General features: G+C 65.4%; 115 protein-coding genes and 1 other RNA gene (2 of these 116 running past the window's edge). 49 read left to right on the top strand and 67 right to left on the bottom strand.

From position 1 onward, the window contains the following. Window positions 1-1,336, bottom strand: partial view of an acyl-CoA carboxylase subunit beta gene (locus tag ACP150_RS02660; protein ID WP_424964992.1) — the 5' portion only. The gene continues 197 nt to the left of window position 1, outside the view; 1,336 of the gene's 1,533 nt are visible here — the first part of the coding sequence; it begins with the start codon at window positions 1,334-1,336; the stop codon falls past the left edge of the window. A 351-nt stretch (window positions 1,337-1,687) separates the two neighbouring features. On the opposite strand from ACP150_RS02660, the gene ACP150_RS02665 reads away from it, so the two are divergent. Both ACP150_RS02665 and ACP150_RS02670 read left to right on the top strand, forming a co-directional pair. Beyond that, the gene (locus ACP150_RS02665; RefSeq protein ID WP_424964993.1) at window positions 1,688-2,914 is read left to right on the top strand and encodes a multidrug effflux MFS transporter; all 1,227 of its coding nucleotides are present in this window, start codon (window positions 1,688-1,690) and stop codon (window positions 2,912-2,914) included. 61 nt (window positions 2,915-2,975) lie between these two features. Beyond that, window positions 2,976-4,370, top strand: a complete 1,395-nt coding sequence (locus tag ACP150_RS02670) for a helix-turn-helix domain-containing protein (RefSeq protein ID WP_424964994.1) — start codon at window positions 2,976-2,978, stop codon at window positions 4,368-4,370. A gap of 6 nt (window positions 4,371-4,376) precedes the next feature. On the opposite strand, the gene ACP150_RS02675 is transcribed toward ACP150_RS02670, so the two are convergent. The 7 genes from ACP150_RS02675 to ACP150_RS02705 form a co-directional block, all read right to left on the bottom strand. Continuing rightward, complete coding sequence (locus ACP150_RS02675) at window positions 4,377-4,619, bottom strand: YdcH family protein (RefSeq protein ID WP_424964995.1); 243 nt, start codon at window positions 4,617-4,619, stop codon at window positions 4,377-4,379. An 87-nt stretch (window positions 4,620-4,706) separates the two neighbouring features. After that, window positions 4,707-5,582, bottom strand: a complete 876-nt coding sequence (locus ACP150_RS02680; RefSeq protein WP_424964996.1) for a DMT family transporter — start codon at window positions 5,580-5,582, stop codon at window positions 4,707-4,709. An 85-nt stretch (window positions 5,583-5,667) separates the two neighbouring features. After that, window positions 5,668-6,534 (bottom strand): alpha/beta hydrolase family esterase, encoded by an 867-nt coding sequence (locus tag ACP150_RS02685; protein ID WP_424964997.1) that lies wholly within the window; start codon window positions 6,532-6,534, stop codon window positions 5,668-5,670. A 28-nt stretch (window positions 6,535-6,562) separates the two neighbouring features. After that, the gene (locus tag ACP150_RS02690; RefSeq protein WP_424964998.1) at window positions 6,563-7,198 is read right to left on the bottom strand and encodes a LysE/ArgO family amino acid transporter; all 636 of its coding nucleotides are present in this window, start codon (window positions 7,196-7,198) and stop codon (window positions 6,563-6,565) included. A gap of 41 nt (window positions 7,199-7,239) precedes the next feature. Continuing rightward, the gene (locus tag ACP150_RS02695; RefSeq protein WP_424964999.1) at window positions 7,240-7,917 is read right to left on the bottom strand and encodes a DUF2306 domain-containing protein; all 678 of its coding nucleotides are present in this window, start codon (window positions 7,915-7,917) and stop codon (window positions 7,240-7,242) included. After that, window positions 7,914-9,692 (bottom strand): SLC13 family permease, encoded by a 1,779-nt coding sequence (locus tag ACP150_RS02700; RefSeq protein WP_424965000.1) that lies wholly within the window; start codon window positions 9,690-9,692, stop codon window positions 7,914-7,916. Before ACP150_RS02700 ends, ACP150_RS02695 begins: the two co-directional genes overlap by 4 nt. A 33-nt stretch (window positions 9,693-9,725) precedes the next feature. Beyond that, window positions 9,726-10,214 carry a hypothetical protein gene (locus tag ACP150_RS02705; protein WP_424965001.1) on the bottom strand — a complete coding sequence of 163 codons (489 nt, stop codon included), beginning with the start codon at window positions 10,212-10,214 and terminating at the stop codon, window positions 9,726-9,728. A gap of 262 nt (window positions 10,215-10,476) precedes the next feature. Between ACP150_RS02705 and ACP150_RS02710 the strand changes: the two genes are divergently transcribed. The 3 genes from ACP150_RS02710 (at window position 10,477) to ACP150_RS02720 (ending at window position 13,926) form a co-directional block, all read left to right on the top strand. Continuing rightward, window positions 10,477-10,650 carry a hypothetical protein gene (locus tag ACP150_RS02710; RefSeq protein ID WP_424965002.1) on the top strand — a complete coding sequence of 58 codons (174 nt, stop codon included), beginning with the start codon at window positions 10,477-10,479 and terminating at the stop codon, window positions 10,648-10,650. Window positions 10,651-10,792: 142 nt separating this feature from the next. Further along, complete coding sequence (locus tag ACP150_RS02715) at window positions 10,793-11,533, top strand: YebC/PmpR family DNA-binding transcriptional regulator (protein WP_424965003.1); 741 nt, start codon at window positions 10,793-10,795, stop codon at window positions 11,531-11,533. Between the two features lie 122 nt (window positions 11,534-11,655). Then, on the top strand, window positions 11,656-13,926 hold the full coding sequence (locus ACP150_RS02720) for a hypothetical protein (RefSeq protein WP_424965004.1): 2,271 nt from the start codon (window positions 11,656-11,658) through the stop codon (window positions 13,924-13,926). A gap of 207 nt (window positions 13,927-14,133) precedes the next feature. On the opposite strand, the gene ACP150_RS02725 is transcribed toward ACP150_RS02720, so the two are convergent. The 8 genes from ACP150_RS02725 to mgtE all read right to left on the bottom strand — a co-directional run bounded on the left by ACP150_RS02725 (window position 14,134) and on the right by mgtE (window position 25,426). Further along, window positions 14,134-15,771, bottom strand: a complete 1,638-nt coding sequence (locus tag ACP150_RS02725) for a calcium-binding protein (protein ID WP_424965005.1) — start codon at window positions 15,769-15,771, stop codon at window positions 14,134-14,136. 250 nt (window positions 15,772-16,021) lie between these two features. Beyond that, window positions 16,022-17,686 carry a calcium-binding protein gene (locus tag ACP150_RS02730; protein ID WP_424965006.1) on the bottom strand — a complete coding sequence of 555 codons (1,665 nt, stop codon included), beginning with the start codon at window positions 17,684-17,686 and terminating at the stop codon, window positions 16,022-16,024. 127 nt (window positions 17,687-17,813) lie between these two features. Next, the gene (locus ACP150_RS02735; protein ID WP_424965007.1) at window positions 17,814-19,544 is read right to left on the bottom strand and encodes a calcium-binding protein; all 1,731 of its coding nucleotides are present in this window, start codon (window positions 19,542-19,544) and stop codon (window positions 17,814-17,816) included. Window positions 19,545-19,767: 223 nt separating this feature from the next. Next, window positions 19,768-21,567 carry an SLC13 family permease gene (locus tag ACP150_RS02740; RefSeq protein WP_424965008.1) on the bottom strand — a complete coding sequence of 600 codons (1,800 nt, stop codon included), beginning with the start codon at window positions 21,565-21,567 and terminating at the stop codon, window positions 19,768-19,770. Between the two features lie 19 nt (window positions 21,568-21,586). Then, window positions 21,587-22,555: a DMT family transporter gene (locus ACP150_RS02745; RefSeq protein WP_424965009.1), complete on the bottom strand. Its 969-nt coding sequence runs from the start codon at window positions 22,553-22,555 to the stop codon at window positions 21,587-21,589. Next, entirely contained in the window at window positions 22,555-23,394 is an 840-nt protein-coding gene (locus ACP150_RS02750) for a TIGR00282 family metallophosphoesterase (protein WP_424965010.1), read from the bottom strand. Before ACP150_RS02750 ends, ACP150_RS02745 begins: the two co-directional genes overlap by 1 nt. A gap of 59 nt (window positions 23,395-23,453) precedes the next feature. Then, window positions 23,454-24,047 carry a 5-formyltetrahydrofolate cyclo-ligase gene (locus ACP150_RS02755; protein WP_424965011.1) on the bottom strand — a complete coding sequence of 198 codons (594 nt, stop codon included), beginning with the start codon at window positions 24,045-24,047 and terminating at the stop codon, window positions 23,454-23,456. Continuing rightward, window positions 24,044-25,426 carry a magnesium transporter gene (gene mgtE / locus ACP150_RS02760; RefSeq protein ID WP_424965012.1) on the bottom strand — a complete coding sequence of 461 codons (1,383 nt, stop codon included), beginning with the start codon at window positions 25,424-25,426 and terminating at the stop codon, window positions 24,044-24,046. Before mgtE ends, ACP150_RS02755 begins: the two co-directional genes overlap by 4 nt. Before the next feature lie 136 nt (window positions 25,427-25,562). On the opposite strand from mgtE, the gene guaD reads away from it, so the two are divergent. Further along, on the top strand, window positions 25,563-26,849 hold the full coding sequence (guaD, locus tag ACP150_RS02765; RefSeq protein WP_424965013.1) for a guanine deaminase: 1,287 nt from the start codon (window positions 25,563-25,565) through the stop codon (window positions 26,847-26,849). A 9-nt stretch (window positions 26,850-26,858) separates the two neighbouring features. On the opposite strand, the gene ACP150_RS02770 is transcribed toward guaD, so the two are convergent. From ACP150_RS02770 to ACP150_RS02785, 4 genes are read right to left on the bottom strand one after another with little or no spacing between them, the layout of a single operon-like run. Then, a complete protein-coding gene (locus ACP150_RS02770) occupies window positions 26,859-27,302 on the bottom strand; it encodes a CAP domain-containing protein (protein WP_424965014.1) in 444 nt (147 codons plus the stop codon). Window positions 27,303-27,316: 14 nt separating this feature from the next. Next, entirely contained in the window at window positions 27,317-28,657 is a 1,341-nt protein-coding gene (locus ACP150_RS02775) for an 8-oxoguanine deaminase (RefSeq protein ID WP_424965015.1), read from the bottom strand. Continuing rightward, entirely contained in the window at window positions 28,654-29,475 is an 822-nt protein-coding gene (gene hisN / locus ACP150_RS02780; RefSeq protein ID WP_424965016.1) for a histidinol-phosphatase, read from the bottom strand. The genes ACP150_RS02775 and hisN overlap by 4 nt, the downstream gene beginning before the upstream one ends. A gap of 57 nt (window positions 29,476-29,532) precedes the next feature. Next, window positions 29,533-29,904, bottom strand: a complete 372-nt coding sequence (locus ACP150_RS02785; RefSeq protein WP_424965017.1) for a helix-turn-helix domain-containing protein — start codon at window positions 29,902-29,904, stop codon at window positions 29,533-29,535. Between the two features lie 385 nt (window positions 29,905-30,289). Between ACP150_RS02785 and ACP150_RS02790 the strand changes: the two genes are divergently transcribed. Next, window positions 30,290-31,249, top strand: coding sequence for an NADPH:quinone oxidoreductase family protein (locus ACP150_RS02790; protein ID WP_424965018.1), 960 nt, complete (start codon window positions 30,290-30,292; stop codon window positions 31,247-31,249). Window positions 31,250-31,252: 3 nt separating this feature from the next. Here ACP150_RS02790 and ACP150_RS02795 read toward each other — a convergent pair whose 3' ends face one another. After that, window positions 31,253-32,107 carry a LysR family transcriptional regulator gene (locus tag ACP150_RS02795; protein ID WP_424965019.1) on the bottom strand — a complete coding sequence of 285 codons (855 nt, stop codon included), beginning with the start codon at window positions 32,105-32,107 and terminating at the stop codon, window positions 31,253-31,255. A gap of 188 nt (window positions 32,108-32,295) precedes the next feature. On the opposite strand from ACP150_RS02795, the gene ACP150_RS02800 reads away from it, so the two are divergent. Together ACP150_RS02800 and ACP150_RS02805 are read left to right on the top strand one after the other, a co-directional pair. Beyond that, window positions 32,296-32,451: a DUF1127 domain-containing protein gene (locus tag ACP150_RS02800; protein WP_424965020.1), complete on the top strand. Its 156-nt coding sequence runs from the start codon at window positions 32,296-32,298 to the stop codon at window positions 32,449-32,451. A gap of 168 nt (window positions 32,452-32,619) precedes the next feature. Then, the gene (locus ACP150_RS02805; protein WP_424965021.1) at window positions 32,620-33,342 is read left to right on the top strand and encodes a Bax inhibitor-1/YccA family protein; all 723 of its coding nucleotides are present in this window, start codon (window positions 32,620-32,622) and stop codon (window positions 33,340-33,342) included. A gap of 58 nt (window positions 33,343-33,400) precedes the next feature. On the opposite strand, the gene ACP150_RS02810 is transcribed toward ACP150_RS02805, so the two are convergent. From ACP150_RS02810 to ACP150_RS02850, 9 genes are all read right to left on the bottom strand, one after another. Further along, window positions 33,401-33,901, bottom strand: a complete 501-nt coding sequence (locus ACP150_RS02810) for a GNAT family N-acetyltransferase (RefSeq protein ID WP_424965022.1) — start codon at window positions 33,899-33,901, stop codon at window positions 33,401-33,403. Window positions 33,902-33,987: 86 nt separating this feature from the next. Further along, on the bottom strand, window positions 33,988-34,155 hold the full coding sequence (rpmG, locus tag ACP150_RS02815; RefSeq protein ID WP_012179442.1) for a 50S ribosomal protein L33: 168 nt from the start codon (window positions 34,153-34,155) through the stop codon (window positions 33,988-33,990). Between the two features lie 181 nt (window positions 34,156-34,336). Further along, window positions 34,337-34,828 (bottom strand): hypothetical protein, encoded by a 492-nt coding sequence (locus ACP150_RS02820; protein WP_424965023.1) that lies wholly within the window; start codon window positions 34,826-34,828, stop codon window positions 34,337-34,339. A gap of 80 nt (window positions 34,829-34,908) precedes the next feature. Then, an RNA gene (gene rnpB, locus ACP150_RS02825) (RNase P RNA component class A) lies at window positions 34,909-35,293 on the bottom strand. Between the two features lie 12 nt (window positions 35,294-35,305). After that, on the bottom strand, window positions 35,306-36,004 hold the full coding sequence (locus ACP150_RS02830) for an N-acetylmuramoyl-L-alanine amidase (RefSeq protein WP_424965420.1): 699 nt from the start codon (window positions 36,002-36,004) through the stop codon (window positions 35,306-35,308). Window positions 36,005-36,009: 5 nt separating this feature from the next. Next, complete coding sequence (locus ACP150_RS02835) at window positions 36,010-36,660, bottom strand: hypothetical protein (protein WP_424965024.1); 651 nt, start codon at window positions 36,658-36,660, stop codon at window positions 36,010-36,012. Window positions 36,661-36,691: 31 nt separating this feature from the next. After that, window positions 36,692-38,179, bottom strand: coding sequence for an Asp-tRNA(Asn)/Glu-tRNA(Gln) amidotransferase subunit GatA (gene gatA, locus ACP150_RS02840; RefSeq protein WP_424965025.1), 1,488 nt, complete (start codon window positions 38,177-38,179; stop codon window positions 36,692-36,694). 3 nt (window positions 38,180-38,182) lie between these two features. Further along, window positions 38,183-38,470 (bottom strand): Asp-tRNA(Asn)/Glu-tRNA(Gln) amidotransferase subunit GatC, encoded by a 288-nt coding sequence (gene gatC, locus ACP150_RS02845; protein ID WP_424965026.1) that lies wholly within the window; start codon window positions 38,468-38,470, stop codon window positions 38,183-38,185. 35 nt (window positions 38,471-38,505) lie between these two features. Continuing rightward, on the bottom strand, window positions 38,506-39,171 hold the full coding sequence (locus tag ACP150_RS02850; RefSeq protein WP_424965027.1) for a ceramidase domain-containing protein: 666 nt from the start codon (window positions 39,169-39,171) through the stop codon (window positions 38,506-38,508). A 54-nt stretch (window positions 39,172-39,225) separates the two neighbouring features. Between ACP150_RS02850 and ACP150_RS02855 the strand changes: the two genes are divergently transcribed. Further along, window positions 39,226-39,918 (top strand): metal-dependent hydrolase, encoded by a 693-nt coding sequence (locus ACP150_RS02855; RefSeq protein ID WP_424965028.1) that lies wholly within the window; start codon window positions 39,226-39,228, stop codon window positions 39,916-39,918. 110 nt (window positions 39,919-40,028) lie between these two features. Here the strand turns inward: ACP150_RS02855 and ACP150_RS02860 are convergent, their stop codons facing one another. Beyond that, window positions 40,029-40,484 (bottom strand): nucleoside deaminase, encoded by a 456-nt coding sequence (locus ACP150_RS02860; RefSeq protein ID WP_424965029.1) that lies wholly within the window; start codon window positions 40,482-40,484, stop codon window positions 40,029-40,031. An 83-nt stretch (window positions 40,485-40,567) separates the two neighbouring features. On the opposite strand from ACP150_RS02860, the gene ACP150_RS02865 reads away from it, so the two are divergent. The 8 genes from ACP150_RS02865 (at window position 40,568) to dtd (ending at window position 48,365) form a co-directional block, all read left to right on the top strand. Next, complete coding sequence (locus ACP150_RS02865) at window positions 40,568-41,362, top strand: pseudouridine synthase (protein WP_424965030.1); 795 nt, start codon at window positions 40,568-40,570, stop codon at window positions 41,360-41,362. A 194-nt stretch (window positions 41,363-41,556) separates the two neighbouring features. After that, complete coding sequence (locus tag ACP150_RS02870; RefSeq protein WP_424965031.1) at window positions 41,557-42,450, top strand: 5-bromo-4-chloroindolyl phosphate hydrolysis family protein; 894 nt, start codon at window positions 41,557-41,559, stop codon at window positions 42,448-42,450. Window positions 42,451-42,484: 34 nt separating this feature from the next. After that, the gene (locus tag ACP150_RS02875) at window positions 42,485-43,678 is read left to right on the top strand and encodes a toxic anion resistance protein (RefSeq protein WP_424965032.1); all 1,194 of its coding nucleotides are present in this window, start codon (window positions 42,485-42,487) and stop codon (window positions 43,676-43,678) included. Next, complete coding sequence (locus ACP150_RS02880; RefSeq protein WP_424965033.1) at window positions 43,675-44,631, top strand: DUF2927 domain-containing protein; 957 nt, start codon at window positions 43,675-43,677, stop codon at window positions 44,629-44,631. Before ACP150_RS02875 ends, ACP150_RS02880 begins: the two co-directional genes overlap by 4 nt. Window positions 44,632-44,654: 23 nt before the next feature. Continuing rightward, window positions 44,655-45,785 (top strand): SPFH domain-containing protein, encoded by a 1,131-nt coding sequence (locus ACP150_RS02885; RefSeq protein WP_424965034.1) that lies wholly within the window; start codon window positions 44,655-44,657, stop codon window positions 45,783-45,785. A gap of 9 nt (window positions 45,786-45,794) precedes the next feature. After that, window positions 45,795-46,904, top strand: coding sequence for a primosomal protein N' (replication factor Y) - superfamily II helicase (locus ACP150_RS02890; protein WP_424965035.1), 1,110 nt, complete (start codon window positions 45,795-45,797; stop codon window positions 46,902-46,904). 103 nt (window positions 46,905-47,007) lie between these two features. Next, complete coding sequence (locus tag ACP150_RS02895; RefSeq protein WP_424965036.1) at window positions 47,008-47,931, top strand: carbohydrate kinase family protein; 924 nt, start codon at window positions 47,008-47,010, stop codon at window positions 47,929-47,931. Next, window positions 47,928-48,365, top strand: a complete 438-nt coding sequence (dtd, locus tag ACP150_RS02900) for a D-aminoacyl-tRNA deacylase (protein ID WP_424965037.1) — start codon at window positions 47,928-47,930, stop codon at window positions 48,363-48,365. The genes ACP150_RS02895 and dtd overlap by 4 nt, the downstream gene beginning before the upstream one ends. 3 nt (window positions 48,366-48,368) lie before the next feature. Here dtd and ACP150_RS02905 read toward each other — a convergent pair whose 3' ends face one another. The 12 genes from ACP150_RS02905 to ACP150_RS02960 all read right to left on the bottom strand — a co-directional run bounded on the left by ACP150_RS02905 (window position 48,369) and on the right by ACP150_RS02960 (window position 58,753). After that, window positions 48,369-48,809 (bottom strand): DUF302 domain-containing protein, encoded by a 441-nt coding sequence (locus tag ACP150_RS02905; RefSeq protein ID WP_424965038.1) that lies wholly within the window; start codon window positions 48,807-48,809, stop codon window positions 48,369-48,371. A 61-nt stretch (window positions 48,810-48,870) separates the two neighbouring features. Next, window positions 48,871-50,139: an FCSD flavin-binding domain-containing protein gene (locus tag ACP150_RS02910; RefSeq protein WP_424965039.1), complete on the bottom strand. Its 1,269-nt coding sequence runs from the start codon at window positions 50,137-50,139 to the stop codon at window positions 48,871-48,873. 37 nt (window positions 50,140-50,176) lie between these two features. Beyond that, complete coding sequence (locus ACP150_RS02915) at window positions 50,177-50,884, bottom strand: c-type cytochrome (protein ID WP_424965040.1); 708 nt, start codon at window positions 50,882-50,884, stop codon at window positions 50,177-50,179. A gap of 4 nt (window positions 50,885-50,888) precedes the next feature. Beyond that, complete coding sequence (locus tag ACP150_RS02920) at window positions 50,889-51,932, bottom strand: c-type cytochrome (RefSeq protein WP_424965041.1); 1,044 nt, start codon at window positions 51,930-51,932, stop codon at window positions 50,889-50,891. Then, the gene (gene soxC / locus ACP150_RS02925; RefSeq protein ID WP_424965042.1) at window positions 51,916-53,193 is read right to left on the bottom strand and encodes a sulfite dehydrogenase; all 1,278 of its coding nucleotides are present in this window, start codon (window positions 53,191-53,193) and stop codon (window positions 51,916-51,918) included. Before soxC ends, ACP150_RS02920 begins: the two co-directional genes overlap by 17 nt. A 72-nt stretch (window positions 53,194-53,265) precedes the next feature. Next, entirely contained in the window at window positions 53,266-54,960 is a 1,695-nt protein-coding gene (soxB, locus tag ACP150_RS02930; RefSeq protein WP_424965043.1) for a thiosulfohydrolase SoxB, read from the bottom strand. 157 nt (window positions 54,961-55,117) lie between these two features. Next, a complete protein-coding gene (gene soxA / locus ACP150_RS02935; protein WP_424965044.1) occupies window positions 55,118-55,972 on the bottom strand; it encodes a sulfur oxidation c-type cytochrome SoxA in 855 nt (284 codons plus the stop codon). A 53-nt stretch (window positions 55,973-56,025) separates the two neighbouring features. After that, window positions 56,026-56,355, bottom strand: a complete 330-nt coding sequence (soxZ, locus tag ACP150_RS02940; protein WP_424965045.1) for a thiosulfate oxidation carrier complex protein SoxZ — start codon at window positions 56,353-56,355, stop codon at window positions 56,026-56,028. Between the two features lie 18 nt (window positions 56,356-56,373). Then, window positions 56,374-56,790, bottom strand: a complete 417-nt coding sequence (gene soxY, locus ACP150_RS02945) for a thiosulfate oxidation carrier protein SoxY (RefSeq protein WP_424965046.1) — start codon at window positions 56,788-56,790, stop codon at window positions 56,374-56,376. Window positions 56,791-56,825: 35 nt separating this feature from the next. Further along, window positions 56,826-57,308 carry a sulfur oxidation c-type cytochrome SoxX gene (gene soxX, locus ACP150_RS02950; protein WP_424965047.1) on the bottom strand — a complete coding sequence of 161 codons (483 nt, stop codon included), beginning with the start codon at window positions 57,306-57,308 and terminating at the stop codon, window positions 56,826-56,828. 117 nt (window positions 57,309-57,425) lie between these two features. Further along, complete coding sequence (locus tag ACP150_RS02955) at window positions 57,426-57,992, bottom strand: SoxW family protein (protein WP_424965048.1); 567 nt, start codon at window positions 57,990-57,992, stop codon at window positions 57,426-57,428. A gap of 26 nt (window positions 57,993-58,018) precedes the next feature. Then, window positions 58,019-58,753, bottom strand: a complete 735-nt coding sequence (locus ACP150_RS02960) for a cytochrome c biogenesis CcdA family protein (protein WP_424965049.1) — start codon at window positions 58,751-58,753, stop codon at window positions 58,019-58,021. Between the two features lie 73 nt (window positions 58,754-58,826). Between ACP150_RS02960 and ACP150_RS02965 the strand changes: the two genes are divergently transcribed. From ACP150_RS02965 to ACP150_RS02980, 4 genes are read left to right on the top strand one after another with little or no spacing between them, the layout of a single operon-like run. After that, a complete protein-coding gene (locus ACP150_RS02965; RefSeq protein WP_424965050.1) occupies window positions 58,827-59,207 on the top strand; it encodes a thioredoxin family protein in 381 nt (126 codons plus the stop codon). A 26-nt stretch (window positions 59,208-59,233) separates the two neighbouring features. Then, window positions 59,234-59,722, top strand: a complete 489-nt coding sequence (locus ACP150_RS02970; RefSeq protein WP_424965051.1) for a GlcG/HbpS family heme-binding protein — start codon at window positions 59,234-59,236, stop codon at window positions 59,720-59,722. 20 nt (window positions 59,723-59,742) lie between these two features. After that, entirely contained in the window at window positions 59,743-60,090 is a 348-nt protein-coding gene (locus tag ACP150_RS02975; protein ID WP_424965052.1) for an ArsR/SmtB family transcription factor, read from the top strand. A gap of 56 nt (window positions 60,091-60,146) precedes the next feature. Beyond that, entirely contained in the window at window positions 60,147-61,208 is a 1,062-nt protein-coding gene (locus tag ACP150_RS02980; RefSeq protein ID WP_424965053.1) for a YeeE/YedE family protein, read from the top strand. A gap of 87 nt (window positions 61,209-61,295) precedes the next feature. On the opposite strand, the gene ACP150_RS02985 is transcribed toward ACP150_RS02980, so the two are convergent. The 6 genes from ACP150_RS02985 to ACP150_RS03010 all read right to left on the bottom strand — a co-directional run bounded on the left by ACP150_RS02985 (window position 61,296) and on the right by ACP150_RS03010 (window position 67,774). Then, window positions 61,296-62,327 carry a diguanylate cyclase domain-containing protein gene (locus ACP150_RS02985; RefSeq protein WP_424965054.1) on the bottom strand — a complete coding sequence of 344 codons (1,032 nt, stop codon included), beginning with the start codon at window positions 62,325-62,327 and terminating at the stop codon, window positions 61,296-61,298. Next, entirely contained in the window at window positions 62,324-62,908 is a 585-nt protein-coding gene (locus tag ACP150_RS02990) for a heme NO-binding domain-containing protein (protein ID WP_424965055.1), read from the bottom strand. The genes ACP150_RS02985 and ACP150_RS02990 overlap by 4 nt, the downstream gene beginning before the upstream one ends. A gap of 58 nt (window positions 62,909-62,966) precedes the next feature. Beyond that, the gene (locus ACP150_RS02995) at window positions 62,967-64,685 is read right to left on the bottom strand and encodes a hypothetical protein (RefSeq protein ID WP_424965056.1); all 1,719 of its coding nucleotides are present in this window, start codon (window positions 64,683-64,685) and stop codon (window positions 62,967-62,969) included. Between the two features lie 37 nt (window positions 64,686-64,722). Beyond that, on the bottom strand, window positions 64,723-66,282 hold the full coding sequence (locus tag ACP150_RS03000) for a trimethylamine methyltransferase family protein (protein WP_424965057.1): 1,560 nt from the start codon (window positions 66,280-66,282) through the stop codon (window positions 64,723-64,725). A 119-nt stretch (window positions 66,283-66,401) separates the two neighbouring features. Then, window positions 66,402-67,124, bottom strand: a complete 723-nt coding sequence (locus tag ACP150_RS03005; RefSeq protein ID WP_424965058.1) for an HAD family hydrolase — start codon at window positions 67,122-67,124, stop codon at window positions 66,402-66,404. 371 nt (window positions 67,125-67,495) lie between these two features. Further along, on the bottom strand, window positions 67,496-67,774 hold the full coding sequence (locus ACP150_RS03010; RefSeq protein WP_424965059.1) for a DUF3572 domain-containing protein: 279 nt from the start codon (window positions 67,772-67,774) through the stop codon (window positions 67,496-67,498). An 84-nt stretch (window positions 67,775-67,858) separates the two neighbouring features. On the opposite strand from ACP150_RS03010, the gene ACP150_RS03015 reads away from it, so the two are divergent. Continuing rightward, window positions 67,859-69,247 (top strand): diguanylate cyclase, encoded by a 1,389-nt coding sequence (locus tag ACP150_RS03015; RefSeq protein ID WP_424965060.1) that lies wholly within the window; start codon window positions 67,859-67,861, stop codon window positions 69,245-69,247. A 127-nt stretch (window positions 69,248-69,374) separates the two neighbouring features. Here the strand turns inward: ACP150_RS03015 and ACP150_RS03020 are convergent, their stop codons facing one another. The 4 genes from ACP150_RS03020 to ACP150_RS03035 form a co-directional block, all read right to left on the bottom strand. Further along, a complete protein-coding gene (locus ACP150_RS03020) occupies window positions 69,375-69,887 on the bottom strand; it encodes a periplasmic heavy metal sensor (RefSeq protein WP_424965061.1) in 513 nt (170 codons plus the stop codon). Beyond that, entirely contained in the window at window positions 69,887-70,273 is a 387-nt protein-coding gene (locus tag ACP150_RS03025) for a hypothetical protein (RefSeq protein ID WP_424965062.1), read from the bottom strand. Before ACP150_RS03025 ends, ACP150_RS03020 begins: the two co-directional genes overlap by 1 nt. Next, a complete protein-coding gene (locus tag ACP150_RS03030) occupies window positions 70,270-70,851 on the bottom strand; it encodes an RNA polymerase sigma factor (RefSeq protein WP_424965063.1) in 582 nt (193 codons plus the stop codon). The genes ACP150_RS03025 and ACP150_RS03030 overlap by 4 nt, the downstream gene beginning before the upstream one ends. 75 nt (window positions 70,852-70,926) lie before the next feature. Beyond that, a complete protein-coding gene (locus ACP150_RS03035; RefSeq protein WP_424965064.1) occupies window positions 70,927-71,403 on the bottom strand; it encodes an EF-hand domain-containing protein in 477 nt (158 codons plus the stop codon). 209 nt (window positions 71,404-71,612) lie between these two features. On the opposite strand from ACP150_RS03035, the gene ACP150_RS03040 reads away from it, so the two are divergent. Beyond that, window positions 71,613-72,011: a DUF983 domain-containing protein gene (locus tag ACP150_RS03040; protein WP_424965065.1), complete on the top strand. Its 399-nt coding sequence runs from the start codon at window positions 71,613-71,615 to the stop codon at window positions 72,009-72,011. Between the two features lie 30 nt (window positions 72,012-72,041). Further along, window positions 72,042-72,725, top strand: coding sequence for an NUDIX hydrolase (locus ACP150_RS03045; protein ID WP_424965066.1), 684 nt, complete (start codon window positions 72,042-72,044; stop codon window positions 72,723-72,725). 181 nt (window positions 72,726-72,906) lie between these two features. Here the strand turns inward: ACP150_RS03045 and ACP150_RS03050 are convergent, their stop codons facing one another. After that, the gene (locus tag ACP150_RS03050; protein WP_424965067.1) at window positions 72,907-73,953 is read right to left on the bottom strand and encodes an aldo/keto reductase; all 1,047 of its coding nucleotides are present in this window, start codon (window positions 73,951-73,953) and stop codon (window positions 72,907-72,909) included. Between the two features lie 115 nt (window positions 73,954-74,068). Between ACP150_RS03050 and ACP150_RS03055 the strand changes: the two genes are divergently transcribed. The 5 genes from ACP150_RS03055 to ACP150_RS03075 all read left to right on the top strand — a co-directional run bounded on the left by ACP150_RS03055 (window position 74,069) and on the right by ACP150_RS03075 (window position 79,366). Next, complete coding sequence (locus tag ACP150_RS03055) at window positions 74,069-74,968, top strand: DMT family transporter (RefSeq protein ID WP_424965068.1); 900 nt, start codon at window positions 74,069-74,071, stop codon at window positions 74,966-74,968. Window positions 74,969-75,028: 60 nt separating this feature from the next. Continuing rightward, on the top strand, window positions 75,029-76,414 hold the full coding sequence (locus ACP150_RS03060) for a thioesterase family protein (RefSeq protein WP_424965069.1): 1,386 nt from the start codon (window positions 75,029-75,031) through the stop codon (window positions 76,412-76,414). A 58-nt stretch (window positions 76,415-76,472) separates the two neighbouring features. Further along, complete coding sequence (locus ACP150_RS03065; protein WP_424965070.1) at window positions 76,473-77,111, top strand: ImuA family protein; 639 nt, start codon at window positions 76,473-76,475, stop codon at window positions 77,109-77,111. A gap of 77 nt (window positions 77,112-77,188) precedes the next feature. Then, window positions 77,189-77,752, top strand: coding sequence for a YceI family protein (locus ACP150_RS03070; RefSeq protein ID WP_424965071.1), 564 nt, complete (start codon window positions 77,189-77,191; stop codon window positions 77,750-77,752). A gap of 96 nt (window positions 77,753-77,848) precedes the next feature. Continuing rightward, the gene (locus ACP150_RS03075) at window positions 77,849-79,366 is read left to right on the top strand and encodes a YifB family Mg chelatase-like AAA ATPase (protein WP_424965072.1); all 1,518 of its coding nucleotides are present in this window, start codon (window positions 77,849-77,851) and stop codon (window positions 79,364-79,366) included. Between the two features lie 3 nt (window positions 79,367-79,369). Here the strand turns inward: ACP150_RS03075 and gshB are convergent, their stop codons facing one another. The 3 genes from gshB to rsmI form a co-directional block, all read right to left on the bottom strand. Next, window positions 79,370-80,305 carry a glutathione synthase gene (gene gshB / locus ACP150_RS03080; RefSeq protein WP_424965073.1) on the bottom strand — a complete coding sequence of 312 codons (936 nt, stop codon included), beginning with the start codon at window positions 80,303-80,305 and terminating at the stop codon, window positions 79,370-79,372. Window positions 80,306-80,386: 81 nt separating this feature from the next. Then, on the bottom strand, window positions 80,387-80,791 hold the full coding sequence (locus tag ACP150_RS03085; RefSeq protein ID WP_424965074.1) for a YraN family protein: 405 nt from the start codon (window positions 80,789-80,791) through the stop codon (window positions 80,387-80,389). Between the two features lie 22 nt (window positions 80,792-80,813). Next, on the bottom strand, window positions 80,814-81,665 hold the full coding sequence (rsmI, locus tag ACP150_RS03090) for a 16S rRNA (cytidine(1402)-2'-O)-methyltransferase (RefSeq protein WP_424965075.1): 852 nt from the start codon (window positions 81,663-81,665) through the stop codon (window positions 80,814-80,816). A 117-nt stretch (window positions 81,666-81,782) separates the two neighbouring features. On the opposite strand from rsmI, the gene ACP150_RS03095 reads away from it, so the two are divergent. From ACP150_RS03095 to murJ, 3 genes are read left to right on the top strand one after another with little or no spacing between them, the layout of a single operon-like run. After that, window positions 81,783-82,964, top strand: a complete 1,182-nt coding sequence (locus ACP150_RS03095) for a penicillin-binding protein activator (protein WP_424965076.1) — start codon at window positions 81,783-81,785, stop codon at window positions 82,962-82,964. Between the two features lie 4 nt (window positions 82,965-82,968). After that, on the top strand, window positions 82,969-85,806 hold the full coding sequence (locus ACP150_RS03100; RefSeq protein ID WP_424965077.1) for a [protein-PII] uridylyltransferase: 2,838 nt from the start codon (window positions 82,969-82,971) through the stop codon (window positions 85,804-85,806). A 37-nt stretch (window positions 85,807-85,843) separates the two neighbouring features. Then, window positions 85,844-87,442 (top strand): murein biosynthesis integral membrane protein MurJ, encoded by a 1,599-nt coding sequence (gene murJ, locus ACP150_RS03105; RefSeq protein ID WP_424965078.1) that lies wholly within the window; start codon window positions 85,844-85,846, stop codon window positions 87,440-87,442. 10 nt (window positions 87,443-87,452) lie between these two features. Here murJ and ACP150_RS03110 read toward each other — a convergent pair whose 3' ends face one another. Then, entirely contained in the window at window positions 87,453-88,136 is a 684-nt protein-coding gene (locus ACP150_RS03110) for a rhomboid family intramembrane serine protease (RefSeq protein ID WP_424965079.1), read from the bottom strand. A gap of 160 nt (window positions 88,137-88,296) precedes the next feature. On the opposite strand from ACP150_RS03110, the gene trpS reads away from it, so the two are divergent. The 14 genes from trpS to ACP150_RS03180 all read left to right on the top strand — a co-directional run bounded on the left by trpS (window position 88,297) and on the right by ACP150_RS03180 (window position 100,770). After that, window positions 88,297-89,322, top strand: coding sequence for a tryptophan--tRNA ligase (trpS, locus tag ACP150_RS03115; RefSeq protein WP_424965080.1), 1,026 nt, complete (start codon window positions 88,297-88,299; stop codon window positions 89,320-89,322). A gap of 90 nt (window positions 89,323-89,412) precedes the next feature. Beyond that, window positions 89,413-89,946, top strand: coding sequence for a VOC family protein (locus ACP150_RS03120; RefSeq protein ID WP_424965081.1), 534 nt, complete (start codon window positions 89,413-89,415; stop codon window positions 89,944-89,946). A 410-nt stretch (window positions 89,947-90,356) separates the two neighbouring features. Then, on the top strand, window positions 90,357-91,217 hold the full coding sequence (locus tag ACP150_RS03125; RefSeq protein WP_424965082.1) for a branched-chain amino acid aminotransferase: 861 nt from the start codon (window positions 90,357-90,359) through the stop codon (window positions 91,215-91,217). Between the two features lie 83 nt (window positions 91,218-91,300). After that, window positions 91,301-91,756, top strand: a complete 456-nt coding sequence (locus tag ACP150_RS03130) for a universal stress protein (RefSeq protein ID WP_424965083.1) — start codon at window positions 91,301-91,303, stop codon at window positions 91,754-91,756. A 118-nt stretch (window positions 91,757-91,874) separates the two neighbouring features. Continuing rightward, window positions 91,875-92,438, top strand: a complete 564-nt coding sequence (locus tag ACP150_RS03135; protein WP_424965084.1) for a NifU family protein — start codon at window positions 91,875-91,877, stop codon at window positions 92,436-92,438. Then, window positions 92,435-93,097: a tRNA (adenosine(37)-N6)-threonylcarbamoyltransferase complex dimerization subunit type 1 TsaB gene (gene tsaB, locus ACP150_RS03140; protein ID WP_424965421.1), complete on the top strand. Its 663-nt coding sequence runs from the start codon at window positions 92,435-92,437 to the stop codon at window positions 93,095-93,097. Before ACP150_RS03135 ends, tsaB begins: the two co-directional genes overlap by 4 nt. Window positions 93,098-93,111: 14 nt before the next feature. Further along, a complete protein-coding gene (locus ACP150_RS03145; protein WP_424965085.1) occupies window positions 93,112-93,516 on the top strand; it encodes a GNAT family N-acetyltransferase in 405 nt (134 codons plus the stop codon). Window positions 93,517-93,696: 180 nt separating this feature from the next. Continuing rightward, on the top strand, window positions 93,697-94,686 hold the full coding sequence (locus ACP150_RS03150; protein ID WP_424965086.1) for a BMP family lipoprotein: 990 nt from the start codon (window positions 93,697-93,699) through the stop codon (window positions 94,684-94,686). 76 nt (window positions 94,687-94,762) lie between these two features. After that, window positions 94,763-96,310, top strand: coding sequence for an ABC transporter ATP-binding protein (locus tag ACP150_RS03155; RefSeq protein WP_424965087.1), 1,548 nt, complete (start codon window positions 94,763-94,765; stop codon window positions 96,308-96,310). A 1-nt stretch (window position 96,311) separates the two neighbouring features. Further along, on the top strand, window positions 96,312-97,433 hold the full coding sequence (locus tag ACP150_RS03160) for an ABC transporter permease (RefSeq protein WP_424965088.1): 1,122 nt from the start codon (window positions 96,312-96,314) through the stop codon (window positions 97,431-97,433). Next, window positions 97,433-98,068, top strand: coding sequence for a LysE family translocator (locus ACP150_RS03165; RefSeq protein ID WP_424965089.1), 636 nt, complete (start codon window positions 97,433-97,435; stop codon window positions 98,066-98,068). The genes ACP150_RS03160 and ACP150_RS03165 overlap by 1 nt, the downstream gene beginning before the upstream one ends. Window positions 98,069-98,071: 3 nt before the next feature. After that, the gene (locus ACP150_RS03170) at window positions 98,072-99,037 is read left to right on the top strand and encodes an ABC transporter permease (RefSeq protein WP_424965090.1); all 966 of its coding nucleotides are present in this window, start codon (window positions 98,072-98,074) and stop codon (window positions 99,035-99,037) included. A gap of 58 nt (window positions 99,038-99,095) precedes the next feature. Beyond that, window positions 99,096-100,013 (top strand): sulfite exporter TauE/SafE family protein, encoded by a 918-nt coding sequence (locus ACP150_RS03175; protein WP_424965091.1) that lies wholly within the window; start codon window positions 99,096-99,098, stop codon window positions 100,011-100,013. A gap of 4 nt (window positions 100,014-100,017) precedes the next feature. Beyond that, window positions 100,018-100,770 (top strand): TIGR02186 family protein, encoded by a 753-nt coding sequence (locus ACP150_RS03180; RefSeq protein WP_424965422.1) that lies wholly within the window; start codon window positions 100,018-100,020, stop codon window positions 100,768-100,770. 13 nt (window positions 100,771-100,783) lie between these two features. Here ACP150_RS03180 and ACP150_RS03185 read toward each other — a convergent pair whose 3' ends face one another. The 7 genes from ACP150_RS03185 to ACP150_RS03215 form a co-directional block, all read right to left on the bottom strand. Then, on the bottom strand, window positions 100,784-101,515 hold the full coding sequence (locus ACP150_RS03185) for an SDR family oxidoreductase (protein WP_424965092.1): 732 nt from the start codon (window positions 101,513-101,515) through the stop codon (window positions 100,784-100,786). Beyond that, the gene (locus ACP150_RS03190; RefSeq protein WP_424965093.1) at window positions 101,512-103,050 is read right to left on the bottom strand and encodes an AAA family ATPase; all 1,539 of its coding nucleotides are present in this window, start codon (window positions 103,048-103,050) and stop codon (window positions 101,512-101,514) included. The genes ACP150_RS03185 and ACP150_RS03190 overlap by 4 nt, the downstream gene beginning before the upstream one ends. A 49-nt stretch (window positions 103,051-103,099) precedes the next feature. Then, a complete protein-coding gene (locus ACP150_RS03195; protein WP_424965094.1) occupies window positions 103,100-103,720 on the bottom strand; it encodes an acyl-homoserine-lactone synthase in 621 nt (206 codons plus the stop codon). A 102-nt stretch (window positions 103,721-103,822) separates the two neighbouring features. Further along, entirely contained in the window at window positions 103,823-104,521 is a 699-nt protein-coding gene (locus ACP150_RS03200; protein ID WP_424965095.1) for a helix-turn-helix transcriptional regulator, read from the bottom strand. Further along, complete coding sequence (locus ACP150_RS03205; protein WP_424965096.1) at window positions 104,478-104,693, bottom strand: hypothetical protein; 216 nt, start codon at window positions 104,691-104,693, stop codon at window positions 104,478-104,480. The genes ACP150_RS03200 and ACP150_RS03205 overlap by 44 nt, the downstream gene beginning before the upstream one ends. A 209-nt stretch (window positions 104,694-104,902) precedes the next feature. After that, window positions 104,903-106,195 (bottom strand): crotonyl-CoA carboxylase/reductase, encoded by a 1,293-nt coding sequence (ccrA, locus tag ACP150_RS03210; RefSeq protein ID WP_424965097.1) that lies wholly within the window; start codon window positions 106,193-106,195, stop codon window positions 104,903-104,905. 119 nt (window positions 106,196-106,314) lie between these two features. Continuing rightward, window positions 106,315-107,706 carry a 1-acyl-sn-glycerol-3-phosphate acyltransferase gene (locus ACP150_RS03215; protein WP_424965098.1) on the bottom strand — a complete coding sequence of 464 codons (1,392 nt, stop codon included), beginning with the start codon at window positions 107,704-107,706 and terminating at the stop codon, window positions 106,315-106,317. Between the two features lie 253 nt (window positions 107,707-107,959). On the opposite strand from ACP150_RS03215, the gene ACP150_RS03220 reads away from it, so the two are divergent. Beyond that, the gene (locus tag ACP150_RS03220; protein WP_424965099.1) at window positions 107,960-109,933 is read left to right on the top strand and encodes a protein meaA; all 1,974 of its coding nucleotides are present in this window, start codon (window positions 107,960-107,962) and stop codon (window positions 109,931-109,933) included. A 121-nt stretch (window positions 109,934-110,054) separates the two neighbouring features. On the opposite strand, the gene ACP150_RS03225 is transcribed toward ACP150_RS03220, so the two are convergent. Continuing rightward, a complete protein-coding gene (locus ACP150_RS03225) occupies window positions 110,055-110,588 on the bottom strand; it encodes a hypothetical protein (protein ID WP_424965100.1) in 534 nt (177 codons plus the stop codon). A gap of 204 nt (window positions 110,589-110,792) precedes the next feature. After that, window positions 110,793-111,320 carry a DUF4329 domain-containing protein gene (locus tag ACP150_RS03230; protein WP_424965101.1) on the bottom strand — a complete coding sequence of 176 codons (528 nt, stop codon included), beginning with the start codon at window positions 111,318-111,320 and terminating at the stop codon, window positions 110,793-110,795. A 66-nt stretch (window positions 111,321-111,386) separates the two neighbouring features. Here ACP150_RS03230 and ACP150_RS03235 point away from each other — a divergent pair, with 66 nt between their 5' ends. Further along, window positions 111,387-111,511: the start of a hypothetical protein gene (locus ACP150_RS03235; RefSeq protein ID WP_424965102.1), read on the top strand. 334 nt of this gene lie beyond the right edge of the window; the window shows 125 of its 459 coding nt (coding positions 1-125); it begins with the start codon at window positions 111,387-111,389; the stop codon falls past the right edge of the window.

The following is a 111,511-nucleotide window of genomic DNA, read 5'->3' on the forward strand; positions in this document are numbered from 1 at the left end:
CGCCAAGATCTGCGCGATGGATGATCTCGGTCGCGCCTTTCGCGCCCATCACCGCCACCTCGGAGGTCGGCCAGGCGTAGTTGATGTCGCCCTTCAGGTGCTTGGAGCTCATCACCACATATGCGCCGCCATAGGCCTTGCGGGTGATCACCGTCACCTTCGGCACGGTCGCCTCGCCATAGGCAAAGAGCAGCTTCGCGCCATGCTTGATGACGCCGTTGTATTCCTGCGTGGTCCCGGGCAGGAAGCCGGGCACGTCCACGAGGGTCAGGATCGGGATCTCGAAACAGTCGCAGAAGCGCACGAAGCGCGCGCCCTTGCGAGCGCTGTCGATGTCGAGCACACCCGCCAGCACCATGGGCTGGTTCGCCACCACGCCGACGGTCTGACCTTCGAGCCGGATGAAGCCGGTGATGATGTTGCCCGCGAAGTCCTTCTGGATCTCGTAGAAATCGCCCTCATCGGCGATCTTCGTGATCAGTTCCTTCATGTCATAGGGCTGGTTCGGGTTGTCCGGGATCAGCGTGTCGAGGCTTTCTTCCACCCGCGCCGGATCGTCGAAGAACGGCCGGACCGGGGGCTTCTCGCGGTTGTTCAGCGGCAGGAAATCGATCAGGCGACGAGCCTCGGCCAGTGCCTCCACGTCGTTCTCGAAGGCCGCATCGGCCACGGAGGATTTCTTGGTATGGGTGCCTGCGCCGCCCAGTTCCTCGGCGGTGACCACCTCATTGGTGACGGTCTTCACCACATCGGGGCCGGTGACGAACATGTAAGAGCTGTCCTTCACCATGAAGATGAAGTCGGTCATGGCGGGCGAATAGACCGCGCCCCCCGCACAGGGCCCCATGATCAGGCTGATCTGCGGCACCACGCCCGAGGCGTCGATATTGCGCTGGAACACGTCGCCATAGCCCGCGAGGCTGTCGACCCCCTCCTGGATCCGCGCGCCGCCGGAATCATTGATGCCGATGACCGGCGCGCCGGTTTCCATGGCCATATCCATGATCTTGCAGATCTTCTTGGCGTGGGTCGCGGAGACCGAGCCGCCCAGCACTGTGAAATCCTGGCTGAAGACGTAGACCTGCCGACCATTCACCGTGCCCCAGCCGGTGACGACGCCATCGCCCGCCGGTTTCTGGTCCTGCATCCCGAAATCGGTGCAGCGATGGGTGATGAACATGTCGAACTCTTCAAAGGAGCCCTCGTCCAACAGGAGTTCAATCCGTTCCCGGGCGGTCAGTTTGCCTTTGGCGTGCTGGCTGGCGATCCGCTTCTCGCCCCCACCCATGCGCGCGGCTTCGCGGCGCTGGTCGAGCTCGTGCTGGATATCTTTCATCAGGTCATTCTCCGTCTCGATTTGGCGCTGACCCTAGGGGGAGTAAAATGTGCTGCAAAGCAGAATCCGGAAAATTTGCAAATTTTGTGAAATAGATCGACTGCTAATTGCAAAATTGATAACTCAGAACTCTCGAAACCCGAATTACACAATATATCTCAGTGAGATACCAGAACACCCCCGGCACGCGCGAAGCGCAAATTCCGCAAAGAGCGGCTGGGGATCCATGCAATAATTGCTCAAACCCAGAGCAGTTTGCGCAATACGTGACAATTCGCCCGCGCAGAGCGCGCACAGGACCTCTGCATCCATGCAGTGGACAGCGCGGAATTCGAGGCGTAGCTGTGGCCCATGCCTCCGGCCATTCAGACCCGGTTCCTCAACCGCACGACCCCGCCCCATATCATGACTCTGGTCCTGATGGCTGGCGTCGCGGCCTTGACGATGAACGTCTTCCTGCCGTCGCTGCCGGGGATGACCGCGTATTTCGGGACCGATTACGCGGTGATGCAGCTGTCGGTGTCGCTCTATCTCATGGCAACGGCGGTATTGCAGCTGGTGATCGGGCCGTTCTCGGACCGTTATGGGCGGCGGCCTGTCTTGCTGGTCTCGGCCGCGCTCTTCGCCTTGGCCACGCTCGGGGCGCTCTACGCCCCCAGTATCGAGGTGTTTCTGGCCTGTCGCATGGCCCAAGCGGTGATCGCGTCGGCGCTGGTGCTGAGCCGGGCCATCGTGCGCGATATGGTGGGTCAAGCCGAGGCGGCCTCGCTGATCGGCTATGTCACCATGGGCATGGCGCTGGTCCCGATGATCGGCCCGGCCTTGGGCGGCGCGTTGGACGAGGCGTTCGGCTGGCGGGCCAGCTTCTGGTTGCTCTTTGTCTGCGCCGTCGGGCTCTTTGCCCTGATCTGGGCCGATCTGGGCGAGACCGCGAAGACCCGGTCGGCCAGCTTCAAAGCGCAGTTTGCCGAATACCCCGAGCTGCTGCGGGCGCGGCGCTTCTGGGGCTATGTGGCGGCATCGGCCTGCGCCTCGGGCGTGTTCTTCGCCTTTCTGGGCGGCGCGCCCTATCTCGGCTCCGAGGTCTTCGGGCTCAGCCCCGCGACCCTCGGTGTCTATTTCGGTGCCCCCGCCTTCGGCTACATGACCGGGAATTTCCTGTCCGGGCGCTATTCGCAAAGCTTCGGGATCAACCGGATGATCTTCTGGGGGTCGATGATCACGACAGTGGGGATGAGCCTGTCGATCCTGATCTACGCGGCCGGGCTGACCCATCCGCTGACCTTTTTCGGCCTCGTCACCACGGTGGGGCTCGGCAATGGCATGATCATCCCGAACGCCATCGCGGGCACGCTCTCGGTGCGGCCCCATCTGGCGGGCACGGCAAGCGGGCTCGGCGGGGCGATCATGGTGGGCGGCGGCGCGGCCATGTCCGTGCTGGCCGGGGTCATCCTGCCGATGGGCACAGGGCCCTACCCGTTGCAGATCCTGATGGTCATCACCTCCATCGGCTCGACGCTCTCGGTGATCTATGTCATGCGCCGCGACCGCCAGCTGGCCAGCGCGGCCGAGGGCTGAGCCCTCTGGACCACGGAGTTTGCAAACACTAGACAGGTGTTAGCAAACACATGGAGCGGCCATGGCCACCCAGAAACTCTATGCCGGTGCCAAGCTGCGCGAGACCCGCACGGGGCTTGGCCTGACCCAGAAGCTTTTCGCCGAGAAGCTCGGCGTCTCTCTGCCCTATCTCAACCAGATGGAGAACAACCACCGGCCGGTCTCAAGCACCGTGTTGCTGGCGCTGGCGCAGGAGTTCGGATTTGACGTCACTCAGCTCAGCACCGGCGAGGCGGAACGGCTTGTCACCGACATGCGCGAGGCGCTGGCAGACCCGGTCTTTGGAGAGGGGGCCCCGCCCCTGGCGGATCTGCGGCTGGCCGCGTCGAATGCGCCTGCGCTGGCCCGCGCGTTTCTCGAACTGCACCGCACCTATCGCCAGACCCATGAGCGGCTCGCCTCGCTGGACGAGGCGCTGGGGCGCGAGGGCGCGACCCTGCAGCCCTCCCCTTGGGAAGAGGTGCGCGACTTCTTTCATTATTGCGACAATTATATCGACGCGGTGGACCGGGCCGCCGAGCATATCGCGGCCCAGATCGAGGGCGATCTGGAGGCGGGCGCGCGCCGCCTACTGAGCCGCAAGGGCCTGGCCGTGCAGTATCAGGACATTGCCGAGCTGCGGCAGTTCAACGACCGATCCGGCGTGCTGACCCTTTCGACCCGCTCCGCAGCCCCCACGCGACGCTTCCAGTTGCTGGTGCAGCTTGGGCTCGTCGGGCAGAACGAACTGCTGGAGGCAACGCTCGATCTCGCGCGGTTCCAGACCGACGAGGCCCGGGCCATCGCCAAGCTGGGTCTTGCGAATTACTTCGCGGGGGCGGTCCTGCTGCCCTACCGGGAGTTTCAGGCCGCCGCCGCCGAGACGCGCCACGATCTGGAACGGCTGGCCGAACGCTTCGGCGCTTCGATCGAACAGGTGGCGCACCGTCTCTCGACCCTGCAGCGCCCCGGGGCCAAGGGTGTGCCGTTTTTCTTTGTGCGGGTGGATCAGGCCGGGACGATCACGAAACGCCACTCGGCCACGCGGTTGCAATTCGCGCGCTATGGCGGGGCCTGCCCGCTCTGGAACGTCCATCAGGCCTTCGAGACGCCGGGGCGGTTCCTGCGGCAACTGGCCGAGACCCCGGACGGGGTGCGCTACCTGTGTCTCGCACGCGACGTGTCCAAGACCGGCGGCAGCTGGGGCGCGCCCACCCGGCGCTATGCCATCGGGCTGGGCTGCGAGCTGCGCCACGCACCCGCGCTGGTTTACGCGGATGGGCTGGATCTCGGGCAGGATTTCGAGCCGATCGGGATCTCCTGCCGGATCTGCGAGCGGCGGCAATGCCACCAGCGCTCCGTCCCACCGCTGGAACGGAAGATCAGCGTCGATCCCAGCCTGCGCGGCACCTTGCCCTACCAGATCGATACGGCCTGACCCGGCTCAGGCGGCCGTGGTCAGCATGCCATAGATCTCGTCCTTGAGCTGCATCCGGCGGCGGCGCATCTCGTCCTCGGCCGCGGGCGAGACGGCCTCGATCCGCTCCTCGGCCCGGTGCACCGCGCGATTGACGTCGTGATACTCTGTACAGAGCTTGGCAAAATGCGCATCCGTGCTGCGCAGTTGCGAAATCAGGTCCACCTTGTCCGGAAACTCCTCGGCCAGTTCATGCGGCGTGTGAGACATCCATCCACTCCCTTTCCTGTTATGCTCACCCAGCCTAGGGCGCGGGCGCGATCCGACCTTGATCCCCGTCAAACCCGGGCGGAATTCTCAGGTCTTTGTGTCGGAAACCGAAGGGGTGATCCCGGCTTTGCGCAGCCGCGCCTCGCGCCAGGACAGAAAGGAGATCGCGGCCACGATCAGCCCGCCGCCGAGGATGACATAGCTGTCGGCGGCCTCGCCGAAGACCAGCGCACCGAGGGCCGTGGCCCAGATGAGCTGCAGGAAGGTTACCGGCTGCGTCACCGACAGGGGTGCGGCCTGGAAGGCCAGGGTCATGGTGTAATGCCCGAGCGTCGCGAAACAGGCGACCCCGAAGAGCACCGCCAGTTGCACGGGGGTCGGTGTCACCCAGACCGCGAGGGCAAAGGGTGCAAGGCCGAGGGACACGGTGATCGACAGGCCCGCCACCACCACGCTGGGCGAGACATCCGCCACCAGCCGCTTGGCCAAAAGGTAGCTGATCGCAAAGCCCAGCGCCGTGCCCAGCATCGCAAAATGACCGGGAGAGAGCTCCCGAAAGCCCGGGCGCAGGATGATCAGCGCGCCGACCAGCGCAACGCAGATCGCGGCAATCCGGCGAAAGGCCATACGCTCGCCGAGAAAGAGCGCCGCGCCGATGGTCACATAGACCGGTGAGAAGTAGTTCATCGCCGTCACCTCGGCGATGGGGATCTGGGTCATGGCAAAGAACCAGCAGATCACCGCCCCCGTGTGAACCACGCCCCGCGCGGCGAAGATCCCCAGATCCTGACGCGGGATGCGCGTGCGCCAGAGCGTGCCCAGCACCGGCAGCACGAAGACGAGACCGAGAATGTAGCGGAGAAAGGCGGCCTGCGCGGCGGGGATGTCCGACCCGATGGATTTGACCAGCGCGGTCACGGCCACGAAGCTCAGACCCGTGGCCACCATCCACAGGATGCCCATGAGAGGCCTTGGTTGCGATGTCTCCATGGGCGAGGCGTGCCACGAAAGCGCGCCCCAGCGCAAGGGTGGCTGGCGCGGGTCGGGCCTAGTCGGTCTGCCCGGCGGCGAAGCCTGCGACCATCTCGGCCACGCTCGCCTTGTATTGCCGCCGCGCCGGGGCGTTCAGCTCGTCGATCCGGTGCCCGCCGCCCCTGATGAGCCGCACGCGGATCTCGGCCCCGGCGGCCTCCATCATCGCGACGGTGTCATCGACGGAGCGGGCATTGTGCTGGGACACGCCCTTGGACCCGACCCCGCCTTTGGCGGGCTGGTTGTCATCCTCGGTGCCATGAAGATGCAGGATCCGCAGCCCGCTCAGATCCGCGGTACAGGCCGGGATGGCCGGCGTGCCCGAGATCGCGATCACCCGCCGGGCCAGATCGGGGCGCTCGCAAACCAGTTTATAGGCCATCATCGCCCCGTTGGAATGTCCGACAATGGTCACCCGCGCCGGATCGGTGACGCCTTCGGCGACCAGCCGGTCCACCAATCCCGACAGGTACTCTACATCCCGGGCAGTGGTGTCGAGCATGCCCCGCCCCTTCAGCCCGGCGTTCCAGGCATTCATCCCGCCCTTGCGCGTGACCAGCGGACCCTTGCGGTTCAGTTTGAGCCGGGTGCCGGTGGGGTAGATCACGTTGAAGCCGAACCGCTCCGCCGCCTTGTCGAGGCGCAGGGTGTCATACATCTTCTCGCCGCTCTGGAACCCGCCATGGAGGACCATCACCAGCGGCGCGGGCTGTCCCGCCACGCTCTTGGCCCGGTAGAGCAGCGCGTCACGGCCCTGGCTTTCGATCTCGCTGAGATTGCGGGCCGAGGCGCCGGCAAGCCCGAAGGTCACGACGCTGAGCAGCGCCATGAGCATGGATTTCAGCAAGGTTCTGAGCAGGGGGAAGCGTCGTCTGCGGGCCATGGGGCTGTCTCCGTATCCGGGGTCGGGGCTAGAGGCCCGTGGCGACCTGCGCGCCGCCGAGCAGCAGCTTGGCCGCCAATCCCCACATGGTGAGTGCGATCACGAGATCAAGGATCTGCCAGGATCGGGGCCGGGCAAAGACCGGCGTCAGCAGACGCGCACCGTAGCCCAGCGCGAAGAAGAAGAGCGCGCTGGCGCAGGCCGCCCCGATGCCAAAGGCGGCCTCTGCGCCGGGAAAGCGGGTCGAAAGAGCGCCGAGCAGGATCACCGTATCGAGATAGACATGGGGGTTCAGCCAGGTGAGCGCGAGGCAGGTGATCAGCGCGGCGCGCAGCCCGCCCGCCGTCCCTTCGGCCGGGGACAGGGTGGCACCCCCGCGCAGGGCATCGCGGAAATGCTTGATCCCGTACCAGATCAGGAAGGCCGAGCCCGCGATGACAAAGGCCGGGGCCACGCCGGGGAAGCGTTCGGCCATGACCTCGAAGCTGCTGACACCGAGGGCGATCAGAAGCGCATCGGACAGGGCACAGGTCAGGCAGATCGCGAAGACATGCTCGCGCCGCAACCCCTGTCGCAGAACAAAGGCATTCTGCGCGCCGATGGCGAGGATGAACTGCGTACCGATCAGAAACCCGGCACCGGCGGCAGCAAGATGGGTGGACATGGCGAAGGCCCTGTTTGCGGGGATAGGCGGGGAGGCTTGGCCTAGCGCGACCGGCCCGCAGGGTCCAGCGGGTTCTGGCGACGGCGGCGGCGCAGGATCTCGAAGAGGGCGAGATAGGGCAGGTAGAAGGCAAACATCTGGATCCTGTCAAAGGGCCCGGTGAAATCCGGGGTAGACCCCCAGCCCCCGGTCAGCAGCGCCCAGAGCCCGTAATGGACCCGGTAGATCCAGGAGGCGAGCGCCAGCAGGATGAGCCGGATCGCCCAGTCACGATGCAGCGCGATCCGGCGGGCGCGGGCATAGCGAAAGGTCTCAGCCGCGGCCCAGAGCATCAAAAGGCCATAGAGCGTGAAGCCTGCGGACATGAGCGGGCCGCCAATCGTGCCCACGCGCGCAATGAAGATCAGCCCGCCCAGCGCCGTCACCCCCGCAGCGGCCACAAGGATGCGTCCCAAGCTTCGGTGCAGGCCCGGCCAGCGCCGGCGCAGGACAGGCAGGGCCTGCACCAGGACCAGCGCCGTCAGCCCCGCCCCGCTCAGCATATGCAGTGACAGGGCGGTCTCGGCCCCGGGCGCGCCGGTGGCGAAGAGGTAGCTCTCGGCGCTCAGATCATCGCGCAGGCCGCGCCAGCCGAAGACCGCGGCATAGACCGCGAAGGGCAGCGCGAGCAGCCAGACCAGGCCCAGCGCGCCGCCACGCAGCCAAGCGGGCGCGGTCACAGGGGCCAGACCAGCAGGATCATGGGCACCGAGACCGCCACGATCAGGATCTCGAGCGGCAGGCCCAACCGCCAGTAATCGCCAAAGCTGTACCCGCCGGGGCCGAGGATCAGCGTGTTGTTCTTATGCCCGATCGGCGTCAGGAAAGCCGCCGAGGCCGCCACGGCCACCGCCATCAAGAACGGATCGGGCGAAGCGCCCAGCACGCGGGCCATCTCGATCCCCACCGGGGCGGCGACAATGGTCGTGGCCGTGTTGTTGAGCACATCCGACAGGGTCATGGTCACCACCATCAGCACCATGAGGACAACCCAGCCCGGCAGCCCCTCGGTGAGGCCCAGAAGTGCCCCGGCCAGCAGCTGCGTGCCACCGGAGCTTTCAAGGGCGGCTCCGAGCGGGATCATCGAGCCCAGCAGGACCACCACCGGCCATTCGATATGGGTATAAAGCTCGGCCACGGGCAGGATCTTGAGCAGGACATAGGCCATCGCCACCAGCCCCAGCGCCACGGGCAGATAGACGAACCCAAGCGCGGCCGCCGCCACCGCCCCGGCAAAGAGCCCGATTGCGGCCCAGGTCTTGGCCCCTTGGGTGACCCGCGCGCCGCGATCCGCAAGCGGCAGCACACCGAGCCAGTCGAGCACCTCGTCTTTCGCCTCGGACGGCACCAGCAAGAGCAGGATATCCCCCGGCGCGATCTCGGTCTTGCGCACTTGCCGGGTGATCCGTGCCCCCTGCCGTGCCACACCCATCAGCACTGTGCGCTGCCGCCAGGCCAGGCCAATCGCCTGAGCGCTGCGCCCGGCGATCCGCGCGGTGTCGGGCACCACGGCCTCGACAAAGCTCACCCCGCTGCCATCATCCTGCAGCGCGTCCAGCCGCTTGGCATCGGAGAAGTCGAGCTTGAGAGCTGTGCGGAACTCATCAAGCGGTTCGGGCTGAGCCTCCAGCACCAGCGCATCGCCCGCGGCCATCCGCAGATGGCGCGCCGCAAAGCGCCGCTTGCCGTCGCGGATCACCCCGAGGATCGCCACATCCGCGCGCTCCGCCTCGTCAAAGAGATCGCTCAGAGGCTGACCGATCAGCGCGCTGTTCTCGGGCACGGTCAGCTCGGCGATGTAATCGGCGAATTGTTCGAGCCCCGCGCCGGGCTTGGCCGCGCCCTCCCGCTGGGGGATGAGCCGCCAGCCGATCAGCGCGACAAACGCCATCCCCGCGATCGCCGCCACCCCGCCCACGGGCGCGAAGTCGAACATGCGGAACGGAGTGCCCACGGTCTCTTCGCGGATCGCGGCGATGATGATGTTGGGGGGCGTCCCGATCAGCGTGGCCATCCCCCCGAGGATCGTCGCAAAGCTCAGCGGCATCAGGCTGAGCCCGACCGCCCGCCCGGCCTTGCGCGCCGTGGCGATATCCACAGGCATCAACAGAGCCAGCGCCGCCACATTGTTCATGAAGGCCGAGAGCACCGCCCCCACCGCCCCCATCATCGCGATATGCGCCCCCAGCCCGCGCGAAGCATCCACCAGCGTCCGCGTGATGAGCAGGACCGCGCCTGAGCGCACCAGCCCTGCCGAGACCACCAGCACCAGCGCCACCACCAAAGTGGCCGGGTGGCCAAAGCCGGAAAACGCCTCCGCCGTGGGCACCACGCCCAGCACCACCCCGATCAGCAGCGCCGAGAAGGCGACGATGTCATACCGGATGCGCCCCCAAAGAAGCATCCCGAACACCGCGCCAAAGAGCGCAAAGAGAACGATCTGATCAGAGGTCATGGCGCAGGCTCGGCAGCTTTGGGTCCGGGCGGGTCACAGATGCGGCCCGAGAGGGCGGCGCCCCTCTTCCTGCATCCTGTCGATGGTGCGCACCGTGTTCGGCATGAACCGTCCGCGGGGCTTGGCCTCGGCCCACCATTGCCGCGCGCCCGGGGGCGACAGCAGGTCGAGAAAGAGGTTGTGCACCGCAAGCTGCAGATCCCGCATCTGCGACGGGACCGTGCCGCTGTGTTTCTCGAAATTGCCGATGATGTGGATCCCCTGTTCGAGGTAGTGGCCATAGGACAGTTTCTCGGCCGGTGTCAGACTGGTGTAATCCGCATTCCCCCGCACGATCAGATCGGCCATGGCAAGATCATTGGTCGTCGCCTTGAAATTCGTCAGGCTTTCGAGCAAGTGCCGCCAATTGCTCAACCCGGTCTCGCGGTTCTGAATGCGCAGTTCGAAGGCGAGAAACAGAAGCGAGGCGATGACACCCGCCGCGGCGATCAGGTCAGCTATGGCAGCAAGCTGGGCAAGCATAGGCGCGGCTCCGGGTTGTTGCGCGTCCCGCCAGCTTAGCGCCGGGTCCGGGCCCTGGGCAACATCCCTGTCCGGGATCAAGCTGGGTTCACCGGCAAGGCGCAAACCGGCAGCATTTGTGCCTCTGCCCTGCGATCCTGCCCATATTCCGACGCTCACGGGCCCTACCCCAGGCATTCTGAACTTGGCCGCAAGGGTGGCTGCCGTCCTGCGCGCGTCGGTCGATGCCCTGCCCCGTCTCGCCACCGCGGGGAGACGATCCGTGAGATTCACATTCCGGACCCCGCTCTTCGCCAGGCGCGTCCCCGCAACCCGGCCCTTTGCGGCGGGCAACCAACTGGCCATGGCCATCTGCGGTCATGACACCCTGCCCTGCCCCCACTGTCCCGTTCTGGGGCGCGGCGCGAGCCGCCCGCTTCGGATCCAGCCGTTCTGATCCGCCCCCTCTGGGCCAGTTGGCCCGATTTCCTCGGGGACACGGCCTTTGGGCAAAACCCGCCCGGCCCCCATTGCCGATCCCTGTCCATTTGCGCTATCCCAGCGCTCAACTTCGATTGAGACCATCCGGGGAGCGCGCCATGGCAGGCCATTCAAAATGGGCAAACATCCAGCACCGCAAGGGGCGCCAGGACAAGCTGCGCGCCAAGCTGTTCTCGAAACTGTCCAAGGAGATCACCGTGGCCGCCAAGATGGGCGACCCGGATCCTGACAAGAACCCGCGCCTACGCCTTGCAGTGAAAGAGGCCAAGGGCCAATCGGTGCCCAAGGACGTGATCGAACGCGCGATCAAGAAGTCCCTCGGCGGCGAGGGCGAGAATTACGATGAGATCCGCTATGAGGGCTACGGGCCCGGCGGCGTGGCCGTCATCGTCGAGGCGATGACCGACAACCGCAATCGGACGGCCTCCACCGTGCGCTCCACCTTTTCGAAGAATGGCGGCAACCTGGGCGAGACCGGTTCGGTGAGCTTCATGTTCGAACGCAAGGGCCAGGTCAGCTACCCGGGCGATGTGGGCGACGCGGACACGGTCATGATGGCCGCGATCGAGGCCGGTGCCGAGGATGTCGAGAGCGAGGAAGAAGGCCATATCATCTGGTGCGCTGATACGGATCTGAACGACGTGTCCAACGCGCTCGAAGCCGAGCTCGGCGAAAGCCAGAGCACCAAGCTCGTCTGGCGCCCGACCACCACGACCGAGCTTGACCTCGAAGGGATGCAGAAGCTGATGAAACTGCTCGACGCGCTGGAGGAGGACGACGACATCCAGAACGTCACCGCCAATTTCGAAGCCTCCGACGAGGTCATGGCGCAGCTCTGAGCAAACCTGAACAAGACCCGCAAAACCCCAGCCCCGGCTGGGGTTTTTTCGCTTGGCAAACCGCTGGGCAGGTCGCGGATCCTATGATCTAGTGTAGCGAGTTTGATCCATTCCCGGGTTTCATGACCGATTCCGTTTCTCCCGAAGTCGTCTCCCGGCTTGAGACCTTCTTGTCGGAGCCTTGGTGGGCAGGCCTTGGCGTTGTTTTGTCTGTGGCCATGCCTTTGGCGATGTGGCTGTTCTTCAAACTTCGAAGGGCGTCCAACACTCCGAGTTCTGCACTTGCCGCCCCCAACAGCACAGATCCCTCGGCAGTGAGCCGGTTTCCGGCAATCGCAATCCATACGGATCGAAAGGTCATCGGGCGCGACGCAGACCTGGAAAAACTTCGAACCGTCCTCGCCAGTGGCAAGGGCGCGCAGATCACGTCGGCGGGGGCGGTGCTCAAGGGCGAAGGGGGTCGGGGCAAGACGACGCTGGCGCGCTACTATGCCGAGCGGATGGGGCCGAGCTATGACGGCGGGTGCTGGGTGCCTGCGCAGACCCGCGAGGGGGTGTTCGATGCGCTCGCCACCTTTGGCACGCTCGCTTTCGACCTGCCCGCGCCGGAACCGGTGGGCGCAGCCCATGTCCACGCCGTGCTCGACAAGATCCAGAACAGCAACGCGCGCCTGCTCTTTGTGTTCGACAACGTCCACGGCACCGAGATGAAGACCGCGGAGGAAGGCACCTTCACCTATGCGGATCTGCGCGCCTTCCTGCCCAAGGGCCGCAAGATTCACCTGATCCTGACCACGCGCGCGGGCAGCGGGTTTGACGGGTTCGACACGATCCCGCTCGATGTGCTGGCCTATGACGCCCCGGACAGCGCGGCGGTGGACCTGTTGCTGCAGGAGGCCGGACAGGCAGACGCCGATGCCGAGACCCGGGTAGTGGCGCAGGGGCTGGCGGCGGAGCTGGGGGGGCTACCGCTGGCCCTGACCATTGCCGGGGCACTCGCGCGGGAGGGGGCCAGTTTTCCCGAGCTGGCCGAACGGATGGGAGAGATCCTCGCCACCGACCTGCCCAATGGCGACTACCCGGACAGTATCGCGGCGGCGGTGCAACTTTCCCTCGCCGGACTTAGCGCGGATGCCCGCGCCCTGCTGGACGTCGCCGCGTGGTGGGCGCCGGACGGGGTGTCGGCGCGACTTTTTACGGATGCCCCGCAGGGTGACTGGTGGGAGGACGACAAAGACGTGATCCCTGAAATGATACAAGCACTGGTAAAGGACCCCGCTCGCGTTCGGGCAAGCTTGCGCGCACTTCGAAATAGGTCTCTCATAAGGGGCGACGAAGTAAGCTTCTCTCTCCATCGCCTTACCGCAGCAGTGGTCCGCGCTGGCAACGTCGAAAATGGTTGGCCGATGGCGCAGACTTCGGCAGCGCTTCTAGCTGCCTGCTACCCGGGCGGAGAAAGCCCGCAAAACTCAAATTACTGGCCAGTCTGTCGTCGCCTTACCCCTCACGCACTCGCTCTTTGGGACATTGCAGAAGACCTTTGGAAAGGTGCATGGGTGCATCCAGATTGGGCACCCATGCAAGCTTTACTTAACCAATGCGGGTCTTTCCTGCTGTCTCAAGAAGACAAGGACGCTGCGCTGCTATGCGCGCGCGGAGGCTCAATGCTAACGACACGGCGTTCGGGAGAAGAAGACAGGGGTGTCGCTGTAGCACTTGGAAGCGAAGCCCTGATGTTGGCCAGGCTCGGTAGTTTTGAGGAAGCGGAGAACAAGTTATCGAGGGCCGTACGGCTTGACGAGAAGTATAGACCGCATAGCGCGGATCTCGCAGCGCGGTATAGTCAGCGTGCAGATCTCGAGATAATGCGTTATCAGATCGACAAGTGTGGTGACCTCCTCGCAGCGGAACGCAGCCTTACCCAAGCGCGAGAAATCATCGAAGTGATTGGCAGTGCGGAACAAGCCTCCCAACTGTGGAACAAGCTGGCGACCTTGCGAAGAATGCAAGGCAGATTCAAGGAAAGTGCTGATGCGTTTGAGCTAACACTCTCTATCAGCCGTCGAGTTTCCAAGAGTAATCCGTTCTACATCGCTACGGATGCGAGGAACGCAGGTTCAACAAGGCTGGAGGCTGGTCAGGTGACCTCGGCAGAGACACTGCTCCGCGAAGCTTATCAGATCCACAGCGAGATCTTTGCGTCGCGGCCTGACCACCAAGATCTGAAAAATTCCGCCGGTTGGCTGACCTCTTGCCTGCTCACGCGCGCACGCGCTGGGGATGATCCAGAGGGGCGACACCGGGAGGCGCAAGAAATTTGCGCGCGGCACGGGCTCGACTTCGCCGAGTGCGAAACGATTGCCGCGAAATATCCTATAAGCCCGGCGGATTGATCTCGGCGCATGGCGCTTTGCCTTGGCGGGTCATCCCGCGCGCCTGCTTGCGCCGTTTTGAAAGACCTCAGCGGCGCTTGCCAACGTTGCGCGCGGAGTAGGTCCTCAGAACAACCGCAGCCGGTCGCAGCGCGGAGAAACCATCACCTGTGGAACAGTCAGTGGCGACCTGCGCCACACCCCGCGCGCCGCCGTGATGTGCCCGCCCTATCCGAAGATGAAGCTGTCGGTCAGGGTTTCCGTGTCGAACACGTTGCGGAACAGGACCGAGCCCTCTTCGGTCGTCAGGCGCGTGCCACGGGCCTCGACCGACATGTTGTCGGCGGCAAACGCCTCGGCATCGAAGCCGTCATCGTCGAAATACGCGGCGAACTCGACAAACTCGAGAAAGATCAGATCGCCCGGCTGGCCAAATCCGATGACCGTGTCGTCGCCGTAATCCTCACCGTTGAAGAAGTAGTAGTTGTTGGTCCCTTGCCCGATCAGCGTGTCGTCACCGGCCTCGCCAAACATGTTCGTCGTCCCGCCATCCGAGGCTTTGCCGATGAGGATGTCCTTGCCCTCGCCGCCGAACAGCGAGCCGGAGTCGCTATCATTGATCAGCACATCCCGGCCCGCATTGCCCCAGGCTTCGTCCCGCCCGCTGCCGGTGCTGATGATGTCAAACCCGTCTCCACCGAAGATGAAATCGTCGCCCGGCCCGCCGCCGAGCCGATCAAAGCCCTGCAGGCCGAAGATCGCGTCGCTGCCCTCGGTGCCGTTCAGCGTGTTGTTGATCCGCGCAAAGAAGCCGCCCTCTCCCTGATCTCCTTCGATCACGTTGTCGAAGACGCTCAGACTGTTGATCCGCAACGTGTTGAGCGCGGATGCGGCCTCTCCAAGCGTATCGAACACCTCGTCGAGAACCGCCCCCAGCGGTGCAACGGCCGCGACCAAGGTGGTCTCGAGCTGGTCCACAATGTCGAGAACCGGGGCCAGCGGCGCCAACAGGTCAGAGAGGAGGCCGTCAATCGCCCCAAAGAGGTCGATCCCCAGCAGCTCGAGGAAATCGGTCACCACCCCTTCGATCAACCCCAGCGCAAAGCCGAGCACATCGGCGACAAAGCCGATGACATCCAGTACATTGATCCCGATGATCTCGAAATCGAGCGCATCGATGAGCCCGTTCAGGGCCGAGACGATGGGCGCGTAGATCGCGTTCAGGGTGGCGTCCAGATCCTCCACGAAGTTCAAGGGCGGAAACAGGGCTTGAACCGCAGTCACTGCGGCCTCAAGCTCGGCCAGCACCGGCTCAAGCGCCCCAACAACCGCGTCTCGAACAGCCAGATACTCATCTAGGCCCTCCTCAACCTGGATCAGCTGCTCTGACAAATCCGTAAAGGGTTGCAGGGTGGGATCATCCCCGAAGCTCTGTTCCAGCAGTCGGACATCCTTCGTGACCACCTGGAACCCGGCGCTGACCGCGACAACGGTGGTGCCAAGGGAGTTGAAAGCAAAGATGAAGCTCGGAAGCGCGGTTGCAACGGGTTCCAGCACATCGTCAAAGCGCCGGATCGTTGTGGAATAGGTTCCGAGGGTTGTCCGCACCGAGGAGGTCGCGCTCTCGAAGAGCTTGACGGCCGTTCCGATGCCGAAGGGCGCGGATTTCAGCAGGTTCACAGCCGTACTCGGCAGGCTCAGCACCGCGCGCGCGTCGTCCAGTGCATCGGCAAGCGTCGCCGGTGTGGCGATCAGACTGTTGAGGCCGGTGAAGAGGCCGGACCCGGCGGCAGCGGCGGAGGCGAAATCATCGAGATCGCCATCAATGGTTCTGACCTTACCGAGGACCACGGAAAGTGATGTCATGGGGAAATCCTTAAAAAATGGCGACCGAAACCCGGTCAATAAAATTGGGAAAAGCCTGCGGGCGTGACAGGGCGACTGTCAAGCTCCGAGGCGGACCGATTGACGTCCGGGGTCGCAGAGCGCCTTGGAATCAAGCGCTCCCAAAGGATTTGCGGGGACGGTGTCGACGCACAACAGGCGCGAAAGGGTTCGCGCCGCGGGACCGGAAGGCGGGCTCCCCTGCCCCGCCTCTCCGGATGTTTGGCTCTGCTCAGCCGACCTGGTCGGCGAAGCCGCCATCGGCGATAAAGGTGTTATAGAGCCGTTCAAGGTCGGTCACGCCGTAGAAGGTCACCGAGCTGCCATTGTCGAAATCGAGCCGGATGCTGTTATTGCCCACGGTTGCGTAGTTCTGTTCCAGCTCGGCGAGGGTCGGGACAGAGCCGCCCACAAGCGCGGTGTCGATGAAATGCGCGTCATTATAGATCTCTTCACCGCCGAAGACCCGGTCATCCCCGAGATCGCCGGTGAAGTAGAAGACGTCCGTGCCGCCCTTGCCGACCATGATGTCATTGCCGAGATTGCCAAAGAACGTGTCCGATTGGGCCCCACCGATCATGATGTCATTGCCTTCGCCGCCATCGGCCCGGAAGGAGGCGCTTTCGATCTGCTCATCCACGCGGATCCGGTCGCGGCCCGCGCCGCCATAGGCCTCGACCACGGCGCCCTGGGCGATGATCGTATCGCCGCCATTGCCGCCGAAGACGAAATCATCCTCGCCGCCCATGAGCTCATCCCGGCCCCGCAGTCCGTAGATCCCGTCAACCTCGCCCTCGGTGCCCGAGAGCTCGTCGCCAAAGAACGGGCGCACCGGGTTCTCGTCGCCCACGACCGAGTTCTCGAAGAGCAGGCCGAGATCCACCGCATCGCGCAGCTCGCGGGTCAGCTCGGCAAGGTCCGCGACCGCCTCGTTCAGGGGGTCGGTCAGATCCGCAAGCAGGCTGTTGAAGTCATCATTCAGATCATTGATCGCCTGCTGGATCGGGTTGAACGGCGACAGGAGATCCGCGAGCAGATCATTGATCGCGTCGTCAATGCTGCCAAGGCTCAGGCCAATCGCATCAAGCGCAATGTTCACAAGCTCGGTGATCGCATCCACGATAAAGCCTGCGAAATCACTGATGGCGTTTAGAACATCGAGCGCACTGATCCCGAAGGCCGAGACCCCGTCGAGCGCGTCTTCCACATCTTTCAGCAGGTCGGCGATCGGATCGAACACCTTTTCCAGTGCGCGTTTCAGGCCCGTCGCAACGCTCGTATCCGGCATCGCAGCGGCCAGCGCGTCGGCGGCAGTTTCCGCCAGAGCGGCCACTTCGCTGATCCCGTTCAGAACCTCGTTGCGCAGGGCGACATACTCGTCCACCGCCTCGTTGAACCCATCAATGCGCGATGGCAGGCGGAAGGACCCGCCTGCGGGATAGAAGGGCTGATCGCCAAAGCTCGCTTCAAGCCGCGCGGCCTCATCCTCGGCCACGATGAAGGCCGTGGCCGCAAGCGTGACCGTCGTGCTGGCCAAAGAGATCGCCTCGTTGCCGTCCTCGACCGCGTCGCGCACCGGATTCAGCTTGGTATCGATCTGGTCCATGGTCGTCTTGGACGTGGTGATCGAGGCCTTGAGCCCCTTGGCCGCCGTGTCGAAGGCTTTCACCGCCGTACCGATGCCAAAGGGCAGTGTCTTGAGCACGTTGACGACCGAGGTCGGGATCGACAGAGCCCCGCTCGCACTGTTCAGCGCCGAGGAGATCGTCGCCGGCACACCGAGAAAGGCTTCCACCGCGTCGAGCGCATCGCCCACATTCACGGTGGCCGTCTGGATGGTTGCGAGATCACTCTCGATGACCGCGACATTCTCTAGGTAGCGTGTCAGTTGCAGCATTGTTCAATCCCCAAGACCGTTTTTATTGGGCGGTTGCCGGTGCTCCGGCGCCGCGTGAAATTGCGTTTGATCCTTGCCTGCCCCGCAGCCCTGCGCCCCGGCGACCGGTGCGCCGAGCCCGGTCGGGTCAGATCAGGATGATGTCGTCGATCAGGTTCGTGGCATCGATGCCGGACACGATGACCCGGGCCCCATCCACCTTGACCGTGGTATTGCCGTTGCGCTCTGACAGGAAATCCTCGGGGATCGCATCGCCCGCGCTTGCCCCAGCAACGAGATCCGCTTCGATCACAAGCGAGTCGAGATTGTCTTCGAAATCCGTGATGTATTCGAACCCGGATCCCGCCAGGATCACGAACTCGTCCGCATCTGCACCCCCGTTAAGTATATCGAACCCGCGGCCGCCAATGATCGTATCAAGGCCCTTGCCACCGGCGAGACGGTCGAAACCGAAGCCTCCGTCGACAAGGTCATTCCCGTCATCGCCCGCGATCTGGTCCCGGCCAGCGCCGCCATAGGCTTCGTCGTCATCCGAGCCGCCGGACAGGATGTCATTGGCCAAGCCACCGAACAGGAAATCATTGCCCTTGCGCCCCAGAAGCGTGTCATCCGCGCCAAGCCCGAAGAAGGCGTTGTCGATATCGGTGCCGTCCATGACATCCGCCACCGCCTCGCCGCCCGCATCCCCCTCGGTGCGGTCATCGAACAGGCTGCCCAGATCGACCACATCGCGCAGATCCTCGACGATGGTGTTCAGGTCTTCGGCCAAGCTGTCGACCAGCTCGTTCAGCGTGTCGATCAGCGGATCGGCAAAGGCCAGCAAGTCGTCCAGCGCATCCAGAACCGGCTGGAGCGGGGTAAGCAACAGGTCCTGCAGATCATCCGCGAGCCCGCCAAGGTCAATTCCGATGAGGCCGAGCACATCGGTGATCACACCTTCGACGAAGTCCTGTACGATCTGTACCTGGTTGCCGATATCCTCAATGATCCCGCAGATATCCACGACCACCGCAGGGATCGTGAAGCCAGGTGTGATGACCGCAGGGATGGTGATCCCGGTTCCTGGGACCAGGACACCGAGAACAAAGACCGGCGGAATGACGATCTCTGGCGTGATGACCACTGGCGGTACAACGATCTCGGGCGTCACCTCGAAAATCACGCAGAGAGCGTCCTCGATCTCCGAGAGCGCGTCGGCGATCGGGGCGAAGACCGCGTTCACCGCATCCAGCACATCATCCACAATGCCAAGATCCGGAAGAAGGGCGGCCAGATCATCCGCCGCTTTTTCCAGGGCTGCGGCAGCGGCCTGCACCGGGGCCAGAAGCTCCTCCTGGGTGTCGAACCAGATATCTGCCGCGTCCTCATATTCCTTGATCCGCGCCGCCAGCTCGGAATCACCATAGATCGTCTGGGTGCCAAGGCTCACCGACAGCAGCGCCGCCTCATCGAGCCGGAAGGTATGTTCCACGTTGAACCCGGTCAGGGCCACGCCCGCCGCTTCGTTCACGTTGGACAGCACATCCACCACCTGACGCAGCGGGGCCCAGGAATCGTCCAGCGCGCCCATGGCATCGGCTTGTATCTCGATCTGCTCGGACGTCGCCTCGGAGATATTGTCGATCGTCTTGACTGCGGGTCCGATCACGGGCGCAAAGCTCAGGGGCACCACCAGCACATCGGGCAGATCCAACGCATTGGCCGGCACGCGCAGCTTGTCTTCGAGCTTGCCGGGGATCTCGAGGATGAAATCCAGTTTTTCAAGGCCCGAGCCCAGTGTCCCGGAGGCATTGGAGGCGGTGAGGATGTCGTCGCGCACCCTGTTGACTTTGGTGAGGTAACCGGTCGCCGTAATCATGATAAAGTACCTGTGCTAAGCAGTGATGGGGATTGGCAGCAATGCTGAAAAACAACTCAATCGCATACGCGACGTTACGCCGACACCCTGCTTCAAAGCAACAAAAGCAAAGCTGGGCCCCGTGTTTTCTTGCACAAAACTGCACTAAAACAGGTATTGATCGCGGTCTGGGGCGCTTTTCCCGGGATTGGGAATGGGCCCGCCCCGCGCGCCGTCTGCTTGGTCAAAGAGGCCAGATGAAGGGGATGACTGCGCTGGCGAGGATGCCGGTGCTCAGGTTCAGGGGGATCCCGACTTTCATGAAATCCGTGAAGCGGTAGCCGCCCGGGCCGAAAACCATCATGTTGGTCTGGTACCCGATGGGGGTCGCGAAGCTCGCCGAGGCCGCCACCATCACCGCCACGACCAGAGGGCGCGCATCCACGCCCAGCGCCTCGGCCAGGCCGATGGCAATCGGCGTGACCACCACGGCCACGGCATTGTTCGACACAAGCTCCGTCAGGACCGAAGTCAGCAGGTAGATCGCCCAGATGATCACGAAGGGCGGCAATTGCATCAGCCCGGGCGCCACCGCATTCACAATGAGCGCCACAGCGCCCGAGGCATCAAGCGCCGCGCCCACGGCGAGCATGGCAAAGATCAGCGCCAGAAGGCGGCCATCGATGAAGGAGAACGCCTCTTCCGCGTCGATGCAGCGGGTCAGAAACACCACCGCCACCGCGACGATGGCGGTCATCAGGATCGGCGCCACGCCCAGCGCAGACAGGGTCACCACCCCGACCAGCGCGGCCAGCGCGATGGGGGCGTGGCTGCGCCGATAAGCGCGGGCCGAGGGCTGGGCGATATCGACAAGACCGACATCCGCGGCGAGGCGCTGGATATCCTCCGGCGCCCCTTCGAGCAGCAGCGTGTCGCCCACCCGCACCACCAGATCGTCGAGTTGCCGCCCGATATTCTGGTTCCGGCGATGCACCGCGAGCGGATAGACCCCGTAGCGCCGCCGCAGCCGCAACTGCCCGAGCGACCGCCCCACAAGCCCGCAGCCGGGCGTGATCAGCACCTCGACCGTGGTTGTCTGGACTGAGCTCAGCTTGTCGACCCCCGGCCCCATCGCCTCTGCCGTCTCGACCGAGCGCGAGGATTTCAGGCTCAGCAATTCGGCCATCTCGGTGCGCAGCACCACACGGTCCCCGGGCTCCAGCGCCACATCGCTCAGGTCCCGGCGAAGGGACGCATCGCCGCGCAGCACATCAATCAGCCGCACGCCGTCGCGCTTGAAGAGATCCACGCCCCGGGCCTGCTGGCCGATCAGCGGGCTGTCCTCGGGGATGGCGACCTCGGTGAAGAACTTCATCTTGGACTTGTTCGACAGAAGCATCGCCATGCTGTCGCGATCCGGCAGAAGCCTGGGCCCCAGCACCATCAGGTAGATCATCCCCCAGACCACCACGACGAGGCCAAGGGGCGTGACCTCGAACATGGAAAACGCCTCCAGCCCGTTGGCCCGCGCCACCCCGTCCACCAGCAGGTTGGTCGAGGTCCCGATCAGGGTCAGAGTCCCGCCCATGATCGCAGCGTAGCTCAGCGGGATCAGGATCTTGGACGCCTTGATGCCGAGAGTCTGGCTGAGCTGCACGAAGACCGGGATCATCACCACGACCACCGGCGTGTTCGACACGACTGCCGAGGACAGCACCACGAAGCTGATCAGCACCGCGATGGACATCTTGGGCCGCTCCTCGGCGCGCTGTTGCGCCAGCGATGTGAACCAGTCGAGCGCGCCCGTGCGCACCAGCGCCCCCATCACGATGAACATCGCCGCAATGGTCCAGGGCGCCGGGTTCGACAGCACGTTCAGGGCGGCGTCATAGGGCAGGATCCCCAGCACCAGAAGCACCGTCGCCCCGCCTATGGCCACGACCTCGGTCGGGTAGGTCTCGCGCAGGAACAGCGCGAACATCGCGATCACCACGGAAAGGGCAATCAGGGCGTCCTGGGTTGGCGCAAGGCCGAGATCGATCATGGGGCGTGTGTTTGCGTGGTTATTGCCCTGCCGCAGGAGGCGGCGGAGCGGCGGCCTTACTGTGCGGAGCGTCCGGCTTGCTGGCAAGGGACGAATTGGCGCGTGGCGTCACGAGAAAGAGCCCGACCATCATCAGGGCGGTCGCGGCCCAGACCGGACCGGAATAGCGCTCGCCCAGGATAAGCATCGCCCAGAAAAGGCCAAACCCCGTCACCAGATAGCTGACCTGCGCGGCAAAGACCGGCCCCGCCCGGCCCACCAGCCAGACATAGCAGCTATAGACGATGCCATGGATCGTGGCGCTCGCCACCAGCGCGGCATCGGCCGCCCCCCAGGGCGGGCGCGGATCGATCCACTGCCCCGAGAGCAGCGTGAAGGGCAGCGCCAGCACCACCCCGACAAGGGACGCGCCCAGCAGGACCTGCACCGCATCCACGCCGTAGGTCCCCCATTTGGCGACGACATTCCCCTCCAGCGCATAAAACAGCGGCGCAAAGAGCGCGACAGGCACCCAGACCAGCATTGCCGCATCGGGCAGGGCCGAACCCGGCAGCACGATGAGTGCCACACCGCCCAGCCCGAAACTGAGCCCCGCGATCCGCTTGAGCGAGAACCGGTCGAGCCCCAGCGCCAACGCTATGGGAAAGGCCAGCATCGGCACCAGCGAGAGCAGGATCGAGGTGATTCCCGAGGGCAGATGGACAATCGCCGCGAAAGACGCCGAATTCGGCAGCAAGGTCCCGATCACCGCGATGATGACATAAAGCCGAAGCTGCTTGGGCCCGCAGGGCAGGCGCTTGCCCCGCACCAGTGTGACCGCGCCCAGCACGACCACGCCGACGACAAACTGCCAGAAGATCAGACCGAAATGGCCATAGCCCGTGGAGACCGCGATCTTGGCCAGCGGCTGCGTGATGCCCCAGCCCGCCCCGAGCACCACCAGCAGGCCCGTGAGCCAAAGCCGAGTGCGCGGAGCCGCCGCCGCCATCAGACCGGCGTCGCGTCGGTGACGGGCGCGGGGCCCGCCGGGGCCAGTCGCCCGCCATGGCGGACCATCTCGACACGCGTGGCCTTGCCCGTGCGATCATCGGTTTCCACATAGAGCCCCGACAGGGTCGCCGGCCCCAGCGCGGGCACATAGCGGCCCTTGGACATGCCGGTCACGAAACGGCGCATGGGCTCGGCCTTTTCCATACCGATCACCGAGTCGTAATCGCCGCACATCCCCGCATCCGCCTGAAAGGCTGTGCCACCCGGAAGGATCTGCGCGTCCGCCGTGGGCACATGGGTATGCGTGCCCACCACCATCGAGGCGCGCCCGTCGCAGAAATGGCCCACGCCCATCTTCTCGGAGGTGGCTTCGCAATGGATATCCACCAGGCTGGCCTGAACCAGCCCGCCCAGCGGGTGGGCGCGCAGCACCCGGTCGAGATCGGAGAACGGGTCCGAGAAGGGCCGCTTCATGAACACCTGGCCCAACACCTGGGTGACCAGCACCTTGCGGCCCTGGCTCGCCGTATAGATCCGATGCCCCCGTCCCGGCGCGTCCTTGGCGAAATTCATCGGGCGCAGGATGCGCGGCTCACTTTCGATGAATTGCAGCATGTCGCGCTGGTCAAAGGCATGATCCCCGAGGGTCACGCAATCGGCCCCCGCAGCCAGCAGTTTCTTGGCATGATCCGGGGTCAGCCCCGCGCCGTTCGAGGCGTTCTCGCCATTGACCACGGCAAAATCGATCTTCCAAGCCGCGCGCAGGCGCGGCAGGTCTTCGGCGATGGCGGACCGACCGGCCCGCCCCATCACGTCTCCGAGAAAGAGTAGTCTCATGGGGCCACCGTTAGGCCTCTGGCGGCCCCGGTGCAAGCGCGCTTATGCGCGCCCCGGCCCTAGAGGCGCAGGAGCCCGGTCTCGGTCACCAGCCCGTCCAGCGGTTGGTCCGTTGCCTCGCGGGGCAAGGGCTCGGGCGATTCCTGCGCCGCGTAGGCCAGACCGATGGCCCGCACCGGCCCCGCCGCCCGCAAAAGCGCCAGCGTCCGGTCATAGAACCCGCCGCCATAGCCCAGACGCCCGCCCGCGCGATCAAAGGCCACGAGGGGCACGATCACCACGGCTGGCTGCACGGGGTCGGGCACGCTGGGCACCTGCGCCCCGAACGGCCCGGCCACCATGGGCATCTCCGGCGTCCAGCGATGAAAGACGAGCGGTTGCCCCTTGCCCCGGATCACCGGCACACAAAGCGTCCGGGTCGCGGCCAGAGCGGTCATGGTTGGCAGCGGCGACATCTCGCTGCGGATCGGCATATAGCCCGAGACCGCGCCTTCGGGCGCATCGCCCAGTACCGCCAGCAACGCCTCGGTGGCCGCGGCGACCGCCGGAAACCCCCTCGCGCGATCCGCCTCGAAAGCCGCCTTGCGCCGGGCAAAGGCCGCCTTGCGCGCGGCCGCTTTGGCCTCGGCCATCGGGTCGGCGGGCGTGGTCACAACAGGATCATCGACGCAAAGCCAAGGAAGACGAAGAAGCCCACCACATCCGTGACGGTCGTCACGAAGGTACCGGAGGCCAGCGCGGGATCGATCCCCAGCTTGTCCAGCGCCAGAGGGATGAGCAGCCCCGCAAACCCGGCCACGGCAAGGTTCACGATCATCGCCACCGCGATCACCAACGCCAGAACCGGCGTGCCAAACCAGACCAGACTGACCGCCCCCATCACCGCCGCAAAAACCACCCCGTTCAGCGTGCTGGCCATGACCTCGCGCCTGAGCACCCGCCAGGCGTTCGAGCCCGTCAGGTCCTTGGTGGCAATCGCGCGCACCGCCACGGTCAGGGATTGCGTACCGGCATTGCCGCCCATGGAGGCCACGATGGGCATCAGAACCGCGAGGGCGACGACCTGCGAAATCACATCCTCGAAGAGCGAGATCACCAGCGAGGCGATGATCGCCGTCAGAAGGTTCACGCCGAGCCAGGGGAAACGCTGCTTGGTGATGTCCCAGGTGGTGTCCGACACCGACTCGTCCCCCACACCGGCCAGACGCAGGATATCTTCGTTGTGCTCTTCATCGAGCACGACCATGGCGTCATCGATGGTGATCACCCCCACCAGCCGGTCATCCGCATCGACCACCGGCGCCGAGATCAGGTGATACTGGTTGAACGCGTAGGCCACGTCGCTTTCGGGCTGGGTCACCGGGATCGTGCGGAACGTATCCTCCGTCAGATCCAGAAGCGGCACCTCGCGCCGCGCGCCCAGCATCCGGCCCAGGGTCACATAGGCCGTGGGGCGCATGCGCGGGTCCACCAGAATGATGTGATAGAACTGCTCGGGCAGATCCTCTTCGGCGCGGATATGATCGATGGCCTGCCCGACGGTCCAATGCTCGGGCGTCATGACCAGCTCGCGCTGCATCAGGCGGCCCGCGGAATACTCGGGGTATTGCAGCGATTGTTCGACCGCGACCCGGTCCGGCGCCTCCAGCACGTCAAGGATCGCGCTTTGCTGTTCGGCGTCGAGATCCTCGAGCAGGTCGACCACATCGTCGCTCTCGAGATCGCGCACCGCATCGGCCAGAACGGTCTTGGGCAGGGCGTCGATCACCTCTTCGCGCAGACCCTCGTCCAGCTCCGACAGAACCGCGCCCACCTCATCCGAGGTCCAGATCTCCAGCAGAGCACGCAGGCGTTGCGATCCGATCTGCTCGAACAGGTCGGCGATATCGGCGGGGTGCATGGGCTCGAGGATCTCGGCGACCAGCGCCGGATCATCGGCATCGAGCGCGTCATAGAGGGTCGTGACCACGTCCCGGTCGAGGGCGTAGTCCTCCTCTTGCATCTCTTCGATGAGTTGCGGGCCGTCCGCCATGCCTGCCTCCAGACCTGCGCGGGCAGAAGCGGTCCCGCGCTGCCCGGACCATAGACAGCGCGCGCCGCGAAGGCGAGCGGGTCTGAGCGGAAATTCGACATTTACCCCGCCGGTGGCCATGCCTACGGTGCTGCACATGCAGCATCATCTCGTGACCGGGCAAACGCTCGAATTTTTGGACAATCCCTTGCGCGCCCCCTGGCAGGACTGCGTGCGGATCGACAGCGCCGGCGCGCTGCGGATCGAGGGCGGCAAGATCGCCGAGATCGGCCCCGCCGCAGCCTTGCGCGCGGCCCATCCCGCCCTGCCCGTGACCGATATGGGCGATGCACTGCTGCTGCCCGGGTTCGTGGATGCCCATGCCCACTATCCGCAGACCGCGATGATCGCGAGCTGGGGCAAGCGACTGATAGACTGGCTCAACAGCTACACCTTCCCCGAGGAGCTGCGCTTTGCCGACCCGGCTTATGCGGCGCGGATCGCGGCGCGCTATTTCGACCTGACCCTCGCCCATGGCACCACTACGATCTGCGCCTATTCCACGGTCCATCCCGAGAGTGTCACCGCATTTTTCACCGAGGCGCAGGCGCGTGGGCTGCGGGCACTGACCGGCAAGACCTGCATGGATCGCAACGCGCCCGAAGGGCTGACCGATACCGCCCAGAGCGCCTATGACGACAGCAAGCGCCTGCTGGAGACCTGGCACGGGGTCGACCGGCTGTCCTATGTGATCACACCCCGGTTCTCGCCCACCTCGACCCGCGCGCAGCTCTCGGCGCTCGGGGCGCTTTATGCCGAGCATCCCGATTGCCTGATGCAGACGCATATCTCCGAGCAGACCGACGAGATCGCCTGGGTCGCCGAGCTCTTTCCCGAGGCGCGCGATTATCTGGATACCTACGAGACCGCCGGGCTGCTGGGGCCCACGGGGCTTTTCGGCCATGCGATCCACCTGACCCCCCGCGAGACCGACCGTCTGGCCGAGACCGGTGCGGCGGTGGTGCATTGCCCGACCTCGAACACCTTCATCGGCTCGGGCCTGTTCGACATGGCGGGCCTTGCGCCGCGCCTGCCCGTGGGTCTGGCCACGGATACGGGCGGCGGGTCGAGCTTTTCCATGCTGCGCACTATGGCCGCCGCCTATGAGATCGCGCAGCTGCGCGGGACCGCGCTGCATCCGGCGCAGCTTTTGTGGCTTGCCACGGCGGGCTCGGCAGAGGCGCTCCATCTGGGGGACAGGATCGGGCGGCTCGCCCCGGGGATGGAGGCGGATCTGATCGCCCTCGATCTGGCCTCAACCCCCGCGATCTCCCAAAGGGCCGCCGAGGCGGATGATCTCTGGGAAGCCGTGTTCCCGACCATCATGATGGGCGATGACCGGGCCATTTCAGGGGTCTGGATTGCCGGGGATCGCCGGATCTAGCGCACGGGGTCAGCAGGCCCGCGCATAGGTCATCACCCAGAAATCGCCCGTCCCACGTGCGGTTCCCGCGGCTTTAGGATCAGGGCTGAGCACATTGCGGCGATGCCCCTCGGAGCCAAGCCAGTCGCGCAGCACTTTGTCCGCGTCCCGCTGGCCCTTGGCGATGTTCTCTGCCGCGTAGCAGGCGTCAAACCCGGCGGCGCGCATCCGGCGCAGCGGGGTCGATCCATCCGGGGCCACATGATCGAAATAGCCCTTGGCGGCCATATCCTCGGCATGGGCCACGGCCGCGCGGTCCAGCGCTGGATCAGCGCGCAGAGCCGCAAGGCCCCCTGCACCGCGCTCGGCATTCACCGCCGCAAGCAGGTCCGGCGCGGGGCGGGCCGCCACATCGCCCTGCGGCGCGGTGTTGTGGCCAGTGGTCGCGCAGCCCGCAAGGAGCAATGCGGCCACGCACAGCGCCCGCTTCACGCCATCAACCGCGCGAGGCAGCGCGCCTGTTCCGCGATCAGCGCGGCGGCATCCCTGCGGACCAGACGGCTCTCGCGTACCACCGGGCGCCCCTCAACAAAGAGGTCCCGCACCTGGCTCGGCCCGGACAGCAGAAGCGCCGCCACCGGATCCCAAGCCCCGGCCGCCTTGAGCCCCGAGACATCCCAGACCGCGATATCCGCGCGCATCCCCACCGCCAATTGGCCCAGATCATCGCGCCCGAGAACCTGGGCCCCGCCCCGCGTCGCGATCTCGAGCATCTCGCGCACGCTCATGGCGTCTGCGCCGTTCTGAACCCGCTGCAGCAGCAAGGCCATGCGCGCCTCGGCGATCATCCCGTTGCCATCATTGGAGGCCGAGCCATCGACGCCCAGCGCCACATGGACACCGGCATCCCGCATGGCCCGCACGGGGGCGATGCCCGATCCGAGCCGGCAGTTGGAGCAAGGACAATGGGCAACGCCCGTGCGACTGCGGGCAAACAGGTCGATCTCGCTCTCGTCGAGCTTGACGCAATGGGCGTGCCAGACATCCTCGCCGGTCCAGCCCAGCTCTTCGGCATATTGCCCGGGCCGGCAGCCGAACTGCGCCTCGGAATAGGCGATATCCTCGTCATTCTCCGCCAGATGGGTGTGCAGCATCACGCCCTTGTCCCGTGCCAGAAGGGCCGCATCCCGCATCAGTCCGCGGCTGACCGAGAACGGGGAACAGGGCGCGACCCCCACCCGCACCATGGCGCCGGGGGTCGGGTCGTGGAACGCGTCGATCACCCGGATCGCATCGTCGAGGATCGCCGCCTCATCCTCCACCAGACTGTCCGGCGGCAGGCCGCCATCGCTCTCTCCGATGCTCATGGCGCCGCGCGTCGGATGAAAGCGCAGCCCGATCGCCGCCGCCGCCTCGATTGTATCCTCCAGCCGCACGCCATTTGGGTAGAGATAGAGATGATCCGAGCTCAGGCTGCAGCCCGACAGCGCCAGTTCCGCGAGCCCGACCTCGGCCGAGACACGCATATCCTCGGGCGTCATGCGCGCCCAGATCGGATAGAGCGTCTGCAACCAGCCAAAGAGCAGCGCGTCCTGCGCGGCAGGCACCGTGCGGGTCAGGGTCTGGTAGAGATGGTGGTGGGTGTTCACGAGCCCGGGCGTGACCACGCAGCCCGAAACATCCAGTGTCTCGGCCCCCTCAAGGGCCAGGTCCGGGCCGATGGCCGTGATCACCCCGCCCTCAACCCGCAGATCGGAATCGGCGATCTCGCGGCGCGTGTCGTCCATGGTGACCAGCACCCGGGCCTTGCGGAGGATCAGCGCGCTCATGCGGGCACCTGCCGCAGGATTTCCAGGGCAGCGGCGTGGATCTCGGGGCTGCCTGCGGCCAGCGCGCGTCCGCCGCCATGGGCCGGTCCGCCCTGCCAGTCGGTGACGATGCCGCCCGCGGCCTCGATCACCGCAATGGGGGCGCAGATGTCATAGGATTGCAGCCCTGCCTCGACCACCAGATCGACCTGCCCCGCCGCGAGCAGGCCGTAAGCGTAGCAATCCATGCCGTAGCGGGTCAGACGGCACTGGCGCGCAACCTCCTGAAAGCCGCGCTGTTCTTCCGCGCTGCCCAGTTCGGGAAAGGTCGTGAAAATCGTGGCCTCGGCGAGGGTCGCGCAGGCACGGGTCCGCAGAGGTGCTGTGCCATGGGGGCCGTCGACCCGCGCACGGCCCGGGCCACCGGAAAAGCGTTCGGCAATATAGGGCTGGTCGATCAGGCCCAGACGGGGACCCTGCGCGTCATTTACCGAGATCAGCACGCCCCAGGTGGGCGTGCCGGACATGTAGGCGCGTGTGCCGTCAATGGGATCGAGCACCCATGTCAGGCCGGAGGTTCCTGACACGGGGCCAAATTCTTCGCCGAGAATACCATCCTGCGGGCGACGCTCCGCCAGAACGGCGCGCATGGCCTGCTCGCTCTCGCGATCCGCCTCGGTGACGGGATCGAACGCGGCCACCCCAGCCTTGTTTTCGATCCCGAGCCCCTGTTGACGAAACCGCGACAGGGTCGGCGCGCGTGCCGCATCGGCCAGCGCATCCGCCACAGCCCAAAGTTCTTGCGCGGGGAAATCCCCGTCCTCAACTGACCTGTTCATCGGGTCTCTCCCGCAGTTACGAAACCGCGCTACAGACCCCGATGGCTCAGGTCAAGATCAGGCCGCGTCGCTCAGAACGCGTGCAAGGTCAAACAGACGGCGGCGCTGGGTCTCGGGGATCGCGTAGTAAGAGCGCACAAGCTCCAGCGCTTCCTTGTCAGAGAGCAGATCGCCGGGCATGTCCATGTCATGGGCATCCGCAACCTGCGCGGCACCGAGACCTTCGAAAAAGAAGCTGACCGGAACCCCGAGGGCCGACGCGATTTCCCAAAGACGGGACGCGCTGACGCGGTTCATGCCGGTCTCGTATTTCTGGATTTGTTGAAACTTGATTCCAACCTTGTCGGCCAATTGCTGCTGGGTCATACCCACCATCCAGCGGCGGTGACGCACGCGTTTGCCCACATGGACATCAACGGGATGTTTCATAGAACGCTCCTTTTCTCCTGTGGGTTTATCAAGCTAGTTTCGTGCCAAGTGGATCATATGCGGACAAAGAATCTGCGGACACATCACAAAAAACCGACTCGCCTTTGGAAAACCTAGCAAGTTCCTAAACATGAAGTGCTAACGCATATTTCCCCAAGCGGGTTATTGCCGGTGGCAGCGAGTCTCCTTATAGGTGTTTTGCATTTTGCAACGCATTTTGCAATACATCCTTCGGTAGATTCCTATTTTGCACTGCATTCCGCCAAGATCCGCGCCAGCCCCGGCCCGACACAGCCCGCGGGACTCTGCTGGTCGTCCCCGCGCGCGCCCGCTAGAATCGCGAACCAGTCAGATCCGGGCCCCACGGCCCCAGCCGGAGAGTTTCATGCGCGCGTTCCGTATCCAATCCTACGATCAGCCCCCTCAGATCGAGGAGACGCCCCTGCCGGAGCCGACGACAGGTGAAGTGCGCCTGAAGATCGAGGCCTGCGGTCTCAACTTCGCGGATCTGCTCATGTCGAAGGGCAAGTACCAAGAAAAGCCCGCGCTGCCGACGACGCTCGGGATGGAAGTCGCGGGGACCATCGACGCCATAGGCCCGGAGACTTCGGCCCCGCCCGTTGGGACGCGGGTCGCGCTTTTTGGCGGGCGCGGCGGGCTGGCGGAGTATGGCTGTTTCCCTGCCGATCGCTGCGTGCCCCTGCCCGAGGGGATGCCGGCCGTCGATGCTGCCGGGTTCCAGATCGCCTATGGCACCTCCCATCTGGCACTGGAACACACGGCCCGACTGAAACCCGGCGAGACCCTTCTGGTGCTCGGCGCGGCCGGGGGCGTCGGCCTGACGGCGGTCGAGATCGGCAAGCTCATGGGGGCCACGGTCATTGCCAGCGCGCGTGGCGCCGAGAAGCTGCAAAAGGCCAAGGAGGCCGGGGCCGATCACCTGATCGATAGCGATGCGGGCGACCTCCGCGACGCGGTCAAGGCGCTCGGCGGGGCGGATGTGGTCTATGACCCGGTGGGCGGCGATGCCTTCACCGCGGCCATGCGCGCCTGCAATCCCGAGGCACGGATGCTGATCATCGGCTTCGCTTCGGGGGATCTGCCGCAAATCAAGCCGAACCACCTGCTGGTCAAGAACATCTCGGTGCAGGGCTTCTACTGGGGCGGGTTTCTGACCTTCAACCCCAAGGCCCTGACCGACAGCCTCGCGACCCTGTTCGATTGGTACCGCGAGGGGAAGATCACGCCCCATGTGAGCCATGTCCTGCCCCTGGATCAGGCGGCCGACGGGCTGGAGTTGCTACGCTCCCGCACCTCCACCGGCAAGGTCGTGATCGAAATCTGAGGCTTAGAGCTGCGCGTAGGCCTGCCGCAGAAGACCCGCAAGCGCGTCCCGCACCGGATCCCCGCCCGTGCGGTGACCATAGAGCACGATCTGCTTGGTGGTGAGCTTGGGCAGCTCGCCCCCATGGGAGATCCGCTCCAGATGGGCGGGCTCCGTCCCCTCGATCACCGCATGCACGGCCATATCGGCGGCCACGATGGGCTCGATGGTGCGGGCGGACTCGGCCTGCACCGTCATGGACCAGTCGATCCCTTCGGCATCCAGCGTTTGCTGGACGGTGTCCTTGAACAGGCAGCTTTGCTCAAACGCCAGCGGCAGGGGGCGGCGACGCCAAGCCTGACCGCCAATCGCGCCGATCCAGACCAGCGGCAAGGTGACAAGCGTCTCGCCACCGCGCTCGGGATGATCCTCGGTGGTCAGGATCAGGTCGCATTCGCCATTGGCCAGAAACTCCTTCAGCCGCATGGTGAAGCTTGAGATCAGATCGACCTTCACCCGCGGATAATCCTGCGTGAACCGGGCGAGCACCTGCGGAATCGCCGGGTAGACGATGTCATGGGGCACACCGAGGGCGATCTTACCCTCGAAGGCCTGATCGGTCATCCGCGCGTAAATCTCGTCATTCAGCGCCAGCATCCGCTTGGCATAGGACAGAAGCTGATCCCCCGTAGGCGTCAGCGCAATCCCCCGCCCGGAGCGGTCCAGCAGCGCAAGCCCGAGGCTTTCCTCCAACCGCTTGAGCTGCATCGAGACCGCCGATTGCGTCAGGTTGAGAAGCCCGGCCGCCTTGGTCACGCCCCCCGCCTCGGCAACCGAGACAAAGGACCGAAGCGCCGTCAGATCGAGATTTCGGGGCATACATCACCATTCATGATTCCGGGCATCACAATCATTCGTTTTCAAAATGTGTCAAGAGGCAGCATATACATCAGCAAGAGTGATGAAACCTCACCCAATCATCTCAGATCAGAAAGGATTGATCCATGCGTGCCTCCCTCCCCATGTCCATACCCCTTGCTGAGCCCCGCAGATCCCGCTTCGCAGGCATGCGCCTTGTTGACCTGCTGACACTGGGTCGTTCGCGCAAGCAGTTGCGGGATCTCGACGCGCGGATGCTGCGCGATATCGGCCTGACCCGCATCGCAGCCGAGCGCGAATCCGAGCGTCCGTTCTGGGACGTGCCGACGACCTGGCGCAGATAATATGCGTCAAAAAAACAGGTTTCGCGATCTGCCATTAAAATGACGGGGAAACTCGGTCTGTCCGGGCCGGTTTCCCGGCCACTTGCCCTTGAAAACCGCGCCATGTTCGCCAATATCAGTGGCAATCCGGGCCGCGCCATCGGCTCGTCTTTTTTCAAGGAGGGTTCAATGGCACAATACGATACGATCCGCACTGCTGGCGTTGGCGCCCGCTCTGCGCAGATCGACGAAGGGCTCCGCGCCCATTTCAACAAGGTCTATGGCCTGATGTCCGTCGCCATGGTGCTTACCGGCGCTGTGGCTTGGGCTGTTGGCACGAATGAGCAGATGCTGGCCGCGATCTTTGCGACGCCGCTGAAATGGGTCGTGATGTTCGCCCCGCTGATCATGGTCTTTGCCTTCAGCGCGATGATCAACAAGATGTCCTCGGGCGCCGCACAGGTGTTCTTCTACGCCTTTGCCGCCGCGATGGGCCTCTCGATCAGCTACATCTTTGCGATCTATACCGGCGTTTCCATCGCGACCACGTTCCTCGTGACCGCCATCGCCTTCGCGTCGCTGAGCCTCTTCGGTTACACGACCAAGAAGGATCTGAGCAGCTGGGGCCGCTTTCTCTTCATGGGGGTGATCGGCCTGATCGTTGCCTCGATCGTGAATATCTTCCTCGGCTCCCCGGCGATTGCCTTCGCCGTGTCCAGCCTCGGGGTTCTGATCTTCGCGGCTCTGACCGCCTATGACACTCAGCGCATCAAGACCGAGTATATCGAGCATGCGCAGTATGGGGATCAGGAGTGGTTGGCAAAGTCGGCGATCATGGGTGCACTCAGCCTCTATATCAACTTCATCAACATGTTCATGTTCCTGCTGCAGTTCCTCGGCAACCGCGAGTAATCGCAGGACACGCGACAGACAGGGAAGGCCGGCCTCGCGCCGGCCTTTTTCTTTGCGCTCAGAGCGATGCCTCCATCCGCACGGCCCGAAAGGGCAGTCCCGCCGGGCCGATCGGTACATCCACGGCCTCCCGCGCCTCGAAGCCCATCGCGGCATAGAACGGCTCCGCCGTCAGGGTCGACAGAGCCTCGAGGCGGCCCATCCCCGCTGCGCGTGCCTCGGACATGATATCCCCCATCAGACGCCGCCCCAGCCCTTCGCGCGTGCGGGTATGGTCTGTCACCACGTGGCGGATATGCCCGAGCCCCGGCGTCACCGCCCCGCCCCTAGGCGCGCCACGGGTCCACCCTCCGGCGGCGAGGATCGTCCCACCCTCCTCCACCACGTGATAGGTCCCGCAGGTCACCAGAGACGGCTGGGCCCGCGAAATCAGCGGCAGGATCGTGACCAGCACCGAGGGCGGGTAATCGGGCTTCAAAAGCACCGGGTAGCTGCGCGCGAGCAGGGCATCCACCGCTGCAACATCCCGCGCGGTTGCGACACGTCTGATCAGGGCCATCCGGAACCTCCTGCGCCATGGGGATTGGACAAAGAAAAAGCCGCGCTCGAAGGCGCGGCTTGGATCGTAACGTCGGAAGGGGCAGATTACTTGATCTTGCCTTCCTTGTACTCGACATGCTTGCGCGCAACCGGGTCATACTTCCGGACGACCATTTTCTCGGTCATGGTCCGGGCGTTTTTCTTGGTCACGTAGAAATGGCCGGTATCCGCGGTCGAGTTGAGGCGGATCTTGATGGTCGTCGGCTTCGCCATGTTGCGGTCTCCTGGCAGATTGCGGGCGAGAGTCGCATCAGACCCTCGATCAACTTTGAACCCCGGCTTTTACTGGGACCTGCGCCCCTGTCAACCGCGATTCGACACGGAATGCGCGGCAAGCACGTCGCGGCCCGGCCCGGCACCGAGGCCCGCAGCACGGGCCAAGCACCGATCGGGATCACCGGGCGCGCTGTTTCATCCCGGCCACGCGCGTCGCCGATGTCACATCCTGCAGCGACAAGAGGACCAGCCTGCGGGACAGGGCCAGAGGGACATCCCGGGGGCTTGCGGGTTGCAGGGGCGTGATCGTCGCCTCCCAGGTCTGGGGCCCGACCTCTCCGGGAACGCAGGCCACCACGAAGCTGAGCTCGCGTGCCTCGGTCAGCGCGGCATCGAGCGCGCCTTGGGCGAGGCTACGGCTCTCGCGCGGCCAGAGGGCCGCGAAACTGCCACCGACACAGGCCTGGGCGGTGCCGAACCGGCGTCCGGCGGCCACGAGGATCTGCCCCGTGGCGGTCACTACGAAAAGGGACTGATCCAGCTTGCCCGCAAACGTGCCCAGCAGATGTTCGAGGATGTCCGTGCTGAATAAAGCCGCCTCTGAATTGGCGGTTTGATCAAAGGAGAAAGCGCTTGTTCCAGCGCTGAACGTATTTGGAAGGTCTTCCATAAAAATCACTATGGCGGTTACCGATCTCCCAATGTGTAACACAATCTAGACAGTTTTACAGTCACAAAATAATTACAGAAATGCGCGGAGAGCCTGTAAGCCGGATTTTGTCCAAGACGGCACGCCGTCTCTGGATGACCATTCCTCTGGGCGCCCTGTTGCCAGAGCACTCTAGCTGCCAACCCGGATCCCTGGGCTGAAGCCACCCTGCCCCCGAAGGCGCAGCGGGATCCCTATTTGGCATTGCTCCCGGTGGGGCTTGCCGTGCCGGTCCTGTTGCCAGTCCCGCGGTGGGCTCTTACTCCACCGTTTCACCCTGACCCGTCCGGAGACGGGCGGTCTGATCTCTGTGGCGCTTTCCGTCGGGTTGCCCCGCCCGGGCGTTACCCGGCACCGTTGCTTAGTGGAGTCCGGACTTTCCTCCCGGACAGACAGGTCTGTCCAAGCGGCCATCCAGCCCTCCGCGCGACTGCGCTGTTATCCTTGCCCAAGGGTCGGGTCAACGGGCCATCTGCGCGCGAGCGTGGCGGCGAGGCACATATCCTGTTCCGCAAGCGGCCCGGTCGCTCCGGGCCGGAACCGGGCGCGCAGGGCCGCAAGCCGGGTTTCGGGGTCTACCGGATGGGTCATCCCAAACGTGGCCAGGTCAGAGGCAAAGCGCGCGGCATCCACGGGCACCGCGCCCGTAGCGGCCAGATCTTCGGCCGAGGGCCAGATCGCATACCCGCCACGGGCGAGCCGCCGCCAGTCAAACCGCGGCCCGGGATCGATCTTGCGCCCGGGGGCGAGGTCGGAATGCCCGATCACCTGCGCCGGACCGAGAGCCCAGCGGGCCATGATACCCGGCAAGAGCGTCTCCAGCGCGGTCATCAACGGCGCGGCAAAGGGGCTGACCCCGTCATTGTCGAGCTCGATCCCGATCGAGGCACTGTTCACATCCCAACAGCCACCCCATTGGCCCCGCCCCGCATGCCAGGCACGCAGGTCTTCGGGGACAAGCTGGGTGACGGCACCATCGCGCGCGATCACGTAATGGGCGGAAACCTCAGCCTGCGGGTTGCAGAGCCAATCAATGGCCCCGGTCGCGCTCTGCATGGCCGTGTAGTGCAGGACGATCAGGCGCGGCGTCAGACCGTTCTTGCGCGGCCCGCAATTGGGCGAGCGCTGCTCATGGATCGGGATCAGTTGCGCACCGCGAGGCGGAACGGGCTCGGATCCCAGCGGCAGGCATAGCCGTCACCATCGGGATCGAGGCCGCTGCGGTCACGCTCGGGCCCGCCGGCATTGAGAAAGGCCTGCTGGGCGGCATTGGCGTCGCTGTAGCGGTCGCAGGCCCGCGAGCTCAGCCGGATCGGGCTGCGCGAATAGACCGGCTGGCCCACCGGGTGCGAGGTCGACAGGGCAAACTCGACGATCGAGGCCAGATCCCCGGAGGGTCGATCCGGCAGGGCGGTGGGCTCGATCACCTGAAAGGCCTCGCGCTGTGCGGCGAGCCGCTGCCGGTCGCTTTCAATGGTCACCCGCTCGGAGACCGCGTCAAAGCTGTTCTCATCCGAAATGCCCGGACCACGGCGCAGAAGGTTCGGATCCGGATCCTCACCGGCGGCCACCGCCTCGGCCACGGCCAGATCGGTCGGGTCCGCGCCTTCGGGCAGAATGATCGACTCGCCGCTGGAGAGCGCTGCATCGCGCGCCTGCTGCTCGGCCCCGTAGGCACCATAGCTGGTGCCGAACCCCGGACCGGCCCCGGCGACGTCATTGGGCGGCACGGATGTGCAGGCCGAAAGGATACTTGCGAGACCTAATGCTCCGACTGTCGAAACGAGACGCATACCAAACCTCTTCACTGCCCCGAGGGGGAGCCTACCACCAGCGCTGCGGCTTGGCCACAAAGCCCGCAGCCTCTTCAAGCGCATAGGCGGTGTTGAGCAAATCGCCCTCTTCCCAGGGACGCCCGATCAGCTGCAACCCCAGGGGCAGGCCCTGCCGGTCGAGCCCGGTGGGCACGGCGATGCCGGGCAGTCCGGCAAGGTTCACGGTGACCGTGAAGACGTCGTTGAGATACATCTGCACCGGATCCGCGTCGATCATCTCGCCCAGACCGAACGCCGCCGAAGGCGTGGCCGGTGTCAGGATCGCATCGACCCCATCGGCGAAGACGGTTTCGAAGTCGCGCTTGATCAGGGCGCGCACCTTGCGGGCCCGGTTGTAGTAGGCGTCGTAGAACCCGGCGGAGAGCACATAGGTTCCGACCATCACCCGGCGCTGCACCTCGGGGCCAAAGCCCTCGGCGCGGGTCTTTTCGTACATCTCGGTGATGCCGTCGCCCTGCCCGAGCTGCGCCCGGTGGCCAAAGCGCACACCGTCATAGCGCGCGAGGTTCGAGGACGCCTCGGCGGGCGCGATCACGTAATAGGCCGGCAGGGCGTATTTCGTGTGCGGCAACGAGATATCCCGCAGCTCCGCCCCGGCGGCCTTGAGCATCGCGGCACCTTCGGACCAGAGCGTCTCGATCTCTTCGGGCATGCCGTCCATGCGGTATTCCTTGGGGATCCCGATGACCTTGCCGCGGATATCGCCCGTCAGCATCGCTTCGAAATCCGGCACGGCGAGATCCGCGCTGGTGCTGTCCTTGGGATCATGCCCGGCCATGGTGCCCAGCATGATCGCCGCGTCGCGGACATCCTTGGTCATCGGGCCCGCCTGATCGAGCGAGGAGGCAAAGGCCACGATGCCCCAGCGCGAGCAGCGCCCATAGGTGGGCTTCAGCCCGGTGATGCCCACAAAGGCCGCGGGCTGGCGGATCGAGCCGCCTGTATCGGTGCCGGTCGCCGCGAGGCAGAGATCCGCCGCCACGGCACTGGCCGAGCCGCCCGAGGACCCGCCCGGCGTGAGCGCCGTGTCCTCATTGCCGCGCCGCCAGGGGTTCACCGCGTTGCCATAGGTCGAGGTCTCGTTCGAGGACCCCATGGCAAACTCGTCCATGTTCAGCTTGCCGAGCATCACCGCGCCCGCATCGAACAGGTTCTGGCTGACGGTCGATTCGTATTCCGGCTTGAACCCTTCGAGGATCGCCGAGGCTGCCTGGGACGGCACGCCCTTCGTGCAGAACAGATCCTTGATCCCCAGCGGGATGCCGCACATGTCGGGGGCATCGCCTTCGGCAAGCCGCGCGTCTGCGTGGCCAGCTTGCGTCAGGGCCAGCTCGGGGGTTTTGTGCACAAAGGCGCCAAGCGCGTCAGCGCTTTCCACAGCGGAGAGGCAAGCCTCAGTGAGCTCGGTGGCGGTGATCTCCTTGCGGCGCAGCTTGTCGCGCGCGGCCGCAATGGTCAGGGAGGACAGGTCAGACATGGGTTACTCCACAACCTTGGGCACAGCGAAAAAGCCCTCGCGGGCGTCGGGGGCATTGCTCAAGACCGCGCCCTGCTGATCGCCATCGGTGACCACATCCGCGCGCCGCTTGAGCCGCTGGGGCGTCACGGAGGTCATCGGCTCGACCCCCTCCACATCCACTTCATTGAGCTGCTCGATGAAGCCCAGGATCGTGTTGAACTCACCTGCCAGGGCAGGCAGCGCGTCGTCTTCGACCTTGATCCGGGCGAGTTTGGCGACCCGGCGTGCAGTCGCGGTATCAATGGACATCCGTAAGGGCTCCGCTCAGCGTGGTTTTGCCGGGTTTAGCCTTGGCGCACGGGGCCTGCAAGCATGTGACGGCGGTAAAGCTCGATCATCCAGCCCAGCATGAGCGCGTTGAGAATATGCCACAGGAAATGGGTGCCCAGCGGCAGCGCGGCGCAGACCGGCATGTCGAGCGAGCGCGCAACCAGCGACAGGCACAGCAGACCCGCGCCCAGCGTCAGACCCCGCGCCGTCGCGGGCGCGCGCCGGCGCAGAAGAACCGCATAGCCGAAGATCAGCACCGGAAGCGGCCAGTAAAAGCTCGAGATCCGGAAGAACGGCAAACCGGCAAAGACCGGCGTGAGCAGCGCCGTATATGGCAGATAGGCCAGCGCCCCCAGCGCCGCGGCCCAACCCGGCCAGCCCCAGAAATGCCGGTTGGCGGCATAGATATAGAGCAACGAGAACCCGACAATCGGCACCACATCCGCGATCGCCGCCCAGACCTGCGCATGGGTGTGAAACAGAAAACTCCCCATCCCGATCAGGGCCAGCACCAAGCATAGCAACTCCGCCAATGGCAGGCCCTGCCCCCGCACCCGGCGCCACATGACCCAGGCCACCAGCACGAAGGCCGCATTGGTCACCGCATTGACCGGCTCGGCCCAGTACCCCGGATCCAGCCGCTCGCAATAGCCGTCAATCTGCCGCCACAGCCCTTCCATTTCACCCTGCCCTTGCTACTCTTGCCCGGGATCATGCGGCGAAAGGGAGAGCAGATGAAGATCACATGGATGGGACATTCCGGCTTTCGGATCGAAATTGGCGACCAGGTCCTGCTCATCGACCCCTGGATCACCGGCAATCCCGTCTTTCCCGCTGATCAGCGTGCCGCGGCAATCGCTGGGGCCACCCATATCCTGATCACCCATGGCCATGGCGATCACAGCCCGGACGCGGTGGCCCTGTCCCAAGAGCTCGGAGCGCCCATCGTGGGGATCTATGACCTGATGACCTACTGGGCCGAAAGCGCCGGGGTCGAGGTCGTGGGCTTCAACAAGGGCGGCACGGTGCAGCTCGGCAATGTGGCCGTGACCATGGTGAACGCGGCGCATTCCTCCTCCATCGGGACGGATCATGGGCCGCTCTATGCCGGGGCCGAAGCGGGCTACATGATCTCGGGCGAGGATCGGGTGATCTATGTCTCGGGCGACACGGACGTCATGGCCGACATGAATATCTTCAACGACCTGCACCAGCCCGAGATCGGCATACTCGCCTGCGGTGGCCACTTCACCATGGATATGGAACGGGCCGCCTATGCCGCCCGCAGCTTCTTTGACTTCAAGACGGTGATCCCCTGTCACTATAAAACCTTCCCGCTGCTGGCCCAGTCAGCGCAACCGCTGATCGACGCCCTGCCCGGCACGGATGTGCGCACCCCCGAGATCATGGAGACGATCACACTCTGACGCCCGTGCGACCCGCGCGTACTGGGCCCCGGGGCGCGCAACAGCTCATCTTAAGTCTGCAAATATCCTCGCCGAAGGCATCCCGCCCCCGCCACAGGCGCGCCACCCGATCAGGGGCGCCGCGCGGCAAAGAAGGTCTTGAGCAAGGCCTCGGCCTCCACCGCGCCGATCCCGTCCACCACCTCGGGCGCGTGGTGGGATTGCGGCTGGGCAAAGACCCGCGCCCCATGGGCCACACCACCGGATTTCGGATCCGCCGCGCCATAGACCACCCGCGCCACACGGGCCGCGGCAATCGCGGCGGCGCACATGGCACATGGCTCCAGCGTCACATAGAGCACCGCCCCCGGCAGCCGTTCTGACCCGGCCGCAGCACAGGCCGCCCGCAGCACGAGGATCTCCGCATGGGCGGTGGGGTCCGACAGCTCCCGCGTGCGGTTGCCCGCCCGGGCCAACTCGGCCCCATCGGGCCCCAACAGCACCGCCCCCACAGGCACCTCGCCCCGCGCAGCGGCGGCGCGAGCCTCGGCAAGGGCGATATCCATATGGCGAGCAAAGGGGCGCATGCCCCCTCATGCCGCGCCCCATGGCCCGAGGGCAAGGGCGCAAAGGGCTTTCCCGCCGCCCCCGTCTTCGCTAAGCCCGGGTCATGAACACCACCCCTCCTCCCGGCGACCGCATCGCCAAGGTCCTCGCCCGCGCGGGCATCGCCTCGCGCCGCGAGGCCGAACGCCTGATCGCCGAGGGCCGGGTCACCGTGAACGGCAAGACCGTCGAGAGCCCCGCGCTCAACGTCACCGAGACCGACAGGATCACCTTTGACGGCAAACCGCTGGAGCCTCCGGCGCCGCCACGTCTCTGGCGCTATCACAAGCCCACGGGGCTGGTGACGACTGCCAAGGACGAAAAAGGGCGCGAGACCGTCTTCGACGCCCTGCCCCCGACCCTGCCCCGGGTGATGAGTGTCGGACGGCTCGACCTCAACTCCGAGGGTTTGCTGCTGCTGACCAATGATGGCGGGCTCAAGCGCAAGCTGGAACTGCCATCGACAGGCTGGCTGCGCCGCTACCGGGTCCGGGTCAAGGGCGCGCCTGAGGACGCGGATCTCGCCCCGCTGCGGACAGGGATCGAAGTAGAGGGCGAGCGGTTTCAGCCGATGGAAGCCCGGATCGACCGTCAGCAGGGCGCGAATGCCTGGCTGACCATTGGGCTACGCGAGGGAAAGAATCGCGAGATCCGACGCGCCATGGGCGCGCTGGGGCTCACGGTGAACCGGCTCATCCGGATCAGCTACGGCCCTTTCCGCCTCGGCGAGTTGAAGGCGGGCGAGGTCGAAGAGATCAAGGGCCGGATCCTGCGGGACCAGCTCGGGATGGAGGACGAGACCCCACCGCCCGCGCCCAAACCCCGCCCGCGCCGCCGCCGCAATCCGCCCCGGCGCTGACCCCGGCGGAGCCCGCCCGAACCGGCAATAATCCCGATAGTTGCGCCTGCGCCCTAGGCTAGACCCGCGGAACACCATATATTGGGGAGAGGAACGGTGTGGGGATCCCGGATGAGTGGAAGTGGCCTGAGACTTTTGGCGTTTTGCCTGCTGGCGGCGCTGATCCTCTATGCGGGCTTTGGCGGAGGGCTGTCATGAGCCGCCGCTACGGGGGCAAATACAGCCCCGACGCCTCCGGGTCGGGCCCCGATGCCGAGCCCGCCGCAGCCCCGCGTCCGCGCATGCCCGCAAAACGCAGCCGCACTGGCGCGCGGGTCAATGCGATGTTCTTTCTGCCCCTGCCCCTCGCCCTGACGGCCTTTGGCAAGGATGCCACGGGCATGGTGCTGAGCCTTGTCGCGCTCGGCCTGCTTCTGGGCGGGGCGTGGATGCTGCGCGAGGGGCTTCTGGCCGAGGAAGCCTATGACGCGCGCAAGGTCGCCAAGCGCCCCGCCCTGCCGCGCAAGATCTTTGCCGCTGTGCTCGCCGGCGCGGGCCTCGCCCTGGCGGGTCTGTCGAACGAGATCGGCGTGCTGGGCGCAGGCCTTCTGGCCGTCGCGGGGGCGGGCCTGCATCTGGCCGCCTTCGGGATCGACCCGCTGAGCGACAAGGGTGCGGAGGGGGTCGACGCCTTCCAGACCGAGCGCGTGGCCAGGGTCGTGGATGAGGCCGAGGCGTATCTCAAGGCGATGTCGGACGCGATCCTGCGGGCGGGCGACCGGGCGCTGGAGCTGCAGGTCGACCAGTTCGCCGCCACCGCGCGCGACATGTGCCGCCGGGTCGAGGAAGACCCGCGCGACCTGACCGCGGCACGCAAGTATCTCGGCGTCTACCTGATGGGCGCCCGGGACGCGACGGTGAAGTTTGCCGATCTCTATGGCCGGACCCGCGATGCCGGGGCGCGGCAGGATTACGTGGCGCTGCTCAAGGATCTGGAGGCCAATTTCGCCTCCAAGACCGATGCGCTGCTTCTCGAAGACCGCACCGATCTCGATGTCGAGATCGAAGTGCTGCGCGACCGGTTGGCGCGCGAAGGCGTCCGCGCCTGAACCCGCAACACCAGACGATTGAAGGGATACACCCATGTCAGACACCGTTCGCGCCAAGGCTGAAGCCGCGCTGGCAGAGGTTACCGAAGTGACCGAGACCCTGTTGCCCACGCCCAGCAACGCCCTCGTGCCCCTCGCCGAGGCCGACGCCCCGGTCGCCGAGAATATCCGGCGCGCCATGGACGAGATCGACATGGGCGACACCCAGTCCATCGTCCGGTTTGGCTCGGGCGCGCAGGCCGAGTTGCAAGAGATCAGCCAATCCATGCTGGACGGGGTGCGCAACAAGGATGTGGGCCCGGCGGGCGACAGCCTGCGCAATATCGTCACCACGATCCGCGGCTTCTCGATCTCGGAGCTCGATGTACGCCGCGACCGCAGCTGGTGGGAAAAGCTGACGGGCAAGATGGCCCCCATGGCCAAGTTCGCCGCCCGCTACGAAGAGGTGCAGGGCCAGATCGACAAGATCACCGATGACCTGCTGAACCACGAGCATGTCCTGCTCAAGGACATCAAGTCCCTCGACAAGCTCTATGGCAAGACGCTGGATTTCTACGACGAGCTGGCCGTCTACATCGCCGCCGGCGAAGAGAAGATCGCCCAGCTCGATGCCACGACCATCCCCGAGAAGGTCGCCGAGGTCGATGCCGCCCCCGAAGAGCAGCAGGTGATGAAGGCCCAGGAACTGCGCGATCTGCGCTCGGCACGGGATGATCTGGAACGCCGGGTCCATGACCTGAAACTGACGCGGCAGGTGACCATGCAATCCCTGCCCTCGATCCGGCTGGTGCAGGAAAACGACAAGTCGCTGGTCACCAAGATCAATTCGACCCTGGTGAACACCGTGCCCCTCTGGGAGACCCAGCTCGCCCAGGCGGTGACGATCCAGCGCTCGCGCGAAGCGGCCGAGGCCGTGCGCGGGGCCAATGACCTGACCAACGAATTGCTGACGGCCAATGCCGACAACCTGCGTCAGGCCAACCAGATCGTGCGCGAAGAGATGGAGCGCGGCGTGTTCGACATCGAGGCCGTCAAGCAGGCCAACGCCACCCTGATCGCCACGATCGAGGACAGCCTGCGCATCGCCGATGAAGGAAAGGCCAAGCGCGCCGCCGCCGAAGAGGATCTGGAAAAGATGGAAGCCGAGCTGCGCGACACGCTGGCCGCGGCCAGCTCGCGGGGTGACGGCACAGGCTACAATGCCGGGAGCGCCGTGCCGAAGGGATGACGACACCGGGCATCAGACGGGGACGCGCCACCGGGGCGCTGGCCGGGCTTTGCCTGGTCCTGTTGGGCTGCGTTCCACTGGACGTGGCCGACCCGGGCGCGACCTCGCCCCAGCCCACGCCCCGGGCCGCGGCGCCCGAACCCTCGCAGGCCTCGCGCGATCTGATGACCTTCTATGCCCGCTACGAGCAGCGCCAGCTGACCTCGGGCCTGTTGCGGACCGATGGTGGCGGGGTGGACACGCCCTATTCCGCCCGACAACTGGCGGAAAACTTCGAGCGGATCGCGCTTTACGACGAATACACCCTGCGTGGTGGGCGGTTCATTGCCCAGCAGAGCGAGAGCCGCCTGCGCCGCTGGAAAGAGCCGGTGCGGGTCCGCCCGGTCTTTGGCCGCTCGGTTTCGGAAGAGCAAAAGACCGGCGACCGGGCCGATCTCGACGCCTATGTGGCGCGACTGGCGCGGGTGACGGGGGCGGATATCAAGACCTCCGTCCGGGGGGCGAATTACCATGTGCTCTTTCTCAACACGGACGAGCTGCGGGCGGCGGGGCCGATCCTGCGGGATCTGGTGCCGGGGATCGACGATGCGATCGTGCGCGACATCACCGAGATGGACCGACTGACCTTCTGCTCGGTCTATGCGATCTCGGACCCCGAGACGCCGAATGACTACGAGACCGCCGTGGCGATCATCCGCGCCGAGCATCCGGACCTGCTGCGCCTCGGCTGCATCCACGAAGAGATTGCCCAAGGCCTCGGGCTTGCCAATGACAGCCGCGATGCGCGGCCCTCGATCTTCAACGATGATGACGAGTTCGCCCTGCTCACCAGCCATGACGAACAGCTGCTCCGCATCCTCTATGACCCGCGCCTGACCCCCGGACTCACCCCGGACGAGGCACGTCCCCTTGTCCAGCAAATCGCCGCCGAACGCATGGGCGGCGGCAGCTGACGCCTGCCAAAAGGACCGATTTCATGAGTATCCTCGACTTTCTCTCCGGCCAGTTCATCGATGTCATCCACTGGGTGGATGACAGCCGGGACACCATGGTCTCGCGGTTCGAACGGCAGGGGCACGAGATCAAATACGGCGCCAAGCTGACCGTGCGCGAAGGCCAGGCGGCGGTGTTTGTCCATGAGGGGCAGCTGGCGGATGTGTTCACCCCGGGGCTCTATTTCCTCGAGACGAACAACATGCCGGTGATGACCTCGCTGCAGCACTGGGATCACGGCTTCAAAAGCCCGTTCAAATCCGAGATCTATTTCGTCAACACGACCCGGTTCAATGACCTCAAATGGGGCACGAAGAACCCGATCATGCTGCGCGATCCGGAGTTCGGGCCGACGCGGATCCGGGCCTTTGGCACCTATTCGGTGCGGGTGACGGATCCGGCGCGCTTCCTGTCCGAGATCGTCGGGACCGATGGCGAGTTCACCATGGACGAGATCAGCTTCCAGATCCGCAACATCATCGTGCAGGAATTCAGCCGCGTGATCGCCGGATCCGGGATCCCCGTGCTCGACATGGCGGCCAACACCGCCGAGCTGGGCAAGGGGATCGCCACGGCGATCTCGGGCACGATCGCGGAATACGGGCTCAGCCTGCCGGAACTTTACATCGAGAACATCTCGCTGCCCCCGGCGGTCGAGGCCGCGCTCGACAAGCGGACCTCCATGGGGCTGGTGGGCGATCTGGGCAAGTTCACCCAGTATTCCGCTGCCGAGGCCATGACCGCCGTCGCGCAGGCGGGCGGGGATAGCGGCATGGGTGCCGGTCTCGGCGCGGGCATGGGCATGGCCATGGGCGCGCAAATGGCGGCGGGGCCCTGGGGTGCTCGCCCTGTGGCGGCGGCCCCTGCCCCGGTCGCAGCCGCGCCGCCCCCTCCGCCGGTCGAGCATGTCTGGCACATCGCCGAGAATGGTCAGACCAAGGGACCCTTCTCGAAGGCCGCACTTGGCCGGATGGCCAGCGAAGGCAGCCTGACCCGCGAGACCTATGTCTGGACGCCCGGGCAGGATGGCTGGATGCGCGCCGAGGACGTGACAGAGCTCGCGCAGCTCTTCACCATCCTGCCGCCGCCCCCGCCGCCGCCGCCCATGGGCTAAGCCAGACCGATGACCGACACGCCCCCCCCGGCCCCCGCGCTGGAAGAGCACCGCTTTCCCTGCAACAATTGCGGTGCGGATTTTCGCTTTGACCCGGCGGGCAACCGGCTGATCTGCGACCATTGCGGCACGGTGGGGGAGATCGAGGGCCTCGCGCCGCCACCCTCGGGCATCACCGAGCAGGATTACCGCGCCGCGCTCAGCCGTCCGGAGACGCTCGACCTCGAAGAGACCCGGGTGCTGAACTGCCCCAATTGCGCGGCACAGATCGAGTTCACGCCCGAGCTGCATGCCGCCGAATGCCCCTATTGCGCGACGCCCGTGGTCACCGATACCGGGCGGCACCGGCATATCAAGCCACAGGCCATCGCGCCCTTTGCCCTCGACGAGGGGGCGGCCCATGCGGCCATGACCACCTGGCTCGGGCGGCTCTGGTTCGCGCCCTCGGGCCTGTCGGACTACGCGCGCAAGGGGCGCAAGATGACCGGGGTCTATGCCCCCTTCTGGACCTATGACGCCGCCACGCGCAGCCAGTATACCGGCGAGCGGGGCACGGTGTACTACACCTCGCGCACGGTGATGCGGGACGGCAAGCCCACCACGGTCCGGGTGCAAAAGGTCCGCTGGCGCCGGGTCTCGGGCCGGGTGGCGCGGGCTTTTGACGATCTGCTGGTCCTGGCCGCAACCTCGTTGCCGAAACGCTTTACCGAGGCCCTGCCGCCCTGGCCGCTCGCCGATCTTGTGCCCTATACACCCGAGCTTCTGGCCGGGTTCCGGGCCGAGGGATACACGATCGCGCTGGAGGATGGGATGACCGATGCGCGCGCGCAGATGGACGCGATGATCGCCCGGGATGTGCGGTTCGACATTGGCGGCGACCGGCAACGGATCCACGGTATCCAGACCCAGGTCTCGGACGTCACCTTCAAGCATATCCTGCTGCCGATCTGGGTGGCGGCCTACAAGTATAACGGCAAAAGCTATCGCTTCGTGGTCAATGGCCAAACCGGCAAGGTGGCGGGCGAGCGCCCCTATTCGGTCTGGAAAATCGCCGCGGCAGTGCTGGTGGGCGCGATTGTGGCCGGAGCCATCGGGTATCTGGGCGCAACACAGGGCTGATCGCAGCGGACAGGCCCGAATTTCCGGCCTTGGAGGCAATGTTACCGCTAGCATTTCGGGCCAAACTGCGTAGTGTCCGGCGCGAAGACGGAGGAGGACCGAGATGATCCTATGCGCGGGCGAGGCCCTGATCGACATGCTGCCGCGGGAAACCGGAGACGGGGCCGCGGCCTTTGCCCCGGTGGCGGGCGGCTCGGTGTTCAACACGGCCATCGCCCTCGGGCGGCTCAGCGCGGATGTGGGGCTGGTCACGGGGTTGTCGCGGGATCTCTTTGGCGAGGTGCTGTCCAATGCGCTGGCGGCCTCGGATGTGGACAGCCAGCTGGCGATCATGTCCGACCGCCCGACGACACTGGCCTTTGTCACCCTGACCGACGGGCACGCGAAATACGCCTTTTACGACGAGAACACGGCCGGGCGCCTGCTGGAACCCGCAGACATGCCCGATCCGGGCCCCGAGGTCGGCACCCTGTTTTTCGGCGGAATCAGCCTCGCGGTGGAGCCCTGCGCCGCAGCCTATGAGGCGCTCTGCCTCAAGGCCGCCGAGGGCCGCGTGGTGATGCTCGACCCGAATATCCGTCCGGGCTTCATTCAGGATGAGGCCGCCTTCCGCGCGCGGCTCGACCGGATGCTGGCGGTGGCCGATATCGTCAAGGTCTCGGATGAGGATCTCGCCTGGATCGTGGGCGAAGGCCCCCTGGACGAGAGCGCCGCCGCCCTGCGCGTGCGCGGCCCGTCGATCATCTGCGTCACCCGCGGTGCCGAGGGCGTCGAGGCCCACCGCGCGAGCGGCGTGACCCGTGTCGCGGCCCAAGCGGTCTCGGTCGTGGACACGGTGGGCGCGGGCGATACGTTCAACGCGGGCTTTCTCGCCGGGCTCTCCGAGGCCGGGGCGCTGTCGCCCGAGGGGCTTGCAAGCCTCTCCGAAGACACCCTGTCCGCGGCGCTGAGCCTCGGCGCGCGGGCCGCCGCGATCACCGTCAGCCGCGCGGGGGCAAACCCGCCCTGGCGCGATGAGCTTCCATGAAGGCCCTGATTCAGCGGGTCTCTGAGGCCTCGGTCACGGTCGATGGCGCGGTAATCGGGACAAGCGGCCCGGGCCTGTTGATCCTTGTCTGCGGGATGCCCGAGGACACCCCCGAGACCGTCGCGGCGCTGGCCACCAAGATCTCAAAGCTGCGGATCTTTCGCGATGAGGGCGGGCGGATGAACCGTTCGGTTCGCGACACGGGCGGCAGTGCCCTGGTCGTGAGCCAGTTCACCCTGGCCGCCGATACCTCGCGCGGCAACCGCCCGGGCTTTTCCGGGGCCGCCGCCCCCGAACAGGGCGAAGCGCTCTATCTCGCCTTTGCCGAGGCCCTGCGCGCCACCGGCGTGGCGGTCGAGACCGGGCAATTCGGTGCGGATATGAAAGTGGCCCTCGTCAATGACGGGCCGGTCACGATCTGGATGGAGGGCTAGGGGCTAGAAAGCCGCCGCCTCCTCGGCGATCTCGGACAGAAGGGTTTGCACCGCCTGCATCGGCCCCTCGGGATAGCTGCGATGGCCGATCACCACCGTGCCGTCACGATCCGCCACGAAGACGCCGTAAGGGCAATGGCCGATATTCATCGGATCCGCCTCCATCACCTCACGCGACAGCTGCGCCGAGCAGAACAGAAACACCTGCGCCTGGTCAAAAAGCACTACATCGCTGCCCACATCCGCGCCGGTACGGGCCAGCATCTCGCCCACATGGCTCACATAGTCGATCACCAGCCCCCGATCGAGGATCGCGCTTTCGACCCCGAAAAGCGCGTCGTCATACTCGCCGTCGGTGGGATAGGTGAGGATGTCATCCCCGGCTTGCGCAGCCGTGGCAGCCGCAAGAGACACCGCGAAAATCAAGGGGCGGAGCGCGGTCATGGGACCACCTTTCTCAGCAAATGACGCGCGGCGGACCCGATCCGGCCCGCCGCGCCGTGGATCAGCCGAACATGTCGGTCGTGATGCCCGCGTACCAGCCGAGGCTTTCCTCGTAGGTGGCCTTGCGCAGGGCGGCATCCTCGCCGGTATTCGAGATGAACCCGGTGGTCTTGGCGATCTTCTCTTCCGTGGCCTCGTAGGAGGCCCCGACCTTCACACCATCCTCGGTTGCGATGAGCGACCAGCAGGTGTTCGAGAATTTCGCCGGGAAGACGCGGCTGTCGGTAAGCGCACCGCGCACGGCCATGGCGGCCACCTTGGCCTGGCTGTTGGCGGAATAACCCGATTTCGGCATATCGCCCTGCTGGCTCGCATCGCCAAGGACGTGGATATTCTCATCCTCCTTGCTTTGCATGGTGGCCGGCACGACGGGCGCCCAGCCCGCCTCATTGGTGAGGCTGGCCATGTCGGCGATGCGCCCGGCTTTCTGGCCCGGGATCACGTTGCAGACATCGACCTTCTCGACCTCGCCGTCGATCACGACTTCCATCGCATCCGGGCGCACTTCGACACTGTCGCCGCCGAAATCCGGGCCGATCCGGTCGATCATGCCCGCATAATGGTTCTGCCAGCCTTCCTCGAAGAGACCCTGTTTCGAGAACTTCTCCTTCGGATCCACGATCAGGATCTTGGCCGTCGGGTTCACCTGGCTGAGCGTATGGGCGACCATGGAGATCCGCTCATAGGGGCCCGGCGGGCAGCGATAGGGGTTGGGCGGTGCGACCATGCAATAGGTCCCGCCCTCGGGCATCGCCATGATCTGCGCCTTGAGCAGTTGCGCCTGCGTCCCGCCTTTGTAGGCGTGGGGCATGACATCCTGCGCGCTGAGGTCCCACCCCGGCACGGAGCCGTCCTTGAAATCGATCCCGGGGCTCAGGATCAGCCGGTCATAGGGCAGCATCGCGCCCCCGGCCAACGCCACCATCTTGGCGTCGCGATCCACGCCCACGGCCCAGTCATGGACCACGTTGATCCCGTAATCCGACGCCAGCGTGCCATAGGAATGGCCGAGATCGTCATAATCCTGGAACCCGCCGAGATAGAGGTTCGAGAAAAAGCAGGTGTAATAGGTGCGCGTCGGCTCCACGAGGGTGACGTCAATCGCACCCTTGCTGTCCTTGGCAATGTAGCGCGCCGCGGTCGCCCCCCCGGCCCCGCCGCCCACCACGACCACCCGTGGCTTGCCCTGCGCGCGCACCATGGGCGCCGCGAGGCTCGCGGACACCGCCGCACCGGTCGCAATGAAGTTCCGTCTTGAAATGGTCGTCATGGTCTCTCCTCCCCGATCAACCTGAGCCCCGGTCGGATCAACCGGGATTCTCGAAAAACGCTGCGAGCGCGGCAATCTCTTCGTCACTGAGACGCCCAGCGATCATCTGCATTACAGGATGCGGTCGCAGCTTGGTCTTGTATGCGTGCAATGCGAGCACAAAATCCTCTGTCGGCCAATAGGCAATAGACGGAATGCCCTGATCTGACCCGTCAATCTGGTGACAGGACGTGCATTCCGACGCGAGATACGCGCCATATTCCGCATCCCCCTGCAGCGCGAGGATATCCGGCGGCAGATCCGGGACCGAGGCCGTGGCCGTGGGCTCGGCCTCGGGGATATTGGCGGGGCTGGCGGTGAAGTCGCGCATATAGGCCAGCACATCGGCGCGATCCTGTGGGTCCTTGAGCCCGCGAAAGCTCATCCGCGTGCCCGAGACCAGCGCGCGCGGATTGGCCAGATAGGCATCCAGCGTGCGCAGATCCCAGACCAGCCCGTCATTGCCCGCGCGGACCATGGATTTCGAATAGGGAAACCCGTCCAGCGCCGCCGCGTCCCGTCCGAAAATCTCGTTCAGATGGGGCCCGATCCGGCTCAACGCCTCGGGCCCGATCTGATGGCACCCGGTACATTGCTTGAAGATCCGCGCCCCGCGCTCCGGGTCACCGATGGAATCCGCAGCAGCGGCACTGGCCCATCCGACCAGAGCCGCCGCCCAGAGCAGGGGTGTCAGCTTCCCCTGCATCCGATCACTCCTGCGCCTCGAGATAGGCGACAATCGCCGCGAGATCCTCATCCTTGCGCAGGCCCGGGAAGGACATCTTGGTGCGCGGCAGGAACTCCTTGGGCTTGGCGAGGAAGGCCTTGAGATTGCCCGCATCCCAGACGAGCCCTTCGCCCGCGCGCTCAGCCAGCGCCTTGGAATAGCGGAACCCTTCGACCGCGCCAGCGGGGGCGCCGACGATCCCGTTCAACAGCGGGCCGGTGCGGTTCTTGGCGCTCTCGCCCACCTGATGGCAGGCCTTGCACTTCTTGAAGACCTTCTCGCCAGCGGCGACCAGTTCCGGGTCAAGCTCGGGCTCGGGCGGCGCGGCGGGGGCTGCGACCTGCACGAGCTCGGCCTCGGGCTCGGCCGTGGCGGGGGCCGCAGAGGCGCTCTCATCCTCGGGGGTGACGTCCAGAACACGGGCTCGCATGGTGATCTCGACGCTGTCCTTGCAATCCGCCATGCAGGGCTCGCCGGCAAAGATCGGATACTCGGTCTCGGCCCGGTCATCGAGGATGAACCCGTCCGTATTGGTCATCTCGACCTCGAGGAAGTTCTCGTTCGAGAGCACGAAATCATCCTCCACGAGGAAGTTCGAATAGAGGATATAGGCGACGATCGCATAGACTTCGTCCACTTCCAGCGACTGGGCGTTGCCGAACGGCATGGACCGGTTCACATAGTCCCAGGCCGTGGACAGATGCGGCCAGTAGGACCCCACCGTCTTCAGCGGATCCTCGTCGGCCAAGGTCCCGTCACCACCAGCCAGCTTGGGCCAATTGCCCGCGCCCTCGGCAAACTCGCCATGGCAAACCGCGCAGTTCTCCGAGAACAGCCATTCGCCATCCTCAACCGAGCCAGAACCCGCAGGCAGGCCCCTGCCATCGGGGCGCACATCGATATCCCAGGCGGCAATCTCTGCCTCGGTGGCCGGGCGGCCCAGGCCGAACCCGTCGGCCAGGCTGGGACCCGCCAATGCGCTGCTGGCCAATGCAGCCAGGATCAACCCTTTAGGAAACTTCAACATTTTCCGCCTCCCCATTGGCGCGCACCCACCATGTCTGGATCGCATTGTTGTGGTAGATCGAGTTCAACCCGCGCACCTCGCGCAGCTGGGTCTTGGTCGGCTGGACATAGCCGCTGCTGTCATGGGCGCGGGCCTGCAACAGCATCTCTTCGCCCTGCCAGTCGTGATCGAGATAGAACCGGGTCAGCGCCTTGTCGGTGCCGGGCGCGCCGAGGCGGGCCTCCTGCCAGTTCTTGCCGCCATCGAGGCTGACATCCACGCGGGTGATATGCCCGCGCCCGGACCAGGCCAGACCGGTGATCACCAGCGGGCCATGACCATGGGTGATCGGCGCTTGCGGGCTCGGCGAGGTGACGACGGATTTCGCGTCCATCTCCCATGTCCATTTGCGCGCGATGCCGTTTTCCAGCACATCCGTGTATTTCGAGGTCTCTTCGCGGCTCTCCACCGGGCCATCCATGACCTCCACGCGGCGCAGCCACTTGACCCACATATTGCCTTCCCAGCCCGGCACGACGAGGCGCACGGGATAGCCATGCTCCTTGCGCAGGGCCTCGCCATTGGCCTTGAAGGCGACGAGCACATCGTCCAGCGCCTTGTCCATGGGGATCGAGCGCCCGTTCGACGAGGCATCGGCCCCTTCCACATAGACCCACTTGTCCGAAAGGTCCCCGGCTGCGCCCAGCCCCGCCTCTTCGAGAAGCGTGCGGAGCGAGACACCGGAATATTCCATGTTGTGGATCATGCCATGGGTGAATTGCGCCCCGTTGAGCTGCGCCCCGGCCCATTCCATCCCGGAATTGGCGGCGCATTCGCAGAAATACACGCGGTTCTCGCGGGGGAACCGCTCCAGGTCGGCATAGCTGAAGACCAACGGCGTATCGACAAGGCCGTTGATCATCAGCCGGTAGTCTTCCTTGCGCAGGTCGATCGCCCCGGAGTGATGCCGCTCGAACGCGCAGCCCTGGGGCGTGATCGTTCCGTCCAGCGCGTGGATCGGTGTGAAGTTGATCGAGCTGATCGTATCCGCGGTCAGCCATTCGACATTGCGGCGCACCACGTCGGCTTCATACTCGATGGGCAGACCGTAGGGGGTGGCATCCACCCCGTCGCCCAGGCCCTGCGCCCAGGGCTGCACCTCAGTGATCAGCGGATCGCCCGCCGCCTGCGCGGCGCCCGCGCTGGCCGCGCCTGCCGTGACGGCGGCGGCGCCTTTCAGAAATCCCCGGCGGCCGGGATCAGTGGGTTTGGAATTGCTCATGCTGTCCTCCCGAAAACACTGATGTCATCATATTCAAATGTGTGAATAAGTAAAGCGACAAGCCGTCTCATCTCAGGCCCCGATCACTTTCACCGAGGCATTCGGATCGACGCTGACCGTGCCCTTACGCTTGATGTAGCTCTCGACCACATCCCAGATTGCGGGGCCTTCGGTATCCTCGTTCACGCTGGCCCAGCCCGAGACCACATAGGTCTTGGCCGGGTCGATCGCTTCACCGGTCTTGAGCAGGGTCATATTGGTGATCCGCTCGCCCTGAGGCTTGGTGATGTCGATCTGGTAGCCCATGCCACCGACCCGCACCATGTCGCCACCCTGCTGGTAATAGGGGTCCGGGTTGAACAGGTTGTCGGCCACGTCCTCGAGAATGACATGGAGGAATTCCCCAGTCATCTCAGAGCGATAGGCATTCGGGTACGACATGGAGACCGCGTTGAACAGATCCTCGCGCGTAATGTCATCGCCCGGCAGCAGGCTCGGTCCCCAGCGGAAGCCGGGGCTGAGCGCGATATCGGCCTCGCGCTCATCGATCAACGCGTTGCAGATCAGATCATCCCAAGTGCCGTTGAAATTGCCCCGGCGGTACAGAAGGCTGTCGGTCTTGCCCAGCACCTCGCGCAGATCGGCCTCGAAGGGCGCGCGCTCGGCATCGATCATCGCGGTCATCTCGGCATCTGGCGTGATCACATCCGAGAAGACCGGGATCAGCTTGTAGGCAAAGCCCTGGATCCCGCCATCGCGCACATCCAGATCCAGACGGCTGACAAACTTGCCGTTCGAGCCCGAGGCGATCAGCATGGTCTTGCCGATCTGCACCGGCTCGGGCAATGCGTCATGGGTGTGACCGGTCAGGATCACATCGATCCCCTCGACACGGCTGGCCATCTTCTTGTCCACGTCAAAGCCGTTATGGCTGAGCACGACGACCACATCCGCGCCCGCATCGCGGACCTCGGCAACGACCTCGCGCATCCGCTCTTCGCGGATGCCAAAGCTCAGGTTCGGGAACATCCAGCCGGGATTGGCGATGGGCATATAGGGGAAAGCCTGACCGATCACGGCGATCTTGGCCCCGCCCCGCTCGAACATCTTGTAAGGCTCGTAGGCGGGCTCGTCCCATTCCGCATCGAAGATATTCGCGCCGAGGAAGGGGAAATTCAGGTGGTTCTCGACGATCTCGTTGACCCGGTCGATGCCGAAGGTGAATTCCCAATGGCTGGTCATGGCGTCGGGCTTGAGGGCGTTCATGATGTTGACCATGTCCTGCCCGTCCGTGCGATGGGCCGTGTAGGACCCGTGCCAGGTATCCCCGCCATCCAGCAGCAATGCGTCAGGCCGGTCGGCCCGGATCGCCTTGAGGATGGTCGAGACGCGGTCCAGCCCGCCCATCTTGCCATAGGTTTTGGCCAGCGCGGTGAAGTCCGGATAGGTCAGGGCATAGGCCTCGGGCGTGCCGGGCTGGATGTTGAACAGCTTGCGGAAATCCTCGCCGGTCACATGGGGCGGCAGGCCGGAATTGTCGCCGACGCCGAGATTGATCTCGGGCTCGCGGAAATAGATCGGCTTGAGCTGGCCATGGATGTCGGTGATGTGCACGAGGGTGACATTGCCGGTCGTCTCGAAATCCAGCAGGTCGGCCTGGCTCATGCGCTGCTGCGCGGCCAGACGGGACCAGTTGCCGACGCCGGATGCGCCATAAATGGCCGAAGCGGCCACGGTGGCCTGGAGAAAATCGCGGCGGGAAATCATCGTTGCAGCTCCTGCAATAGCGTCTGGTCGTCGTGTCGGCGGGCAAACCTCTCCTGTCGGGTGCAGAGGCTGGCCCCCGCGCCCCGCATCCGGGTTCGCAGTCTTGGAAAGTCGTCGGGGTGGCAGGCGCGACCGGAGCCGCGCCCGCCGTCAGATCTTAGTTGCGGACAGACGGTCCTTCGACCGTCAGGCCGTTGCCGCGCGAGGCGACGTAAAGCTCAAGCGCCACGAACTCCGGCGAGCCCACGGGGAAGGTCTCGGCGCGGGTGTCGCGCACGCAGCCCCGGAACCGCGAATGCGCGGCGTTCAGCTTGGCATTCTTGAGGCGGTAGACCGGGAAGCCGTTGATCTGCCCCTGGGACAGGTGGTCGGCCCGGATCATGTTGCCGTAATTGTCCTCGTGACAGTTGGAGCAGGCCAGTTCGAGCTGCCCGTAGCGGGTGTAGTAGATCTCCTTGCCCTTTTCCCATGTGGACTGGGCCGGACCGTCGATCGCCACATTCACGGGCATGCCGCGGGACACGGACGAGATCAGCGCGGTCATGTTGACCATGTCACCGCTCGCATAGCCCCATTTCTCGGCGCCCATGCGGTTCTCGCGGCAATCGTTGATCTGCATCTCCATGGTGCGGACCTCACCGGCGGCCTCGTTCCACTTCGGATAGACCGCGCGGACACCGGCCATGTTTTCAGGCGCCTCGTGACAGCTTGCGCAGGACTTGCCCTCGGAGCCATCCGCCGTGTCCCAGACCTCGGCGGCCTGGTCGACCCAGATCATGCCCGGATTGTCGAAGTCATCCATCTGCAAAGACTGCGTCTCGGTCGAGCGGAACACCCAGCCGGAATAAATGGTATCGACATTCTCCATATGCTCGGGCGCAGCAGTGCGCACGACCATCTCGATCTCTTCGTTGACGACCAATTCGGCGTCTTCATCGGCCCAGGCAGCGACGCCCAGACTTGTCACTACGGTGGCGATACTCAGAGCGGCCTTAAGCGACAGTGTCTTCATGTGTTTCCTCCCAAACATGCGCGACCGCGGGGAAACGGTCGCGCCTTGGCCGTTCAGCCGATGGCGATCGACTTGCTGGTCTCGTAGACCGAACCGTCATCGTCGTACCATGTGAAGGTGAACTCGCCGGCTTCCGGCACCTTCGCATCGAACTCGAAATACGGGTTGGTCGAAATCGCGGGCGCCAGCTCGACATCGATCACGGTCTCGCCGTTGAAGCTGGCGACGAAGCGATTGATGATCGAACGCGGGATGGTGTTGCCATCCTTGTCCTTGCGCTGCCCGGATTCCATCTTGTGGCTGATCAGGGTCTTGATCGTGATCACGTCACCCGCCGAGGCCGACTTGGGGACTTTTACGCGGGGTTTTACACCTTTTGCCATGTTCCTCGTCTCCTCTGATTAGCCGCCGCAGCCGCCGATGGTGACTTTGACCGTCTTGCTGTCCTGCACGAAGCTGCCATCGGCCATCTTGGCGATCGCGACCACGTCCTGGGTACCGGCGAGGCGGATACGGGTGGAGGCAGACTGATCGCCTGCCAGCGCACCGAACTTGAACTGCGCCACGGGCGGGGTCGGGTTGCCCAGCGCCAGAACGAGGATCTCGGTCGCGCCCGGCGCGTCCACCTCGATCGGCACGGTGTTGCCGTTCTCGGCAATCTCGGGCGCGGTCAGCGTGACACCGCCGGCACCGACAGAGGCACCACCGGTGAAGGCTTCGATCTCGGCCTCTCCGGCGGCATAGACCACCCCCGGCAGAGCCGCGGCGAGGGCAGCACCTGCACCGACCGCCAGCGTTTCACGTCTCGTGAAGTTCATTGCAAGTCTCCTTGTCTGGGGGCAATCCCGCAGGATCACTCCGTAAGGGTCAAAAGATAGGCCACGACATCCTCGACCTGCTGAGCGGTCAGGAGCGTGCTGAGCTGCTCGGGTGCAGCCGCCTTGCCCGTGTAGGCATTCCCGGGCCGGATGTAGCCCGCTTTTTTGTAGAACGCGGGCATGATGGAGCCCTCGAACGTCATTTTGGCATTGGCCACGATGCCGCGCAGCTGCGCCTCGGACCAGCGTTCGCCCGCCCCGTCGAGGCTGGGGCCAACCTCGCCGTGGAACGGCACGTCTTCCATGTCCGTCACCGCGTGGCAGGCCACGCAATTGCCCAGACCGCGGGTCGACATCACAACACGGCCCGCAGCAGGGTCGCCGGGCGCGCCCGACAGGGACTGCTCGATTTCGCCATATTCCGTAAATGAAACCTGGTCTGCCATGGTCTCAGCCGTGGCGGCGCCAGTAACGAAGGCAAGGCCAGCCAACGTGCAAATCAGTGCGGAGCACTTCATGCGTTTCCTCCCAAGATTGTCCTCGCCGACGACCATACGCTTGGCATACACGCGTATGCAACAAAAAATTCAATTTTTTGCATATGTTGCTCTTGCAGCATGGGCAACGCGTTCTAATTACTGCGGGTTTTGCTCCTGGAACTTGCGGGCATGGTACTTCTGGAAGGGTTCGTCGCCATCATAGCCCTCCTCCAGGACCCAGGTCAGCATGTTCAGAGTCGTCCACTTCCCGAACGCGCCCGGGACCGTGGCCACCGCTGCCTGTGGCGCGGTCTGCCCCTCGGCGACCTCCGCCGGAAAGAACATCATGGTTGGCGTGAAAAGCGCGTTCCATTTGCGCACGATATCCTTCTCGGCCAATGTCTCGCCGTCGAAATCCGTCACCTCCACATCGCCAAACATGTTGATCTGGACGACGAAGAACCGGTCGGTCAGCAAGGCGTCGATCTCGGGCTCGGGGAAGACCTCCTCATGCATGCGCGCGCAGTAGATGCAGCCGCGCTGTTCGATGAGGATGGCGAGGCGCTTGCCCTCCGCCGCCGCCTCGGCGAGATCCTCGCGCAGGTCCTTGAACGTGTCGTGCATCCAAGCCGCCTTGTGCAGCCCGTCATCCCCGATTTCCGCCGCCTGAAGCGGCACCGCAGCCAGCATCGCCGCCGCGACCATACCCATCCATTTGCCCATCCCGATCTCCTCCCTCGTTGGATACCTCAGCCCAGCGCGGGCATGTAGTTCAGCATCCAGTTTGCAATGACATTCATGCTGTTCGTGCCGATCAGTACGGCGAAAACCACCAAGAGCACGCCCGTCGCCTTCTCGATCCGGCCCAGGTGGCGGCGAAACCCGCGCATCCAGCGCAGGAACGGGCCGATGAACACCGCCGCCAGCACAAAGGGCAGCGTCATACCGACACCGTACACTGTCAGCAGCATCATGCCCCGCCCGACCCCGGCCCCTTCGGTGGCCACGGTGAAGAGGATCGCGGCCAGAACCGGCCCGACACAGGGCGTCCACCCAAAGGCGAAGGCCAGTCCGATCAGGTAGGCCCCGATCAGGCTCATATTGCTGGTGGACCCGCCCTCGACCCGGAACTGCCGGTACAGGATCCCGATCCGGATCACGCCGAGAAAGTGCAAACCCATCAGCAGGATCACCGCCGCCGCGACCCAGCGCAGCACGTCCATATAAGCCCCGACCGCCTGCCCCAACGCCGACGCCCCTGCGCCCATCGCCACAAAGATCGTGATCACGCCGGCGGAAAACGCCATGGAGGACAGGATCGCGCGGGAGCGGATCGCCGGGGTGATCTCGGCCTCACTCTCGAGCTGGTTCATGCCCACGCCCGCCATGTAGGACAGGTAAAATGGCACGATGGGAAGGATACAGGGGGACAGGAAGGACATCAGACCCGCAAGCCCGGCCCCGAAGATCGACACATCGAACATGGGCGCGCTTCCTTGATCAATTCACATATTCAAATTAAGTTATTTGTATGAACTGCGTCAACAGGGAAGCCTGATGCCCCGCCTCGCGATCCTTCTGAGCCTGCTCGCCCTCGTGCTGAGCCCCCTGTCCCTGCGCGCGCAATCCCTTGAACTTGTCATGGTCGAACAGACCGGCTGTCACTGGTGCGCCGCCTGGCATGCCGAGATCGGCCCGGCCTATCCCAAGACCGCCGAAGGCCGGAGCGCACCGCTGCGCATGGTCGATCTGCGCGCCCTGCCCGAGGACCTTGATCTGCTGTCGCGCCCGCGCTTCACCCCGACCTTTATCCTGGTGTCGGACGGGCGCGAGCTGGCCCGGCTCGAAGGCTATCCGGGGCAGGATTTCTTTTGGCCCGTGCTGGCGCAGATGCTGGATACGGCCCAAACCGACGCGCTTGAGGAGGCCGCGAAATGATCAGAACCCTTTGTAAGAAAACCTTTTTGACTGCTGGCGCCCTGGTCCTGCTAGGCGGGTCCGCGCTGGCCGATGAGGACAGCGCCTTTGTGGAGTTCAAGGTACTCAAGCCCGAACTGGCCATGACCGCGGCCACTGCCGCGCTCGAGTATTGCCGCGCAGGCGGGTATCAGGTGGGCGTCACCGTGGTGGATCGCTTCGGCGTCCCGCAGGTCTTTCTGCGCGACCGCTTCGCGGGTGCCCATGTCTGGGAAACCGCAACCCGCAAAGCCTGGACCGCCGTGAGTTTCCGCAGTGGCACGACCGAACTGGATCAGGCCACGAAGCCTGGCACGCTGGCCGAAGGCATCCGCCACATCACCCAGGCCCTGCCCCTCGGCGGTGGTCTGATGATCGAAGAAGGCGGCGGCTCGCTCGTCGGCGGGATCGGTGTTTCGGGCGCGCCCGGACCCGATATCGACGATGAATGTGCGCAGGCAGGCATTGACGCGATCGCGGACGACATCGCATTCTAGCGCAAACGAAGGCTCACATCATGGCGCTGCCCCAAGTCACCGACGATCTCAACGACGAGGAAATGGACAAGATCCTCGCCAATGCCACGGTGGCCGCGAACTTCCTCAAGGCCATCGGCCACGAGGGGCGCCTGATGATCCTGTGCCATCTCGCCTCGGGCGAGAAGTCGGTCCACGAACTCGAGCTGCTCCTGTCCGCGCGGCAGGCCGCTGTATCACAACAGCTGTCGCGATTGCGGCTTGAGGGTCTCGTGACCCCGCGCCGTGACGGAAAGACCATATTCTACAGCCTGACCGATGAGCGCTCTCGCGCCATTATCGAGCTGGTCTATGAGCTATTCTGCCGGGACTCCGACACCGCCTCCTGAGGCGGTCGGTCCCGGTTCATATCCATGGAGGGCGGTCCGCCGCCCGGGAGGAGACCATGGACGCAATCCCGGGCGCCGTTCTGGCGACCCTCATCGGACTTCTGGGCGGCATCGCCCTTGGATACGCTGCGCGTGTCGGACGGTTCTGCACGCTGGGCGCGATCGAGGACGCGCTTTATGGCGGCAGCTATGAGCGGTTGCGCATGTGGGGGGTGGCCCTCGGGCTGAGCATTCTGGGCTGCGCCGCGCTCAGCGGGACCGGCGTGCTGGTGCCCGCCGACGTGTTTCTGGTCCGGGACGGGTTTTCCCCGGTCGCGATCATCCTTGGCGGCGGGCTGTTCGGCTATGGCATGGCGCTGGCTGGCAATTGCGGCTACGGCGCGCTGGCCCGGCTCGGCACGGGAGATCTGCGCGCGCTGGTTCTGGTCGTCGTGATGGGGATCGCCGCCTATGCGACCCTGTTCGGTCCGCTGGCCCCGGTGCGGCTTTGGCTGTTTGGGCTGCCGATCTGGCGGGTGAACGACGCCATCACGCTGGACCAGTTGCTGGGCGCGGCACTGTCGATCCCCCCTTGGTTGATCGGCGGCGGGATCGGGCTTGCCCTTCTGGCGGTGTCCCTGCGAAGCTCGACGCGCGTGCGGCGCACCGGGTTCTGGGGTGCTGTTGTGGGCCTCGCGATCCTGTCCGGTTGGGCCGGAACGGCCTATCTGGCGTCCACAAGCTTCGACGTGATCGGTGTTCGCTCCCATAACTTCTCTGCTCCGCTTGGTGAAACGCTGGCCTATGCGATGATGTCGAGCGTGCGCCCGATCTCCTTCGCAGTCGGATCGGTCTGCGGGGTGGTGCTGGGCAGTGTCGTGGGAAGCCTGAAACTCAAACAGTTTCGATGGGAAGCCTGTGAAGACCCGCGTGAGCTGAAACGGCAGCTTCTTGGCGCTGTTCTGATGGGAAGCGGCGCAACACTGGCGCTGGGATGCTCGGTGGGCCAAGGACTGTCGGCCTTCGCACTGCTGACGCTGAGCGCGCCTCTCGCGACCCTGTCCATGGCGGCAGGAGCGGCCCTCGGCCTGAGGGTCCTGATCATGGGGTGGCGTCCGGGGCGCAGCCAAAACCCCTGAACACTCGGGCGATTTGAGCCACCGGGCTGCGCATGGCCTTGCGCAACACCCAGAACGCCCCGCTTCCGGAGCGTTCCTGGTGAGATCTCAATGCAAATCCCGGGCAGGTTCCGGCGCCGGCCGCTTGGCGGGCTTGAACACCGTGTGCTGGGCGCGCCCGGCATTCTTGGAGGCATAGGTCGCCTCATCCGCATCCGAGAGCATTTTGTCGATCTCCACCGGGTCGTAGTAGTCGGAAATCGTAATTCCGATACTCGCGGAGATCCGGCACGGTTTGCCTTCGTAATGCACCGGTTGTTCGAGACGCGCGATAATCCGATCCGCGATCCGGGTCATGAGGTCGAGGTCGTTGCAATTCCGAAGGACGAGGACAAACTCATCCCCCCCAACCCGGAAGACCTTGTCATCTGCGCGAACCTCCTCACGCAGCACCTTGGCCACCTCGAGCAGGACAAGATCGCCCGCCGCATGGCCCAGCGTATCATTGACGGATTTGAAGTAATCGAGATCGATCAGCATCAACCCAAACCCGTCCTGAGGCGGATGCGCCAGCAGCTGGCCAAAGGTCATGTCCATTGCCCGACGGTTGTTCAAACCGGTCAGCGTATCGGTGAGCGCGCGGCTCTCGGCGTCGGTTTTGGCATCCTGCAAACGGTCCACCAGATCGCGCGATGCGTTCATGGCCGCGGCGTTCGCTTCGATCAGGTAGAGCACCTCCACCGCCAGATCCGAGGCCGCGAAATCCGTGAGGCTGAGATCGAACCGGCGCACTGCATCCTGTACCGAGATCCCGAAGGACAGGTTCAAAAAGGCCCCCGTGCCACCGGGCAGGGCCACGACCGTGCCCTTGAGATGCATGTTCGGCAGACTCTCGAGCCCGATTTTCAGCTGTGCGCCATTCATCTGCAGCAGTTGCGACAGGTCCTTGACCTTTCGCGGGCGAACGATGGTGAACTTGTCAAAGAACATCGCGCCCGGGAACGGATCCTCGGGCAGCAGCTTCTGCAGGGTGCAGCCGCATTGCAGGATGTGACCGCTTGGCCCAATCCAGATATGCATCGGCATCAAGGCATCCAGCGTGCGGGCCGAAAGCCCGAGAATACGAGTGTTTTCCGTCATGTCGGCACGGCTCCCAAGCTGAATTCGCGGCCTTCGGAGAAATCCTGGTCCAAAAGGGTCACGGTGATGCCGGGGTTCTCGGTGTCTTCATCGGTCTCGAAGAACGCGAGCACACCGTAATCATCCGCCATGGCCCGGAGCACGCCGAGGATCACGGGCAACCCGTAATCCCGGTGCCAGATACATCGCACCCTGTAGGCGTTGCGGCCATCCGGATCGACCTCGAGCACGGGCATGTCCAGATCGGGCACGGCGAGGCGCGAACGGCCATGCAAGTCATCCAGCGCATCGACAAATTCGCGAAAGGACGCCCCGTTGAACCGCAGCAATCGGCGCAGGGCCGTCACGGAAGGGTGTGAGACGAGAAATGTTCCCAGATCTTCGAGAAATCCGTCGCGTTCCTTGTCGAGCACCTTGATCGCGGTCTCGAGCACTCGATCGGTCACCGCATCCGGGTAGGTGAGCATCGACTCAAAGGCCCCTTCCGGCACATCGGCCTGGCCCGCGATCATCTGCCATTTTTCCGGCCCGTAGGTTTCACGCACAAAAACCTCGAGCGACTTGTTGATCAATCCGTGCATCGGCAAGTCTCCTGTTCGCAGAAGACTAGGCCGTCAAACCTTAAGAATTGCCCAAAGGTCAATCACTGGACGGAAAGAAAACTTCGCCCCCGACGGTCAAGGCATTGCGGGCGGGTGGGGCGAGGGAAAACTGCCCCTCCCGGACACTGCGGATCAGCGCGCGGGGATCCTCCAGGCGCTTGCCGGGACTTGTGCCCTGCGCAAAGGCCCCGGCCTCGTCAAACCCGACCATCTGGGTCATCACATAGTTCTGCCCCCGCACCAGCATCACCAGCGCCTCGGGTCCGGGCCAATCCGGCTCGACCTCGCCGATCACGGCGACACAGCTATCGGGTGCAAAGCGGCAGGCATCCAGCCAATCGCGCACAATCTCGGGTGGAAGTGCCTGCCAAAGCGCTTCGGGCCAGGCCGCATCCTCCGGAGCCAGCGGCAGAAGCTGCGCAAGGGCTGCGACGCGATCCTCGGGCGCGTCGGGCGCGGTGACCCGGGCCACCTCTCGGCGCAGGGCATCATCGATCAGGATCTGCAGATCGCGATCCGCCTGTGCGCGCAGGCTCTCAAGCCCCGATTGCCCCGCCAGCCCCCAGTCCCGCGCCATGGCCCGGATCGGCAATTGCGCCGTATCGATCTGCCCCGCCTCGAACAGGGCGAGCTGGCTCTGGGTTGATATCCTCTGCGGATTGAGGACGGGCGTCAGGGCCAGCGCAGCCAGCGCCAACCCCACCAAGGCGGTTTGAATATTCGCGCGTCGGATCCCGTGATCCCAATTGCGCCGCAGAAGCACCGGCAGGGAATAGAGCGCCGCATAGGTCAGGGCGAGCGCGCAGAAACACGCGGCCGTCACCCGCTCCGGCGTCCAGCCATACTCTGCCACCCGCAGCCAGACCGCATAGCTGCCCAGCCCCGCAAGGACCGGCATCAACAGGCAGGCAATCTGCAACGTCCAGCGATAGAGCGGGCTCGGCCCGGTCTCGGCAGGCTCGCAATCCAGCGAGGCGGTGATCAGCGTGGCCAGCCCAAAGACCATGGCGAGCAAGGTGGCCGCCGCACTCAGCCCGGAAAAGACCTGATCCAGCCCCTCAATCGGCACCCGCACAACGAAGACCAGCACCACCGCTGTCACCGGGATCAGCAGAAGCTGCAGAAGACGCAGCAGCAGGAGCGGCGACAGGTAGTTCCGCAGCTCGAAAAGCACCGCCAGCGCCACGCCCCCAACTAGACCGGACATGCCCAGCAGGAAGACCTCTTCATCCACCAGCCTGTCGAGCAGGGTTACCCCCACCAGCGACAAAAGCAGGCTGCAGATCATGTAGACGCCCCAGAACACACCGAGGAAGATCACCGCCGAGATCGCGCGGATCACCAGTCGCCAGGCCTCGTTGAACAGGGTCGGGTAGTGAAAAAGGGTTGTCCGGGTCGCAGCAATGAAAAACGGCAACGGCACGCTCAGCAGGACGCCATAGGCCACCAGCGCCGCGGGACTGTCGCCGAAGCCTTCGAGCGTGGCAAAGCGCAGGCTCGCCCAGAGGAGCAGCCCCGTGGGCACCACCGCCATCAGGCCGGCCCAGCCCAGCGCGCGCGGGACCGAAAGCGGCCCGGAGAGCAAAAGCCCCGCCGAGCAGAAGCCCAGTGTGGCCGAGGCCAGTGCCAGTTCGAGCCGGGGCTGGCCCAGCTCGTCGATCACGTATTCGCCCAGCCCCCAAAGCGCCAGGCCCGTCATCAAACCGAACAAACCGAGCGTCGCGCGGAAGCCGGTGGGATCATGTTGTGCCGCCATGGCCCAGTCCTAGCGCGCGCACCGCCCCGCCGAAAGCTCAGAAATCCGTGGGGGCCCCGCCTTCGGCCTTTCGCCGCTCAACAAAGTCGGTGAGTGCGTCGCGCCGGGCCGGATCCAGCGGCGGCGGCGTGAATTCCGCGAGGATCTCCTTGTAGATCCGGTGCGCCCGTTCCACGGTCCAGACCGCCCCGCCCGCTTCCCATGCCTCGTGGTTGCGCCAATCGCTGAGAAAGGGCTGGTAAAAGGCGGTCTCATAGCGCTCCTGCGTGTGCTGGATGCCGAAGAAATGGCCCTCCCCGCCCACCTCGCGCACCGCATCGAGGGCCAGATCCTCGGATCCGGTCGCTGTCAGCGCAGGTTCGAAATAGCGCTGGATCTGCTGCAGCAGCTCGCAATCCATGATGAATTTCTCGGGGCTCGCGATCAGCCCGCCCTCCAGCCAGCCCGCCGCGTGATAGACCATGTTCGTGCCCGACTGCACCGCCGACCACAAGGAGTTCGAGGTTTCCCACATGGCCTGCCCGTCGGGGATGTTCGCCGCGCAGGTCCCGCTTGCCCGCAGGGGCAGCCCGTAGAACCGCGCCATCTGTCCGGTCATCTGGGTCGCGCGGATGTATTCCGGGGTGCCAAAGGCGGGCGCGCCGGATTTCATGTCCACATTCGAGGTGAAGGTCCCCATGGCCACGGGGCAACCCGGCATAACGTACTGCGCCAGCGCAATCGCGCTGAGCGCCTCGGCGAGGGATTGCGCGACCGCCCCCGCAAGGGTCACCGGCGCCATGGCCCCCGCAAGCGTGAAAGGGGTCACGATCAGGGCCTGCCCCTTGCGGATGCAGCGCAGGGCCCCGTCAATCATCGGCTCGTCATGCTTGAGCGGCGAGGTCGAGTTGATATTGGTGTACATGCGCGGGCTCGCAGCGAACTCCGCCGGGGTCAGCCCACAGGCGATGCGCACCATCTCCATCACATCTTCGACCCGCTCGCGCCCGAGGCTGTAGGCATGGGGCACCTTGTCCGTGAGGGTCAGCTTCTCGTAGAGCACGTCGAGGTGACGAACCGAGGCATGCACATCCACCGGCTCCACCGGATAGCCCCCGGCCACATGGATACAGTTGAAATACTGGGTGAGCTTGAGAAGGTTGCGACATTGCTCCAGCGTGCCGGGCGTCTTGCCGGTCTCCATGTCCCAGTAATTCGGCGGGCTTGAGACATTGACGAAGACCATATGTCCATCGCCGATGGTGATGCGGTGATCGGGGTTGCGCGGGGTCAGTGTGAAAGAGGACGGGGCCTTTCCCACCATCTCCATCACGAAGGCGCGGTCCATGCGGACCACCTGACCTGCCACGTGGCAGCCCGCCTGTTTCAGGATCGCGCGGGCCTCGGCATTGAGAAACGCGATCCCGATTTCCTCAAGGATCCGCATCGCCGTATCGTGGATCGCGGCAACGCCCTCGGGGCGCAGGGGTTCGGTGGGGCGGTCGGTGTTGACCGGCACCTTGAACGGCATCTGGGCGATCGTCTGGCTGATGGCGCGCCGGGTATTGCCGGCCCGGCCGCCACTGCGACGCCGCCGCGAAGAGACTGCTGGTGTCACGTCAGGATCCTCCTTGGGATGACCCCATTGGAGGACAGCGCTCCCGCACGGGCGGGCTTATCCGCGACGCGAAGTGTCGTTTTCTGCCGGGTCGCGCGCCCGGGCCGACCGGCGCGCGGTCAGGCGCTGGCGCGGCGGCGGCGCAGGGGCAGGCGCTGGGTATCGAGCCACGCGGGCAGATGCCCGACATCCTGCAGGATCAGATCCGCATGGGGGGCAAGCTCGGGCGTCTCGGCAACCCCGGTGAGCACGCCGACGGTCTGCATCCCCGCCGCCCGTCCCGCGCGCAGGTCGTGGGTGCTGTCCCCGACCATCAGGACCTCATCCGGCGAGAGGGTGAAGTGATCACAAAACGCCAGCAGCATCCCCGGATCCGGCTTTGCGCCGAACCCACTATCATAACCGAGCACCAGATCGACATCCTCGGCGATGCCGGCATCGGCCAGCTGGCGGCGCGCGCCCTCTTCGGAATCATTGGTGGCCACGCCGAGGCAGAGGTTGCGCGCGCCCAGCTCCGCCATGAGCGGCTTGAGAGGCGTCGCCTCGGCCAGTGTCACGGTCTCGGCCAGGAGGTTCAGCTCCAGCAGGAGCGCCTCTTCCTCCCAATCGGGCAGGTACGGGGCCAGCAAGACGGCAATCTCGGCGCTGGTCCCCGCGATCGCCGGGCTGTCTGCCCGGAAATGCCCCAGCACCAGATCATAGCCGATGGCGTCTGACAACTGCGCCACCAGCGCCCGATCCCCCTTGGCGAGCGTATTGAGCGCAGTCGCGGCCCAGCCGCTCCAGGTTTCGTGAAAATCAAACAGCGTTCCGTCTTTGTCGAACACGATTGCGCGCAGCATCGTCTGCCCCCTCGATCCCGATATGGCCACGCCGTCCCGCGCCCACCGGCCCCAATCCGTGGACAGACGCTCCCCCGTAACCCGTTGGGGTCACACGTCTCTCCGATGACCGGAACACGCCGCTCCCGAGGCGGTCCCGTGCGCAACTTGCCCGCCTGGCCGGGTGGCTGGGTACAAAATGGTCTCAAAGCGGCCGTTTGCCGCAACTTTCCATCGCGCTGGACCCAGACCTACCGGAATTTGCACTGTGCAACAAGCGCTCTGCCCAAGTCTTGGGCGCTGCCTGTCGGAGTCGCCCTACCGGAGGGGCCTGCGAAAAGGTTAACCGCGCCATGGCGTTAACCATGTTTCGGGCGCCGATCACAGTTTTGTCAGGTCCAATGCATCTGCGCCCCGCCGGGCAGGGCCGCGCGGGCCCGCATGGGCGTGTCATACCCGACCCCGGCAGCGTCGCAGAACCCGACCACCCACTCATCATCCATGGTCAGGAATTCCAGAACGGAAACAAGGAATTCAGGCTCTTCGGCCCGCCCGCGCACGGTCGACAGGTCAGCGCCCGTTGCGCCCAGAAAGGTGCCCATGAGATCGTCCTGCCCGGCAATCCAGCCCAGCGCCTGGAGCGCAATCGCCTCGGCTGTTTCTTGCTTCATTTGATCTCGTCCCCTGCTCTGGAAACCCTTTGTTAACCATACGAGCGCTAACACACATCACCATAACGTAAAGCGGAGGTCCTCATGTCGGGCAAGATCCTTGTGGTCGACGATGTTGCAACGAACCGGATCGTGATGAAGGTGAAGTTGGCGACCGCTTGCTACGATGTGATTCAGGCCGATAGTGGCCGTGCCGCGCTCGACATGGCCCGGGCCGAGACACCGGATCTGATTCTGCTCGATGTGCTGATGCCGGATCTCGACGGGTTCACGGTCTGTGAACGGCTCAAGGCCGATCCGCGCACGGCGGATATTCCGATCATCATGATCACCTCGCTGGACGATACCGAAGCGCGGCTGCGGGGTCTGTCCTGCGGCGCGGACGAGTTTCTCTCCAAGCCGGTGACCGAACTGACGCTGCTGGCCCGGGTGCGCAGCCTGCTGCGGGCCAATTCGCGCAATGCCGAGCTGCGCATGCCGATGCAATCGCAGGCTGCGGCTGGGTTTGCCGATGCGCCCATGCCCTTCAAGCAGGCGCAGACCGAATGCGTGGGCCTGCTGATGGCGCAGGACGGCGTCGGGCACCGCTGGGCCCATGGTCTCGCCGACCGGATCCGCGAGGATGTGAAGTTTTTCACCCGCGCGCAGGCGCTCGAGGCCAGCAAGGATCAGGCGGCGGTCTTCGTGATCGAAGCGGATGCCCACCGGCCCGAAGCCGCGCTGGAGATCCTGACGGACCTGCGCTCCCGTCCGGCCACGCGCCATGCCCAGCAGATTTTCATGCTGCAACAAAGCCATCCGGAACTGGCCGCCCGTGCGCTGGATCTCGGGGCCGATGACGTGGTGATCGCGCCAATCTCGGTGCAGGAAATGGCCCTGCGCCTGCGCGCGCAACTGCAGCATAAACGGACAAGCGACCGACGCCGGAACGAGGTGACCGACCGGCTGCGTCAGGCGGTGATCGATCCGCTCACCGGCCTCTACAACCGCCGCTTCGCATTGGGGCAGCTTGCCACCATCGCGCGCGAGGCCGAAGGGTCCACCCGCAGCTTCGCGGTCCTGCTTCTGGATTTCGACCATTTCAAACAGATTAATGACAAGTTCGGCCATGCGGCAGGCGACAAGGTTCTAACCGATACGGCGAAACTGCTTCAGGCCCGGCTGCGCTCGCTCGACGTGATCGCCCGGATCGGTGGCGAAGAATTCCTGATGGTCCTGCCCGACACGGATCTGGACGAGGCCCAGCGCGTCGCGGAGCGGCTGCGCGCGGGCATCGATCAGGCCGAGATCACCCTGCCCGACGGGGTGACGCGGGTGCCGGTCACGATCAGCATCGGCCTGGCCATTGGCGGGCACCGGACCCCCGATGCCAGCGTGTCGGACCTGCTCGAAACGGCGGATCGCGCGCTCTACGCCGCGAAGTCCGACGGGCGAAACCAGGTATCGGTGGGCACGATCAGCTCCGCCGCGTAAGACCCCCCGGGTGCCGCCGGATGGCGGCAACCCCAAGCAGCGCGCAGCACCATCCCCTTGCGCGCCACACGACAGGGGCCGGAGCCCATTTCGGATCTGGCCCCCCTTTCGTCCAATCCAGCGCGTTTTAGTCCTTCGGGGGCTTGTCCCCACGGCGCGGCCGGTTCGCGCGTTCGCGCAGCACCTCTTCGACGCGGTCCGCATAGGCGACCCGCTCGGCATCGCTCATCTGAGCAATCGCACCGATCAGGGCGTTCCGACCCACGGCATTGCGCGCGGACATCGCCTCCGCCTGGGTCGTGAGCAGCGCCTCGAACTCTGCCGGATCGAAGGGCGCATTGCGCAGGCTGTCGAGCAACGCGCGGGTATGACGCCCGCGGGACCGGGGGCCCTGTGACGTCTCGGCCCGGTGCTGATCGAGCGCCTCTTTCAGGACATCCCGGCGTGTGTCATCCAGCGCCCGGATCAGCGGAAAGGGGCTGTCGATCGAGAGCGGTTTGCCCCCCGGCCCACGCGGCCCGCCCCCCAGCACGGCGCCGAGCACCAGCCCGACCACCAGCAGGTTGAGCGCCAGCGACCCATAGAGCAGCCAGCGCTGCTTGCGGCCCGGAGCCTTGGTCTGTGTCTCAGCTTCGGTCATCAGACCCCCTCCTCCAGCGCCAGATCGAAGGACCAGAGCACCGTTTCTGTCGTCGTCTCGCCGCTCAGCAGATCCGCGCTCAGCGAACTCAGTTCGGGCGCGAAGCCTGCGCCCAGCCCGATGCCGAGCACCAGCGAGGCTGCCAGGGCCGTCAAAGGGGCCAGAGCCCACCCTCCTCCGCGCGCGGTCTGAGCCTGCGGGCGGTGCAAGGGCACGACATTGGGCGCGGTCTGGTCCGACGCCGCCTCGGCCTGAACGGCGAGCCCATCGGCGGCGATGCGGTCGAGAAAGCCCGTATCCAGCATCGGCGGCCCGACCCGCGCCTCAGAGAGCAGCGCGTCCAGCTCAGCCTCGGGGATCGGGTCGATGTCACGTCTCCGGGTCATTCCGTAAATCCCAATTCTGCGCGGCGATGGCCCAGGGCCTTTGCCAGCATACGTTTGCCCCGGGAGGTCAGGCTTTCCACCGCCTCCACGGAGATCTCCATGATCCCGGCGATCTCGGGGTTCGACAACCCTTCGAGATGGCGCAAAACCACCGCCTCGCGTTGCCGCACCGGCAGATCCCCCAACGCGGCTTGCAGGGCCTCGGCCCGTTCCGCCTGGCTGAGGATCCGGTCCGCCGAAGGGGCCGGGTCGGGCATCTCGCCCGCCTCGTCCAGCGGCACCGAGCGTTTGCGGCGCAGCCGGTCCATGCAGGCATTGCGCGCCACGGTGTAGAGCCAGGTGCTGGGCGCAGCACCATCCAGGCGCCATTCCGGTGCGATCTTCCACAACTTCATCATGGCCTCCTGCGTGATGTCTTCGGCCTCCGCCCGGTCGCCGAGCAGCCGGTAGCACAACCGGAACACCCGGGGCGCGAGCCGGTCGGTCAGCCGCCGTGCCGCGCGCGGGTCCCCGGCCGCAAATTGCGCCAGCAACTCCGTGTCCGAAACCGCGGTCACCGAAAGAGAAAGGTCGGTCATGAAACGTGCCTAGCGCGTGCGGCGGGTCGGGGCCAGTGCGCGCGGCACTGGCCCCTCTGCCCAGTCAGATCCGGCTCAGCGGTCCATGTGACCACGGCCCGGGCCGCGCTTGCGCGCTGCGAATTCCTCTTCGCTGATGGCGCCGTCCCCATCGGTATCCAGCCCTGTGAACATGCGGCTGCCGCGCTCGGGCGTGCCGAATTCCTCGAGGCTGACCTGCCCGTCGCCATTCGCATCGACCCGCTCCAGCATCGCGTCGAGCCGACGTTCGGCCCGCTCGGCCTTGCGCGTCTCGGCGGCGGCGGCCATTTCTTCGCGGCTCACCTGACCATTGCCGTCGGCATCCAGTGCGGCAAAGCGCTCGGCAGTGGCCGCCTGCAGGTCGGATTGGGTGATCTGGCCGTCTCCGTTGGTATCAAGCTCCAAGAAATCCGGAGCGCCGCGATGGCCTGCACCGTCGCCGCGCGGCGCGGCCATGGCGATGGAGCCAGCGGTCAGCGCCACGAGCAACAGGGCGGTGGTGGGGACTTTTGCGGGGATCAAGGTTTTCATTTGGGTCTCCTTCTTTGTCTGCTCGGCCCCGGCATCTCCGGGACGTCTGTATGTAAAACGCGCCCCGGGCGAAGTTCCGTCGCGGGTATTCGCAAAAAAAGGAACAGGCCTTTTTTCGCGACATCCCGACGCAAGGCAATCTGTCAAAGGGTGTTTGGGCGACCAGCTTGGTAAGCTGAGGTTCGCGAACAGGGGTTGGGAGCTCCGCTATGACATTCGAAACACCGACGACGGAGCGTTTGCTTCGGCCGTCCCTCATACGTGGCTGGCGTCGGCGCTGTCCCAAATGCGGGTCCGGGCCGATGATGCGCAGCTATCTGCAGGTCCGCGAGAGCTGTGCGGTCTGCGGGCAGCAGCTGTCGGGACACCGAGCCGATGACGGCCCCGCCTATCTGACCATTCTCGTAGTGGGCCATTTGATGGCGCCGCTGCTGCATTGGTACTTCGTCACCTTGCGACCCGACCCTCTCAACATCATCGCCGTCTTCTCGGTCGGCTGCGTGGCGCTCTCGCTCTACTTGTTGCCGCGGCTCAAAGGGGCCATGGTCGGGTATCAGTGGGCCAAGCGGATGTATGGTTTCTCGGGATCGGAAACACCGGTCTCCTGACCTTCCGCCCCGGCCAGCGGCGGAGGAAGAATGGACAAAAGCGCGATCCGGCATGCGGCCACGGTGATCCTGATCCGGGATGCGGGCACGGTCCGTCCCAGCGTGCTCATGGGGCAACGGGGCGCCAAGGCCGCCTTCATGCCATCGAAATACGTCTTTCCGGGGGGCGCGGTGGATCCGGAGGATCGGTTCGGCACGACCCTCGCCCAGACCAACCCGGCCTGTCAGGGCAAGCTGGCCAAGGACGCCCGCGGCTGCACGCCCGGCGCGATCTTTGCCGCCGCCATCCGCGAGCTGTGGGAAGAGACCGGTCTGCGCCTGGGGCGTCAGCGGGCTGCACCGGCAGAGCTGGATGCAGAGCTTGGCGACAGCTGGCAGGCCTTTCTGCACAGCGGGGCGGAGCCGGATGCGCGCGCGCTGCGGTTCATCTTTCGCGCGATCACGCCGCCGGGACGGCCGCGTCGCTTCGATGCGCGGTTCCTGCTGGCCCCGGCCTCGGCCCTGATGGATGACCCGGATGATTTTTCCAAGGCCTCCGATGAGTTGAGCCATCTGCACTGGGTGCCACTGGCCAAGGCGCGGGCCCTCGATCTGCCCTTTATCACCGAGGTGGTTCTGGGCGAGGTGACCGGGGCCCTCCCCGCGCTGGAGGCTCCGGAAACGGTGCCGTTCTTTCACCATGACGACAGCCTGTCGCGCTTCGAACGGCTTTAGGCATTGATAAGGCCGGAGCGGACGCGTCCCCGGTCGCAAGGGATCCGGGGGCCGCGTCTGGCGTGCCAGACGCGGCGGTCGCGCCCGCTTTCAAGGGATGCGGGTTTGAGATGGGGTCGGGTTGCGCGCCGGTGAACGGCACGCCCGGGGGCCGCGCCCAAAGGCGCGGCCTGATCCGCCCTTAATAGGGCATGGGATGCGCCTTGTGGGCGGCATCGATCTCGGCCACGACCTCATCGGACAGGGTCAGATCGAGCCCGTTCAGGATATGCTCGAGCTGGGTCACCGAGCTGGCCCCGAAGAGGATCGAGCCCATGAAGGGCCGCGTCTTGCACCAGGCCAGGGACATCTGCGTCAGATCCAGCCCATGGGCCTGCGCGATCCCCGCATAGGCGTCCACGGCGTCCCAGACCCGGGGCGAAACCCGCCCGCCCAGATTGCCATTGATCGCCATGCGCGAGCCATCCGGCACCGCGCCGCCCTGATACTTGCCGGTCAAAAGCCCTGCGGCGAGAGGCGAAAAGGCCATCAACCCCACCTCTTCGTTCACGCACAGCTCGGCCAGATCCGTATCGAAAAGCCGCGCCAGCAGCGAGTATTCGTTCTGGATCGACACCACGCGCGGCAAGCCCTTGTCCTCGGCCATGCGCAGCCATTGGGCCGTGCCCCAGGCGCTCTCATTGCTGAGCCCGAAATGGCCGATCTTGCCCGCCGTCACGAGCTCATCGATGGTCACCAGCACCTCTTCCATATGCGCCATGGTGTCGGCACGGGACTGGCCACTGGGGTCAAAGCTCCAGTTCTGGCGGAAATGGTAGGAGCCGCGATTGGGCCAGTGTAGCTGGTAGACGTCGATATGATCGGTCTGCAACCGCCGCAGGGAGGCCTCAACCGCCTCGAGGATCGTCGCGCACGAGATCGGCGCGCCATCCCGGATCGCCCCGAGCCCCTCGCCCGCAACCTTGGTGGCCAGCACATACTCGCCCCGCCGCCCGGGATTTGCGGCGTTCCACTCCCCGATGATCGCCTCGGTATCGCCCGCGGACTCGGCGCTGATCGGGTTCACCGGATAGGCCTCGGCCGTGTCGATGAAGTTGATCCCGGCTTCCAGCGCCATCGAGATCTGGCGGTGCGCATCCGCGGTATCGGTCTGGGTGCCGAAGGTCATCGTCCCGAGACAGAACTCCGTGACCTGCGGGGCGCCGCGTCCAAGTGCATGTGTTTTCATTGCCGTCTCCTTGTCGGAGCGTCAGCCTAGCGCCCCGGGCGCGACGCGCAAGCGCGCGCTGGCCCGGCGCATCGGTCGCGTTGCGCGCGGGGGCGCGGCCTGCGACAGCTGGGCCATGCCCCTTTGGATCCCCGTCACGCTCTTTGCGGCCTTCGCCCAGAACCTGCGCTTCATGCTGCAGCGTCACCTCAAGGTCACGGGCCTGTCCACGGCCGGCGCGACCTTTGCCCGGTTCTTTTACTCGGCACCGCTCGTCGCGCTGATCGCCATGAGCTACGCAACCCTGCGCGACCTGCCCTTCCCGGAGCTGTCCGCCCGCTTCTGGATCGCCGCGACCCTTGGCGGCACCTCGCAGATCCTCGCCACCATGTGCGTCGTGGCACTCTTTGCCCATCGCAGCTTCGGCGTGGGGATCACCTTCAAGAAGACCGAGGTGATGCTGACCGCGCTGGTGGGCTTTGTCGTCCTCGGCGAAGCCGTGACCTGGGGCGGGGCGGCGGCCATCGCCGTGGGCTTTGTCGGGGTGGTGATCCTGTCGGACCCGCCTGATGCCAGCGGCGACTGGCGGCGCCTGTTGAACAAGGGCGTGGCGCTGGGGCTGGCCTCGGGGCTGCTCTTCGGGTTCTCGGCAATCGGCTATCGCGCAGCCTCCCTCGCGATCGACAGCACGGATGTCTTCCAGCGCGCCTCGGTCACCCTGATGTGCGTCACCGCCTTTCAAACCGCGCTCATGGCCGCCTATCTCGGCTGGCGCGAACGGGGCGAGATCACCCGCGTGGCCGCGTCGTGGCGCGTCTCGTCTCTGGTCGGGCTCACCTCGCTGGCGGGCTCGCTGGCCTGGTTCACCGCCTTCACCCTGCAGAACGCGGCCTATGTCAAAGCGCTGGGACAGGTCGAGCTGGTCTTTTCCTTCCTCGCCAGCACCTTCGTCTTCCGCGAGACCACCACCCCGCGCGAAATCCTCGGGGTCTGTGCCATCGTGGCGAGCGTTCTGCTGCTGGTGCTGACACTTTAGCGTTGCAGCCTCCCGCATGCGCCGCCACCCTGCGCAAAACGGGGCTGGATCGGGGCGCATATGACGGGCACGGCAGCGATCATCGGCAGTGGTGTGATCGGCAGCGGATGGGCCGCGCGCTTCCTGCTGGGCGGGTGGCATGTGCGGGTCTTCGATCCGGATCCCGGGACCGAAGCGCGCCTGTCGGACACCATTGCCCGTGCCCGGATCAGCCTGCCCGGGCTCTATGATACGCCTCTGCCGCCGCCCGGGCGGCTGAGCCTGCATGACACGATCCCCGAGACCGTCGCCGGGGCTGACTGGATCCAGGAGAGCCTGCCCGAGAGGCTGGATCTGAAACGCAAGGTCTTCCAGACGATCCAGGCGGCCTGCCCTCCAGAGGCGATCCTTGCCTCGTCCAGCGCGGGCCTCACGCTCGACGCGTTGCACGGGTGTGCCACCCGGCCCGCCCAGATCTGCAGCATCCGCCCCTGCGATCCGGTCTACCTGCTGCCGCTGGCCGAGCTGACCTGTCCCGATCCCGCGATGGAAGCCCGGGCCCATGCGGTGCTGACCGGGCTGGGCATGTCCCCGCTGGGCGGATCGGTAGCACAGGAACTGCAGGCGGCCCTGCTGCGCCGCGCGCTGGAACTGGTGCATGCGGGCACGGCCACGCCGGATCAGATTGATGAGGCCTTGCGGCTGGGCCTTGCCCCCCTCTGGTCTCAGGCCGGGCCCTTCGCCACCGCCGGAATGGGCGCGGGCCCTGCCCGGTTTGCCGCCGGGCCCGACCCCGCGTCCCCGCCCTGGACGGACAGCCCAAGCCCGGCCGACATCCCTGCCCTAATCCGCGCGCCCGCCGATACGCCCTCGCAAGCGAGCGCGCTGACAGCGCGGGACGCGGCGCTTGTGGGCGTGCTGCGTGCGCTCAAGGCCGAGGCGGTCGGGGCCGGAGCCGGGCTGGCCGCCACGGACCGGGCGCGGGTCCCGGCGCAGGGGGCGGATACGGCCCCCCTGCTGACGGCAGCGCGCACCGTGCCCCGGGATTGGGCCGACTATAACGGGCATATGACCGAGGCCCGCTATCTGCACGCCTTCGGCAATGCCACGGACCGCTTCATGGAGATCCTCGGCGTCGATGCCGCCTATCTGGCGTCAGGCGGGAGTTTCTTCACCGCAGAGACCCATATTCGCCACCTTGCCGAGCTGCGGATCGGGGCGGCGTTCGAGATCCGGACGACCTGCCTCGACGGGGCGGGCAAGCGCATGCATCTGTGGCACGAGATGCGTTGCGACGGGGTTCTGGTGGCCACGGGCGAGCATATGCTGATCCACGTGAGCCTCGAGACACGGCGCCCCGCGCCCCCCGCCCCGCCCGTGTCCGAAGCCTTGGCGCGGATTGCGCGCGCCCATGCCCGGCTGGCCACCGGTCCCGGGGTGGGCCGGGCGATCGGCGATCCGCGCTAGGTGCCGATACCGGTAGAAGCCGCTTGAGAACAAATACGGAACAAATTATCCTCATCCCATGGCGACTCGCAGTTTGACAAAAGCCGGGCTCCAGGCGGGCAGTCTGCATCAGCCCCCCCGCCCGGGGGTCGAGATCCTGCCCGAGATGACCCTTGCCCTGAACCGGGTGCATGAGCTGACCGGCCCGGCCCGCTGGTGTCTGGCCGCTCTGGTGGCCCGGGCGCGCACGGGGCCGGTGATCTGGATCACGCCGAGCTGGCACGCGGATCAGCTCAACCCCCAGGGGCTCGCGCCGATCTGCGACCCGCGGCGGATCCTCACGGTGACGATCGAGCGGAAGGAAGACCTGCTCTGGTGCATGGAGGAGGCCCTGCGCAGCGGGGCGGCCCCGCTGGTGGTGGCCGATCTGCCCGGGCCGCCGGGCCTGACGCCGGTGCGGCGACTGCATCTGGCCGCCGAGCAGGGCGGCACACGGCAAGAGATCGCGCCGCTCGGCGTGCTGCTGACCCCGGATCAGGGCGGCGCCGCCGGGATCGAGAGCCGCTGGTCGCTGATGCCCGCCCATGCCAGCCGTCACAGTGCCTGGACCCTGACCCGCCTGCGCGCCCGCAACGCCCCACCGGGGAGCTGGCGACTGACCGCGCCGCCAACCCCCGAAGGGGTCTGGCGCACCAGCCGGGCCTCGGCCAGCGCCTGAGCACACGGGCGATCATAAGCCCGGCATCCATCGCAATGCAGACTATGCGCCGCGCAGAACGCGGCTATCATCGGGCCATGAAAAGACGATTGTTCTTGTGTACGGCCCTAGCATGGCCGCTGGCGGCCCGGGCCGCGCCCACCCCCTATCAGCTCGCCCCACAAAGCGAGGTGGAATTCACCTTCTTTCTCGCAGGCGCGCCGAGCCGGGGCCGGATGCCCATTCTCGACGCGGATCTGCAGCTCGATTTCCGCCGGGTCTCGGCCTCGCGCGTGGATGTCACGCTCGACGCGGCCGGGGCGCGCACGAACCTGCCGCTGGCCAATGGGGCGCTGAAAGGGCCGAGCATCCTCGACACCAAGCGCTATCCGCGGATCCGCTATACCAGCTCTGCTGTGCGCGCCGAGGAGGGCGGGGCCCGCGTGTCGGGGGAGCTTGAGCTGCGCGACCAGCGCCAGCCCGTGACCCTGAGCGCGCGCTTCTTTCGCCAGCCCGACCGCGACCCCGGGGATCTCAGCCAGCTTGTGATCGAGCTGCGCGGGGCGCTCGACCGTTCGGCCTTTGGTGCGACGGGCTTTTCCGATCTCGTCGCGGACCGGATCGAGCTGCGCTGCCTCGCGACCATCAACCGGGCTGGCTGAGCTGCGGCATCTGCGCCCGTCAAAGCCCATCCTGGTTAACAGATCGGTAAGGTTTTGGTCGCAAAGGTTAATGCAGCCCCGCTGACCGGAGCCGCCATGACCACCCGCGCCCATACCGTCGCCTTCCAAGGCATCGACCCCCGTCCTGTTGAGGTGCAATGCGCCCTGAGCCCCGGTTTGCCGGGGTTTTCCATCGTGGGCCTGCCGGACAAGGCCGTTTCGGAGGCCCGCGAGCGGGTGCGCGCGGCGATGTCCGCCCTGGGCCTCGCGCTGCCCTCCAAGCGAATCACGATCAACCTGTCGCCGGCGGATCTGCCCAAGGAGGGCTCCCATTTCGATCTGCCGATTGCGCTGGCTCTCATGGCTGCGCTCTCGATCATCCCGCCCGAAGCAGCGGAGAACACGCTCGCCCTCGGAGAGCTGTCGCTGGACGGCACGCTGGTCCCTGTCCTCGGGGCGTTGCCCGCAGCTCTGGCCGCAGCCGAGAGCGGTCGGACGCTCCTGTGCCCCGAAGCCTGTGGCGCCGAAGCCGCCTGGGTGGGCGGCACATCGGTGCTCGCGGCCGGATCGCTTCTGGGCGTGATGCGCCACTTTACCGGCGCGGCGCGGCTGAGCCCGGCCCAGCCCGGCGAGGTCGTCGAGACTCCCAATGTGCCGGACCTGTCCGATGTGAAAGGGCAGGAACGCGCGAAACGCGCCCTCGAGGTGGCTGCCGCGGGACGGCATCACCTGCTGTTGGTGGGCTCGCCCGGTTCGGGAAAATCCATGCTGGCCAAACGCCTGCCCGGGATCCTGCCGCCACTCGACGCCGCCGAAGCGCTCGAAACCTCGATGGTCCACTCCCTCGCCGGTCTGCTGGATGCGGGCGGGATCTCGCGCTTGCGTCCCTTTCGCGATCCGCATCACACGGCCTCGAGGGCCGCGATGGTGGGCGGCGGGCGCTGGGCCCAGCCCGGAGAGATGTCGCTCGCCCATAACGGGGTGCTTTTTCTCGATGAGTTGCCCGAATACGCCCGAGATGTGCTGGAGAGCCTGCGCCAGCCCATCGAGACCGGCTCGGTCGTGGTGGCCCGGGCAAACGCCCATCTGCGCTATCCCTGCCGGTTCCTGCTGGTGGCGGCGGCCAACCCCTGCAAATGCGGGCATATGTTCGACCCGGCCCAGGCCTGCGGGCGCGCGCCGCTCTGCGGGGATGACTACATGGGACGGCTCTCCGGGCCGCTTCTGGACCGGTTCGATATCCGTCTCGATGTGCCTCCGGTCAGCTTCTCGGATCTCGATACACCGTCCCAGAGCGAGCGGTCCGAGACGGTGGCGGCCCGCGTGGCCGCGGCGCGCGCACGGCAGGCCGATCGGTTCGCGGGGCGCGACGGGGTGCGCGTGAACGCCGATGCGGAAGGCGCTCTTCTGGAGGAGATCGCGACGCCCGATGCAGCAGGGCGCGCCCTGTTGAGGGACGCGGCCGAACGCTTCGGGTTGACCGCGCGGGGCTATCACCGGGTGCTCAAGGTCGCGCGCACCATTGCCGATCTCGATGGCGCAGACCAGATCGCCCGACCGCATCTGGCCGAAGCGCTCAGCTACCGGGTGGTGATCCGCGAGACGGCCGCCTGACCCTCACGCCTTGCGCGCCTCGATCGCATCCCAGATCAGCGCCGCGCCATTGGTCCCGTCAAAGCGCTCCAGCTCCTGAAGGCCCGTGGGCGAGGTGACGTTGATCTCGGTGAGATAGGGACCGATCACGTCGATGCCGACAAAAATCTGGCCCTTCTCGCGCAGGAAGGGTCCGATGGCATCACAGATCTCGCGATCCCGCTCAGACAGGCCCACCGGTTCGGGCCGCCCGCCCACATGCATGTTCGACCGGGTTTCGCCCGCGGCAGGCACGCGGTTGATCGCGCCGATCGGCGCGCCGTCCACGAGGATGATGCGCTTGTCGCCCTGGGCCACATCCGGCAGGAATTGCTGCATGATCAGCGGCTCGCGATTGATCCCGGCAAAAAGCTCATGGAGAGAGTTCAGGTTGCGATCCTCAGCGGTCAGACGGAACACCCCCGCCCCGCCATTGCCATAGAGCGGCTTGAGAATGACATCGCCAAACTCCGCCTTGAAGGCTTTCAGATCGTCGAGATTGCGCGCGATCATGGTGGGCGGCGTCAGATCGGGAAATTGCAGGACCAGCAGCTTCTCGGGGGCGTTACGCACCCAGAAGGGGTCATTCACCACCAGCGTGTCCTCACCGGCCATGTCGAGCAGGTGGGTTGTGGTGATATACCCCATGTCAAAGGGCGGATCCTGCCGCAGCCAGACCACATCCATATCGGACAGATCAACCGTCTCGCGCGGGCCAAGCACTGCGGGATCCCCAACGACACGCTGGATCTCGGCCCAGTGGCCCGTGGCGCGCAGCCTGCCGCGGTCAAATGTCAGATCCGCCGGACCATAGACGAAAATCCGGTGCCCGCGCGCCTGCGCCTCTTCGGCCAGCCGAAAGGAGCTGTCGGCATCGATATCGACCTCTGTGATCGGGTCCATCTGAAAGGCAATCTTCATGGCGCGGGGCTCCTTCTGGCAGCATGCGCCTGTCTTGCCGCAGCAGGCAGGCCAGCGCAATGGCTGGCAACCTGCCGGAATTCACATGGTGATGTTCGGAATCACACGGAACCGGCCCATCCCGTCAAGGGCCGCGAGATCCACCCGCATATCCATCAAGGCCAGGTCCGGATGCGCCCCGACAAAGGCCTCGGCAGCTGTCTGAATGCGCGCAACCTGTGTCCAATGAAGGCTTTCGATGGCTCTTTCAAAACTGCTGCTCGATTTCACTTCGACAAAGACGAGCAAATCGCCGCGACGAAAGACCAGATCGATCTCGCCACCGCCCCCACGCCAACGCCGGGCCAGCAGAACACAGCCCCGGTCGCGATAGGCCCGTTCAATCCGCGCCTCGGCAGAGAGGCCCGAGAGATGGGCACGCTGTCCACGGTCGCGCAACGCGGCCTGTGCCGGGCGCGGGGTCACTTGGGGCAATGTCACATCCATACCCCAGCCTTCCACACAGGATTTAAGACTTGCCTAAGATCGCCAGGGCTTCCTTGTAGACCTGTCGGCGCGGCGCACCGGTGGCGGCGCTGACCTGGGCCACGGCGTCCTTTGCGCTCTGGCTTGCGAGCGCTTCGGTGAGCATCTCCGTTATGTCCTCGGGTGAGATCTCTGCCGCTGCGGCGGGCCCCACCAGCACCACGATCTCGCCCTTTGGCGGGGCCTCGACCACCAGCTGAACCAAGTCGCCCAGGGCTGCGCTGCGGATCTCTTCGAAGCGTTTGGTCAACTCGCGGGCGATAACCGCCGCGCGCGCGGGTCCGAGGATCTCGGCCATGTCGGAGAGGCTTTTTTCCAGCCGTTTCGGGCTCTCGTAGAAGATCAGCGTCCCGGGCACCGCCGTCAGCGATTGCAGCACTTTACGCCGCGCGCCCTTGGCCGAGGGCAGAAACCCTTCGAAAAAGAACCGGTCCGTGGGCAGTCCCGCAAGGGACAGGGCCGTCACCGCCGCCGAAGGGCCCGGCGCCGCCGTGACCCCGTGCCCCGCCGCCCGCGCCACCTGTACCAGATCGTATCCAGGATCCGCGATCAGCGGCGTTCCAGCCTCGGAGGCATAGACCACCAGCGCCCCGGCCGCGAGATGATCCAGCACCTTGTCCCGCATCCTGGGGCCCGAATGGTCGTGATAGGCCAGAAGCGGGCGCCCGCCCACGGCCACCCCGTGCATGTCCATCAGCCGCCGCAGGCTGCGCGTGTCCTCGGCCACCAGCACCGTCGCCTCGCGCAACAGATCAAGCGCGCGCAGGGTGATGTCGCGGGCATTGCCGATCGGCGTTGTTACCAGAACAAGGTGGCCCGCGCGCGGGTCTGACATCGTTGCAATCCTCTTTTAGGCAAGCCGGGCAACGCCCGTTTACATAGCGCTATGCGCCCTTTAGGTTCGGCCAGTGACGACCACCCCTGTTCCTGACCCCGATGCGCGGAGACCCGCATGTTCCCTGTTTTCCTCAAAACGCGCAAGGCTCTGCGCGCCGCCGCCCTGACGCTGACGTGCTCGGTCGCGCTGGCGGCCTGCACGGTGCCCTCCGATATCGCGGGCGGTGGCCCTTCGATCAACGCCTCCAGGCCGGTGCCGGTGGCGCTGCTATTGCCCTATGGCACCGAGATTGCGAACCAGACCGGCCTCGCCCGCTCGCTTGAGAATGCCGCACGCCTTGCGATCGCCGATCTGAACGGGGTGACGATCGACCTCAAGGTCTATGCCACCGCGGGCAATGCCGAACAGGCCGCCGTGGTCGCACAAGAGGCCGTGGGCGACGGCGCCAAGATCATCCTCGGGCCGGTCTTTTCCGCCGCGGCCAATGCGGCCGGGGTGGCCGCGGCGCGCGCCAATATCAATGTGCTGAGCTTCTCGAACAACACGGATATCGCAGGGGGCAATGTCTTCGTGCTCGGCAACACCTTCGAGAACACGGCCCGGCGGGTCGTCTCCTATGCGGCGCAGCAGGGATCCGGGAATGTCTTTGTCGCCTATCCGCAAACCTCTGTCGGGACGGTCGGGCGCGATGCGATCCTGCAGGCCGTGGCCGAGACCGGCGCCACGGCGGCGGGCAGCATCGGCTATGAAGCCTCGCAAACCGGCGTGGTGAACGCGGTGCCGCAGATTGCCAGCGCCCTGCGCTCCAGCGGGGCGACCGCGCTGGTGATGACCGATGACACCTCGGGCAGCATCCCGCTCCTGTCGCAGCTTCTGCCCGAAAACGGCATCGACCCTGCCAGCACCCAGTTTGTCGGCCTGACCCGCTGGGATATCCCGGCCTCGAGCCTCGCACTGCCCGGCCTTCAGGGCGGGATCTTTGCCCTGCCCGACCCGGCGCTCAGCGCGCAATTCGCGGACCGCTACCAGGCGACCTATGGCGCCCCGCCCCACCCGATCGCCGGGCTGGCCTATGACGGGATCGCGGCCATCGGGGCGCTGGTGAGCACGCAACAAAGCCGGGCCCTGACCGGCGCGGCCCTGACCCAGGGGTCGGGGTTTGCGGGCGTGACCGGGGCCTTCCGCCTGCGCGCGGACGGCACGAATGAACGCGCCCTCGCCGTGGCGCGGATCACCAACCAGGCGGTGACCATCGTCTCACCCGCCCAGCGCAGCTTCGGGGTCGGAGGCTCCTAGGCCGGTGCGCACCGAAACCCCGGATGTGGGCGCGCGCACCGCGCCGACCACGCCCCCGCCCGCCCAGAGCTTGGGATCCGCGCTTGCCGAGCTGCCGCTCGTGGCGCCGCCCGCCTCTATCTTTGACATGGCCGGCATGCAGGCCAAGCTTGACGCGGCCTGCGCCGAGACGGCCTCGGATGCCAGCGCCACGCGGGCTGCGGTCGTGCGCCTGCTCAAGGAGGCCCGGGCCGACGGGCTGCGCGCCATCCGCGAAGGCTTCGACGCGGCCCCCTTCGCGGCGCGCGAAACCGTGCGCGCCTATGCCTACCTGACCGACGGGCTGGTCACCTCGGCGATCTATGTCGCCCGCCAGCACCTGCATCCGCTGCACACCCCGACCGGGGGAGAGCGGCTCTCGGTGATTGCGGTGGGCGGCTACGGGCGCGGGGAAATGGCCCTGCATTCCGACGTGGATCTGCTGTTTCTGACGCCCTACAAGATCACCCCCTGGGCCGAGAGCGTGATCGAGACAACGCTCTACATCCTGTGGGATCTCAAGCTGAAGGTTGGCCATGCCTCGCGCACGATCAAGGATTGCCTGCGGCTGGGGCGCGAGGATTACACGATCCGTACCGCCCTGCTGGAAAACCGGTTCCTCACCGGCGACGCGGCCCTGGCCGACGAGCTGCGCACGCGGCTGAAGACCGAGCTCTTCCAGGGCACCTCGCAGGATTACATCGAGGCCAAGCTCGAGGAGCGGGAACAGCGCCATATCCGCCAGGGTGGTCAGCGGTTCATGCTGGAACCCAATGTCAAAGAGGGCAAGGGCGGTCTGCGCGACCTGCAATCGCTCTACTGGATCGCGAAATATGTCCACGGGGTCGAGACCGTGGACGCGCTCGAGGAACTGGGCGTTTTTGCCCATGACGAGCATATCCTCTTCGACACGGCCGAGACCTTTCTCTGGGCGGTGCGCTGCCATCTGCATATCGTGTCGGGGCGGGCCACGGATCAGCTGACCTTTGATTTGCAGGTCGAGGTCTCGGACCGCATGGGCTTCAAGGACCGGGACGGGCGGCGCGGGGTCGAGCATTTCATGCAGCTCTATTTCCGTCACGCCACCAGTGTCGGCGACCTGACGCGGATCTTCCTGACCGCGCTGGAGGCCAGCCATGCCAAGCGCGAGCCGCGCCTGATCGGTCTCTTGAAACGGTCGCGCAAGAAGAAGGTGAAGGACAGCTACGAGATCCGGCAGAACCGGATCGCCATCGCCGATCCGGACAGCTTCTTCGCCGATCCGGTGAACATCCTGCGGATCTTCGAGGAAGCCCTGCGCACGGGCTACCTGCTGCACCCGGACGCGATGCGGCTCATCAAGGCCAACCTGTCCCTCTTGGACAAGACTGTGCGGTCGAACAAGGAAGCCAACCGGATCTTCTTTGACACGCTGCTCAAGCACGGCAATCCCGAGCGCGCCCTGCGCCGGATGAACGAGCTCGGCGTGCTGGGCACGCTCATCCCCGAGTTCCAGAAGATCGTCGCGATGATGCAGTTCAACGTCTATCACCAGTACACGGTGGACGAGCATATCATCCAATGCATCTCGAACCTCGCCCAGATCGAGCGTGGCGAGCTGGTCGAGAGCCTGCCCGTGGCGAGCCGGATCCTGAAGGGCGGCGTGGATCGCAAGGTGCTCTATACCGCGATGCTTCTGCACGATATCGGCAAGGGCCGGCCCGAGGATCACTCGGTCGTGGGCGCGCAGATCGCCCGCAAGGTCGCGCCGCATATGGGGTTCAACGCGAAGGATTGCGAGACGGTCGAATGGCTGGTGCGCTATCACCTGTTGATGTCGGACATGGCGCAGAAGCGTGACATCTCGGACCCGCGCACCATCCGCGATTTCGCCAAGGCCGTGCGCAGCCGCGAGCGGCTCGACCTGCTGACCGTCCTGACGGTCTGTGACATCCGCGGGGTCGGACCGGAAACCTGGAACAACTGGAAGGCCCAGCTGATCCGCGCCCTCTATCGCCAAACGGCGGAGGCGCTGGAAAACGGGCTCGAGGATCTCAACCGCGAGACGCTGGAAACCGAGGCCAAGCGGGCCCTGCGCGCCGCGCTCAGCGATTGGCCCCGCAAGGACCTGCGGGCCGAGACCGCACGCCATTACGGCCCCTATTGGCAGGGGCTGCCCGCAGATGCCCATGTGGCCGTGGCCAACCTGTTGCGCGGGATCGAGGATGACGAGGTGCGGCTCGACCTGACCCTCGACGTGGATCGCGACGTCACGCGGATCGCCTTTGCCATGTCCGACCATCCGGGCATCTTCGCCCGGCTCGCCGGGGCACTGGCCCTGGTCGGCGCGAATGTGGTCGATGCCCGGACCTATACCACCAAGGATGGCTATGTGACCGCCTGCTTCTGGGTGCAGGATGCCGAGGAGAAACCTTACGAGGAATCCCGCCTGCCCCGCCTGCGCAAAATGATCGACAAGACGCTCAGCGGCGAGGTCGTCACTCGCGAGGCCCTGGTCAGCCGGGACAAGGTCAAGAAACGCGAGAGCCAGTTCCGCTTCCCGACCTCGATCAGCTTCGACAATGAAGGCTCGGAGATCTACACCCTCATCGAGGTGGATACCCGCGACCGTCCCGGCCTGCTCTTTGATCTGGCCCGCACCCTGGCGGAGGCGAATATCTATGTCGCCTCGGCCCAGATCGCGACCTATGGCGCGCAGGTGGTGGACACCTTCTACGTCAAGGACATGTTCGGGCTGAAGCTGCATGGCGCCTCGAAACTCGCCACGATCGAGAAGCGCCTGCGCGCCGCGATCGAGAACGGGGCCGAGCGCGCACAGTCATGACCCGTGAGCCTGCCTCGCGCCGCCCGAGGGCGCGGCGATGAAACCGATCCGCCTGATGGCGGGGTTCATGACCGTGGGGCTCTGGACCATGGCGAGCCGGGTGCTGGGCTTTGTCCGCGACATCCTGCTGGCGAGCCTGCTCGGGGCGGGGCCGGTCGCGGATGCGTTCTTCGTCGCCTTCTCGCTGCCCAACATGTTCCGCCGGTTTTTCGCCGAGGGCGCGTTCAACATGGCCTTCGTGCCGATGTTTTCGAAGAAGCTCGAAGCCGGGGAGGATGCGGACGGCTTTGCCCGGGACGCGTTGTCCGGGCTGGCGCTGATCCTGATCGCCTTCACGCTGGTGGCATTGGCGGCTATGCCCTGGCTGGTGCTGGCCATGGCCTCGGGCTTTGCGGGGGATGCGCGGCTGGACCTCGCGGTCGGGTTCGGGCGGATCGTCTTTGTCTATATCCTGTTTATCTCGCTGGCCGCGCTCCTGTCCGGGGTGCTCAACGCGACGGGGCGTTTCGCGGCGGCGGCGGCGGCGCCGGTCCTGCTGAATGTGGTGCTGATCACCGTGCTGCTGATCGCCCAGACCGGTGTGCTGGCCGAGACGCTGACCCTGCCCGCCCCCGGTGGGGCCGAGATCGCCGGGCTGCATCACGGGACCATGCTGGCCATCGGCGTGGTGATCGCGGGCATCGCGCAGCTCTGGCTGCTCTGGCGGGCGGCGGCAAAGGCCGGGTTCGACCTGCGCCCGCGCCGCCCGCGGATGACGCCCGAGCTCAGGCGTCTGGCCATCATCGCCGCCCCGGCTGCGCTGGCCGGGGGCGTGGTGCAGGTCAACCTGCTGGTCGGGCGGCAGGTGGCGAGCTTTTTCGACGGGGCGATTGCCTGGCTGACCTATGCGGACCGGCTTTATCAACTGCCCCTCGGGGTGGTGGGTATCGCCATCGGCGTGGTGTTGTTGCCGGATCTGTCGCGCCGCTTGCAGGCGGGCGATACCGCCGGGGGGCGCGACGCGTTCAACCGGGCGGGCGAGATCTGCCTGACGCTCACGGTGCCCGCTGCCGTGGCGCTGGTCGCGATCCCCGAGGCGCTGATCTCGGTCCTGTTCGAGCGCGGGCGCTTCACCGCCGAGGACACCGCCGCCACCGCGCTCGCCGTTGCGGTCTATGGCATCGGCCTGCCGGCCTTTGTGCTGCAAAAGGTGTTCCAACCGCTCTATTTCGCGCGCGAGGATACGCGCACACCCCTGCGCTTCGCGCTTTGGGCCATGGTGGTGAACGCGGTCGTGGCGGTCTGCCTTGCGCCGGTCATCGGCTATATCGCCGCCGCGCTCGGGGCGACGCTGGCGGGCTGGGCCATGGTCTGGCTCCTCTGGCGCGGCACCCGCAGCCTTGGCGAGGCTGCGGCCATCGACGCGCGCTTTGCCCAGCGGATCTGGCGGATCGTGCTGGCCTCGCTCGCCATGGGCGCGTTGCTCTGGGGGGCGGAGATGCTGCTGGCCGAGGCGCTGCGCACGCCGACCCTGCGCTACGGGGCACTGGCCCTGCTGGTGGGCTTCGGGATTGTGAGCTACGGGGTGATCGGCCACCTGATCGGAGCCTTCCGGATCTCCGAGATCAAGGGCGCCCTGCGCCGCAAGCGCGCCTGAGACGTCGCCCCTAGCGCTTGCGCAGTTTGGCCAGCACGCGGTTCCAGCCGCCCGGCACCAGCACGAAGCTGAGCCCGAACCCGGCGACGAACCCGCTCAGATCGGCGACCCAATCCATGCCCACCTCGAAGAAGATCGCAAAGATCAGCTGGATCCCCAGCAGCATCCCGATCAGCGAGAAGGCCCGGTATTGCTGCCCCCCGGTGGCGATCAGCGACACCCAGAGCAGGAACGTATAGGCCCCGATCAACCCGTACACCCCGGGATACCCCCCGATCAGCGGCAGCTCTGCATCCAGCAGCAGCCCGTAGACCAGCGCCCCGGCGATGGCCGAGGCCCAGAAGATCGTCAGGAAGGCGAGCCCGCCGAACACCTCGGACACCATCTTGCCCATGGCCAGCACGAAGATCGCAACGAAGACCGCATGGGTCAGGCTCGCATGGATCAGCGGATAGGTCAGAAAGCGCGCCATCTGCTCGGGCGGGAAGCGGCCATTGGCCAGCATCCAGTCAAAGACCTGATCCACGAAGCCGAAATCCCGGATCGCCGCCAGACGCCAGCCCACGGCCTCGGGTCCCCCGAGGATCCCCCGCGCACCGAGGCTGAACAGCGCCTCGATCCCGATCACCACGACGGCAAGGGCCACCACCAGCGGCGGCAGCGGATTGAAGGGCGATTCCGGGGTGGGTGTCATCTTGCTTGCGGGCCTTTGCGTCACGGCGGCTGGTTGACGAGTGCTGGGGCCATGGGTAAGCGACGCAACGGGGCGCGTCCAGCCCGCCCAGCCCCGGAAGACCGACCACAAGACCCACCGCGCACGCCCCGTGCCCCGCCGCCAGATCGAAAGGCCCGCCATGACCGAGACCGAAACCAGCTTCACCCCGCGGGTCTTCTCCGGCATCCAGCCCTCGGGCGGTCTGACCTTGGGCAACTATCTCGGCGCGATCAAACGCTTCGTGGACATGCAGGAAAGCGGCATCCAGACCCTCTATTGCATGGTCGACCTGCACGCGATCACCGTCTGGCAGGACCCCGCGGACCTGACCCGCAACACGCGCGAGCTGGCCGCGGGCTATCTCGCCGCCGGGATCGATCCGAGCAAGTCCATGCTCTTCAACCAGAGCCAGGTGCCCGAGCACGCCCAGCTCGGCTGGATCTTCAACTGCGTGGCGCGGATGGGCTGGATGAAGCGGATGACCCAATTCAAGGACAAGGCGGGCAAGAATGCCGAGAACGCCTCGCTGGGCCTGTTTGGCTATCCGGCGCTGATGGCGGCGGACATCCTGATCTATCACGCGACCCATGTGCCCGTGGGCGAGGACCAGAAGCAGCATATCGAGCTGACCCGGGACATTGCCGCGAAGTTCAACCACGATTTCGGCGTCGATTTCTTCCCGCTCACCGAGCCGGTCATCGAAGGCGCGGCCACACGGGTGATGTCCCTGCGCGACGGGTCCAAGAAGATGTCGAAATCCGACCCTTCGGATATGAGCCGGATCAACATGACCGATGACGCGGACACGATCGCCAAGAAGATCCGCAAGGCCAAGACCGATCCCGAGCCCCTGCCCGAGACCGCCGAAGGCCTCAAGGAGCGTCCCGAGGCGCGCAACCTCGTGAATATCTACGCCGCCCTGTCGGATCAGAGCGTGGATGCGGTGATCGCCGAGCATGCGGGCGCGCAATTCGGCGCCTTCAAGCCGGCGCTGGTAGATCTGGCCGTGGACAGGCTCGCCCCGATCTCCACCGAGATGGCGCGGCTGATGAATGACCCCGCCGAGATCGACCGCCTGCTGGGTCAGGGGGCCGCGCAGGCCCGCGAGATCGCGACGCCGATCCTCGACAAGACCTATGACATCGTCGGCATGGTCCGGAGCTGAGACACACAAATTCGCACAAAGGGCGTGCTGTGCTGCGCCTTTTGTGATCAGGCGCAGAGCTTTAGGTTCCTTACTGAAAGGAGACCTGCCATGTCTGCGACCGATCTCGACACTGCCCCCAGCCGGACGCCCGCCAATGGGGCGCCGGTGCCCACGTTGGGTCATGTCCACCTCAAGGTGGCCAATCTGGACCGGGCTCTGGGTTTTTACCGCGACCTGCTCGGCTTTGAAGTGATGGAGCGGATGGGCGAGGACGCGGCCTTCCTCGCCTCGGATGGCTACCACCACCATCTTGCCCTCAACACCTGGGAGACCCGGGATGCCAGCCCTCCGCCCGCGGGCCATACCGGGCTCTATCATACGGCGTTTCTCTACAAGGACCGGGCGGATCTGGGCGCGGTGGTCCAACGGGTCCTCGATGCGGGCTACCGACTCGATGGGGCGGCGGATCACGGGGTGAGCGAGGCCGTCTACCTGCGCGATCCCGACGAAAACGGCGTCGAGCTCTATCGCGACCGCCCGCGGAGCGCCTGGCCGCGCAAACCGGACGGATCGCTCAAACTATCGAACCAGCGTCTTGATATCGCGGCGCTTTTGGCAGAGGCGCGCAGGGAACAATCCTAGCGCCTACACAAAACTGTTGCGATTTGCGCATATCGGATATGCGCATAGGGGTTGGCAAACGCGCGCGCATCCTCTAACTAACACGCTCCGACAAAAATCGTGGAGGCAACCATGGCGTATCTGAACGCAAAACCGCAATCCGTGCGGTCTGTACCGACGACCCCGAATGAAAAGTCCGTATCCCCGGACGAGGTCGTCAAAACCCCGGCTGGCCCGGGTACCATGAATTACCAGCTGGGTTTCGCAGCAGGCTGAGACCCGCATATGAGTTTTGGCGAGGCGGCCCGGACCGCCTCGCCCCATACGACCCCTGCCCCTGAAGACCGCTCCGACGCGCTTCCCGGCCCCTCCCGAAAATCGATGGACCTCGCCCCCCGACGCCCCTAGCGTGCGGCCCAGGAGGACGCGACATGGCGACGGGCACCAATATCCACACCTATTTCCAAGGCCGCTGGCACAAAGGCGATGTCCCGATCATGCGCGCAGCGGATCACGGATCCTGGCTCGGCAGCACGGTGTTTGACGGCGCGCGCTATGTGAACGGGCTGGTCCCGGATCTGGAAGCACATTGCGCCCGGGTCAATGCCTCGGCAGAGGCGCTGATGATCACGCCCACGGTCACCACCGCCGAGATGGTCGCGCTGACCCATGAGGGGCTGGCGCTCTATCCCAAGGACGCCGCCGTCTATATCCGCCCGATGTACTGGGCGCTCGATGGCGGGCCGCTGGCGGTCGCGCCGAAAGAGGGCGCCACGGGCTTTGCGATCTGCCTCGAAGAGATCCCCATGGCCCCGCCCGAGGCCGCCACCACCCTGACCCGGACGCAGTTCCGCCGCCCGGTGCTGGAGGACAACCTGACCAATGCTAAGGCGGGCTGCCTCTACCCCAACAACGCGCGGATGCTGATGGAGGCGAGCCGCAAGGGGTTCGGCAATGCGCTGGTGGCCGACGCCATGGGCAATGTCGCCGAGAGCGCCACGTCGAACGTATTCATCGTGCGCGACGGAACGGTCCTGACCCCGATCCCGAACGGCACGTTTCTGGCCGGGATCACCCGGGCCCGGCATATGGCGAACCTGCGGGCCGACGGGGTCGAGGTGGTCGAGACCGTGCTGAGTTTCGAGGATGTGACCGCCGCGGATGAGGTCTTTCTGACCGGCAACATGATGAAGATCACCCCGGTCACCGCCTTTGACGCGCGTCAGTACCAGGTGGGGCCGATCACACGCCGGGCGCGCGAACTCTATTGGGACTGGGCGCATTCGGCCTGACCGCGACGCGCGAGGTCCCGTGGCATATCCGTTGCCATCCCCCCCGGCATTCGCCATGATGAGCTTCGGACTGGAGGCCCCCAATGCGCAAGTTTCTCGTCGTTCTCGATGACAGCCGTGAATGTTTGAATGCCATGCGCTTTGCCGCAATGCGTGCCGCAAGCACCGGTGGCGGTGTGCAGATCCTGTCGGTGATTCCCCCCGACGAGTTCAACCACTGGATCGGTGTGAGCGAGGTGATGCGCGAAGAGAGCCGCGAGCGCATCGTCGCCCATTTCGAGGTGTTTGCGAAGTGGATGCGCGACAAGCAATCCATCGACCCCGAGCTTGTGATCCGCGAGGGCGAGCCCGTGGACGAGATCCTCGGCCAGATCACCACCGACCGCGAGATCGGCGTGCTGGTGCTGGGCGCGGGCACGGGCCGCAAGGGCCCCGGGCCGCTGGTCTCGGCGCTGGTGAAATCCTCGGGCACCCTGCCCGTGCCGCTCACCATCGTGCCGGGCGAGCTCAGCAAGGACCAGCTCGAGGCGGTTTGCTAGGCCCTGTCCAGCAAGCTTCGCCCCTTTTTCGCGCCTTGGGTGATTTAGAATCGTTCCAACTTCTTGACCCCGCGCGCCGGGCAGCGCATATAAGGGTCAACCCGAACGGAGGCCGTCCATGTTTATTCAGACCGAATCCACGCCGAACCCGGCGACCCTGAAATTCCTGCCCGGCCAGACCGTTCTGGAAACCGGCACTGCCGACTTCCCGTCGGTGGACGCCGCAAGCGCATCGCCCCTCGCAGGCCGCATCTTCGCAGTGGACGGAGTGACCGCCGTGTTCTTCGGAACCGACTTCGTCACTGTCACCAAGGCCGATGCGGTCGAGTGGGACCATATCAAGCCAGCCGTCCTCGGCGCCGTGATGGAACACTACCAATCCGGCGACGCGGTCATGACCGGAGAGGCCAGCGCGCCGGCCGGTCACGCCAGCCATGATGGGCCCGACTCCGCGATCGTGGGGCAGATCAAGGAACTGCTCGACACCCGCGTCCGCCCCGCCGTGGCGCAGGATGGTGGCGACATCACCTTCCACGGGTTTGATCGCGGCATCGTCTACTTGCACATGCAGGGGGCCTGCGCGGGCTGCCCCTCTTCGACCCTGACGCTGAAAATGGGGATCGAGAACCTGCTGCGCCACTACATCCCCGAAGTTCTGGAAGTCCGCCCCGTCGCGGCCTGACCCCTTTGGGACCGGTTCTTGCCTTCGATACCGCGGCCGCGCATTGCGCGGCTGCTTTGCTTTGGGACGACGAGAGCCGCGTCTCGCGGATCGAGCCCATGGCCAGAGGGCAGGCCGAACGGCTGATGCCGCTCCTCAAAGAGGTGCTGGCCGAGGCCGGGATCGGCTGGGCCGACCTGACCGCGCTGGGCGTCGGGATCGGACCGGGCAATTTCACCGGCATCCGGATCTCCGTGGCGGCGGCGCGCGGGCTCGGGCTGGGTCTCGCGGTGCCGGTGGTCGGCGTATCGACGCTGGAGGCGCTGGCGCTCGGGGCCGAGGGCCCCGCGCTGGTCTGCCTCGATGCCCGGCGCGGCAATGCTTATCTGCAGGGCTTTGGCGCGGATGGTGCGGCGCTCGCCCCGCCGGTCATGGCCCCCGTCGAGACAGCCGCCCTGCCGGGAACCGGCCCCGCCCCGCTCTGCCTCGGTGATCTGGCACCAGAGCTCGCTGCGCGCAGCGGCGGGACGGTTGTCCTGCCCCGCCAGCCCCTGCCCGAGGCCATTGCCCGCATCGCCGCCCGGCGCGCGCGCCCGGACCTGCCGCCGCCCGCGCCGCTCTACCTGCGGCCCGCGGATGCCGCCCCGGCCAAACCCGCCCCGGCCCTGCTCACCCCGTGATGGAGCCGGTGGTCATGGCTGCGATCCACGCGGCCTCTTTCACCACCCCGCGGCCTTGGTCGGCGCTGGAATTCGCCGATCTTCTGGCCCGTCCCGACAGTTTTCAGGTGGCGGTCCCGGCGGGCTTTGCCATCGGCCAGTCCCTCGGCCCAGAGGTCGAACTGCTCACGCTCGCCGTGGACCCGTCCCAACGCCGCCGGGGTCTCGCCCGGGTCCTGATGGGGGCCTTCCACGACACGGCCCGGACCCACGGCGCCGTGGACGCCTTTCTCGAGGTGGCTGCCGAAAACGCCCCGGCCCGCGCGCTTTACGCGGCCTGCGGCTACACGCAGGCGGGACGGCGACGGCGCTATTACCGGCACCCGGACGGCACCCGCAGCGACGCGCTGATCCTGCGACGGAGCCTTGCGCAGGACTGACGCAATGTCACCCGCCCAAGCCTCGGGCATTCGCCCGCAAATCGCGCGCCCGGACCCGGAATCCTGTTGACCTTACCCGGAGGCCCCGCCTTACTTGGCCCGATCATTCGATCTGCTTGTGCGTGCAGGGTGACCCGAGTCAGAGGCACCCGCAGCCCGAAACCAACTGGGAGACGTAAGATGACCATGATGCAGAAACTGCTCGGTGCCGCTGGGGCAATGGCGCTGTCCGCCGGCGCGGCCTATGCCGAGCCCGCGCTGATTTTCGATCTGGGCGGCAAGTTCGACAAATCCTTCAACGAGGCGGCCTATACCGGCGCCCAGCGCTGGGTCGAAGAGACCGGCGGCAGCTACCGCGAGATCGAGCTGACCTCCGAGGCCCAGCGCGAGCAGGCCCTGCGCCGCTTTGCCGAGGCGGGCAACAACCCCATCGTCATGACCGGCTTTGCCTTCGGCAACGTGCTGGGCGAGGTGGCACCGGATTACCCGGATACAAGCTTTGCGATCATCGACATGGTCGTGGACGCCCCGAATGTGCGCTCGGTCGTGTTCAACGAGCATGAGGGCTCGTACCTCGTGGGCATGATGGCGGGCATGGCCTCGGAATCCGGCACCGTGGGCTTCATCGGCGGCATGGATATTCCGCTGATCCGCAAATTTGCCTGCGGCTATGCCCAGGGCGTCAAGGCGGCCAACCCCGAGGCCACCGTGATCGAGAACATGACCGGCACCACCCCGGCGGCCTGGAATGACCCGGTGAAGGGCGGCGAGCTGACCCGTGCCCAGATCAGCCAGGGCGCGGATGTGGTCTATGCCGCTGCGGGCGGTACCGGTGTGGGCGTGCTGCAGACCGCCGCGGACGAGGACATCCTCTCGATCGGCGTGGACAGCAACCAGAACTACCTCTTCCCGGGTGAGGTCCTGACCTCGATGCTCAAGCGCGTGGACAACGCCGTCTATGAAGCCATGTCCGACGGCCCGGGCTTCGAGACCGGCTTCCGCGTGCTCGGCCTCGCCGAAGAGGGCGTTGGCTATGCGGTGGACGAGTTCAACGCAGATCTGGTCACCGAGGACATGATGGCCGCCGTGGAGGCCGCCAAGGCCAAGATCATCTCCGGCGAGATCACCGTCCATGACTACATGTCCGACAACACCTGCCCGGTGATGTAAACCAGACGCAAACGACACGACCGGTGCGCGCGGGCCCTCTGGCTTGCGCGCGCCAGATCAGAACGGGGTGGGGCATATGGCAGACACGCAGGCGCCCGCGATTGAACTTCGCGGCATTTCCAAAGCCTTCGGGCCGGTCCAGGCCAACAAGGACATCTCAATCCGGGTCATGCCCGGGACCATCCACGGGATCATCGGCGAGAATGGCGCGGGCAAGTCCACGCTGATGAGCATCCTCTACGGGTTCTACAAGGCCGATGCGGGCGAGATCTACATCAAGGGCGAGCTGACCCAGATCCCCGACAGCCAGGCCGCGATCCGCGCCGGGATCGGCATGGTGTTCCAGCATTTCAAGCTGGTCGAGAATTTCACGGTGCTCGAGAATGTCGTGCTCGGCGCCGAAGAGGGCGCGCTGTTGCGCCCGTCGCTGGCCAAGGCGCGCAAGCTCCTCAAGGAGCTGTCGGATGAATACGAGCTCAACGTGGACCCGGACGCCCTGATCGAGGATCTGAGCGTCGGCCACCAGCAGCGGGTCGAGATCCTCAAGGCGCTGTATCGCAAGGCCGATATCCTGATCCTGGACGAGCCCACGGGGGTGCTGACCCCGGCCGAGGCCGACCACCTGTTCCGGATCCTCGAAGGGCTCAAGGCCGAGGGCAAGACGATCATCCTGATCACCCACAAGCTGCGCGAGATCATGGAGACCACGGATACGGTCTCGGTCATGCGCCGCGGCCAGATGACCGCCACGGTCAAGACCGCTGAAACCAGCCCGGAACAGCTCGCCGAGCTGATGGTGGGGCGCAAGGTCCTGCTGCGGGTGGACAAGACCCCGGCCCAGCCCGGCGCCCCGATCCTTCAGGTCGAGAACTTGCGCGTGGTCGATGATCAGAGGGTCGAGCGGGTCAAGGGGATCTCGTTTGACGTGCGCGCGGGCGAGGTGCTGGGCATTGCCGGGGTGGCCGGGAACGGCCAGTCCGAACTGCTCGAGGTGCTGGGCGGGATGATCACCGCCACGGGCCGCGTGGTCCTGAACGGGACCGAGATCGACCTGAGCGGCAAGCATTCCAACGGCAAGACCCGGCGCGCGCGCGGCATCGCCCATGTGCCCGAGGATCGGCAGGCCGAGGGCCTGATCATGGAATACCACGCCTGGGAAAACGTCGCCCTCGGCTATCACGAGGACCCCGCCTTCAATCGCGGTTTTCTGATGGATAACAAGGCGATCCGCACCGATGCCGAGGGCAAGATCGCCCGGTTCGACGTGCGCCCCGCCAATTGCTGGCTCTCGGCCAAGAACTTCTCCGGCGGCAACCAGCAGAAAATCGTGCTCGCGCGCGAGATCGAACGCAACCCCGAGCTTCTGCTCGTGGGGCAGCCCACGCGCGGCGTGGATATCGGCGCGATCGAATTCATCCACCAGCAGATCATCGCCCTGCGCGACGCGGGCAAGGCCATCCTCTTGGTCTCGGTCGAGCTGGAGGAAATCCTCGCCCTTTCGGACCGGGTCGCGGTGATGTTCGACGGCCAGATCATGGGCGAGCGCCCGGCCCATGCCACCAACGAGAAGGAGCTCGGGCTCCTGATGGCCGGGATCACCGACACCCAGACGGAGGTTGCCTGACATGGACCGCATGCCGAAATGGGCCGATGCCCTGCTGGTGCCCCTGCTCAGCGTTCTGATCGCCTTCGTGATCTCCGGGCTGGTGATCGTGGCCATTGGCGAGAACCCGTGGGAGGCGCTCAAGCTGATGATCACGGGCGCGCTCGGCTCCACCTATGGCTGGGGCTATACCCTTTATTACGCGACGAATTTCATCTTCACCGGCCTCGCGGTGGCGGTGGCCTTCCACGCCCGGATGTTCAATATCGGCGGCGAGGGTCAGGCCATGCTGGGCGGGCTCGGCGTGGCGCTGGTCTGTCTCTACCTGCCCCTGCCCCACTGGATCCTGATCCTGCCTGTGGCGATCATCGGCGGCGCGGTCTTTGGCGCGGCCTGGGCGGCGATCCCCGCCTATCTGCAGGCCAAGCGCGGCAGCCATATCGTGATCACCACGATCATGTTCAACTTCATCGGGGCCGCTCTGCTGAACTACCTGCTGGTCAATGTCCTGCGCCCCGAGGGGAACATGGATCCGGCCACGGCGAAATTCCCCGAGGGCAGCCACCTGCCGACGCTTCATGACCTGCTGGCCCCGCTGGGGATCGAGTTCTCGCGTTCGGCCCCGGCCAATGTCAGCCTACTGATCGCGCTCTTGGCCTGCTACCTCTTCTGGCTGCTGATCTGGCGCACGCGGCTCGGCTACGAGATCCGGACCTATGGCAATTCCGAGACCGCCGCCGTCTATGCGGGCTACGGGCCGACCAAGATCATCATGGCCGCCATGCTGATCTCCGGCGGGCTTGCGGGCATGATGGCGATCAACAACGTGATGGGCGAGGCCGAGCGGCTGGTGCTCAACGCGGTCGAAGGCGCGGGCTTCATCGGCATTGCCGTGGCGCTGATGGGACGGTCGCACCCTGTGGGCGTGTTCCTCGCCGCGATCCTCTTCGGCTTCCTCTATCAGGGCGGCGCCGAGCTGGCGCTCTGGACCAGCATCCCGCGCGAGTTGATCGTGGTGATCCAGGCCCTCGTGATCCTCTTCACCGGGGCGCTCGACAACATGGTCCGGATGCCGGTTGAGAAGGTCTTCATGGCGCTGAACAAGCGCAAAGCCGCCAAAGCCGCGTCGGAGCCTGCGGAGTGATGGCCGTGTTCTGGGACTACCTGCCTGCGCTGCTCGCGGCCTGGGGCATCCAGCTGGTGGGCGTAATGTCCCCGGGGCCCTCGGTGGCTCTCTTGCTGGGGGTCGGAACGGCACAGGGCGCGCGTGCGGCGCTCCTGACCTGCGCGGGCATCGCAAGCGGATCGATCATCCTCTCTCTCTCAACCGTGCTCGGCCTGACAGTGATCTTCGCCCAACTGGCAGAGGCGATGCTGGTCCTGAAACTGCTCGGCGCGGGCTATCTCGCCTGGCTCGCCTTTGGCGCCTTTCGCCGGGCCGTGAGCCCGCCTCCCCCGCCCAGCCCGACCAGCGTACGGGCTTCGGCCACGCGGTTGGCGCGGCGCGGTTTCCTGCTCCAGGTGACGAACCCCAAGGCGATCTTCTTCTGGATCGCCATCGCGAGCCTTGGTGGACTGGCCGCCGCCCCCTGGCCCGTGATCGCGGTCTTCGTTGCCGGAGCCTTCCTGAATTCCTTTATCGGCCACGGGCTCTGGGGGTTGGTCTTTGCCTCCCCGCCCATGCGGCGCCTCTACCTCTCGGGGCGGCGTTGGGTCGAGGGCGCGCTGGGCGCGTTCTTCGCCTTTGCCAGCTACAAACTTCTGACGACGAGGATCTGAGCCATGGATTTCGCCACCCTCCTGCAGGTCCTCGACAGCACGATCCGCCTTGCGACCCCGCTCCTGCTGGCCTGCCTCGCCGGGCTCTTCTCGGAGCGGGCCGGGATCTTCGATATCGGGCTGGAGGGCAAGATGCTCGCCGCCGCCTTCCTGTCGGCGGCCGTCGCGGCGGTCACCGGCTCGGTCTGGGTCGGGCTCTTGGCGGGGATCTTTGCCGCGCTTTTGTTCTCGGCGATCCACGGGCTGGCCTCGATCACCTTTCGCGGCAACCAGCTGATCTCGGGCGTGGCGATCAACTTCCTCGCCGCCGGGCTGACGGTCCTGATCGCCCAGAGCTGGTTCAGCCAGGGCGGACGCACGCCTTCCCTCCTCGGGGGCGCACGGTTCGAGCCGATCACCCTGCCCTTTGCCGAGGCGCTGCAGGGCGTGCCGATTTTCGGACCGATCTATTACGAGCTGATCTCGGGCCACACGATCCTCGTCTATGTGGCGATGCTGGCCGTCCCCGCGACCTGGTACATCCTGTTCCGGACCCGGTTCGGCCTGCGCCTGCGGGCGGTGGGCGAGAACCCGGCCGCCGTGGACACCGCCGGGATCTCGGTCGTGGGCCTGCGCTATGCAGCTGTCGGGATCTGCGGCCTGCTCTGCGGCCTGGCGGGCGCCTATCTGGCAACCGGTCTCTCGGCGGGCTTCGTCAAGGACATGACGGCAGGCCGGGGCTACATCGCCCTCGCCGCCCTGATCTTTGCGAAATGGCGCCCCTGGTACGCGCTCATGGCCTGCCTGCTCTTCGGGTTTCTCGAGGCCATCGCCAACCGCTTCCAGAATATCGAGATCCTGAGCATCCCGATTCCGGTGCAGCTCATGCAGGCGCTTCCCTATATTCTGACGGTCGTGATCCTCGCCGGGTTCGTTGGCAAGGCAATCCCCCCTCGCGCAGGTGGGGAACCCTATGTTAAGGAGCGCTAAGCCAATCTGCGTCGGTGCGCCCATTGCGTCCGACGTACCGCCACGACTAAGCTGAGCCATGCAAATTTACCTCCCCATTGCCGAGGTTTCGGTTAACGCGTTCCTACTTCTGGGACTGGGGGGGATCGTCGGGGTCCTCTCGGGCATGTTTGGCGTCGGGGGCGGGTTCCTGATGACGCCGCTTCTGTTCTTTATCGGCATTCCACCCGCCGTGGCCGTCGCGACCGAGGCGAATCAGATCGTCGCCTCCTCCTTCTCCGGCGTGCTCGCCCATCTCAGGCGAAAGACGGTGGATCTCCGAATGGGGACCGTCCTGTTGGTGGGCGGTCTCTTGGGCGCCGCGGTCGGTGTGGTCCTGTTCAACTATCTGAAATCGCTGGGCCAGGTCGATCTGCTGGTGAAGCTCTGCTACGTGGTCTTTCTCGGCGTGGTCGGCAGCCTGATGTTCGTCGAGAGCCTGAACGCGATCCGCAAGTCCAAGAAATCCGGCGGCGCCCCGCCCGCACGGCGGCAGCGCGGCTGGGTGCACAGCCTGCCCTTCAAGATGCGGTTCCGGACCTCGGGCCTCTATATCTCGGTGATCCCGCCGCTGATCGTGGGCTTCTTTGTCGGCATCCTCGCGGCGATCATGGGTGTGGGCGGCGGCTTCATCATGGTGCCCGCGATGATCTACGTGCTCGGCATGCCCACCAAGGTGGTGGTCGGGACCTCGCTCTTCCAGATCATCTTTGTGACCGCCTTCACCACGCTGCTCCATGCGACCACGAACTTCACCGTCGACATGGCGCTTGCGGTGCTCCTGCTGATCGGGGGCGTGATCGGCGCCCAGATCGGCACCGCCATCGGCACCAAGCTCAAGGCCGAGCAGCTCCGCGTACTGCTCGCGGCCCTCGTGCTCTTGGTCTGTGGCAAGCTGGCCTTCGACCTGCTGGTGATGCCGTCCGAGCTCTATTCCATCGGCGCAGGGGGGCATTGATGTGATCCTGCGCAGTCTCCTCCTGCTCCTCCTGCTGGCCCTGCCCCTGCAGGCTGAAACCGTCGTCGCCGACCTCAGCCAGACCCGCGTCTCGATCACCGCGAATTTCGACGGCTCCGAGATCCTGATCTATGGCGCGGTGAAACGCGAAACCGAGATCCCGCCCGAGAACGATCTGGGCGTGATCATCGCCGTCGAGGGACCGCCCGAGCCGGTCACGATCCGGCGCAAATCCAAGGTGGCAGGCATCTGGGTGAACACGGCCGCTGCCGAGATCGACGCGGCCCCGACTTTCTACGCGGTGGCCACCTCGGCGCCGCTGGACAAGATCCTGAGCCAGACCGAAGACCTGCGCCACAAGATCACGACGCGAACGGCGATCCGCGCCATCGATAGCGGTGCCGCCGAAGAGCTTGACCAGTTCACCGATGCGCTGGTGCGGATCCGGGCCAGCGAAGACCTCTACCAGACCCGGGAATCCGCGGTGCTGCTGAGGTCGCAAACGCTGTTTTCCACCGAGTTCGCCCTGCCGGCGAACCTCACCGAAGGCAGCTACCGCACGCGGATCTTCCTCACCCGCAACAAGCAGGTGATCGACGAGTTCGAGACCGCCATCGATGTGCGCAAGGTCGGGTTGGAACGGTGGATCTACAACCTCGCCCATGAGCGTCCGCTCATCTACGGCCTGTTGTCTCTGGCGATTGCCATCGCCGCAGGGTGGAGCGCCTCAGCCGTGTTCCGCTATATCAAGGGCTAGGCTGGACCCAGCCCTAACCCCTTCCGATATAGGGCATTTTCGTCGCCATCAGGGTCATGAACTGGACATTCGCCTCCAGCGGCAGCGTGGCCATGGACCAGACCGCATCCGCAACCGCATCGGTCTCGATCATCGGGGTCGGCGGCTCACCGCGCGCCCGCGCGGCCGCGTCGATCCCCTCCAGAAGCTCGGTCCGGGCATTGCCGATATCGATCTGCCCGCAGGCGATCCCGAGGGGACGCCCATCCAGCGAAAGCTGCCGCGTCAGGCCCGTGACCGCGTGCTTGGTCGCGGTGTAGCACACCGCCCCCTCGCGCGGCACATGAGCCGAGATCGAGCCATTGTTGATGATGCGCCCGCCCGCCGGATCCTGCCGCCGCATCCGCCCAAAAGCCGCCCGGGCGGCCAGAAACATCCCCGTCAAGTTCACCGCCAGGGCGCGATCCCAATCGGCCACGGGCACCTCGTCAATCATCGCGGCGGGCACGAAGATCCCGGCATTGTTGAACAGAACATCGAGCCGCCCGACCGCCGCGTCAAAGGCCGCGAACGCGGCCTCCACCGCCTCCGGATCCGAGACATCCGCGTTCAGAATATGCCCGTTCGCGCGCCCCGCCCGCACCGCGTCCAGCGCATCGGCCCGCCGCGCCAGCAGGCCCACCTGCCAGCCCTCGGCGAGAAACTTCTCGGCCACCGCGGCGCCAATACCGCCGCTCGCACCGGTGATCAGAATCGATTTGCTCATCGGGGATCCTCCTCCGTGGGCTCAAGGGTCAGTTTGGCAGGTGCAGCTTTCAGATCCGTTACGGACAGCGGCCCGTCCGGCCGCGCGAGCCGGGCCCGCGTCACCCAGATCAGCCGCTCCTGCGCGCGGGTAATCGCCACATAGGCCAGACGTTTCCACAGGGGCTGGCCCGCTTCCACCCGGCCGGCCCACGCCGCCGCCGAGAGGTCCGGCCCAAAGACCTGCACCGTATCCCATTGACTTCCCTGAGCTTTATGGATCGTCACAGCCGCCCCATGGAGGAAAGTCGCCCCCATCCGCGCCGCGTAGGGAATGAAAGGCTCTTCCTCATCGGGCAGCTCGATCTTGACAATCGAGGCCGCCGAGACTTCGGGGGCCTCCGCCCCGACCACATGCAGCTTCGAAAACCCCGGCTTCCGCCCGGGTCCCAGATAGATCACCTGCGCGCCCTTGATCAGGCCCCGCGCCTCCAGATCGATCCGCTTTTTCCGGTGTTTCAGGGGCAGCTCCAGCCCATCGCAGATGAGCGGCTCGCCCTCGAGCAGCGCATCGGCAGGGGCATCATAGGCCGCCCGAAAGGCGTGGATCATCCGGATCCGCGTAGCATTCCGCCAGACCAGCGCGGGCGACCGCGCCATCAGCGATGCCTCGACCCGGCCCTGCACGACCACGCGCTCATCCCGCGCGGCGGCCTCCTCGATCATGCGCTCGAACCGGTTGAAATCGACCTCGGGATCGGCCAACGCATGGGCCAGATCGAGGATCGGGTTGTCTTCGGCCTGCCGGTGGATCCGGCTCAGGACAAGCTGCCGGGGCGCGGGCAATGTATCAAAAACCATCTTGCCCGACTGCCCCACCGGGGGCAGCTGAGCCGGGTCGCCAAACAGGCACAGGGTCGGGAAAATCTCGCGCAGATCATCGAATTGCCGTTCGTCCAGCATCGAAGATTCGTCAACGAAACCAATGTCTAACGGGTCTTCGCGTCGCTTCCAGCCGGTGATAAAATCCGACCCCCGCAGCCCTGCGGCGGCCAGCGCGCCGGGGATTGAGCTATGGGCCTCATAAAAGGTCTTGGCCCGGTCCAGCGCCTCATCCGTCAGCCCCTCAACCTCAGGCCGGTCGCCCGATCCGGCGAGCCAATCGGCAATCCGCTCGTATTCCGGATCATAGACCGGCGTATACAGGATCCGGTGGATCGTCGTGGCCGGAACCCCGCGCATCCTCAGCACCGAGGCGGCCTTGTTCGTGGGGGCCAGGATGGCAAGCGTGCGGCGATCCTTGCGGCGGCGGCCCTCCCAATCGCCCGAAACCACCTCCACCCCGGCCTTCACCAGATCATCGGCGAGCCGCGCCAGAAGCAGCGTCTTGCCCGATCCGGCCTTGCCCAGAACGGCAAGGACCGAAGAGGCGGCCCCCTCGCGCGGCGGCATCAGGGTTTCATCGGCGAGATCCACCCCGGCGGCGGCAAGGGCATCGGCGACCCGATCATAGGCATCGGCCTGATCGTCAGAGAAGATTACGGCGGGGGCGGTCATGGCGTGACACTAGCCAACGCCTCCCGCCCCCACCAGCGCGAATGATCCGTTAGGCCGCCAAGCTCGGACCAAACGCGCGTTCGTACCAATGGCAGCTGATCTCGCGGCTGATGCCGATGCGGGCGGCGAGACGCTCGCGAAGATCTGCTTCCATCGGCCAGAGGCCAACGGCGACGGCGCTGCGGCCCTCACCTTCCTGGCCGAGGATTTCCGGGATCCAGCCGAGGCGGCGGTAAACCAGGGTCATCCGCGCATCGAAGACACCGACCGAATGGGTCAGGCCCGAGGCCACGCCGAATTCGGCCCCGGCCAGCATCAGCGCCCCGGCCACCTTGCTGTCGGCGCGTGGCGACAGGCAGAACCGGGTGCATTCCCAGATCAGCGGGCTCTGGATCGCCACGCCATCGGTCAGGTGCAGGAAGTGATCATTGATCATGGTCGGCCCGGTGGTCGGCAGAATCCGCATGGATCCGCCATGGGTGCCATCGGGCAGTTCATAGATCACATAGATCGGATTGACGGCATCGTACTCGTCGCGCTCAAAGCCATTCGCGTCCACGGTGACGTCCCATTTGAGGCGCACGGAGAACTGTTCAGCCCGATCCCGGAACATGGTGTCACGGAGACGGGGGTAAGCGTTAAGCTGGTCTGCGTAGATGAAACGGATCATGGGGGCGGCCCTCTTGTTGCGAAAACGAGAGGAAGCTACGCCCGGACCTGGTTAAGGATTTCCTAGCGGTCGCAGGCAAAAAAATCCTGCACATAGGGGTATTTAGACGACGATCAGCCCCCTGATCATCGCCCGCGCAACAGCGTGAGTGGTGTTGGCCGCGCCCAGTTTGAACCGCGCGCTTTCGATGTAAACCCTTAGAGTATGCTCGGAAATCTTCAGCTTGTCGGCGACCTGGCCACGGCTCAATCCGTTGGCCAGATGTGTGAGCGCATCTGATTCCCTAGGCGACAGGGGCTTCATGGGTGGATTTATATCTTCTTCGAGCTCCAACGCGCGCTGATTGATGAAATGCGCGGCAAGGATGAAGGTTTGCAGGTACTCCTTACGGTATGATTCCCAGCCTGAGTCGCTAGCCTTGTTGTTAACCGAGAAGACCGCGAACTGTCCGTTCGGGCCCCGTATCGGCACCGAGAGGCCTTGGTTCCCCACCCCGGTCTGAAGCGCCTCTCCCATGAACTCCCGGGCCGCTTTGGGAGACCAGTCGAGCTGCTTCCAGTCTACGGGGTTGAACCTCTGATACGTGCCTTTGATCACCGGATCGACGCGGGCGTAATCTTGTTCGATGTACCGTTTCACCCAGGGGGCATCGTAGGTCATCGCGCCGTATTTGTTCCCGCTGGCGTCGAGGCAGTGATAGGCGAAGTTCTCGACCTCTAGCTCATCACGCAAGGTGAAGAGCCGTGCCTGCACGTCATCAAGCGATCTTGCCGCCTGCAAATCCTCCAGAAACGATTCCAACCCGCGGGGCATGTCTCTCCAAAGCGTTGGGTTCGTCCTCGGTCGATTGAGCCAATTCCGTGGCCGCCACCAGCATGGTGTCGTCCAGTTGTTCAGCCAATGAAGTCAGGCCGTTTTGAAGGGCAAAACTCCGGAGATCCGCGAGAACATCAACAATCCAGTCTTGTGCCATGAGTGTTTCTTTCCAAAGGTTAACGAAACATTAACACAACTATAGCACGAGGGATTTGCCCCCGGTATTCGCGAAAAAAACCTCCCCAGAAATAGTGAGGGGCGGGAATCTAAGTGCTTGAATGCCTTGAAACGACTGGATTGGGTCAAAAGCAAAGGCTCGCAGCACTGGGTGTGCCGCGAGCCTTTCATTGATTCGTTAAGAAGAAGTTAGGCCGATTTACTCGCCTCTAGCGTGTCTTCGAACGTCCGCAAGCCGGTCCGCGGCGCCTGCACCAGCACGCTCATATTGCCCGGCTTGTGCTCGTTGCGCAGCATCTTCATATGCGCCTCCGGCAGCTCCGCCCAAGGGAAGACCTCGGACATGCACGGGTCGAGCCGCCGCTCCAGCATCAGCTTGTTGGCCGAGGAGGCCTGCTTGAGATGCGCGAAATGCGAGCCCTGCAGACGCTTCTGGTGCATCCACATGTAGCGTACGTCGAAGGTACAGTTGAAGCCGGTGGTACCCGCGCAGATCACGACCATGCCGCCCTTCTTGCAGACCAGGGTCGAGACCGGGAAGGTGCTCTCGCCCGGGTGCTCGAAGACCATGTCCACATTCACACCCTTGCCGGTGATGTCCCAGATCGCCTTGCCGAACTTCCGCGCCTCGGTGAACCACTCCTTATACTCAGGCGTGTTCACGGTGGGCAGCTGTCCCCAGCAGTTGAAGTCCTTGCGGTTGATCGCGCCCTTGGCCCCAAGGCCCATGACGAAATCGCGCTTGTCCTCATCCGAGATCACGGCGATCGCATTTGCGCCTGCAGTGTTGATCAGCTGGATCGCATAGGAGCCGAGACCGCCCGACGCGCCCCAGACCAGCACGTTCTGGCCGGGCTTGAGGTCATGGGGCTCGTGCCCGAACAGCATCCGATAGGCCGTGGCCAGGGTCAGCGTGTAGCACGCGCTCTCTTCCCAGCTCAGGTGCTTGGGACGCGCCATGAGCTGCTGGGACTGCACGCGGGTGAACTGCGAGAACGACCCGTCCGGCGTCTCATAGCCCCAGATCCGCTGGCTGGACGAATACATCGGGTCGCCGCCATTGCACTCTTCATCATCGCCATCGTCCTGGTTGCAATGCACAACCACCTCGTCGCCTACTTTCCAGCGGGTGACCTTGTCGCCCACGGCCCAGACAATGCCCGAGGCATCGGAGCCGGCAATGTGGTAGGGCTGCTTGTGACCGTCAAAAGGGCTGATCGGCTGGCCGAGCGCGGCCCAGACACCGTTATAGTTCACGCCCGCGGCCATCACGAGCACCAGCACCTCGTTGCTGTCGAGGGTCGGAACGTCGACCACTTCCTGCAGCATCGCTTCGGTGGGCTCCCCGTGACGCTCGCGGCGGATCGCCCAAGCGTACATCTGCTTGGGCACATAGCCCAGCGGGGGCATCTCGCCCAGTTCATACAGGTCCTTCTCCGGTGCGTCGTAGGACACAAGGGATTGATCTACATCCAGCGCCATCTGGGCCTCCTCGTAAAAAACGGTTTCCGCAGCGCAGAATCAAATTGCTGCAGTGCTCACGAGGGGAATATGGGGCGCGCCGCAACATTGCAAACGAAAAACGTCTGGTTTGTGAAATTTTATGTCGCAGCCGCGAATTTTTCTGTCTCTGTAGGGGGGCTTGGCGGGCTTTGTGAACCTTTGGGTACCGTGCGGGCATAATACTCCAGGATCTGCACCGCAGCAGAGGGGACCTCGATCCGCCCCGCCGTCTCGCGCACAAAGCCCCGGCGGCGCAGCACCTTCAGCCCGTCCTCCGCCTTCAGGTCGGGGGGCAGCCGGTCCTCGATCAGGGGGCTCGCGGGCTGCACCGCACTGCGCGCGGCAAAGAGCCGGTCGAGATCCTCCCGCGCGATCCCCTCGGGATGGGCCAGCAGGATATCAGCCACCAGCGGCACCGGCAGAAGCGGCACCGCAGCCCCCACCCGGGTCATCAGCTCCTGCCCCAGATCCTCTACGGTCCCGCCCGCCAGATAGGCCGCCCGCATGGACAGCGGCGCGCCAAAACTCACCCCCGCATAGCCAAACCGCTGCCGCCCGCGCAGGATCGGCCAGATCTCGGGCAGCACCGCGCCCAGAACCCGGCCCCAGGCCAGCTTGAACCGGCCCTCGGGGCGCGCGGCGACCAGCGAGGCATCCTCGAACACGCGGTCATAGTTCAGCCCCACGGGCAGAAAGACCACATCCGCCCCCGTCTCCGGATCGAACCCGTCCCAGAGATAGCTCAGCAGGCCCAGCTTCGGCGGCCCCAGATGCCCGGACCGCGACAGCCCGCCCTCGGGGAAGATCGCCTGGGTCACCTTGGCCTCACGCGCCATCTGCACATAGCGCGCCAGAACCGCCCGGTAGAGCGGGTTGAGCTTGCGCCGCCGGATGAAATACGCCCCCGAGGCCCGGACCAGCCAGTTCAGCGGCCAGATCCGCGCCCATTCGCCCACCGCATAGGACAGGGTCGTGTTCTCGGCCACGAGCCACGTGACCAGCACGTAATCCATGTTGGACCGGTGGTTCATGACAAACACCACGGTCGCCTCCGGGTCGATCCCCGCGACCGAAACATCCACCCGCTCGATCCGCACCCGGTAAAGCGCCCGGGTCAGCCAGCGTCCGACCCGGATCGCAAAACCGAAATAGGTGGCCGTCGAAAACCCCGGCACGATCTCGCGCGCATAGCCGCGGGCCTTTTCAAAGGCCACGTCCTCGCGCACGCCCTCGGCCTTGGCATAGGCCACCACCGCCTCGATCACCTTGGGATCATAGAGCAGCCGGTTGATATTGTCGGCCCGCCGCATGAGCTTGAACGGTTCGATGGGCCGCGCGAGCCGCGTGTTAAGCCGCGCCACCGCCCGTTCGAACCGGCGGCGAATGAACCAGCGCACCGAAGGGAAGAGGAAATGCGAGGCAAAGGTCACCGCCGCGAAGAGGATGACCAACACAAAGAGCCATAAGGGGACCGCAATCGTCTCCGTCATGGGGCCAGCTTGGGCCATGCGGCGCGACGGGTCCAGAAAAAGCCGACCGCCCGCGCTCGCAGAGCCCTGCGGTTCCCGTTGCCGCAGCGCGGGACTGAACAGGGGACAAGCGGGCCGCGATCCGGTAAAACCGGGCCGGATTGCACGCGGCTTTCTGCGTGCGCTCTGTTGCGTTGCAGCGAATTGACACGGACATAAAGTTTCCGTAGAACCCAGCCAAACGCAAGATCATTGCGGCAAGTGATTCACGAGGATGTTGATGACCGAGATCAAGAAAGACCGCCCCTGGCTGTTTCGGACCTATGCGGGCCATTCCACGGCCGAAGCCTCCAACGCGCTCTATCGCGGCAACCTCGCCAAGGGGCAGACCGGTCTTTCCGTGGCCTTCGACCTGCCGACCCAGACCGGCTATGACAGCGACCACGTGCTCTCGCGCGGCGAGGTCGGCAAGGTCGGCGTGCCGGTGGCGCATCTGGGCGATATGCGCGCGCTCTTCAAGGACATCCCCCTCGATCAGATGAACACCTCGATGACGATCAACGCGACCGCGCCCTGGCTGCTGTCGCTCTACATCGCCGTGGCCGAGGAACAGGGCGCCGATGTCTCCAAGCTGCAGGGCACGGTGCAGAACGACATCATCAAGGAATATCTCAGCCGCGGCACCTATATCTGCCCGCCCAAGCCGAGCCTGCGGATGATCACCGATGTGGCCGCCTATACCCGCGAGCACCTGCCCAAGTGGAACCCGATGAACGTGTGTTCCTACCACCTGCAGGAGGCTGGCGCGACACCCGAGCAGGAGCTCGCCTTCGCGCTGGCCACTGCCACCGCCGTGCTGGATGACCTCAAGGACAAGGTCCCGGCTGAGCATTTCCCGGCCATGGTGGGCCGCATCTCGTTCTTCGTGAATGCAGGCATCCGCTTCGTGACCGAGATGTGCAAGATGCGCGCCTTTGTGGAGCTCTGGGACGAGATCTGCCGCACCCGCCATGGCGTCGAGGACCCCAAATTCCGCCGCTTCCGCTACGGGGTGCAGGTCAACTCCCTCGGCCTGACCGAGCAGCAGCCCGAGAACAACGTCTACCGCATCCTGATCGAGATGCTCGCCGTCACCCTGTCGAAAAACGCCCGCGCCCGCGCGGTGCAGCTCCCGGCCTGGAACGAGGCGCTGGGTCTGCCCCGCCCCTGGGACCAGCAATGGTCCCTGCGCATGCAGCAGATCATGGCGCTGGAAACCGACCTTCTGGAATATGACGACCTCTTTGACGGCAACCCGGCGGTGGACCGCAAGGTCGCCGAGCTGAAGGAAGGCGCGCGCGCCGAACTCGCCACCATCGACGGGATGGGCGGCGCCGTGGCCGCGATCGAATACATGAAATCCCGTTTGGTGGAGGCCAATTCCGACCGCCTCGGCCGGATCGAGGTCGGCGAGACCACCGTGGTCGGCGTGAACAAGTACCAGCAGGGCGAGCCCTCGCCGCTGGTGGATGCCGATGGTGGCATCATGGTCGTCGACCCCGCCGTCGAGGCCGACCAGATCCAACGCCTTGAGGCCTGGCGCGCCGCCCGCGACGAAGACGCCGCGCAAAAGGCCCTCGCCGATCTGCGCGAGGCCGCCATGTCCGGCGTCAACGTCATGCCCGCCTCCATCGCCGCCGCCAAGGCCGGCGTCACCACCGGCGAATGGGGTCTCGAAATCCGCAAGTCCTTCGGCGAGTACCGCGCCCCCACCGGCGTGTCGTCGAACCCCTCGAACCGCACCGAAGGTCTGGACGAGATCCGCGACGCGGTCTCGGCGGTCTCCACCAAGCTGGGCCGCAAACTGAAGTTCCTCGTGGGCAAGCCCGGCCTCGACGGCCACTCCAACGGCGCCGAGCAGATCGCCGCCCGGGCCCGCGATTGCGGCATGGACATCACCTATGAAGGCATCCGCCTGACGCCCGAGGAAATCGTCAAGGCCGCCCGGGAGCAGGACGTCCATGTGGTCGGCCTGTCGATCCTGTCCGGCTCCCACATCCCCCTGATCGAAGAGCTCATGGGCAGGATGCGCGACGAGGCGCTCACCCACATCCCCGTGGTCGTAGGCGGCATCATCCCCGATGACGACGCGGACCGGCTCCGCGCCATGGGCGTGGCCAAGGTCTATACGCCGAAGGATTTCGAGCTGAACCGCATCATGTTCGACATCGTCGGCCTCGTGGACGCACAGCCCGTCGCGGCGGAGTGAAGACAGCACACCCGAACAGCGGCGGGCTCTGAACGCAGGGTCCAGCCAGTTCGGGTGTTCACCATCGCGGGTGGGTTGCAGCACAGGCAAAGCATCGTCCGAATAGTGGACAAAGCTGCCACTACCCTAGATCTGCGCTTTTCTCGTAGAAACGGAGTATTTCTGAGATTTCTACTAGTTCCTCAGGGCTTACAACTGACTGTGAAAGATCATTCTCAAGTTCCCTCAGAGAGTAATAGTCCTCTTCTGTCGAAATCTTGCGCGATTTTAGAGCTTTGTCTGCGAACTTTCGTAGAAGACCTGCTTCGGCAAAGAAATCAAACCCCACCTCTGCTTGAAAAGATTTTAGAAACTGCCTTGCGTGACCGGCCCATGCCTCATCACCAGAATTTATCATGTAACACAGGTCACTAGCTGCGTGAGAGTACCACCGACGGACCTCTGTCACTACCGCAGTACCGCTCCTACCTTTTGTTTCTTCAAAGACTTGGAGGAAAAATGAACTCGGCATGACGATCTGATTCAAGTCATCTTCGGTGACCTCACCCGTTTCGCTCTCTATGCAGGAAATACTCCATGAGCGATAGTATTCCAAGCCTTCGAGAAGTCGGACTAACTCGCTCCTAGCAGTATCTGTTTTGGTTTCTTTAGCCATTCAGCACGACTACTTAAATTGGCCCAGAGAAGCAAAACCTAGCATGTGGAGCTTGGGCCCCAAGCCGCCATCCGAGTGTTTTTCTTATAACTGCTTCCGACCGGTGCGCTACTCCGGTCCTTACCGGGAACCGTGACGCGCGACACACAGACTTGCCAGAACAGAACCGACGTTGTGGCGCGGGTCTCAACCTCAGTGCCCGTCTTACTCTAAGATCTCGATCAGCTCCTCATAGGCATAGCTCTGCTGGACCACGATCTCGGTCTCCGGTTCGAAATCCCCGTCCATCGGCAAACAGCCCACCCCGCAGATCTGGCTGGCGATCATCTCCGAGCTGTCCACATACCACATCCGCCCGCCCGGCGTGGCGATATAGCCGTCGACCCCGTCCTCTTCATCGGCCTCCATGTCGTCACCACTCGGGATCTCGGACCACGCATCCGGGTCATAGCCCCCATGGGTGTGATAGGAGGCCACCGGGTCGAAATCCTCGGGCCACTCCGGCGCGCAACTGTCCGAGCGGCCCCGTTGCGCCTTGGTCGCCACCAGATCCCCGTCATCGGTATACCCCACATAGCCGCAATACTCGCGATTCTTGCGGATCGACTTGACCTGCAGCTCCGCAAACAGCGCCCGCATGAAGGCGATCTCGTCGCTCTCGGCCACCGCCATCCCCCCAGGCAGCGCCAGAACACCCCCGACCAGCGCGGCACGGAACAAATCTCTCGGCATGGGACACGCACTCCTTATACTGGTCCGAACCCTAGCCCCCAACGCGCCCCGCGCAAAGGATCTCTCATGCGCTCTGTTCTCGCCTCGCTCGCCCTCGCTCTGCTCACTGCCAGCGCCGCCCCGGCGCAGGACCTGCCCGCCGCGCTGCAGGCCGAGATCGACACCGCCCGCACCGATTGCGCGGCCTTCGA

Origin of the sequence: Dinoroseobacter sp. S375 (assembly GCF_049800775.1) — a bacterium.
Classification (GTDB): domain Bacteria; phylum Pseudomonadota; class Alphaproteobacteria; order Rhodobacterales; family Rhodobacteraceae; genus Dinoroseobacter.

Bases quoted from the DNA above. Each gene is read 5' to 3' on its own strand.
- ACP150_RS02665 (WP_424964993.1), top strand. From the start codon at position 1,688: ATGCCTCCGGCCATTCAGACCCGGTTCCTCAACCGCACGACCCCGCCC.
- ACP150_RS02670 (WP_424964994.1), top strand. From the start codon at position 2,976: ATGGCCACCCAGAAACTCTATGCCGGTGCCAAGCTGCGCGAGACCCGC.
- ACP150_RS02675 (WP_424964995.1), bottom strand. From the start codon at position 4,619: ATGTCTCACACGCCGCATGAACTGGCCGAGGAGTTTCCGGACAAGGTG.
- ACP150_RS02680 (WP_424964996.1), bottom strand. From the start codon at position 5,582: ATGGGCATCCTGTGGATGGTGGCCACGGGTCTGAGCTTCGTGGCCGTG.
- ACP150_RS02685 (WP_424964997.1), bottom strand. From the start codon at position 6,534: ATGGCCCGCAGACGACGCTTCCCCCTGCTCAGAACCTTGCTGAAATCC.
- ACP150_RS02690 (WP_424964998.1), bottom strand. From the start codon at position 7,198: ATGTCCACCCATCTTGCTGCCGCCGGTGCCGGGTTTCTGATCGGTACG.
- ACP150_RS02700 (WP_424965000.1), bottom strand. From the start codon at position 9,692: ATGACCTCTGATCAGATCGTTCTCTTTGCGCTCTTTGGCGCGGTGTTC.
- ACP150_RS02705 (WP_424965001.1), bottom strand. From the start codon at position 10,214: ATGCTTGCCCAGCTTGCTGCCATAGCTGACCTGATCGCCGCGGCGGGT.
- ACP150_RS02715 (WP_424965003.1), top strand. From the start codon at position 10,793: ATGGCAGGCCATTCAAAATGGGCAAACATCCAGCACCGCAAGGGGCGC.
- ACP150_RS02720 (WP_424965004.1), top strand. From the start codon at position 11,656: ATGACCGATTCCGTTTCTCCCGAAGTCGTCTCCCGGCTTGAGACCTTC.
- ACP150_RS02725 (WP_424965005.1), bottom strand. From the start codon at position 15,771: ATGACATCACTTTCCGTGGTCCTCGGTAAGGTCAGAACCATTGATGGC.
- ACP150_RS02730 (WP_424965006.1), bottom strand. From the start codon at position 17,686: ATGCTGCAACTGACACGCTACCTAGAGAATGTCGCGGTCATCGAGAGT.
- ACP150_RS02735 (WP_424965007.1), bottom strand. From the start codon at position 19,544: ATGATTACGGCGACCGGTTACCTCACCAAAGTCAACAGGGTGCGCGAC.
- ACP150_RS02740 (WP_424965008.1), bottom strand. From the start codon at position 21,567: ATGATCGATCTCGGCCTTGCGCCAACCCAGGACGCCCTGATTGCCCTT.
- ACP150_RS02745 (WP_424965009.1), bottom strand. From the start codon at position 22,555: ATGGCGGCGGCGGCTCCGCGCACTCGGCTTTGGCTCACGGGCCTGCTG.
- ACP150_RS02750 (WP_424965010.1), bottom strand. From the start codon at position 23,394: ATGAGACTACTCTTTCTCGGAGACGTGATGGGGCGGGCCGGTCGGTCC.
- mgtE (WP_424965012.1), bottom strand. From the start codon at position 25,426: ATGGCGGACGGCCCGCAACTCATCGAAGAGATGCAAGAGGAGGACTAC.
- guaD (WP_424965013.1), top strand. From the start codon at position 25,563: ATGCAGCATCATCTCGTGACCGGGCAAACGCTCGAATTTTTGGACAAT.
- ACP150_RS02775 (WP_424965015.1), bottom strand. From the start codon at position 28,657: ATGAGCGCGCTGATCCTCCGCAAGGCCCGGGTGCTGGTCACCATGGAC.
- hisN (WP_424965016.1), bottom strand. From the start codon at position 29,475: ATGAACAGGTCAGTTGAGGACGGGGATTTCCCCGCGCAAGAACTTTGG.
- ACP150_RS02785 (WP_424965017.1), bottom strand. From the start codon at position 29,904: ATGAAACATCCCGTTGATGTCCATGTGGGCAAACGCGTGCGTCACCGC.
- ACP150_RS02790 (WP_424965018.1), top strand. From the start codon at position 30,290: ATGCGCGCGTTCCGTATCCAATCCTACGATCAGCCCCCTCAGATCGAG.
- ACP150_RS02795 (WP_424965019.1), bottom strand. From the start codon at position 32,107: ATGCCCCGAAATCTCGATCTGACGGCGCTTCGGTCCTTTGTCTCGGTT.
- ACP150_RS02800 (WP_424965020.1), top strand. From the start codon at position 32,296: ATGCGCCTTGTTGACCTGCTGACACTGGGTCGTTCGCGCAAGCAGTTG.
- ACP150_RS02805 (WP_424965021.1), top strand. From the start codon at position 32,620: ATGGCACAATACGATACGATCCGCACTGCTGGCGTTGGCGCCCGCTCT.
- ACP150_RS02810 (WP_424965022.1), bottom strand. From the start codon at position 33,901: ATGGCCCTGATCAGACGTGTCGCAACCGCGCGGGATGTTGCAGCGGTG.
- rpmG (WP_012179442.1), bottom strand. From the start codon at position 34,155: ATGGCGAAGCCGACGACCATCAAGATCCGCCTCAACTCGACCGCGGAT.
- ACP150_RS02820 (WP_424965023.1), bottom strand. From the start codon at position 34,828: ATGGAAGACCTTCCAAATACGTTCAGCGCTGGAACAAGCGCTTTCTCC.
- ACP150_RS02835 (WP_424965024.1), bottom strand. From the start codon at position 36,660: ATGCGTCTCGTTTCGACAGTCGGAGCATTAGGTCTCGCAAGTATCCTT.
- gatA (WP_424965025.1), bottom strand. From the start codon at position 38,179: ATGTCTGACCTGTCCTCCCTGACCATTGCGGCCGCGCGCGACAAGCTG.
- gatC (WP_424965026.1), bottom strand. From the start codon at position 38,470: ATGTCCATTGATACCGCGACTGCACGCCGGGTCGCCAAACTCGCCCGG.
- ACP150_RS02850 (WP_424965027.1), bottom strand. From the start codon at position 39,171: ATGGAAGGGCTGTGGCGGCAGATTGACGGCTATTGCGAGCGGCTGGAT.
- ACP150_RS02855 (WP_424965028.1), top strand. From the start codon at position 39,226: ATGAAGATCACATGGATGGGACATTCCGGCTTTCGGATCGAAATTGGC.
- ACP150_RS02860 (WP_424965029.1), bottom strand. From the start codon at position 40,484: ATGCGCCCCTTTGCTCGCCATATGGATATCGCCCTTGCCGAGGCTCGC.
- ACP150_RS02865 (WP_424965030.1), top strand. From the start codon at position 40,568: ATGAACACCACCCCTCCTCCCGGCGACCGCATCGCCAAGGTCCTCGCC.
- ACP150_RS02870 (WP_424965031.1), top strand. From the start codon at position 41,557: ATGAGCCGCCGCTACGGGGGCAAATACAGCCCCGACGCCTCCGGGTCG.
- ACP150_RS02875 (WP_424965032.1), top strand. From the start codon at position 42,485: ATGTCAGACACCGTTCGCGCCAAGGCTGAAGCCGCGCTGGCAGAGGTT.
- ACP150_RS02880 (WP_424965033.1), top strand. From the start codon at position 43,675: ATGACGACACCGGGCATCAGACGGGGACGCGCCACCGGGGCGCTGGCC.
- ACP150_RS02885 (WP_424965034.1), top strand. From the start codon at position 44,655: ATGAGTATCCTCGACTTTCTCTCCGGCCAGTTCATCGATGTCATCCAC.
- ACP150_RS02890 (WP_424965035.1), top strand. From the start codon at position 45,795: ATGACCGACACGCCCCCCCCGGCCCCCGCGCTGGAAGAGCACCGCTTT.
- ACP150_RS02895 (WP_424965036.1), top strand. From the start codon at position 47,008: ATGATCCTATGCGCGGGCGAGGCCCTGATCGACATGCTGCCGCGGGAA.
- dtd (WP_424965037.1), top strand. From the start codon at position 47,928: ATGAAGGCCCTGATTCAGCGGGTCTCTGAGGCCTCGGTCACGGTCGAT.
- ACP150_RS02905 (WP_424965038.1), bottom strand. From the start codon at position 48,809: ATGACCGCGCTCCGCCCCTTGATTTTCGCGGTGTCTCTTGCGGCTGCC.
- ACP150_RS02910 (WP_424965039.1), bottom strand. From the start codon at position 50,139: ATGACGACCATTTCAAGACGGAACTTCATTGCGACCGGTGCGGCGGTG.
- ACP150_RS02915 (WP_424965040.1), bottom strand. From the start codon at position 50,884: ATGCAGGGGAAGCTGACACCCCTGCTCTGGGCGGCGGCTCTGGTCGGA.
- ACP150_RS02920 (WP_424965041.1), bottom strand. From the start codon at position 51,932: ATGTTGAAGTTTCCTAAAGGGTTGATCCTGGCTGCATTGGCCAGCAGC.
- soxC (WP_424965042.1), bottom strand. From the start codon at position 53,193: ATGAGCAATTCCAAACCCACTGATCCCGGCCGCCGGGGATTTCTGAAA.
- soxB (WP_424965043.1), bottom strand. From the start codon at position 54,960: ATGATTTCCCGCCGCGATTTTCTCCAGGCCACCGTGGCCGCTTCGGCC.
- soxA (WP_424965044.1), bottom strand. From the start codon at position 55,972: ATGAAGACACTGTCGCTTAAGGCCGCTCTGAGTATCGCCACCGTAGTG.
- soxZ (WP_424965045.1), bottom strand. From the start codon at position 56,355: ATGGCAAAAGGTGTAAAACCCCGCGTAAAAGTCCCCAAGTCGGCCTCG.
- soxY (WP_424965046.1), bottom strand. From the start codon at position 56,790: ATGAACTTCACGAGACGTGAAACGCTGGCGGTCGGTGCAGGTGCTGCC.
- soxX (WP_424965047.1), bottom strand. From the start codon at position 57,308: ATGAAGTGCTCCGCACTGATTTGCACGTTGGCTGGCCTTGCCTTCGTT.
- ACP150_RS02955 (WP_424965048.1), bottom strand. From the start codon at position 57,992: ATGGGCAAATGGATGGGTATGGTCGCGGCGGCGATGCTGGCTGCGGTG.
- ACP150_RS02960 (WP_424965049.1), bottom strand. From the start codon at position 58,753: ATGTTCGATGTGTCGATCTTCGGGGCCGGGCTTGCGGGTCTGATGTCC.
- ACP150_RS02965 (WP_424965050.1), top strand. From the start codon at position 58,827: ATGCCCCGCCTCGCGATCCTTCTGAGCCTGCTCGCCCTCGTGCTGAGC.
- ACP150_RS02975 (WP_424965052.1), top strand. From the start codon at position 59,743: ATGGCGCTGCCCCAAGTCACCGACGATCTCAACGACGAGGAAATGGAC.
- ACP150_RS02980 (WP_424965053.1), top strand. From the start codon at position 60,147: ATGGACGCAATCCCGGGCGCCGTTCTGGCGACCCTCATCGGACTTCTG.
- ACP150_RS02985 (WP_424965054.1), bottom strand. From the start codon at position 62,327: ATGACGGAAAACACTCGTATTCTCGGGCTTTCGGCCCGCACGCTGGAT.
- ACP150_RS02990 (WP_424965055.1), bottom strand. From the start codon at position 62,908: ATGCACGGATTGATCAACAAGTCGCTCGAGGTTTTTGTGCGTGAAACC.
- ACP150_RS02995 (WP_424965056.1), bottom strand. From the start codon at position 64,685: ATGGCGGCACAACATGATCCCACCGGCTTCCGCGCGACGCTCGGTTTG.
- ACP150_RS03005 (WP_424965058.1), bottom strand. From the start codon at position 67,124: ATGCTGCGCGCAATCGTGTTCGACAAAGACGGAACGCTGTTTGATTTT.
- ACP150_RS03010 (WP_424965059.1), bottom strand. From the start codon at position 67,774: ATGAAGCAAGAAACAGCCGAGGCGATTGCGCTCCAGGCGCTGGGCTGG.
- ACP150_RS03015 (WP_424965060.1), top strand. From the start codon at position 67,859: ATGTCGGGCAAGATCCTTGTGGTCGACGATGTTGCAACGAACCGGATC.
- ACP150_RS03020 (WP_424965061.1), bottom strand. From the start codon at position 69,887: ATGACCGAAGCTGAGACACAGACCAAGGCTCCGGGCCGCAAGCAGCGC.
- ACP150_RS03025 (WP_424965062.1), bottom strand. From the start codon at position 70,273: ATGACCCGGAGACGTGACATCGACCCGATCCCCGAGGCTGAGCTGGAC.
- ACP150_RS03030 (WP_424965063.1), bottom strand. From the start codon at position 70,851: ATGACCGACCTTTCTCTTTCGGTGACCGCGGTTTCGGACACGGAGTTG.
- ACP150_RS03035 (WP_424965064.1), bottom strand. From the start codon at position 71,403: ATGAAAACCTTGATCCCCGCAAAAGTCCCCACCACCGCCCTGTTGCTC.
- ACP150_RS03040 (WP_424965065.1), top strand. From the start codon at position 71,613: ATGACATTCGAAACACCGACGACGGAGCGTTTGCTTCGGCCGTCCCTC.
- ACP150_RS03045 (WP_424965066.1), top strand. From the start codon at position 72,042: ATGGACAAAAGCGCGATCCGGCATGCGGCCACGGTGATCCTGATCCGG.
- ACP150_RS03050 (WP_424965067.1), bottom strand. From the start codon at position 73,953: ATGAAAACACATGCACTTGGACGCGGCGCCCCGCAGGTCACGGAGTTC.
- ACP150_RS03055 (WP_424965068.1), top strand. From the start codon at position 74,069: ATGCCCCTTTGGATCCCCGTCACGCTCTTTGCGGCCTTCGCCCAGAAC.
- ACP150_RS03060 (WP_424965069.1), top strand. From the start codon at position 75,029: ATGACGGGCACGGCAGCGATCATCGGCAGTGGTGTGATCGGCAGCGGA.
- ACP150_RS03065 (WP_424965070.1), top strand. From the start codon at position 76,473: ATGGCGACTCGCAGTTTGACAAAAGCCGGGCTCCAGGCGGGCAGTCTG.
- ACP150_RS03070 (WP_424965071.1), top strand. From the start codon at position 77,189: ATGAAAAGACGATTGTTCTTGTGTACGGCCCTAGCATGGCCGCTGGCG.
- ACP150_RS03075 (WP_424965072.1), top strand. From the start codon at position 77,849: ATGACCACCCGCGCCCATACCGTCGCCTTCCAAGGCATCGACCCCCGT.
- gshB (WP_424965073.1), bottom strand. From the start codon at position 80,305: ATGAAGATTGCCTTTCAGATGGACCCGATCACAGAGGTCGATATCGAT.
- ACP150_RS03085 (WP_424965074.1), bottom strand. From the start codon at position 80,791: ATGGATGTGACATTGCCCCAAGTGACCCCGCGCCCGGCACAGGCCGCG.
- rsmI (WP_424965075.1), bottom strand. From the start codon at position 81,665: ATGTCAGACCCGCGCGCGGGCCACCTTGTTCTGGTAACAACGCCGATC.
- ACP150_RS03095 (WP_424965076.1), top strand. From the start codon at position 81,783: ATGTTCCCTGTTTTCCTCAAAACGCGCAAGGCTCTGCGCGCCGCCGCC.
- murJ (WP_424965078.1), top strand. From the start codon at position 85,844: ATGAAACCGATCCGCCTGATGGCGGGGTTCATGACCGTGGGGCTCTGG.
- ACP150_RS03110 (WP_424965079.1), bottom strand. From the start codon at position 88,136: ATGACACCCACCCCGGAATCGCCCTTCAATCCGCTGCCGCCGCTGGTG.
- trpS (WP_424965080.1), top strand. From the start codon at position 88,297: ATGACCGAGACCGAAACCAGCTTCACCCCGCGGGTCTTCTCCGGCATC.
- ACP150_RS03120 (WP_424965081.1), top strand. From the start codon at position 89,413: ATGTCTGCGACCGATCTCGACACTGCCCCCAGCCGGACGCCCGCCAAT.
- ACP150_RS03125 (WP_424965082.1), top strand. From the start codon at position 90,357: ATGGCGACGGGCACCAATATCCACACCTATTTCCAAGGCCGCTGGCAC.
- ACP150_RS03130 (WP_424965083.1), top strand. From the start codon at position 91,301: ATGCGCAAGTTTCTCGTCGTTCTCGATGACAGCCGTGAATGTTTGAAT.
- ACP150_RS03135 (WP_424965084.1), top strand. From the start codon at position 91,875: ATGTTTATTCAGACCGAATCCACGCCGAACCCGGCGACCCTGAAATTC.
- ACP150_RS03145 (WP_424965085.1), top strand. From the start codon at position 93,112: ATGGCTGCGATCCACGCGGCCTCTTTCACCACCCCGCGGCCTTGGTCG.
- ACP150_RS03150 (WP_424965086.1), top strand. From the start codon at position 93,697: ATGACCATGATGCAGAAACTGCTCGGTGCCGCTGGGGCAATGGCGCTG.
- ACP150_RS03155 (WP_424965087.1), top strand. From the start codon at position 94,763: ATGGCAGACACGCAGGCGCCCGCGATTGAACTTCGCGGCATTTCCAAA.
- ACP150_RS03160 (WP_424965088.1), top strand. From the start codon at position 96,312: ATGGACCGCATGCCGAAATGGGCCGATGCCCTGCTGGTGCCCCTGCTC.
- ACP150_RS03165 (WP_424965089.1), top strand. From the start codon at position 97,433: ATGGCCGTGTTCTGGGACTACCTGCCTGCGCTGCTCGCGGCCTGGGGC.
- ACP150_RS03170 (WP_424965090.1), top strand. From the start codon at position 98,072: ATGGATTTCGCCACCCTCCTGCAGGTCCTCGACAGCACGATCCGCCTT.
- ACP150_RS03175 (WP_424965091.1), top strand. From the start codon at position 99,096: ATGCAAATTTACCTCCCCATTGCCGAGGTTTCGGTTAACGCGTTCCTA.
- ACP150_RS03185 (WP_424965092.1), bottom strand. From the start codon at position 101,515: ATGAGCAAATCGATTCTGATCACCGGTGCGAGCGGCGGTATTGGCGCC.
- ACP150_RS03190 (WP_424965093.1), bottom strand. From the start codon at position 103,050: ATGACCGCCCCCGCCGTAATCTTCTCTGACGATCAGGCCGATGCCTAT.
- ACP150_RS03195 (WP_424965094.1), bottom strand. From the start codon at position 103,720: ATGATCCGTTTCATCTACGCAGACCAGCTTAACGCTTACCCCCGTCTC.
- ACP150_RS03205 (WP_424965096.1), bottom strand. From the start codon at position 104,693: ATGGCACAAGACTGGATTGTTGATGTTCTCGCGGATCTCCGGAGTTTT.
- ccrA (WP_424965097.1), bottom strand. From the start codon at position 106,195: ATGGCGCTGGATGTAGATCAATCCCTTGTGTCCTACGACGCACCGGAG.
- ACP150_RS03215 (WP_424965098.1), bottom strand. From the start codon at position 107,706: ATGACGGAGACGATTGCGGTCCCCTTATGGCTCTTTGTGTTGGTCATC.
- ACP150_RS03220 (WP_424965099.1), top strand. From the start codon at position 107,960: ATGTTGATGACCGAGATCAAGAAAGACCGCCCCTGGCTGTTTCGGACC.
- ACP150_RS03225 (WP_424965100.1), bottom strand. From the start codon at position 110,588: ATGGCTAAAGAAACCAAAACAGATACTGCTAGGAGCGAGTTAGTCCGA.
- ACP150_RS03230 (WP_424965101.1), bottom strand. From the start codon at position 111,320: ATGCCGAGAGATTTGTTCCGTGCCGCGCTGGTCGGGGGTGTTCTGGCG.